Source organism: Xylocopilactobacillus apis (assembly GCF_033095965.1).
GTDB classification, from domain to species: domain Bacteria; phylum Bacillota; class Bacilli; order Lactobacillales; family Lactobacillaceae; genus Xylocopilactobacillus; species Xylocopilactobacillus apis.
Genome location: NZ_AP026801.1, coordinates 950,001 through 1,065,343, shown reverse-complemented (window position 1 = coordinate 1,065,343; position 115,343 = coordinate 950,001). Strand labels below are relative to the sequence as shown.

The following is a 115,343-nucleotide window of genomic DNA, read 5'->3' as shown; positions in this document are numbered from 1 at the left end:
TTTACCATACAATATTGACGGAATTGTATTTAAAGTTAATGATTTTAAGCTTCAATCCCTTTTAGGCAATACTGTAAAAGTACCGCGCTGGGAGTTTGCTTACAAATTTCCACCAATTGAAGCGCACACCCATCTTCGAACAATTGAATGGACTGTTGGTCGAACAGGAGTAGTTACTCCAACGGCTGTAATGGATCCAGTAGCTGTGGCCGGTACTACGGTTCGCCGAGCATCTTTACATAATTTTGATTTTATGAAGGAAAAAGATATCCAGCTTAATGATGATGTTTATATTTATAAGGCAGGGGATATCATTCCAGAAGTTGATCGGGTTGATTTAAAGGCTCGTAAAGAAAAAATCAACTACCAAGAGCCAAGCTATTGTCCAGATTGTGGTTCTAAATTAGTTCATTTAGAAGAAGAAGTTGCTTTAAGATGTATTAACCCGATGTGTCCAGCGCAAGTTCGGGCCCACATTGAACACTTTGCATCAAGAGATGCGATGAATATCTTAGGCCTCGGTCCTAAAGTAGTTGAAAAATTATATGATTTAGGATTAGTTGCAACAATTCCTGATTTATATAAATTAGATGAAGCCAAACTTCATCAGGTTTCTGGATTTCAAGAAAAATCAGTTATAAAACTATTAGATAATATTAATGCTAGTAAAAGCCGCTCCTTAGAAAAAATTTTATATGGATTAGGAATTAGATTTGTTGGAAAAACAGCAGCATTAAAAATTTCAGAAAAATTAAAAGATATCGATCATTTAATTTCATTTTTAAAAACTGGCGAAGATTTAGAAATTGATACCATCGGTTCCGTAATTCAAAATTCCCTTATTAATTATTTTAATAACGATGAAGTTTTGAACATGATCAATGAATTAAAAACTTTAAATGTTAATTTTAAATATATTGGAAACGATGAAGTTTCAGCAAACCCTGATAATTTCTTTTATAATAAAAAAGTAGTGATAACTGGAACTTTAAAAAATTATAATAGAAGAGAATTAACCGATTTATTAAATTCTCAGGGAGCGAAAGTGAGCAGTGCAGTATCATCAAAAACTGATTATTTAATTTATGGTGAAGAACCAGGATCAAAATTTGAAAAGGCAAATTCTTTAGGAATACAGTTAATATCGGAAAAAAGGTTAGATGAAATCATACAAGAAAATTAAAAATATTGTTATTACTAGTTTAGTCATGTTTAGCAGCTTATTAATTTTGACAGCTTGTACTGGTAAAAATACCTCTCCAACTCAACGAGCAACCGTTAAATCAAACGTAAAAAATGCCAACACGACAACGGGGACAGTTAGTTCAAACTTTTATGAATCAATCATTCAAAACGGCAGATATAAGGTCAGCCAACAACGTGGAGTTAGTATCTCTAACACCAATAATATGAATGATTTAATGGGTTTTGAAAGTGGTCTGATTAATTACGATTACAAAGTTTTTAGTCCTGATAAGTATATTTTTCAAGAAGGGCAAAATTTAAATAAACGAATGGTAAATAATTGGCTTGAGAGGAAAAGCCAAGAAAATCCTGATGGATTAAATCCGGAGGATAATAAATCTACAGATCCTAATAAAAGAAATCCGCTTGTTTTACAACAAATCTTAGAACACGATTTTGTTACAAAGAAAGGCAGCGGCTATAATTTAGAAGGAATTGTTTTGGGTTTAAGTATTAATTCTGTTGATTATTATCAGAAAGTTCAATACGGCGCAACTTTTAAAACACCAATTAAAGAAGAGGATGGTAATAAATATGCTAGAGAGGCAGCCGATAAAATTTTGACTCGAATGAGAAAAATGAGTGGTCTAAAAAACATCCCAATATATATATACGTATATCGAGAGGGGGTTCAAGACTCTTTAGTTGGCGGAAATTTTGTTCTTTCATCTAAATCAACCTCCGGCAATTCTTTTTCAAACTGGGAGACAATTAATGAAAAAAACACAATTTATCCTGTAATTAATAACGAAAAGCCTGTTAATCAAAAAGATGCGGATGATTTTAATAATTTTAAAAATAACGTTCAAAATTTCTTTCCTAATTTAGCAGGAGTTGTTGCTCAAGCTCATTATGAATCTGGAAGCTTAAAAGGACTGGTAGTTAAAATTACCACGCAGTTTTACAGTGTTTCAGAAATAACGAGTTTTACTCAGTATTGTGCAACTGAAGCTAATCAATATTTACCAAAAGAAATTCCATTAGAGATAGATATTCAAAGTGCTAGTGGATCAATGTTATCATTTATTGCTAGAAATCCTAACGATAGTGGATTTTATACCCATGTCTTCAGTAGTTATTAGTAAATGATACAATGGCCTAAGAAAAGGAGTTTATGTTAAATGATCTCAAAAGAGGAAGTTAAAAAAATTGCTGTTTTGGCAAAATTAAAATACAACGATGAAGAACTTAATAATTTTTCTGATCAATTTCAAGACATTATTAAGTTTTTCGATACATTAGACAAAGTTGATACTAACGGTGTTGATCCGACCTATCAATCAGGTGATCTTGAAAACGTATTTCGTTCAGATATCGCAAAAAAAAGTAATGAACGAGAAGCTTTACTTAAAAACGCACCAACTTCGAAAGATGGATTAATTGAAGTTCCATCAATCATTGAGGAGTAAAATTAATGAATTTTGAAAATTTATCAGAAATCCATCAAGCTTTACAAAAAAAAGAAATTAGCGCAAAAGATGTCGCTGAAGAAACATTCAAAGATATTGAAAAGAAAGAAAATCAAATTTCAGCTTTTATTACTTTAAATAAAGAAAAAGCTTTAGAAGAGGCTGAAAACATTGATAAAAGTTCCGACTTTTCCAATTTTTTAACTGGTTTACCAATTGGAATTAAAGATAATATCGTAACTAAAGACTTAACCACAACTGCTGCTAGTAAAATGTTAGAAAACTTTGTCCCGATCTATGATGCAGCTGTAATTGAGAAGTTAAAAGCAACAGGCGCCATCATTGCGGGAAAATTAAATATGGATGAATTTGCAATGGGATCATCGACTGAAACTTCAGCATTTAAAGTTACCAAAAATGCTTGGGATCAAACCAAGGTTCCGGGAGGCTCGTCCGGTGGAGCGGCGGCTGCAGTGGCTGCTCGTGAAATTTTAGCTTCTCTTGGAACTGATACTGGCGGTTCAATTCGTCAACCCGCTTCTTTTAACGGGGTTGTTGGCTTAAAGCCTACTTATGGTGCGGTTTCTCGCTGGGGCTTAATTGCTTTCTCATCAAGTCTTGATCAAATTGGACCAATTACTACTAATGTCGAGGATAATGCTCAACTGTTAAACGCAATTTCTGGTCATGATGAGCGTGATGCAACTTCTGCTAACGATGATAAGACGGGCGATTACTTAAAAGATATCAACAAAGGAATTGATGGTTTAAAAATAGGGATTGTTAAGGATTATTTGGAAGAAGGAGTTCAACCTGAGATCGTAGAAGCTGTTAAAAAAGCAGCTGAAATATTTGAAAAAAATGGTGCTCAAGTTGAAGAAGTAAGTTTACCAAACGTTCACTATGCGGTGCCAACGTACTATGTTATTGCTTCCAGTGAAGCTAGTTCTAATTTACAACGTTTCGATGGAATTCGTTATGGATATCGCACGGATCATTATTCTGATTTGGAAGAATTATACGTTAATACTCGTTCAGAAGGCTTTGGTAAAGAAGTAAAACGAAGGATCATGTTAGGCACGTTTTCACTATCTGCTGGTTTTTACGATGCTTATTTTAAAAAAGCAGCAGAAGTTAGAACTTTGATCACTCAGGACTTTAAAAATGCGTTTGAGAAGTATGATCTATTAATTGGACCAACAACCCCAACTCCTGCTTTTGGGATTGGTGAGAAGTGTGAAGATCCACTTCAAATGTACTCCAACGATATCTTGACGATTCCAGTTAATTTAGCAGGTCTACCAGCAATGTCAATGCCAAACGGCTCAGTCAATGGTTTACCGATTGGTTTACAGATTATTGCGAACCGTTTTAATGAAAAAACAATTTATCGTTTGGCAAAATTTTATGAAAATGAAACTAAATGTGATAAACAAAAACCAGAGATAGCGAGGTAAAAATGAACTTTGAAACTATAATTGGATTGGAAGTCCATGTCGAACTGAAAACAAAATCGAAAATGTTTTCACCGAGCCCGGTATCTTACGGAGCAGAGCCAAACATCGATACCAATGTAATTGACTGGGCGTATCCGGGAGTTTTGCCTAAACCCAACCATGAAGCATATTCGATGGGTTTAATGATTGCACTGGCTCTGCATATGGAAATTAATCAAAAAACCCATTTCGATCGAAAAAATTATTTTTATCCTGATAATCCGAAGTCATACCAAGTTACACAAGCTTTTGAACCACTTGCTCATGACGGATATATTGAAATTTCAGTCGATGGAAAAACTAAAAAAATTGGTGTTGCTGAAATTCATGTTGAAGAAGATGCAGGAAAAAATACACACGGTGAAGGCTACTCTTACGTTGATTTAAACCGTCAAGGAACTCCTCTTGTTGAGATTGTTTCAAAGCCGGATGTTAATTCTCCTGAAGAAGCTTATCAATACTTAGAAAATTTGCGTAAAATTGTTCAATTTACGGGAGCTAGTGATGTAAAAATGGAAGAAGGGTCAATGCGAGTTGACTGTAATTTGTCTTTGCGTCCCTTTGGTACAGATAAATTTGGCGTTAAAACTGAAATAAAGAATATTAATTCTTTTAATTATGCCCGTGCGGCTTTAACTTTTGAAGAAAAGCGCCAAGCTGAAATTTTACGCCGTGGCGATGAAGTAGAACCTCAAACTAGAAGATGGGATGAACCTTCTAAGTCAACGATTTTAATGCGTTCAAAAGAAGGGTCAAGTGATTATCGATACTTCCCAGAACCAGATATCCCACCACTTCAAATTGAAAATGAATGGATTGAAGATATTAAATCTAAGATGCCAGAAGCACCTCAGGCAAGAGTAAAGAGATATGTTGATGAATTATCATTAACTGAATACGATGCAGGAGTGTTAACTCAAACTAAAGAAATGTCTGACTTTTTTGATGAAACAGTAAAACTTGGTGCGGATCCTAAACAAGCTGCTAACTATTTGATGGGTGATGTTTCGGGATATTTAAATACTGAAAAAGTCGACTTACTGCAGACTAGTTTGACACCTGACAATCTTGCCAAAATGGTTAATATGATCACAAAAGGAATTATTTCTTCTAAAATTGCTAAAAAGGTATTATCTGAAACTCTTCAAAAAGGCACTGACGTTGAAAAATATGTCTCTGACAATAATTTAGCGCAAAACAGTAACGCTGATGAACTTTTACCGATGGTTCAAGAAGTATTAGACAATAATCAACAGTCAATTGAAGACTTTAAAAATGGAAAAGACCGAGCAATTAAATTTTTAATGGGTCAGATCATGAAACAAACTAAGGGAAAAGCTAATCCCCAGATGGTCAATGAGCTCGTTTTAGCAGAAATCAAAAAAAGATAAATTTATGAGAAAAAGGGCGCGTTTAATCTATAACCCCACTTCGGGAACTGAAGCGGTAAAAAGAAATATTGTCGAAATTCTAAATACAATTGAATTAGCTGGATATGAAACCAGCGCTTTTCAGACTACTCCTGAACCTCTATCGGCTCAAAAAGAGGCCAAAAGGGCGGCACTGGACAATTTTGATGTAATAGTAGCAGCCGGAGGAGACGGGACAATTCATGAGGTAGTAAATGGAATTGCACCGTTAAGACACCGACCAGCAATGGGAATAATTCCTGCAGGAACTACTAATGATTTTGCAAGAGCTCTAAAGTTACCGCGTAATGATCCGGTTGCGGCGGCTAAAGTTATTGCTGAAGGTAAGATCATTAAAATGGACATTGGTGAAGCTAATGACCGTTATTTCGTTAATATTGCTGGGGGTGGCGTTTTAACAGAACTTACTTATCACGTTCCATCTGAAATTAAGAGTATTTTTGGATATTTTGCCTACGTTGTAAAAGCTGCCGAGATGCTGCCGCAAATTAGACAAATTCCGCTTAAGCTAACCTATGATGATGGTGAATTTGACGGAAAAGCAAGCATGTTTTTACTCGGTTTAACCAATTCAATTGGAGGGTTTGAACAAATTGCTCCGGACGCTCAGTTAGGTGATGGTAAGTTTTCTTTAATCGTTGTTAAAACAGCAAATTGGGGCGACATTATTCGTTTAGCAAGTTTAGTCTTGGCTGGTGGTAAACACACTGAGGATGAACAGATTATTTATACTAAAACTAAAACGTTAACGGTAGAATCTTCCGAAAATGAACAGATGCAAATAAACTTAGATGGTGAATTAGGTGGAGTAGCTCCCATGAAATTTGTTAATTTAAAACATCATCTAAGAATGTTTGCAAATCTAAGCGAAATTCCTGATAAAACAATTGGTGAAAATGCATTGTTTAAAATAGATGAGCAGGAAAAAGATTTAAATGGAGAAAATAGTGATAAAAAAGAATGACGAGTTAGAAGTTACTATTTCAGAATTAACTTATGCAGGACTGGGATTTGTTAAAATTAACGAATTTCCAGTTTTTATTTATAATGCATTACCTGATGAAAAAGTAAAAATTAAAATTCTCAAAGTTTTAAAAAAATACGCTTTTGCAAGAGTGCTTGAATTTTATAGTCTTTCAAGCGATCGCAATCAAGATCTTGATTATTCTTATCTCCAAACTGGCTTAGCACCTTTAAGTCATTTAAAATATCCTGCTCAATTAATTTTTAAACAGAACCAGCTTAAAGAAACACTCCATAAATTTGGAATTAACGAAAATATTGAACCAATAGTTGCTTCTCCTGAATCAATGCATTATCGAAATAAATCACAAATTCCAGTTAGATCAGTAAAAGGCCAGCTTGAAGTTGGTTTTTTCAGATCTCATTCCCATCATTTAGTACCCACTGAAGACTTTTTACTGCAAGAACCCATTATTGATAAAAATACAATTTTAATTAGAGATATTTTGCGTGAGGAACAAATTCCCCCTTATGATGAAGAAAATCAAAGTGGTGTTATTAGAAACATAATGTTTCGTTACGGGAAATTTTCTAAAGAATTAATGCTGGTGTTAGTTGTTAATAAGAAGAAAATTCCTAGTATTTCTAATTTAACTGCCAAAATAAAAGCTCGCTGTCCAGAAATTACTAGTTTTATTATTAACTATAATTTAAAAAATACTAACGTAATTCTTGGTCCAAAAAATCAAGTCATTTTTGGCGCAGATTATTTAACTGACAAAATCTTGGAAAATACTTTTAAAATTTCACCATTATCTTTTTATCAAGTAAATCCGCTTCAGACAGAAAATCTCTATAAAATTGCAGCAAAATTTGGCGATTTAAAGGAAACTGATATCGTAATGGATGCATATTCGGGAATTGGAACTATTGGTAATACTTTAGCAAATCAAGTTAAACAGGTTATCGGGGTTGAATCAATACCTGAAGCAGTAGAAGACGCTAAAGAAAACGCAAAAATAAATCAACATAAAAATATTCGTTATGATTTAGGAAAAGCCGAAGAAGTAATTGATAAATGGATTGAAGAGGGTATTAAAGTTAATAAAATTTTTGTTGACCCACCGCGTAAAGGATTGGCTTTAAATTTTATTGATCAAAGCGTTAAAATGCAGCCGAAAATGATTATTTATGTTAGCTGTAATCCAGCTACTTTGGGTCGCGACCTTTCTTTGTATCAAGAAAGGGGATATCAAATTAAAAAGATTCAGCCAGTGGATATGTTCCCTCAAACCGCGCATATCGAGACTATAGTGTTGCTGCAGGACGCTAAAAGTTAGAACCACTTAATTTTAGGCAGTATATTGTCTTCACTTGGAGGGAAATAAAATTCAAAATAAGGAGATTCAAAACCTTATTATATATTTGAAGGAGACGTGTTAGATGTACTTAGGATTCAGAGAAAATCCAATGAAATTGTTGAATTGAAGGATTTAAATTCATTTGACTTTAAAAATGTTTTAGCTAAGATTTTAGGACTGGGAACTGATTATTAGATATTTTTATATACAAGTTCACACGTATAGTCCATTTCTCCATATTTAGTGAAGGAGAAATGGACACTTTTTTTAATCATCGGTCTCCATTTTAAATTTTTAAAAAACAATTGGATCAGAAAAAATCTGTTTTTGGCTGGTATTAATTTTGAACTAGTTAACTATAACAAAAGAAACAATTGATGGTATAAACAAATCTTTTAAAAAATCCATTTTTGACAATAACAGTTAGCGATGAAACGGCTGCTAAGTACCATAATGATTAATCATAAACTTAATATTAGGAGATCTAGAGGTAACGTTCTACTCAAGTTTGTTTAGAATTAAATAAATGGTTACGCAAAAAAGTCTAAAAAGTCTAAAAAATGAACATTTTGCAAAGTAGAGGTCAGTTTTTTGATAAATGCTTATATTATTGATAATTTTAGTTATGATATAAGCATGAAAAAATTTGATAAAGCAAAAGATAATAAAATACAAGAATTAGTTAAAATAGTAAAAAGTTCAGATAAGAATAACGATGATGCTTTTTGTGAATTATTTAACTATTTTAAACCTTTAATAAGATCACTCCAATTAATATATAAGATTGACGATTTTGATTATGATGATTGGATTCAAGAAGGGGCAATTGTATGCTATAAGGCGTGTATTTCATACAATGGTTCCAGGGGATCAAGATTTGCGTCATACTATAGATTATTGCTTAAAAATCATATAATTTCCCTTATCAGAAAGCAGGAAACCGCTAAGAGAAAAATTAATAAAAAAAAACCTCTTCTTCCATAGAAGAGGTAGATTATGAATCAATTTTAAGTTATAACGATGACAACGATTTATTAGATGCAATTATATCAACATTTGATATCCCAAGTTTATTTGAAGAATTCAGTGATAAACAATTAAAATATTTTGTCAGCTGTCTATACAGAAATATTAGTCAAGATTGTTCTAAATACAATAAAAAAATTGTTAAAAGAAAATTTAATGACTTTCTTAGAGAAAATTTTAAAACTAAACAATAACATTGGTTAAATAAAAACCAATGTTTTTTATATTAATTCATAAGAAATATTTTCAGCTTCATCATAGATGCTAATAGGTATATTTTTGTATAAGTTAATCTTTAAAATATATCCATATTTATCAATAAAAATAATTGAACTGGCTGTTTCTTCAACGAGTTTTGTGTCAAGCTTGTTTTGATCAATAATGATATTAGATTTAATTGTTAAAATTAAATGGTGTTTATGCCCATTTTGGTCAATAAAATACCAATCACCACTAATTTTGCTCTTGACGTTTTGTGGATTATTTCGCTTTTTTCTATTTAAATAATTTAATGGCAACTTTATAATTCCTTTAATACTTCTGAGCATAAAAAAAGGACCTTTCCATGTCCCATTTTATCATTATTAATTAGTAAAAGTTATAAAAAATGTTAACAATTTAATTGCATTTAGATTAAAAAGATTCAAGTATCTTTTGAAATTCATTGTAAATAGATTTTTTTCTCGTATTTTCAAGATTACTTTTAAGCATAAATTCGTCATATCGAGTAAATTCTCGTGGAAAAAAGAATCGTTGATCAATTTGAAATTTTCCCGTTATTGCCTTAACAAGAGGGCTTTGCTTTGATAACTCTGTCATTACACCATTTGGTAACATTATTTCAATTTGAGTTTGTGGGTTTTCAGCATTTGGATTGTAAGCATCATAAGGCAAATCTTTAGAAAAATTCTTTAAAGTAAAATATTTAGGATCATATCCTGCTTCTTGAATTAATTCAGTTAGCTTTTGAATTAGGTCATCTTCTCCTTCATGATATTGAACTGATTTTAAAGGAGACCGATCTAAAAATCGATTAACCAAATCACGAAGGATTGGATCAGGATGTTTACGCCAATAAATAAGATAAGTAGATATAACCTGGTCGTCAAGATTTAAATAATCTTGAAGAGTATAATCTTCCTCAAAAAAAGGGATTAACAATCGGGGTGAATATTCTTTTCCTAACTCATTGTTACGATACAGGTCACGTGAACGGCGTAATAGCAATGTTAAAACTGCCTCCATACCGCGAGAGGCAGCGTGAAAGTACACCTGTTGATACATTTGAAATCTTGATACAATGTAATCCTCAACTGCATGCATACCATTGGATAAAAAAGCAATGCCGTCTTTATAAGGAAGCATAACCCTTAAAATTCTTGTTAAGTCAAAAAGTCCATAATTTGTTCCTGTAAAATATGCATCTCTTAAAAGATAGTCCATTCTATCTGCATCAATTTGCGATGAAATCATTTGAACTATCTGTTTATTAGGATGAGTGTGAGTAATAATACTTGCCACTTCTTCTGGAAACTGCGGATCAATTTCTGATAAAATTGAATTGATTTGTGTGGATTTATCTGTAATAATTTGCGTAGTAATTTTTTCATGATCGGTATGAAAAATATCTTCAAAAATATGAGAAAAGGCTCCGTGACCTACATCGTGGAGAAGTGCAGCACAAAGAGCAACAAGGCGATTGTCATCGTCCCATAACCCATCTCCTGGAGTAACGGATTTATAATTTTGTTGAAAATTATCACAAATTGTTTGGGTAATTTCAAAAACTCCCAGCGAATGAGTAAATCTAGAGTGTTCAGCACCAGGAAAAGTAAAAGAAGTCGTGCCAAGCTGTTTAATTCTTCTTAACCGCTGAAATTCAGGAGTATCAATTAAATCTTTAATAACTTTTTGTCGGATATGAATGTAATTATGCACTGGGTCACGAATTACTTTTTCCCGTGTTAAATTTGAAAGTTCAATATTTTTAGAATTTATAGGCATACTTTTGACCAAAATAACATATTTAGCTAGAGAAATAATTAACAATAAGGTAAACAATACTGTTAATTTCACGACTGATGCTACTATTAGTAGAGAAAAACAGTCTTTTACAATTGTGTATCAGGAAAAGTTACTTGAAAAAGCAACTTGTCGAATTTTTTACAATGGAACTGATTTTATCACAATTAATCGGATTACCGATGATAAAATCAGTAATTATTTCAAAATTCAAAAAGGAAAATTAATTGATATCAACTATTTTACACTATATGGAGAATCAAAGTTGTCAATATTTGGTAAAGAAATTATCATGAATCGTTTAAAAGATGGCAGCAATGTTTTAAAATTTACTTATGATATCTACCAAGGTCAACAATTGTTGAATACGCATAAGATTTATTTGCAAATTAAAGAATAAATATTTAAAATCAAAAGAACAATGGAGGATGTAGCATATTGAAATTACCAGTTTTTGATAAACAAAACAAATCAGAATTATCAATGATTGAAGTAGCCTATGAAATACTTAAAGCCAATCAAAACGAAATGAGTTTTAAAGATCTTTATAAAGAAATTGGTAAGTATTTAGGAAAAACTAAAAAAGATTTAGATAAGAGTATTGTTGATTTTTATACGGATCTTAATGTCGATGGAAGTTTTATTTCTTTAGGTAATGATATTTGGGGATTACGTGATTGGTATCCATTTGAATCAGTTGATGAAGAGACAAATCATAATGAAGATGTAAAAGAAATGTCTGACAAATCATCTTCTAATTATGATGAAGATGATGATGTAATTGATTATATTGAAACTGATGAGGATTCCGAAAGTACAAGTACAGCCACTACTTCGATCACTGATCAGTTTAGTAGTTCTACTCTTGAAAGTGATAACTTTTTAGATGATGACGAAGAGAATCAAGTAGAAGAAGATCCACAAAGTGCTGAAGAAGATCTTTCTGATTTTTCAGAAGATGACGATACTGATGACGATGATGATGATCTTTAGTACCGTGTTAGAGGGTTATTAATGTTTAAAATTGGAATTATCGGTTCCGGTAATATGGGACAAGCTTTAATTCAAGGCTGGTTAGGAAAAGATTATGATTTAGCTGTTTTCTCACCACGCCATGGAATTGAAATTGCAAATAAATTTCAAATTCAGTCAATGAATTTATCAGATTTGGCACACTGGTCAAATATTTTAGTTTTAGCTTTTTTACCACAGCAGTTAAGTTTAATATCTTCAGAAATTGAATCAATTGTTAATCCTGATCAAACAATAATTTCTGTATTAGGAGATGTTACTCTTAAACAGTTAAAAAATGCTTTTAAAAATAATAATAATATTATTAGGACTTTACCTAACACTAACATTGCGGTTAATGAAGGTGAAATCGCTTACATTGCTTGTGAAACTATTGATGAACAAAAGTTAACAGATGCAAAAAGATTATTAAGTGATTTAGGATTAACGCTTTTGTTATCTGAAGATCAATTTCCGGCTTTTTCTGCTGTTGCTGGATCAGCTCCCGCAATAGTTGCAAAATTTGCTGAAAGTCTTGTTCTTGCTGCAGTAAAAAACGGATTATCTCGTAATGATTCAGTTAAAATTATTAATCAATTAATTTTGGGTACGATTAAAAATTCCAAAGAGAATCAGATCAGCTTTAATGATCTGATTTACCAAATCTGTACGCCTGGAGGATCAACGATCAGAGGAATTAAGTCTTTAGAGAAAAACAGATTTACAGGTGATGTAATGGATTCAATTGACGAAATTATTCAATAGAAATCATTTAAAAATCAATTCACTTAATAATGTGCATTGATAAGATATATTAAATTACTAAGTTTTAAATTGATAGATTGACCATAACTATTAATTTATCTATACTAATTAGGGCGCAAAGGTGCTCTCTGTTCTTTTGAATAGAGGGCACCTTTAATTAGAATGTCTCTAATCCAAAAAAGGGGAACTTTAATGACTAAATATGTATTCGTAACTGGTGGTGTTGTTTCATCATTAGGAAAAGGTATTGTTGCTGCATCTTTAGGGCGACTCCTGAAAAATAGAGGATTAAAAGTTACAATCCAAAAATTTGATCCTTATATTAACGTTGATCCAGGAACAATGAATCCTTATCAACACGGGGAAGTATTTGTTACTAATGACGGTGCAGAAACTGACCTTGATTTGGGACACTATGAACGATTTATCGATAATGATTTAAACAAATATTCAAACGTTACAACTGGTAAAATTTATTCTGAGGTTATCGAGAAAGAACGAAAAGGTGAATACCTCGGAGCTACGATTCAAGTCATTCCTCATATCACAGGAATGATTAGAGATAAAATTTTACAAGCGGGAAAAGTTAATGATTCCGATGTTGTGATTACCGAAATTGGCGGAACTGTAGGAGATATTGAATCTCAACCTTTTATAGAAGCAATTCGTCAGATGAAATCAGCAGTTGGATCGGAAAATGTAGTTTATATTCACACTACGTTAGTACCCTATATTAAAGCTGCCGAAGAAATGAAAACAAAACCAACTCAGCATTCAGTTAGAGAACTTAAAAGTTACGGGGTCCAACCTAATATTATTGTTGTTAGAACTGATCGACCAATTAGCTACGCTTTAAAAGAAAAAATTGGGTTATTTTGTGATGTTGAAACCGATGCAGTTATTGAATCGCGTGATGCTTCTTCAATTTATGAATTGCCGTTATCTTTACATGAAGAAGGATTAGATGATATTGTCGATAAATATCTTAATTTAAATTCTCCAAAACCAAATATGACTAGCTGGGAAGAATTAAATCAACGTATTAATTCTTTAAAAGGAGACGTAACTATTGCTTTAGTTGGCAAATACGTCGAACTGAAAGATGCATATATATCGGTTACTGAAGCTCTTCACCATGCCGGTTTTAAAAATGATACAAAGGTCCATATTAAATTAATTCAAGCTGAAGAGCTAAATAAAGATAACGTTAATGAACTTATTGACCGCAATGTTGATGGCATATTAGTGCCAGGTGGTTTTGGTGATCGAGGAATTGAAGGAAAAATTGAGGCAATCAAGTTTGCTCGTGAAAACGACATTCCTTTTCTTGGAATATGTTTAGGCATGCAAATGGCATGTGTTGAGTTTGCTCGTAATGTAATTGGACTTAAAGAGGCTAATTCAACAGAAATGGACCCAAATACCAAATATCCAATTATTGATATTTTACCCGATCAAGCTGATGTCGTTAATTTAGGCGGTACTTTAAGATTGGGCCTTTATCCCGCAAAGTTAAAAGAAAATACTTTAACTAGAAAATTATACAACGATCAAGATGAAATTAACGAACGTCATCGTCATCGTTATGAGTTTAAAAATAAATTTAGAGAAACTTTTGAAGAACATGGGATGGTATTTTCTGGTATTTCACCAGACAATCGTCTAGTTGAAATAATTGAAATTCCTGATAGGAAATTTTTTGTTGCTTCACAGTACCATCCAGAATTTTTATCTCGTCCTCAAAGACCGGAACCTTTATATGATGGCTTCATTAAAGCAGCAATTTTACAGAAAAAAGAAAGTTCTAAATAGAGTATTTAATCATGGTTTTAGTTTAAATGGAAATTATGGATATACATGGGGGGAAAAAACTCTCGGGCAGTGTGACAATAGGAGGTGCTAAAAATAGCACCGTTGCTTTAATTCCTGCTTCTATTTTGTCACAAACAAAAGTAGTTTTTGATAGTGTTCCTCGAATAAAAGATGTGGATAACCTCCGTTCAATTTTAGAAGACATGAATGTTTCTTCTTCAATGGATGAGTCGGTTTTAAGTATTGATCCCACACAAATTAAAGAAATACCTTTAACGAGCGGAAAAATTCAAAGCCTTCGTGCTTCTTATTATTTTATGGGAGCTTTGCTATCACGATTTGGCGAAGCTATTGTAAGCTTTCCTGGTGGAGATGATATTGGTCCAAGGCCGATTGATCAACATGTTCATGGTTTTGAAGCCTTAGGAGCAGAAGTCCACTTTAAGGATGATTCAATCCATATAAAAGCACCCAAGACCGGTTTAGTCGGAACAACGATTGAGTTCGACTTTATTTCAGTTGGAGCTACGATCAATATGATCCTTGCAAGTGTCTTAGCTCATGGACAAACAACGATTGAAAATGCTGCTCGTGAACCCGAAATTATCGATTTAGCAACTTTCTTAAACAATATGGGAGCAAAGATCAGAGGGGCTGGAACAAGCCAAATTAAAATTGAAGGGGTTAGAAGTTTATCATCAACTAATTCCCATACAATTATTCCTGATCGAATTGAAGCTGGTACTTATATTATAATTGCGGCAGCAGTCGGAAACGGTGTTTTGGTTAAAAATGTAATTCCTGAACATTTGGACCTATTTTTAGGAAAACTTGAAGAGATGGGCGTAAATATGGTTATTGGAGAGGACAGTATCTACGTTTATCCTACTGAAAGATTAACAAATGTCGAAGTAAAAACAAGCCCTTTTCCTGGGTTTGCTACTGACCTTCAACAACCAATTAGTGCTCTGATGTTTTTGGGGGAAGGCGAGGGCATTATCCAAGATACCATTTATCCTAAAAGAATTCGCCATATTCCTGAATTGAATAAGATGGGTGCTAATATTTGGAATGAAGATGGAATTATTCATATTCAAAAGTCAGGTGCTTTAATCGGGGCCAATGTTACAGCTGATGAAATCAGAGCGGGCGCTAGTTTAATGATTACTGGCTTAGTTGCACCTGGAGAAACTAAAATTTTTGATGCAGGAAATATTTTGCGAGGCTATGATCGAGTCGTAGAAAAATTAACTGGATTAGGTGCTGATGTCAAAATAATTAAAGGTGAAAAATAAGTTTTTTTTGAAATATAGTTAATATTATTGTATAATTCAAAGGTTGTAAATTCATTTACGGAGGCGCTAATATTGAAAGCAGAAATTCATCCAGATTACCATCCAGTTGTTTTTGTTGATTCATCAACTGGATATAAGTTTTTAAGTGGATCAACTCAAACTTCAAAAGAAACCATTAAATGGGAAGATGGGAATGAATATCCACTTATTCGTGTTGAAATATCATCTGATTCACATCCATTTTATACTGGAAAACAGAAGTTTACTCAAGCTGATGGTCGAGTTGATAGATTCAACAAAAAATATGGATTTAAAAACGATAATTAAAATTCGAAATGCAGCACTGATTAGGAGCTGTTTTTTTTTATCAATTTTGATTTAAACATCCATAAATAAAATTAAATAAATACATATAGGTAAATAATGGAAATTAGTTTAGAACAAGTTGCAAAAATATTAGATGCTCCAATTTCACATGATAGCAGACAAATTATTATTAACCATATTGAATTTGATTCCCGTAAAATAACTCCAGGGGCTCTATTTGTACCTCTAAAGGGAAAAAGAGATGGTCATAATTTTATTTTTTCTGCTGCCCAAAATGGTGCTGCTGCAACTCTTGTTAATAAAAAATATTCCACTAATGAGATCAAAATTCCCTATTTAGTTGTGGATGATGTAGAAGAATCAATATTAAAAATTTCAGAGTATTGTCTTAAAGAGATCAAGCCAAAAATCATTGCAATTACTGGTTCCAATGGAAAAACTACTACTAAGGATATGATTTATTCAATTTTATCTGAAAAATTTGAAGTATGGAGAACTAAGGATAATTTTAATAACGAAATTGGAATTCCCTATACTATTATATCGATGCCTGAAAATACAGAAGTGTTGACAATAGAAATAGGTATTGATGGATTTAACCAGATGGATAAATTAGCGAGCTTGGTAAAACCAGATATTGCAATTATTACAATGATTGGAGAAGCTCATATTGAATTTTTCAAGACCAGAAAAGCGATTGCTTTAGAAAAACTAAAAATCGCTAAGTATTTAAAGCCAGACGGAACATTAATAATTAATGGTGATGAGTCATTATTGACTAAAAATGTTGAAAATAATAAATATCATATTAAGACATTCGGCTTATCTAGAAAAAATGATATCTTTTCTTATGATATAAAGTCTTCGGCTACAAGTTCGTCTTACCGTACTAATTTAACTGATAACGAAACTTTAAAAATTCCTTTAATTGGACAATATAATGTTATAAATTCTTTATCAACCATTTTAGCCGCTAAAGAATTTAAACTTTCTAATCGAGAGATTAAATCTGGTTTATTGAATTTACAGTTAACAAAAGATCGAGTTGAATGGTTTACTGGAAAAAAAGGCGAAAAGATTTTGGACGACGCTTATAATTCTAATCCAACAGCGGTAAAAACTGTTCTTGAAACTTTTAGCCATCTTAGGATTAAAAGTGATGAAAAAAAATATGTTGTTTTAGGTGATATGCTAGAACTAGGGGATAAAAGTAAAGAACTTCACTCAGAAATTTCATCTCAGCTTCCGCCGAATATTTTTTATAAGATTTACTTATTCGGGTCAGATATTAAATATTTATATTTGAAATTAAAGCCTATTTATCAAAGTAGAGTGGAGTATTTTTCAATCGATCATTTTGAAGATTTACAAAATACAGTTAAAAAAGAAGTTGATGATAAAAGTTATTTATTAGTAAAAGCAAGTCATGGGCTACATTTGGAACGGCTAGTCAAAGAACTTACAAATGGATAATTAGTATTTACAATAAAACTTTTATCTGCTAGCATTTTGATATATTGAAGGGGTATGGACATGCAGGCTTTTAATACTGAAGATGAAAAAGAAGTTATTTGTCCTCATTTAGAACGTGCGCTCATTTTAATTGGAAAAAAGTGGAACGCGATGATTATTACAGTATTACTTAAATATGGTTCACTTAGATTCAAACAGTTATCAAAATATGTCAATCCGTGTAGTGATCGGGTTTTGGTAGAAAGACTTAAAGAATTAGAATCCGCTGGAATTGTTAAAAGGGTAACTTTTGAGGACTCTTCTTTAATTGAGTACCGTTTAACACAAAAAGGTGAAGATCTTGATAAAACATTAAAGTCTCTACATAACTGGTCAGATAAATGGCTTTGTAAAGAATAAATTAGTAAACAACAAGTAACCTTCATTATTGAAGGGTTTATTTTTGTTTTGGGAGAATTCAATAAAAAGACAATGGATATAGAAAAAAAATTAATTGAGCTTCAAGAAAAGTTCCAACAGAAAATTACTTCTGTAAATAGTAAAGATGACATTAACAAGGTTAAAGTTGAATTTCTTGGAAAAAAAGGTGAATTAACCCAAATTCTTAAACAATTGGGGACTTTATCGGTTAATAAAAGAAAAGAAATTGGCAAGCAAGCTAATCAAATTCGCGATCATTTTACTGAACAACTTGATTTAAAAATTAATGATATTAAACGTGCATTAATTGAAGAAAAAATCAACGAAGAAACTATTGATGTAACTTTACCAGGGCATGAAAACATGATTGGAACAAAACATGTCCTTAATATTGTAATCGATGATTTAGTAGACTTTTATAGATCGATGGGTTATACAATTGATGACGGAACTGAAATTGAAGACGATAAGCATAACTTTGAAATGCTGAATATCCCGAAGGGACATCCGGCGCGAGATATGCAAGACACTTTCTTTCTCACAAATGATCGAGATGACGATTTCCTTTTGCGGTCACAAACTTCACCTAATCAGGCACACGCTTTAGAAACTCACGATTTTTCTAAAGGTCCGATTAGAATGATTAGTCATGGTAGAGTTTTCAGAAGAGATAACGATGATGTTACGCATTCTCATCAGTTTTATCAAATGGAAGGTTTTGTAGTTGACAAAAATATTACAATGTCAGATCTTTTAGGAACTCTAAGTGTTACTTTAAAATACTTTTTTGGTGAAGATCGAGAAGTTAGATTCAGACCTAGTTATTTTCCTTTTACTGAACCATCTGTAGAAGCAGATGTTAATTGTTTCTTTTGTAATGGTTCTGGCTGTTCAATTTGTAAATATACTGGATGGATTGAAATTTTAGGGTCTGGAATGACCCATCCAAATGTATTTAAAGCTGCTGGAGTGGATCCTACGGTTTATAGCGGATTTGCATTTGGAATGGGAATGGACCGTTTGGCGATGTTAAAATACGGAATTGAAGATATTCGCGATCTTTATACTAATGATGTAAGATTTTTAGAACAATTTGAAGGTGAAAGTTAATGCTGATTTCGTTAAATTGGGTAAAAAAATATCTTGATTTGTCTGTTAATGCAAAAGAACTTGCGGATAAAACAACAATGACAAGTCAAGAAGTAGAAAAAATTGTCTATCCAAGTGAAGGACTAAAAAATATCGTTATTGGAAAAACAGTTAAAGTGTCTCCCATGCCTGAATCTGATCATTTAAATATTTGCCAAGTTGAGGTGGGAAATGGTGAAGAGAATCAAATTATTTGTGGTGCACCCAATATAAAAAGCAATCAATACGTAATAGTTGCTTTACCAGGAGCAAGAATTAAAGACAATATCAAAATAAAGCGCGGAAAAATGCGTGGTTATGAATCTAATGGAATGATTTGTGCTCTTGAAGAAATTGGCTTTCCAAGTAATGTTGTTCCAAAGGAATACTCTGATGGCATCTATTATTTTCCATCTGATGTTAAGCCGAAAGTAGGAGAAAGTGTTTTTTCTTATTTAGGAATGGATGACCAAATAATCGATTTAGATCTAACACCTAATCGTGGGGATTTACAATCAATCATGGGAGCTTGTTATGAATTCGGAGCATTTTATCATTTAAAGCCTTCTTTACCTGAATATTCTTTGAATCTAAATAAAGATAATTTTTCAAAAGAGATGAGTATTTCTGTAACAGATCAAGATGCTGTTCCGATTTATAAATTAAGAAGAGTTAATGGGGTGAAAGTTGCTCCAAGTCCCCAGTGGCTTAGAAATTATCTTTGGAATGCTGGAATTAGACCAATTAACAATATAGTTGATGTAACTAACTATATTTTATATTTATATGGTCAACCCATGCATGCATTTGATTACGATACGATTGATTCTAATCAAGTTTTAGTTAGAATGGCCAAAAAAGGCGAAACTATTAAAACTTTAGATGGAATTGAGAGAAAATTAGACAACCGTGATATTGTAATTACAGATGGAAATCACCCTACAGCAATTGCTGGAATCATGGGAGATTTCAACCACGAAATTACAGATAAAACTACAAATATTTTACTTGAAAGTGCAGTTTTTGATGTTCGTCATATAAGAGAAACTTCAAAAAGATTAGGTATTAGAAGTGAATCCTCAATTCGTTTTGAAAGAGGAATTAACACTGATACTGTTGAAATTGCCTTAAATCATGCAGCTTCTTTAATTCAAGAATTAGCTGGGGGAACTATATCTGAAGAAATTTTAGTTGGATCTAACAAAAAAACTCCTGATTTCAAAGTTAAAACATCGGCACAAAAGATCAGCCAAAGAATTGGAATGGAGATTTCAAAAACTCAACTAACATCTATTCTAGAAGATTTAGAGATACCTTATAAAGAAGAAAATAATACATTTGATATTACCTTTCCTCATCGTCGGCCAGATTTAACCATTGAGGAAGATCTAATTGAAGAAGTTGCCAGAATGATTGGTTATGATCAGATTCCATTAACTTTGCCAACTGCCAAAATTATGCCAGCTCTATTGACGCCAATTCAATCAATTGTTTCTAAAGCTAGAAATATTATGGTTGGCTGCGGTCTAGAAGAAATAATCAACTATACATTAGTTGGAAAATCTGAAGTTGATAATTTAAATAAAAAGCTTGATGATACAATTATTTTGCCTAATCCAATGACCAAAGAGCATGAGGTATTAAGACGAAGTCTTTTAAGAGGCATGCTTAACGTTTTAAGATACAATCAAGCTCGCAGCAGTAAATTCCAGCATCTTTTTGAAATTGGACATACATTCACCGGTAACATAAGTAAAGGTGAACAAATTGAGCACACTAAATTAGCGGCAGTTCTTAGCGGACGATATGCTGATACCTGGCAGGCAAAGGGAAAAGATGTTAGTTTCTATGATTTGTCAGGCATTTTAGAAGTTTTTATGAAGCAAATTGGGATCAGCAAAGATTACATTATTGTTCCAGGTTCCAAAAGCGAACTTTTTCACCCAGGACAAGTTGGTCAAATATTTATTGAGAACAAAAAAATTGGTATTATTGGAAAAATAAATCCTCAAATTGAGCAAGAACTTGGTTTAAATCCAACTTTTATTTTTGAAGTAGATTTAGATATATTATTAAAATATCCAAAATCAAAAATGAGCAAAATTGAAATTCCAAAGCTAAATCCAGCTTATCGTGATCTTTCCTTCTTTGTTGAAAAGAAGTATTTAAATCAGGATTTGATTTCAGCGATTAGAGATTTGAACATTTTAGATTTAAATAGCATTAAATTATTTGATGTTTATTCACCAAATAAAGAAGTAAATTCATTTGCCTATTCGCTAAGCTTTTTAAATAGCGAAAACAGCTTAACTGACCTTAAAATTAATTCTTACATGGATGAGATTGTTAAGATGTTAAAAGAAAAATTTAATGCAGAAATAAGATGATTTTTGAGGTAAAAATTGAATAAAGATAATATGCCAAGTCGAAAATCAGAAAAAAGCTTAAATAAATTTGAAAGACGGCAACAGGATAATAAGACCGTTAAACATATTTCGGCTTGGATCATCGGAATTTTAGCTACTGTAATCGTCATAACGGGAGTTATGTTTTATAAGTATGTGGAAACTTCACTTAAACCAGTCAACCCAGAAAGTTCAAAGGTTATTAAAGTTAAGATTCCTGTTGGATCCACTAATAAGGACATTGCTCATCTTTTAGAGCAAAAAAGAATAATTAAAAGTGCGACGGTTTTTAATATTTATGTAAAAACTAATAATGTTTCGGATTTTAAAGCTGGAATATACGAGTTCAGACAATCAGATACGATTAAGCAGATTTCTAGTAAATTACAAGAAGGTGGGAAACCTCTAAACACAAAAGAAGAAACTGGCAAAATTATGATCCCTGAGGGATTGAACATTTCTTCAATTGAAAAAGAAATTGTCAAAAAAAGTCATTTTTCAAAATCTGAATTAGAAAAACTTTTTAAGGATGAAAAGTTCTTTAATTCTTTAGTTAAAAAGTATCCCGCGTTGTTAAAATCAGCACAACAGTCAAAAAATGTCCGTTATCGTTTAGAAGGGTACCTTTATCCAGCAACTTATACTGTTTATAAGGGAATGACTGCCAAAGATTTAATCGAACAAATGGTTGAAAAAACAAATTCAATACTTAGTTATTATAATTACTTTACTGAAATAAAAAATAAAGGATATACTGTCCAACAATTTTTGACCTTAGCGTCATTAGTAGAAAAAGAAGGAATCACTGAAAAAGATCGGAGAATGATTGCAGGAGTATTTATGAATCGAATGGATGTTGGGATGCCTTTACAAACTGATATTTCAGTCATGTATGCATTAAATACTCATAAAACTCATTTAACAAATAAAGATACATCAGTGGAATCACCATACAACTTATACAAGAACTCAGGTTATGGACCAGGTCCATTTTGTTCACCAAGTTTGAGTTCTATGAAAGCCGTTTTAAATCCACTTGACCGAGATAAAAAATATATGTATTTCGTAGCTGATCTTAAAACTAAAAAAGTTTATTATAGCCGGACTTACGATGAACAAATTCAAAAACAAGAAGAAACAGGAAATTAATTTAGGAGCAATATTATGGAACCAAAAACTTACCCAATGACCAAAGAAGGTAAAAAGAAACTCGAAGAAGAGTTAGAAAATTTAAAACAGGTTAAACGGCCAGAAATAATTAATCGAATTAAAATTGCTCGAAGTTATGGAGATTTATCTGAAAATTCTGAATATTCTTCGGCTAAAGATGAACAGAGTACATTAGAATCTAGAATTTCTACGTTAGAAAATATGTTAAGATTTGCTAAAATTGTTGAACCGGGAGAATTAGAGAAGAATACCGTTGGAATTGGAAAAACAGTTGAATTTTTTAATATAACAGATGATGATACGGAAACTTATAAAATTGTTAGTTCAGTAGAAGCAGATCCTTTTAAAAATAAAATTTCTGTAGAATCACCAATTGCTGCTGCGCTAAATGGTAAAAAAGTGAATGATGAAGTGTCAATTGAAACTCCCGGTGGGATTATTAAAGTTAAAATAACCAAGGTAAAATAATTTTTGAAACAAGACATTCAGTATAAAAAAATAAAGCTGAGAAAAGATAAATTACCAAATGGTTTGGAGATTACGAAAAATACTCTTTCAAGTCCACCAATTGGAAATACTTTTTATTGGGATGATTTAAACTTACTTTTTTTTAGAGGTAACTATATTCTTGATCTTGGAGATACGATTCTTCCCTCAAATGCAGTAATGGCTGTTAGGTGTTTTTGGGGTAAAGTCAGAATAATTGTCCCAGTTGGAGTCGGAGTTTTCGTTGACTATGCTGCTTATAGAGGCAATTTTATTTTTGAACAAAATAAAGTTGCTTTAAAAAATGAAAGAGTTCGCTATAAGAAGCCTAAAACTGATGAATTTCCTCAACGAATTAATATTTATGTAAATTCATTTATCAGTACATTGGAGATTGTTCTAGGATGAGATCAAAAAGAAAAATTTACTTGGTTATCTCAATTGTTTTGGGTTTGATCCTTTATACGATTGGTTTGCTTTATTTATTTCCTTATTCTTTAAAAGATAATATTTTAAAACAAATCATAAATTTAAAGTCATTTTGGGTTGTACCAGGATGGCTTATTCTGTATTTAATAATATTTATTTTTGCAATGTTAATTTACTCTTTGTTTTTAATTGCACGAAGAATTGAATTTTCTCGTGTTGAAAGCGAACTAGCAGCAATTCTTGATGAATCAAAAAAACCTTCAAAAAACCAAATTGATCCCGAATTATATCCAATTATTCTTTTGTTATACCAAAGAATTAAAGAATTAGAAGGAGAAATTCAAAGTTTAACAATAACTCCTAATTTAGTAGAAAATGAAACAAAGGAGCAAATTCTTGAAAACGAAAGAAAAAGAATAGCTCGTGAGTTACATGATTCAGTTTCACAAGATCTTTTTGCGGGAATGATGATGACCAGTGCATTAGAAAAACAAATCAAGAATAATAAAGTTGATCTATCGCAAGTAGGCTCTAAATTAAATGTTGTTTCAACTGCAATTAGCGAGGCCCAAAACGAAATGCGAGCTTTACTTTTACATTTAAGACCATTAGCTCTTGAAGATAAAACATTGCGTCAAGGGATAATTCATTTGATAAACGATCTTGAAACAAAAGTAAAAGCAAGAATATATTTTGATGTTGATGAAATAAATTTAAATCGTAATATTGAAGATAATATTTTTAGAATTATCCAGGAAATTATTTCTAATATTTTACGACATGCGAAAGCTGATCAAATTTCCATTTATTTGAAACAGAATCAATATAACGTTATTTTGCGGGTTGAAGATAACGGGGTTGGTTTTGACATTTCAAAGAAAAACAATCGGAGTTATGGATTAAAAAATTTACAAGAAAGAGCGGCTTCAATTGGGGGAATTTTTAAAATGGTGTCATTAAAAGATCAGGGAACGAGTATCACAGTAAAAATTCCAATTATTAAGAGAGAAAAAGAATGATTAAAGTTTTAATTGTAGATGATCATGCAATGGTTCGAATGGGAATCTCTGCATATTTAGAAGTAGAATCAGATATTGAAGTTGTTGGAATGGCGACTAATGGTTTAGAGGCGATTGATAAAGCTAAAAGTTTAAAGCCTGACGTTATTTTAATGGACCTCGTAATGCCGGAATTGGATGGGGTTGAAGCTTCTAAGAAAATTCTTAAAAATAATCCAAAGCAAAAAATCATTATTCTTACAAGTTTTATTGACGACGAGTTGGTTTATCCGGCAATTAGAGCAGGGGCAACAAGTTATATTTTAAAAACCGGTAGTGCAGATGAAATTGTTGAAGCTATCCACAAAGCCATCATGGGTAAATCAGTTTTTGAAGAAGAAGTTGCAAGTAAAATTAAAAATAATCCTGATAAACTTCAGGAAAAGGAACTATTTGAAACTTTAACAAATCGTGAATTAGAAGTTTTAAGACTGATTGGAGAGGGAAAGACCAACAAAGAAATTGGGGATGAATTATTTATTTCTTTAAAGACTGTCAAAACTCATGTTTCCAATATTTTAAACAAATTAGATGTTCAAGATCGAACTCAAGCTACAATTTATGCTTTTAAACACGGACTTGTAAAATAATAATTACTTAGAAAAAACAACTTTTTTTATTTTTCGAACTTGTTCATGAATACTACTTGAACTTGAAAATATTAAATCTTCATTACCAATAAGATCATCTTCAATCCACCATCTTTTCATTTGTTCTAATGCAAAACTTTCTTTTTTTGTTTTATTTCTTTTAATACATTCGTCAAAGGTCAAGTTAAAGTAGCAGGTTGTGACTTTTTTACCATAATTAGCTTGGACTTTTTTTATCCATTCTCCATAGACACTAGTTTTTAAAATTCCTTCTAAAATTATTTGTTTAACATTTTCTTCACCCCAGATAAGCAATTGATCCATCAGTGAAATTGAAAGATTATGTGAAATATCAGGCTCATCAAGAAGCTGTTTACGGATAAGATCTTGGTTAATTAATAATGTTGAATTACTGAAACTTTTTTTAAGTGCATCTGCAGTAGTAGTTTTACCGCTACCAGAATTTCCACGAATAATAATAAGTTTTGTCATTAATTAAGCCTCCAAATTAAGTTTATCAAAAATCAAAATTTCTTTAAATTTACTATTTTTATTAGAATGATTATAATTAAAATATAAATTAAAAGGAGTTAAAGTATGAAAGTTATAGTAATTGGTTCATCTCACGGTGGATTCGAAGCCGTTCAAGAATTATTACAAGATTATCCAAATGCAGAAATTCAATGGTATGAAAAAGGAGATTTTATTTCTTTTCTTTCTTGCGGAATGCAGCTTTATTTAGAAGGTCTTGTCAAAGATGTTAACAGTGTTCGATATGCAACAAAAGAGGGAATGGAAAAAAAGGGTGTTCACGTTTTTGTTAAACAAGAAATTACTGAAATAAATCCTTCTCAACATCAAGTAACGGTTCGTAATTTAAATGACGACTCTACTAGAACTGAAAGTTATGATAAGTTAATCATTAGCACAGGAGCAATACCTTCTAAACTCCCTGTAGCTGGTAATGATTTAGAAAATATCTATTTTATGCGCGGTCGCGATTGGGCAATGAAGCTCAAAAGAGCAACTGTTGAACCGAATATTAGAAATGTTGTTGTTATTGGGTCAGGATATATTGGAATTGAGGCTGCAGAGGCATTTGCTAAAGCTGGAAAAAATGTAACCGTTATCGATATTTTGCCTAGAATTTTAGGTACCTATTTAGATTCAGAATTTACAGATGTTTTGGCTCCAGAACTTGAAAAACATAATGTTAATCTTGCTTTAGGTCAATCTGTGCAAAAGTTTGAAGGGGAAAATGGTACTGTAAAACAAGTTATTACTGATAAGGGTAGCTTTGATGCAGATCTAGTAATTGAAGCAGCAGGAGTTAAACCTAACACGCAGTGGTTAGAAAATACGCTTGAATTAAATCCCGACCATACGATAAAAACCGATGCCTATCAAAGAACCAGTGCAGAAGATATTTTTGCAGTAGGTGATGCAACGTTAGTAACTTTTGCCCCTACAGATCAACCTGCAAAAATTGCTTTAGCAACAAACAGTAGACGTCAAGGAAGGTTTGCAGTTAAGAATCTTGAAAAGGAAACAATTCCAACACCACCTGTTTCTGGATCTTCTGCTTTGTCAGTTTTTAAATATCATTTTGCTTCAACTGGCATTAAAGATGCGACTGCTGGCAGCTATGGAATTAAAACTGAGTCTGTTTATGTTGAAGACACTTGGCGACCAGCTTTTGTACCAGAAGATCATAATGCTAAAGTTCAGTTTAAGTTAACTTATTCTCCAGAAGACGGAAGAATATTAGGAGCTCAGATTATGTCAACTGCTGACGTGACTGCAAATATTAACACGATCTCTTTGGCAATTGAAAAACATGTAACCGTTGATGAATTAGCTTATACTGATTTCTTTTTCCAACCAGGTTTTGATCGCCCGTGGAACATAATGAATGTAGCGGCTCAAAAAGCTCAATTAAAAATGAAAAATAAATAGTTAATTTTAAAAAAACAGCGAAGTCAAAAATTAAAACTTCGCTGTTTTTATTGTGAATTAAGGCCACAAGAATTTCATTAAAATCTGATCTACTTCTTTGTTTTCGTGTAGTCTGCTGTGTTGACCTTCTGGACCAACTATTTTCTTTTCTTGATACGATAAAGCTCTTTTATTAAGCAAATATTTTAAAGATTGAGAAGAAGAGTTGGTGACATCATCATCTGAATGGGTGCCATTATTTTTATCTCCAAAAATATTTAAAACTTTTATCTGTTTATACGGATATTTATTTCTTAAACCAAGTAAATCTTGATAATTTTTATTTATTTTATCAGGACGTCCTTCTGAATTTAATTTAATTTGATTTGGTTTATCATCGATCCCAATAATTCCATTAAAGTGACCTGCAATATCAACTTGATGAAGTACTTTTGGCAATTTATGATTGTTATAGTTATCAAGTAAATAGTAAACTATTGCCATATTTCCCATTGAATGACCTACAAGATTTACATTCTTGATATGATATGTTTGTTGTAATTTTTCAATCACGTTTTTTAACCATCTACCATTTTGATGGTAATCACCACTGCTTTTATTATCCTCAAAACCAACTTCAACAAGCGGATTTTTAGCATCTGACGGAATCTGACCGACCAGCTTTACTTTTCCTTTAGAATCTACTAAAGCTTGCGTAACACTGTTAGAAATTTTTGCATTTTGAATCGAATTAGTCATTTGGTGCTCAGCATTAATACTACTTCCCCAACCATGAATAAATAGCGTTGGAGTAGATTTAACTACAGCCGAATTGTTACTTTTGGAACTGCACCCAGTAATAATAAAAAGTAAAAAAAGCAGTGAAAGAACAATTGAAAAATGTTTTTTCTTAGTCATCGCTCCTCCTTTTGAATGAATTTGATTTTACTTGAATCAAGTTCTTTATCATCTTGAATTATTTCATTAATATGGTTAGCTTTAATAACTCCGCTGATTGGATTTTTTACACTAATGATGTCTGAAACAATTTCTGCATCAATGTCAGAACAATATTCAAATGCTAAATCCGTTTCTAATAAAGAACAATTTCTCATTTTTAAATGCTTGATATAACACAACCCTTGATTACTTTCGATTGTACAGTTAATTAAAGTTAGGTTTTCAGTGTTCCAACTTAAATATTCTCCATTAATCGTGCAGTTTTCTAATTTAACGTTTTTACAATTCCAAAAAGCATCTTTTGACATAAATGTACAGTTATGGGCTTCGATGTTTGACGCTCCATCGAAAGCATAATTTCCAACTAATTGAAAATTATCAAGCACTATTTCTTTACTATTCATTCCAAAATAATCTCCGCGTGCCTGAACATCTTTTACGTTTATCTGATCACAATTCCAAATAGTTTCTGCTGCATCAGCAAAGTAAACATTTTCTAAATCGACATTACGACATCTTCTAAATAGTTTCGGAGCTTCAAGTGTGCTATTGGTTACTTTTATATCGTTTGTGTACCAAATTCCTGAACGAGACATTTTTTCGAAAATGGAGTGATTAACTTTGACATCAGAGCTATACCAAAGTGGATATTTCCATTTAAAAATAGTATTAGAAATCGATAAATGACTTGACTCTTTTAAAGGAGATTCTCCCATTCCAAAAGTAACATTTTGAATCATTGCATTTTTGACTCCGAACAATGAACGTTCACCAGTATAAGTTTTTTCTTGATATGTTGTCATAAATAATTCCTTAATCTATATTAATTTTTTTGAGCAGATAGCTTAATAATGACAATAACACCTAAAGTTAACTTTAAGTCAAGCTGTTAAAATACCATCTATATCGATTGTAAAAGGGAAGCTCCACGATGTTAAATACTTATTACACATTATTCATTATAGTAATTAGGCATAATGCTTCTTTTTAGGATGGCGATGTTTCAATAATAAAAATATTAAAAAAATGATTAAAGTTGTGACACTAATAATTAATCCTAAGCCAAAAAAAGGGGGATATATTCAATTTTTATTGAATGTTTTCCGGTTGAAAGCTTAATTGCAATAAAATTTTTAAATGCTTTATTTATTCTAACTTTTTTCCCATCAACAAATGCATTCCACCCTTTTGCATAAGGAATACTGTAAAACAAAGTATTTTCTTTTTTTTGTTTCACATCGATGTTTCCAATAATTTTATTAGATGTATGATTGATTATTTTTAGTTGACTATTCTGCAAATGATTATTTTGAATTAAAAACTTTGTTGTGTCCATAAAATAAAAGCTTAAATCGTATAGATTAATTTTGTTAGCGTTAATATCCAATTCATAGTTAACAACTTTATTCTTTTGATTTTGAAAAATTGATTGGACAATTGTATTCTGGATTGTTTGATCTTGTTCAATAACTTTACCGTTGACTGAATACTTCACCTTATTATCCGAAAGATCACCGTTTAAAGACACGTAGTATGGATCGTTAGTTTTAGGAGTCAAAGAAATAATTATTTTTGCTGGTTTCAATCGATTAATTTTAGTATAAGTGTCAAAACTGTTTGTTCTTTTTTCTTTTAAATTAATCAATTTTTCAGTGTAGGAATAAAAGGGTAAAAACAAATCTTGATAGTTTTTATTAGAAGAGAAACTATTATAAATCGAATTATAATTCATAATCGGATTAATCAAAGCTAAATCTGTTTTTAAAACTTTGTCAGAGACTAAAAATCCATTTGTCAAAACGTAAGGATTTTCTTTTATTGAAATTTCATGATCATTAAAAAAATTACCATAATTTTGGATGTCCGAACGGGTACCAATCGGCTTAAAAACATTTTTATTATGCGAATTGGAATTTAAAAAATATTTGATCCCTAAAAAAGAATCTGTAAAAACATTACCATTTCCATAAATTACATCACCTTCAGATTGAGGTTGGCCTAATTGAGCATATAAATTACTAGTTTTTGGCTCTAACATACTATTAAATTGGTCCGTTCCGTTAAAATCTAGAAGCATCGCATCATTATTAGTTCTTTCAAAAGACTTCCCAATTCGGTAAAAGTCATGATCTTTATTTTTGATCTTATTTAAAGTATGCTCAGAACTTTTAACATATCGAGCATACTCAGAATGAGAAATAAATCCAATCCTACTTAAGGAAACATAAGCATTAACTATTACTTCAAAAATTATTAAAAAAGGGGTTATTTTTTTTAAAATCGGATACTGGTTAATTATTCCCCCAAGTAAGGTAATAGAAATAATAAAGAAAATAGCAGTTAAAGAAATTATAATGTAATTAAGGTAAGATATTTTAGTTCGATAAAAAAGAGAAGCGTAAGTGATTGTAATAAATAGAATGCTTGGAATAATCAATTGATTAATTTTTATTTCTTTAATGTATTCAAAAGAATTCAATCCTAAAATTAAAAGCCAAAATATAAAAATATATGAAAATCGGTATGGATACCAAACTGGAAATTGAAAACCATGCCACAGTAAATCTAGTGGTTCAAAACACATTGAAAAAATCATGAACAATGTAATTAAAAGTGCAGAAAATCGACATCGTAAGGGGATTTTTTTGATAAAGAAATATAATATAGCAACTGCTAAAATAAGACTAGGGATAAAAATATTTGGATAACCGCTAGAAATGGCGTCAAAATTGTAGGCCCCAATATTAAATTTGGTTATCATTTTTAGGGGAGAATATTCAAATTTCCAGTGAATCTGTTTAATTGTGTATGATCCTTTGCTTTGGGTCAGTTGAAAAAATGTTGGAAGAAGAATCATTGCTGCCAATAAGCCAGAAATTAAAGATCCAATAAAAAATTTAACTGTTTTATTTAAGAGTTCTTTAAAAGTATGATAATTTATAGTAGAGAGATAAATAAAATAAAGAACTGCAAAAATACAGATCATATATCCCATATAATAATTTATGATCAATATGGCTGCTAAAGTAAAAACATAAAGATTTATTTTTCCTTTTTGAAATATTTTAAAAATTCCTAATGCAATTAACGGTAAAAGATAACCTGCATCAAGCCACATTAAATTAAATTGATTTGCGATGAAAAATCCGCTGAGAGAATAACTAATACTTACGGGAATCAAAATTTTTTTAGAAACTTTAGTGGTCTTTGATCCAAAATAATAAAATGATGAAGACATTAATCCATATTTAAGTAAAGTAATAATGAGTACCGCAACATCAAGATTTTCTTTAGAAAAGAACAAAAAAATTAGATTTAGTGGACTTAGGAGATAGTAACTCCATACCCCCAACATATCTCCGCCGATATCTTTAGAAAAAGAATAAAAAAAGCTTGAAGGATGATGAAGTAATGTATCATGAAAAAGTCCAAAGAAATCAATATACTGCTGGCCTAAATCGACAGTCATGATAGTATTATTACCAAACGGATGAACTCCGATTGCAATAAAATAAATCATCATTAAAATGATGGGAGTAAAAAAAGTAATAAGAATTTTTCTTTTTTGAGTTAATTTTATTGAGATTTTTTTCAAAAGTTTAGTTTCCATTAGATAATCATAACAATTAATAATTAGAGGCATTATATTTCGTGAAAAATAAGAAACGTTTAAATAATAACCAAGTTCAAGATAAATCGCGAATCCCATTTCGATTAAACTTGCTTTTTTTTATAGTTTTTGTTTTATTTGCTATCTTAGTATTTAAGTTAGGAGATGTCCAACTTCAGCATGGTAAGGAATATCAAAGTGAAATTGATCAAACTAAGCTTTTATCGCTATCAACTCCTGTTCAAAGGGGCCTAATTTATGATTCTCGTGGTCACGTTTTATCAGGCAACAAGGCTACCAATGCAATAATGTACACTAGAGGGCTCGAAGTTAAAAAAAGCGAGATGTACGATACTGCAGTTAAATTGGCTAAGTATATTTCAATTGATCCTACTTATCTAGACTCTAAAAATTTAAACAAGTGGGATCGAGCAGAATTTTATTTGGCAGATAAAAACAATAACAAATCAATGCTGGCCCAAATGCCAAAGGAATTTAAACTTGATAAAAAGGGAAATTCGTTAAGCAGTGCAGAAATAGATCGAAATTTAGTAAACTTTACAATTAATCAAAAAATAAATTTAAGCAGCCAGCAAAAAAAAGAAGCTGCCATTTTTAAAAGTATGGAAGCCGCCTACCAGCTTTCAACTGTTTATATTAAAACCAATGGTTTAACAGACCGTGAACTTGCTGAAGTCAATGAACATTTATTAGAATTACCAGGAATTAGTGTTGGACCATATTGGATTAGAGAAAACACTACAAATCCAACTATTTCAGGCGTATTAGGTTCAGTTACATCTAATAAGCAGGGTTTACCTGCAGATGATATAAATAGTCTTTTAGCTCAAGGATATGCTCGAAATGATAGTGTTGGGACAAGTTATTTAGAACAAGGTTATGAAAATATTTTAAAAGGATCAAAAAAAGTTTCTCAAATTGAACTTTCAACTAATAATAAAATACTTTCGCAAAAAACTATCTATTCAGGTCAAATGGGTGGAAGTTTAAATTTAACAATTAACTCTCAATTTCAAAATGACGTTAGTTATATTGTTAAAAGTGTTTTAGAATCAACTGTTGCTGGAGGATATGCGGGAAAGAATGACGGTGCTTATGCCGTAGTAATGAATCCTAAAACAGGTGCTATTTATGCGATGGCTGGTGTTAATCGTGATATTCAAACTGGAGAAATAACCTATAATCCTCTGGGAGCAATAAATAAATCATACGTCATGGGATCTTCTGTCAAAGCTGCCATGGTAATGGGGGGCTAATGAATGGCTCCATCTCAACAAATAACAGCTTAATATCTGATACGTCTGTTAAATTGCCGGGAACCCGTTCTAAAGGTTCTGTATATCCTGAAGGGACGTTCAGTGCATTAACGGCCGCTCAAGCCTTAGAAGTATCATCAAATATCTATATGATGAGATTGGCTATGAAAGAATCCAATGCCGATTATGTACCTAATATTTCGATGACCGCAGATAAAAATTCATTTGATCGATTAAGAAAGTATTTTAATGAATTTGGCTTAGGTATAAGAACTGGGATTGATTTACCTGGTGAGACAACGGGTCTGGTTGGTACTAGTTTCAATGAAGAGGGTAATCTTTTAACAGGATCTCTACTTGACCTTTCTTATGGAAATTATGATTCCTACACCACTCTTCAGATGGCACAGTATATTTCAACAATTGCAAATAACGGATATAGAATGAAGCCTTACATTGTTCAATCAATCCAACAAATTGATAATGATGGATCAAAGGGGCAAATTATATATTCAAACAAGCCAACTATCCTTAACAAGGTTAATGCCACTCAAAGTGATTTTGATCTTGTTAAAACTGGTCTGCACGACGTGGTATATGGATCAGGAATCGCTAGTATTGATGGTTGGAGAACGGGAACAGCAATGATGGATTTGCCTTTTGAAGTTGCTGCTAAAACTGGAACTTCTGAATCTGTTGCTGCTGATGGGTCTCCCGTACTTAATGAAAGTTTAGTAACATTTGCGCCGGCAAAAGATCCTCAAGTGGCCATTGCAATTGTATTTCCTGGTTTAAATAATGTTTCATATCAAAGCTTACCAACAGTACCCGTTCCAATTCAAATGGCAAATAAAATTTATTCTTTATATAGCAAGTATTACCCAAATGGAGTAAATTAAAAAACCTTTTTTGCTTAATGAAAAATAAAACAAAAAGGTTTCTTAATCTTTAGTTCTTTATGAACAACAACCACCAGCAAATATTTCTGCCGAATTTTTAGATTTAAATATTCGATGTTCTTTAAATTCTTGAGAATCAGGAGTTAAGGTCCAATTTTGATTAAAACTAGTATTAAAAGTCACAGAGTTTGGACTAACTTGACTTACAGTAATGGGCATAACAAGGTTTAATTTGTTTACAAAGTAGTATTCTTTATTTATTTCAAATTGATAGGGAAACATGAATTTACCTCCAAAATTATATGTCTTTATTATAGGTCAGCAAAGTTCTTTTGAAAACGGTTACCGTCAAATGTTTAAAAAATTTGAAAAGTTCATTATGTAATTTTAAGGGTCGCAATTATAGTTTAATTATGCTAAAATCTATATACTTATGTTTTTATAGAGAGGTGAAAATATCTTATGCGTGTAAATATCACACTTGAATGTACAGAATGTCATCATCGGAACTATTTAACTTCGAAAAATAAAAGAAATAACCCAGATAGATTAGAGAAGAAAAAATATTGTCCTAATGATCATAAAGTTACATTACATCGAGAAACAAAATAAAGCATAACTTTTATAGTTTTGCTTTTTAGTTGGAGAATTGTCCGAGCGGCTGAAGGAGCATGATTGGAAATCATGTATACGGGCTTTACCTGTATCGGGGGTTCGAATCCCCCATTCTCCGCTTCAGTGGTTGACATCGGTCACTGGTTTTTAGCAGTTCTTAAACTGCTTTTTTTATAAATTAACTGCTATGTTGCCCCAATGGCGGAATTGGCAGACGCGCAGCGTTCAGGTCGCTGTATGAGAAATCATGTGCAGGTTCGACTCCTGTTTGGGGCATATTAACAGGCTTTAGCCTGTTTTTTTTATTTAACGAAAGGGATAAATAAGTGAAAGATGTTACTGATAATGTACTAAAAAACGTAATTAAACCTCGTAAACAAGAAACTCATAAATATAATTATGGAAATGTTTTGCTGATTGGGGGAAATAAAAATTACGGCGGGGCAATTATCATGAGTGCTCAAGCTGCTGTTAATTCTGGTGCTGGATTAGTGACTGTTGCCAGCGATCCAATAAATATGACAAGTATTCATAGTGTAGTTCCTGAAGCAATTTTTCAAGATTACACTGATGGAAATAATTTAAAAAATTTAATAAAAAAAATGAACGTTGTTACAATTGGAACTGGGTTAGGTAATGAAGAACAGTCCTTAAAGATATTAAAACTTGTTTTTCAGACAATTAAGACCGACCAAGCTTTGATTATTGACGGTTCTGCCTTTTCGCTGATTGATGAACATAATTTAAAGTTACCTAATAGTAAGGTCATTTTAACTCCTCATCAAGGAGAGTGGGAAAGAATCAGTGGTATCCAGATAAAAGACCAAACCGTTGATAATAATGAAAAATTTCTAAAGACACTTTCAGAAAATAAAGTAGTTCTTGTTTTAAAAAAACACCGAACAGAAATTTACTATAGAGATCACGTTTGGAGAAATACTAGTGGCAATGCAAGTATGGCAACAGCCGGAATGGGGGATACATTAGCTGGAATGATCTCTGGATTTTGTGCTCAATTTCAAGATATGGAAGCATCTATTTGTGCAGCAGTTTATCTTCATGGATTGATTGGGGATAAATTGTCAAAAGAACAGTACGTGACAACTCCTTCAAAAATTTCACAATTAATTCCTTCAGAAATGAAATTTTATTCTGAAAATTGAGTGTTTATGTTATAATTTTTCTATATTAATTGCGGGTGTAGTTTAGTGGTAAAATTCCAGCTTCCCAAGCTAGCGTCGCGAGTTCGATTCTCGTCACCCGCTTTTTTTTATTTTTTGGAGGTTTTATGAGCTTAGATAGTGTAGTTACTAAAGAATTAAAAAGAGTTTTGGATTCCTATATTTCAGATGATGTTGAGGTTGATAAAATCTTAGAACGTCCTAGAAACTCTTCTTTTGGTGACTTTTCATTTCCGACATTTTCTTTTGCAAAAATTAAGCGTAAGTCTCCAAATGAAATTGCAAATGAAATTGTTGAACTCATAGATAAAAGTCTTTTTAAAGAAATTAGTATTGTTAATGGGTATATTAATTTTTCTGTTTTAAGAGAAAAGCCTTCCCAAGATCTCTTATCTTTAGTAAATAAAGAAAAATTGAATTTTGCTAATAATGACTTTGGTAAAGGACGCAATGTGACAATTGACATGTCTTCACCTAACATTGCAAAACCCATGTCAATGGGACATTTAAGATCAACAGTTATCGGTAACGCATTATCTAACATTGAAAAAAAATGTGGATATAATCCAATTAAGATTAATTTTCTAGGTGATTGGGGAACCCAATTTGGTAAATTGCTGGCAGCATACAAAATGTGGGGAGATAAAGAAAAGGTAGAACAAGACCCCATTGAAAATTTGCTTAAACTTTATGTCCGATTCAATAAAGAAGCTAAAGAAAACGAAAATCTTAATGATTTAGGACGAGCATGGTTTAAAAAACTTGAAGACGGAGATGAAGAAGCTAAAAGTCTTTGGGAATGGTTTAGGAAAGTTTCAATTCAACGTTTTGAAGAAATATATAAAGACTTGGATATTGACTTTGATTTGTACGATGGAGAAGCATTTTATAACGATAAAATGGGAGCAGTAATCGATACTCTTAAAGAAAAGAAGCTGCTAAAAGTGAGTCAAGGAGCACAAGTTGTTGATTTGAGCGACGAAGGATTTGAAAATCCAGTTTTAATTATTCGTAGTGATGGAGCAAGTCTATATACGACCCGCGATTTAGCAGCTGCTATTTATCGTAAAAAAAAGTTTAATTCTGTTAAATCAATTTATGTTGTCGGCAGTGAACAAAAGCAACATTTTGATGAATTAAAATCAGTTCTCAATAAAATGGGTTATGAGTGGGCTAAAGAAATCGTTTATGTTCCTTTTGGTTTAATAACATTTAACGGTAAAAAATTATCGACGCGTGAAGGAAGAGTGGTTTTATTAAATGATGTTTTAGATAAAGCCTATAAATTATCTCTCAAACAAATTGAGGAGAAAAATCCGACGTTAGATAAAAAAGATGATGTTGCACACCAAGTTGGATATGGAGCAGTTGTTTTTCATGATCTTAAAAATGATCGAATGGAAAACTTTGATTTTAAATTAGATGAAGTCGTTCAATTTGAAGGCGATACAGGTCCATACGTTCAGTATACGAATGCAAGATCTCAAAGTATTCTTCGAAAATCTCAAGAACTTAATATTTCTGTTAAGGATTATAAAAATATATTTGAAGAAGATACTGCATTCGCTATAATAAAACTGTTGGATCAATATCCAACAATTGTTAAGCAAGCAGAAAAAAATTATGAACCTTCTATCATTGCTAAATATTCTATTCAGTTAGCTAAGTCTTTTAATCATTATTATAAAAATGTTAGAATTTTAGTTGAAGATGATGAGCTTTATACTCGCTTACAGCTAGTTAAGGCTGTTAGTTATGTACTACAAGATTCTCTTAGCTTATTAGGTATTAAAGCTCCAGAACAAATGTAATTATTAATTTATGGAGTATCAAAATGAAAAAAGAAAAAAGACATGCGATTATTTCTCAAATTATTAGTGAGAATTCAATTGCAACTCAAGACCAACTTTTAAATATATTGCAAGAACAAGGAATTAAAGTTACTCAAGCAACTATTTCCAGAGATATCAGGGACATGCATATCACTAAATCTCCCGATTTTAATGGAAAATTACGTTTTGTAGTTTATCACCAAGACGATCGAAACCCAATTCAAAAATTATTGGATAATGCTCAAATTGTCGGTTTATCAATTACGCAAGTTCAATTTATTAATGTTATTAAAACAATTAAAGGTTCTGGTAATGCTTTTGGAGCTACAATTGATGAATTAAAGTTTCCAGAAGTTATAGGTACTATTGCTGGTCTTGATAGCGTAATAGTAATTTCTAAAGATGAAGCAGATGCGAAGAAAGTTTATGATGTTTTATCAGATTACATTAACGCCAAAGAATTAGAACCTTTATAGGGATAATTTTAGTGAAAAAAATTGTTAAAAAAACTCATCCAATTAAAATTACCTTTGCGGTAGTTTTATTTTTTTTAGTGTTGATATCTTCTTTTTTTACTTTTAAAGCTAAAACTGCAGATATAAAAGGAATGGAGACTTCATTAAGATTAAACACTTCAGTTTACGATAAAGATAATAAATATGCAGGAGCTCTATTAAACCGAAAGGGTAGGTACGTTAACCTCGATCAAATCAGTCCAAATATTGTTAATGCAGTTATTAACACTGAAGATCGAACTTTTTACAAAAATCCAGGTTTTAGTGTTACTGGGACGGCTCGAGCTGTTCTTGGGTATGTTGTTCATTTTGGACATGATTCTAGTGGAGGTGGAAGTACGATCAGTCAGCAATTAGTTAAAAACATGTTTTTAACTCAAAAGAAAACAATTGGTCGTAAAGCTGAAGAATTATTTTATTCAGTTCAATTGAATAAAGTTGAACCAAAGAAAAAAATACTAGAAATGTATTTAAATCATGCTTATTTTGGTTATGGAGTTTGGGGTGTTGAAAATGCTTCTTTAAGGTACTTTGGAGTTCATGCTTCGCAAGTATCTGTTGCCCAAGGTGCTGCAATATGTGCAATGTTAGCAAATCCTGGGCTTTACAATCCAATAAGTTACCCTGATTATGCTATAAAAAGAAGAAATGTTATTTTAAATTCAATGAAAGCTAATAAAGTAATTAACGAAAGCGATTACAATCAAGCAGTTAATGAAAAATCCAATATAACAAATAACTATACCCCGATTACTACTTACAATTTTCCGTCTTATTTTGACGCGGTAATTGAAGAAGCAAAACGTGATTATAAGATTTCCGAAGATGACCTCTTAAATGATGGTTATGTAATATATACGAATCTCAATCAAAGTATGCAAAGAAAAATGGAAAATTATTATTCCAGTGAATCTATTCTTCCTTGGGCTGGAAATACTCAAGCACAATCTGCATCAGTTGCTGTAAACGTTAAAACTGGTGGTGTTGAAGCATTAATTGGTAATGCTAATGACCAGAATCATCTTTTCTTAGAGTTAAATAGAGCAACTCAAATGTACCGGCAAGCTGGTTCAACGTTAAAACCAATTTCTGTTTATGCACCAGCATTAACAAAAGGGTATAAACCTGATTCAATGCTTCAAGATAAACTAGTCTCATATAATGGATATAAGCCTAAAAATTATAACAATTCTTATGCCGGAAGCGTCACAATGAATGATGCATTGACCAATAGTTTAAATGCTCCAGCAGTCTGGCTTCTTAATGAAATCGGACTAAACACCGGGGTCAATTCTTTAAATAAGTTTGGTTTTACAGTTAAAGAAAATCAAAAAGATTTAGGATTAGCACTGGGTGATTTAAATGTTACTCCTTTGCAAATTGCCCAAGCGTACCAAATAATCGCAAATAATGGTCTCAAACATAAAACACATTTAATTAATCGAATTGAAACTTCAAATGGAAAAGAATTGCGTAATTTTAACGATTTTTCAAAACCTGTAATTTCTCCGAAAGTAGTTAAAGAATTAACTCCAATGTTAAAAAATGTTTTTAATAACGGTACCGCAACGGAAGCAAAACCAAGTAATTTTGAAGTTGCTGGAAAAACTGGGAGCACACAGACCAAGGAAGGACAGGGAACTGCAACTAGAGACCAGTGGGTGGTTGGATATACGCCTGATATTTGTTTAACAACTTGGGTTGGATATGATAATCCAAATGATGAAAGAGTTTTGAACAATAGTAATTATGCAAATTGGACTTTTAAAAATATTTTGGAATCAATTTATTCTGATACACCCCAGACTTCTTTTTCAGATAATTCTTTTCCAAAAGAAAGGAAAAAGAAGGACTTTATTCAATCAAATATTGATCTTTATAACAAAGGCTTAGATAATCTTAAAAATGGAGTTTCTTCATTTTATCGTTCAGTAATAGATTTTTTTAAGTAACACATATATAATTTTTTTAGGAATAAAAAGGGGAGTATATATGAAATTTATTCATACAGCTGATTTACATTTAGATACACCTTTTCGCGGATTACAGATAGAGAATAAGGAAATCCTTAACAAAATTAAGAATTCAACTTTTAATGCTTTTAAAAATATAGTAGATATTGCTATTAAACAAGAGGTTGATTTTATCATCATAGCAGGTGATTTATATGACAGTGATGTTCAAAGTGTAACAGCACAGCTTTTTTTAAATGACCAATTTTTACGTCTAAAAGAAAAAAATATAACTGTATACGTTATTTTTGGAAATCATGATTTTTCAAATAGTCAGATCGGAAATTTTGAATTTCCTGATAACGTTTTTATATTTCCTGCTGAAGTTAAAAGTTTCTATCACACTGCAAAAGATGGAACTCGTGTAGAATTAGTAGGTTTTAGTTATCCTGATCGGTGGGTTAACGAAAATAAAGTTGAGCAATACCCAAAACCTCACTCTGATATTGATTACACGATTGGAATTTTACATGGAGCTTTAAAAACTGGTCATGATGATAACTATGCACCGTTTTCAAAAGATGAATTGTTAGAAAAAGGTTATGATTACTGGGCATTAGGTCATATTCATGAAAGACAAATCCTTAATGAAGATCCATATATTGTTTATCCAGGCAATCCTCAGGGTCGTAGTATCAAAGAAGATGGTTCAAAAGGATTTTACTTAGTAGAAACCAATAATAAAGAGACAGAAATAAACTTTTTACCTAGTGACGTAATTGAGTGGGATAAGGTTATTATTGACGGAAGATCGTTAGTATCAATGAGTGATGTTCAAAGGGAAATTGATTTAAATTTAAATGAATTATCAAAGACAGTTTCTCATTTCGTGTCAGTAATGATTAAAAATGCTAATAACTTACCGCTGACAGTTGTTAAATCAATTGAGGATGATTCATTTGCTGGGGGGATTGCACCGAAGAAATTCGAAGACAACTATAATATTGTTTTTAAAGTGTCAGTACAAATCACTAAAAGTGATGTTTTCTCAGAACTCGACCAAAGTTTTTGGAACCGAAGTGCTGATAAAATCTTTAGCTCAGAAAATCTTGAAAAAGAGGTTTTGCCTTTATTAAAGAATTATCGATTTCTTCAGGAATTAGTTCGAAATCCTGAATTTACATCAACTTTGCAAAATGAAACTTTTGAACTCATAAATGAAAGAAAGAGCGAGAACGATCAATTATGAAAATTAATAAAATCAATATTTTTGGTTTTGGTAAGTGGACAGATAAAAGTTTTGATGTTTCTGATGACTTCCATATTTTTTATGGTCTTAATGAAGCAGGAAAAACAACTCTCAGAGCATTTATAAGAGGTATTTTATTCGGATTTGGTAAAAAAACTGATACTGATAAATATAAACCTCGATTTGGTTCTTCGTTTGGTGGTGAACTTTATGTTACCCAGGATAATGTAGAATATATAATTCGAAGAGTTGGAGGGTTAAGAAGTAGAAGCGGCAGCGTTATTGTTACATCAAACGGTAAAGAATACGATGAAGATAAACTACGTGAACTTCTTGGAGCTGCTGACTTAAGTTTATATCAAAATATTTTTGAATTTGACGAAACTGCCTTAAATCGAGTTTTTAATTTAAAAAGGGATGATTTTACTGACCAAATCCTTCACATTGGGATGACGGGTTCTCAAGAGTGGCTTAAATTAAGTGATAATCTATCAAATGATGCCAGTTCAATTTTTAAACCTTCTGGAACTAAACCGCTCCTTAATGTAGCAATGAAAGAACATCGTGAGTTAGAAAGAGAAGTAGGAGAGGCTGCTCAAGAGAATAATAAATATATTCAATTAAAAAAAGAGAACGAAAAATTATCTCAAAAAAGAGAAAAAGTACATCAACAAATTGAAGATACGAACAATAATATTAAAAAACTTGAACAATTAAATAATAATTGGTCAAACTATCAGGAATATTTGGACCTTTCTAAGTCAATTTCTAATCGGCGAAATCTAGAGGTTGATCTTTATGATAATTTCCTGGAAGAAAAGAAAAAGTTTCAAACTGCAAAAGACGATTTAAAAACTGCAAAAGAGGAAGTTGATAAGATTACTGAAAGTACAATCACTAATAATCCTCGTTTTGCATTTTATTCGGACAATAAAACGGACTTTTCTAAACTATACGATGAACTTTCAGATATTACTCAAATAAGCAAGACAAATGAACAAATTAGTTCTAAAATCGAAGAATTACAAAAGGATCAAAGTGATTTACTAGTTAAAAATTCTTTTAAGCCTGAAACTGAAGAAATGTCCAAAGATGATTATCTACATGCTTTGGAAATAAAAAGAAACTACGATGAACTTCAGGATGTTCGAGTTAATTTACAAAATCAAACTTCTGTAAATGCTCTTAAAACAACTAAAGTTGCTGCTAGAAATAATTCTAAAAGAAATTGGACTCCAACAATTTTATGTCTTCTTATCGGAGTAATTGTTGGCATAATCGGGTTCTTTTTAGGTAATGTTGGACGTATTGTGAGTATTGCAGGGATTTCTGTTGGAATTATTGCATCATTGGCCAGCTATTACATGACACGACCGACATCCCAAATTGAATCACCAGATGGAGATGATTTCGAAGAAACCAAGGTCGAAGAAGAATTAACGCATGTTGATTCAAAAATGAAGGATATTGTTCGTGAGTTAACGGAGTTAAAAGATAAGTATCATTATGATTTTCCAATTGATACATTTATTGGTTTTCAATCGGATTTAAAAAAATTACATGAAGATATTTCTAAAGTGGAAATGCTCACCGAAGATCAAAAAAAATATCGAGAACAAATTATTGATTATATTGAGAAATTCAAATTTGCCAAAGATTGGATTCAAATAGATGCCAAAGATCTTGAGGGATCAATCGCTATAATAATAGACTTTTATAATGACATGAGTAATATTTCTACGATTAATGCTCAAAATGAAGAGAAAAAGAAGTTTTATAATACCAAAATTAATAAATTAAATTTTGAAATGGACGATGCCAATAAAGAAATGGCTAAACTATTAAAAGATAATGGTCTGCAGTCTGAAATGGAATTGGAAGTTTATCACCATGATCTTTTAAACAGAGAAAAGCAAAGAGAACAGCTTAAAATTTATGAAAATAATTTAAAAGATATCTTAAAAGAATTACAGAAATTTGATAATCATGAGCAGTTAGAATGGTCGATTGAACAAAATAATAAAGATCTTAAAGACCTGTCTGAACAAGAAAAAACAATTACTTCTTCGATTTTGGAAAATCGCAGTCAATTGCATGGAGTTGTTAATACTGAAAAATACGATGAATTAAGACAAGAACTCGCAAATCTGGAATCAAGAATCGAAAACCTTACAAAAACTTGGCTAACCAATTATTTAGGCGGTAATTGGATTAAAGAAGCTCTGGATGAAGCAACTCAAGAAAGATTCCCACAAATTATTAAACACGCGAGTAAATATTTTAATTTACTAACCGATGGCCGATATCTTTCTATTAATTTTGAAGGAGAATCTCTTAATGTAGAAAGAGTGGATGGACAAAATTTTGAAATTGCTCAACTATCCCAAGGAACTGCTGAACAATTATATGTTTCCCTTCGTTTTGCCTTTGCAGTAAACTTTCTGGATAAAATTGAACTGCCTTTAATTATTGACGATGCATTTATTAATTTTGACGTCGTTAGAAGAGCGAAAGTGATTGAATTAATCCAAAATTTAGCAAGTTCAACCCAGCTATTATTCTTTACAACAGATTTAGGTATTAGAAATCAATTTGTTTCATCAAATCATTTAACTGAATTAGTTGTTTAATTTTTAAACGTTTTGTTAGATACCAAAAAAGTGAAGTGCCTCATAATTACTAACGATTGTGAGGCACTTTTTATTCTGTCAAATTGAAATTTAAAATTGTTGAGGAATACTTTGAGTTAATAATAAATTTCAATCCGATCTTGGATTCGAACATTGAGCGTGTAATAATTTCTGTTTTCAATCTCCAGAAAAGACTATTCGATAAAACGATTATATATTTTGAAAGAATCCAAATTTTATTAGAAATTAAACAATCATAGAAAAAAGAAAAATTATAACTGAAGATCCAAAACAACTCCAAGTGTTTTTCGACTAAAAATTTTACGCTCAACAACATTTTTACAATCAAAAGGTACAATATTGTATTTTCTCAAAAAATCCGATCAATATTTATAAATGTTAGAAATTAAAGTTAATCATTACATAAAAAAACTTTTTCTGATTTGAACAAATTATTTATTAAAAAGCAAGCAAAAATAAGTTGCTAAAATACTAAAATGAAAATAAAAGTAATTTCATTATTGAGAGGGTTTTTAGATGAGTTGGAAAAAAGTCAGATTACCATTTCTTTTTATAATAGGATTAATGGTACTGTTGGCTTTTAGCCGTTTTATGCCAAAAGATAATAGTCGGGCTAGTGGTTTACCCTACATTCAAAGTAAAAATTCAGCTGATCTGTCTAATTCTTCAACTCAAAATGGAAAGTTAGTCTCGCAAGAACGGAGGAGGATTGAGCCAAGGATTCTTGGAAGTGTCGTCAAAACTAATGATTTTCGTTTAAAAGTCGATAGTCAAGTTAATAGCTCTAATCAGCCATTTGAAGTTTTAGATTGGGATAGTATTCCTGATGTAAATGATGGTTACTTAGTTCAGCGTACAACCGATCCGACTATTCCAGCAACTGATGTCGGGTGGACTAATCCGCCAACTAATTATGGAAAACAAGTTAAAATTTTAAATGTTTATCCGCCAGGAGGAAATTTTTTACAAGCCTGGATGAATCAGGATAACGGGTCTGGTCAACCAGTTTCAATGGGCCTAATTGAAGTTACACCCGTATTGTTGTCAGATTTCAATCAAAATCCCAATGGATATTTAAAAGATAGCTCGGGTAAATATCTTTACGATGGGATTTATTTTGGTTCAGAAGATGATAATGGGGGGTGGGTCGCTGGCGTTAATGATCTTACAGCACTATCTCAAAGCGCCGTCGCTGATTTTGGTGAGACCGGCAGATCAGTTATTTTTGGACACGATACAATATCGTATTGGAATCATCAATATTTTAATACTTTTGCCAATAAGCTCGGCTTATTGCTCGGAAGTAGACTGCCTCCAAACTATACAACAAACTCTTTAGACACAGTAGATTTACTGGTAGGGTCAACAAAGGTTCAGTTCGAGCAGGATGGCTTTTTAAATCGCTATCCTTATAACATGGATCCCAGTTTCACGTATACAATTCAAGCTAGCCATACTAGTGGACAATACTATACCTACAATCAAGGCGGAACTCGATGGATGAAGTTTCAAACACCTTTAACTTTCGGAGGAAAGCCTGACGGCCGAGTTTTTGACACAGGATTGGTTTATGACGATCAACATAATTTAATTGGAGATAATAACTACTATCTCGTGACAAAAAATAATTATGCGATGATTCAGACGGGAAATATCACGGGAGCATGTACGCCTGACGAGGCTAAGATTATTGCTAACATGCTTTACTATACAAGCACACTAAATACAACAACCCACGGTGAGGATCATACAGTTAAAGATAACGCTGCACCAAACATGCCATGGGCAAACGTGACTACTGATAGTAGTAAAGCAACTATTAATGTCGGTGCTAGTGATCAGGGAACTGATTATTTTTATCGAGTAAAGGCTAAAACTGCAAGTACAACAAAATATTCAGACGTTGTCAGATCTACCGTTACAAGTGGGGTTAAGGGATATATTTATCAAATTGATGATAACCCTAATGGCGTGGTAACACCCGTCAAAAACGCCAATGGTGAAGTTACTAATATTAACCTAATGCCAGATGGAACTGGTGTGGCAACACTTAATGTAACCCGTAACGATGGAGCTGGAAAATATCTACATGTCTTGGCTGTTGACAACAATAATAATTATGACCTTGCCAGAACTCAAACGATAAATTTAGGCAATTACCTGTGGTGGAACGTTGATAGTGCAGGAAATTTAACAATTTATCCACATGAGCTGAACTTAAACGTTGATTATGTTCTTGATCAATATGGTAATAAACGGTGGCCGTGGTTTGATCAAGTTAGTAAGGTTAAAAAAGCAATAATTAAACCAGGAGTGAGTGCCAGGTCGTCTTTAAAAGAATTATTTAGTTCTTTATATAATATGACTATTATTGAAGGACTGGAGCTAATCGATACGAGTAATGTTACCGATATGTCAAAAATGTTTAGCTATTGCCGCCTTTTAACGCAAGTTGATGTTAGTAAGTTAAAAACTGGTAAAGTAACCGATATGAGTTATATGTTTTATCAGTGTAATGTCTTACCTGTAATTGATGTCAGTGGTTTTGATACAAGTCAAGTTACAAATATGTATGAAATGTTCGAATATTGCGGGGCAGTAGAAACTTTGGCTGTTAATTCCTGGAATACGAGCAATGTTACTAATATGAGAGAACTTTTTTGCTACTGCGGAAATTTAAAGAATTTAGATGTAACCAATTTTAATACAAGTAAAGTTTTGACTATGCAAAGCATGTTCAATGGTTGTAGTAAATTAACGAGTATAGATGTCACTAAATTTGATACAGGTCAAGTTACTGATATGTCTGGAATGTTTATAGACTGCAGTTCTTTAACAAATCTTGATGTAACTCATTTTGACACCAAAAATGTAACAACTATGGATTCAATGTTTAGTGACTGTTCAAGATTAACGAGCCTTGATGTAACAAAGTTTAATACTAGTAAGGTTCATGGTATGGCTGGGATGTTTACGAGTTGTTCATCTTTAACGAGCCTTGATGTCACCAAATTTGACACTTCGCAAGTAGGGAATATGTATAATATGTTTCAAAATTGTAGTAGTCTGACAAGCGTTGATGTTACTCATTTTAATACTAGCAAAGCGTCCAATTTTCAAAAGATGTTTGATGGGTGTACAAACTTAAAAGATCTTGATGTGAGTCATTTCGACACCAGTCAATCAGAGGGCTTTATCTATATGTTTAGAAATTGCAGTTCCTTGAAGGTCCTTGATGTAAGTCACTTTGTTACAAGCAATGCCATTCAATTTGTATCGATGTTTGAAAATTGTTCTTCTTTAACCAGCTTAGACTTAAGTTTATTTGATACAAGTCGCTGTATTAATCAAGGAGATTTTCTTAAAAATACGCCCGCGCTTTGGAAATTGACTTTAGGGCCAAAATGCAATTTGGTTTTAAAACCTGTAGGAACTATGATGACCGATCCAACACCAGGAACAGAGATTGAAGATTTAGTAAATCAATCACCTGTATATTACTGTACTAGTCCGCGCTGGCAATTAGTTGATGTTGCTAAAGGAGGAGACGATCATAATGCATTAGGCGATTTTAAAACGGCCGCACAAATATACAGTGATTCTGGCATTGTGCACACGGACACTAGGACCTATGTTTGGGATCAAAGCGGCAAACAAACTCTAACAACTACTTCATATATTGAATTTGGAAGTCATCAATCTTCGGAAAAGATTGATTACCATAGTTCAGCGCAAAATTTCTCTGAATATGATAACCGTAATGTCCGACAAGGAAAAACTTGGAAGATTGAAGCGGCAGTAAGTAAAAAAATGCAGTTGGATACTGATTCAACTAAAATTATCGGGGGCAATCCGCTTTGGTTCAATGATACTGGCACCGGCAGTCAATATAATTTAACAACTATAGCGCAGCCGGTTTACACCGGAACTGCAGGTACAGGTTATCAAGAAACAAATTCTATTCCTTGGAGTTTAGATTTTAAAGCTAAACCCGTAGATATTCCGACCCATGGTCACTATACTGGGCAGGTTACGTTTACACTGGTAAATACTTCAGGTATTTAAAGGATTTACTCAATCAATTTAATTCTGTTTTGAAAATTAACCATCCAATATCAGTGTTAAAAGGAACCACCCAAAATTTTTACGTAGATTAAAATAACATAGATTTAATTAATTGTTTAACCGCTAAATAACAGAAAATCACTTTTTTTGAAAGGTGATTTTTTCATTGAAGTGAAAGTTTTATATAGATGAATTTTGTCGGAACCTATAGTAAATTGCAACAGACCCAAGCAGAAAACTCATAGTGAAAAATCTTTGGTAAATGTTGAAGACGACAGTCCAATTGATTAACCATCTCATTTCATAGCAGTTTCAGGTGTATGGACAAGGTAAAGCTGATGATTGGTTGAGAATTGGCCATATTTACCTTTTAACCGTTTATGACTCGCAATTCGATTTCCTTTAGGTCTTTGTTCAGTTTGTTCTGAACATGATTTGATATATACTCGTAGGGAACGCTATAAAATTGACTTTCAACGTTGACGTGGTAATCTCTTTGAAAAAAAGTTTTTTCCACCTTGTCATTTTGTAGGGTTCAACGGGTAATGTTTCAGGGCAAACTGTTCTTCTTTTTTGAATGCTGTTAACCTGCTGCCCGGTTTATATTTTTTATTAAAAGACCGCTCGTTGAACTCGCTAAGTTTCTGACGAACGGCTTTATTTATGTCTTCAAGCGTGAAGAATTGTCGGTTCCTTAAAGCAGCAATCACCCAAGTTGAAAGAATTCCCACTGACTTTTCGACACTTGGTTTATCTTTTGGTTTTCTCACTTTGGCTGGCATGGCGATTGTATTGTAGTATTCAGCTAAATCCCGATAAGTATTATTAAATGGCGGACTAATCTGATGAAGCTCAACCGGTTTGATGCCTTCTGTAATTTTTGGACGAGAATTACTTGTAACAGCAGCAATTTCTCTGCGAACTGTTCCTTGGCATGGAGTTCAAGAATTTTACGATAATGAATCAAAATACTTCTCACTGCATGGTCAATTTCTTCGCCACCTTTAAATGTTATGAGATGAATTTAATTCAAAAAAATACATCTAATAAATGCTATAAAATAAATACTATAATTTATACTTGTTATTAAATCAAATCGAAATTTAAAACAAAATTTTGAGGATAACACTACTTTAAATAGAGAACTTTATCAAAGTAAATTACCGCACAAAAAAAGCATTGATAAATTATCAATGCCTAAATTTAAAACTCTATAAAGTTAATTGCCAGAAGTTGAACCACCTTGTTGCTGTGTAGCACCTTGCTGGTTACTATTACTTTGAGTTTGATAGAATGAGGATAAAACATCTTTCATATCTTTATCAACAACTTTAGCATCAACTTCTTTTAATACCTTGCCATAAATTGGATTCATAACAGTAGTATCTCTTTGCCATTGGTTATAAATTTGATCAGTTAATTCTTTTTCGTGATCAGATAAATTACCTTTGCCAGGTTTATCTACTAACCTAATAAGGAAATAACCATTCCCGTTACCGTATTTAACTGGAGTCTTTGTATAATCTCCAACTTTAGCTAATTTACCAGCAGCAGAAACAAAGTTCGGATCTAATCCAGTTGAAGATGATTTAGGATCAAAAGGAGTAGTCTTTCCATCATTATTCTTAGAAGATGTATCTTTAGAATATTTCTTAGCTAATTTTGCAAAGTTCTTAGTAGTTGGATCAGCTTCAAATTCTTTTAATACATCTTTAGCTTTCTTTTCAGTATCAACTAAAATAAGTTGAACAGTTATTTTAGGGGAATAGTTCTTCCACGCATCTTTAAGAGCATCTTTAAACTTCTTACTGCTTTCAGGCTGTTTGTCTTTTAAAGCTTGAGTAGCTAATAAGCCATTACGAAGCACCTTCTTATAAGATGATTCAGTATAACCACTTTGCTTAAGCATACTAGGTAACGAAGAACCATATTGATCTTCAAGCTTTTTATATTGTTTATTAATATCTGACTGCTTAACCTTGCTGCCATATTTTTGCTCAAGAGCATCAGCCAACACTAGGTTCTGCAAAGTTGATTTCCCAGACTGTGATTCTTTTAAAGCTGTATAGTAATCATCCTGGGTAATTGTTTTACCTTTCATTGTAGCAACATTTTTACTGCCGCTAGAACAACCTACAAGCAGGAGTGAAACAGATAAAATCGTTCCTGCTAAAAACTTTTTTTGCATGTATGTACTTCCTAAATTAAATTTTTTCACAACAGAGTAAATTTTATCACAATTAAAAATATTACGCAAAATATACAAGATGTAGTTGGATTCTACTTTGTTAAAAGATGTATAATACTTTGTAAATGGTCATTAATTTCTTGAATTTCAAAATTTTCGGTATAAACAAATTCATTAATTTTTTTTGTTAAATCTTTAACAACTGGCATAACAATGGAGTTATTTTCTTTTTGAAGAATTTTGATTTTATCGTTAAGTTTTTTATACTTATCAAGTACCGTTTGAGAACTTTCAGAAAGTTCATTAATCCAATCGATATTATCTTTATTAGAAAAAAATTCGTAGATTTTATAGCCTGCCAAAGAAATACCAGAGATTATAATTAAATTTTTAATTTTCATTTTTTATTTTCTCCGACATCTTATTGGCAAGACCAGTTAAGTCATTTTCACTATATGACTTAGAATTATCTGTAAATTTTAAAGTGAAGGTATCCTTGTCATTATAGCGGGGTATAAAATGGATATGTGAATGAAAGACTGATTGTCCGGCAATAGTTCCATTATTATTAATGATATTTAATCCTTTTAGACCCGTTAGACTCTCTTCAAGTGTTTTTGCAATTAAAGGTACGGAACTAAAAACGTTTTTTGCAAGATTTTCATCGTATGCAAAAATATCCTGAACATGTTTTCTAGGAACTAAAAGTGTGTGTCCATATGTTGTTTGTGAGAGGTCCAAAAAAGAATAAACAAATTCATTTTCATAAATTTTGTAGCTAGGAACCTCTCCATTTATAATTTTACAAAAAATACAATCGTTCAAAATACACTCTCCAGTAGGTAAATTATATGTCACTTAAATTATTGCACGTGTCCGGGGGTTATTCAAATTTATTAATCATCCGTGACATTAGCTTTGAAATTAAAAAAGGTGAAGTTTTAGCTCTGATCGGGCTTAATGGAGCCGGTAAATCAACAACTATTAAACATATTTTAGGTCTTCTTACTCCGGCATCCGGCGAAATTACAATCGACGGATTATCTATTAAAGAAGATTTTTCGAACTATGAAAGTAAAATTGCTTATGTTCCAGAACAGCCCATTTTTTATCAACAACTGACTTTAAAAGAACATCTAGATCTAGTAATGGAAGTTTATCATTCAAATGATAAAGAAACAAAAGAAAGAGCTGATAATTTATTAGAAATGTTTCGCTTATCAGACAAGCTGGATTGGCTGCCCGTTCATTTTTCAAAAGGAATGCAGCAAAAAATGATGTTAACCAGTGCTTTCATGCTTGATCCTGAACTAATAATTATTGATGAGCCTTTTGTTGGCCTTGATCCAGTAGCAATTGATGACCTTTTGCATTTGATTAAACAAAGAAAAGACGAGGGCAAATCAATTTTAATGTCAACTCACATTTTAGCAAATGCACAAGATTTGGCTGATAAATTTGTTTTATTAAATCGTGGACGAATCAAAGCACAAGGTAATTTACAAGAAATTGGTCAAACTGTTGGGATGGAAAATGCTAGTCTCGAAGAGATTTATTTAAAAGTTGCAAAATCCGAGAATTCCAAATGAAAAAAATCTATCATAACCGTTTTCAAGAAAATTTAGCCAACAATAGTAAATACTTAAGGTATGTATTTAACGATCACTTTATTCTGATTTTATTTATTTTAATGGGATATTTAGCTTATCTTTATTCTCAAAATTTGAATTCAATTTTAAGCCTTAATCCGTACTTACTTAGGGCAATAATAGCTATTATTTTTTTTATTGAACTTAATAGTTTTAATTATGTAACTCTGCTTAAGAGGCCAGATCAGAGTTTTTTATTACCAGCTATTAGTAAATTTAAAGAAAATTTTGCATTTGCAACAACTTACAGTATGGCTCTACCGACCATTACTTTTGCTTTAAGTAGTTTAGCTGTATTTCCAATTATTAATAAACTAGATCATACCCATGGTCCTTTTGTTTGGATATTGATTTTAGCTGGACTCATTTGCCTGCAGTTAGCATTATTTAATAGCTTTAAAAGTAAAATTTATGGCAAATTTTCTGGATTAAAATTTAACATATCAATTTTATTTTTGAATTTAATTGTCATGATTCCTATCGTTGTTGGAAAATATTATTTATTTTTAGGATTATCCTTCTTGTATTTAATCTTATCGGCTGCAATTGATAAGATTAAAAAAGAATCAATCTTTAAAGTTGATTTTTCGATTGATTCCGAAATAAGGAGACAAAGTCGAATTAATAAATTTTATTCACTGTTTGTTGATTTGCCAGACAGTGAAATTCAAATAAAGAGAAGAAAATATTTAGATTTCGTTAAGTCTAATAAATCTTCTCAAAAGAATTTATTTTGGAAAACTTTTTTAAGAGCTGGAAACTACCTTGGCCTTTTTTTGAGATTACTTTTGATTAATGTAATTATTTTGCTTTTGTTTAGAAATTCTATCTTTTCATTAATTTTAAGTTTCATATTGCTATATTTATTGCTTTTTCAGTTAATTCCAATTTATCAGCAAGTGATTTCAAATTTTTGGTTTAGAATATTCCCGACAAAGAAAAGCAATTGGATTAAATTATTCCAAAAATTTTTGATTGAGATAGGTGTGACTTATACAATTATAAATTCATTAGTAATGATGGATAATTACCATTATAATTTTATTAATGCGTTTATCTTTTTGGGAGGTGGAATTGTTTTTACAATTTTAATTACTAAACTTTACATTACTTCTAGAATAAGGAAAATTTTTAACCATTGAGAATGAAAAGAAAGCCGTGGGCTGACGAATTATACGAACAAAATCAAAATTTTTATAAAAAATTCCCTTACGACATTAAAGGAAATTGGCATAACTTTTTTGGTAACGATAAACCAATTGAATTAGAGATTGGTTCAGGGAAGGGTGGCTTTATCACTCAATTAGCCAAAATTCATCCTGAAAAAAATTTTATTGCCTTAGAAATTAATGAAATGGCTTTAGCTTATCTGTTAAGAAAACAATTTGAACTTAAGCTGCCTAATTTGTTTTTAATTATTGGAGACGCGAAAGAAGTTGATCAATATTTTGAAAAACAAGAAATCAACAATATTTACTTAAATTTTTCAGATCCATGGCCAAAGTCTAGACACGAAAAAAGACGATTAACTTCTCCAGGATTTTTAGATCGTTATCAAAAAATTTTGAATAAAAATGGAAAGTTGACATTTAAAACTGATAATCAAAGTTTATTTATCTATTCGATTAAAACTATTGCCAATAAATCAGAAGCAATAATTGATAAACTTACATTTGATTTACACAACAGTGAATTTGTAAAAGAAAACGTAGAAACAGAATACGAAATTAAATTTTCAAAAAAAGGTGCCCCTATTTATATGTTAGAAGCCCATTTTAAAAAAGGAGATAAAGATGAATAAATTTAGCGGAAATGAAGGAGACTTAAATCAAGGTCTGAATATTTTAGTATTTACGGCTGACTGGTGCGGTGATTGCAAGTTTATTAAACCTTTCATGCCATTAGTAGAAAAAGAATATTCTCAATTTAATTTTATTGAAATTGATATTGACCAACACAAAGAATTAGCAGAAAAAATGTCGGTTAAGGGAATTCCGAGTTTTATAGCTCTTAACAATGGTGAAGAAATTGGAAGATTTGTTAACGGAGATCGAAAAACAAAGGAAGAAATAGATCAATTTATTAGTGGGTTAAAGTATAAATGATAATTGCAAGTATTAATCAACCAGCTTTTGGGGACAGCATTTGGCTTGATTTTAGTAAAAATTCAGATACTGATTTCAAAGTTTATAAAAAAGAAGATATCGTAGTTATTGAAGATTCTAATGATAAATTGATTGGTCTCAATTTATTAAATTGGAGTAATAAATTAAACATAAATAAGAATAGTGGTTTTATTCCGATTTCAAGCGATGAAATTGAACTTATTTCCCAAAAATTGCCTGAATTTAAGGATTTTTTAATTTCTGAGTTAAAGAGGCCTTACTTTGTAGTAGGTGTTATTAAAGAAATAAAAGAACATCCAAAACTTCAAAAGCTAAAGATTATCAAAGTTGAAATTGGTCAAAAAGAGCTTCTTCAATTAGTTTCAGGATCGATCAATTTAAAAGTTGGTCTTAAAACCGTAGTTGCCCAAACTGGAGCAATTATGCCAAATGGCAGCAAAATATTGGCTTCAAAAATAGGGGGAATTGAAAGCCCTGGAGCACTATGTAATCGAGCTGACTTAAATTTAAGTTCCCCTGAAATTAAAGGAGCTATTGAAATTGATGATTCAAGTATTCAACCAGGAAGTGACTATGCTTCTGTTGAAAATATCATTTACTAAGAGGACAAAATGATCGATCGTAATGGAAATTATTTTATTATTGGAATTAAAGGCTCTGGTCTTAGCGCATTAGCTGCAATCATGCAAAATGATGGACTGAAAGTTGCTGGTTCTGATATTCCAGATTATGTCTTTACCCAAGATAAATTAGAAGAAGAAGGAATTCCTGTTTATCCCTTTGATCCAGATAATATTAAGGTTGGGCAAATCATAATTCAGGGAAATTCTTTTAATGAAAACCACCCCGAAGTTAAAAAAGCTCAAGAATTGGGTTTGCCAATAATGCGCTATCATGAATTCTTAGGGGAATATCTCAAAGATTATACTTCGATCGGAGTTTCAGGAGCCCACGGAAAAACTACAACGACGGGTTTGCTTTCTAATATTTTAAATAAAAAAGAAAAAATTAATTATTTGATCGGCGATGGATCTGGACAAGGAAATCCAAAATCTAATCTTTTTGTTTTTGAAGCAGATGAATATGAACGCCATTTTACAAAATATTATCCAGATTATTTAATTATCACAAATATTGACTTTGATCATCCGGACTATTTCAAAGATCTCTCTGACGTAGTAGATGCTTTTAATACAATTGCGAACCAAACAAAAAAATTAATTGTGGCTTTTGGTGATGATTCAAATACTCATAAATTAGAAACTAATTGTCCGATTAAATATTTTGGATTTAAACTGGAAAACCAAGTCCAAATTGTTATTACGGAAAGAAAGACTAATACAACTATTTTTAAACTAGTTGAAAAAGATCAAACGTTAGGGACGTTTGAAACAAGTTTACCTGGACATCAATATGTTATTGATACTGCTGCTGCCATTTTGATTGCAAAAGAGTTAAAGCTTTCTAATAAGCTCATTCAACAACAAATTAGTAATTTTAAAGGAGTAAAAAGACGATTTAATATTTCTAATTTTAAAGATGTAACTATAATAGACGATTATGCTCATCACCCTAATGAAATTGCAGCTTCTATCGATTCTGCCCGTCAAATGTTTCCAAATCAAAAATTGACGGTAGTTTTTCAACCACATACTTATACAAGAACTGCTAAATATTTAAATGATTATGGAAAAGTCTTATCTGCTGCAGATAAAATTTTTATTACTGATATTTTTTCTTCTCCTCGAGAAAAATCAGGCAGTGTGACTAACAAAGATATCGTTAATTTGATCGGAAATAAAGCAGAGACTATCAGAACTGATGACCTCGAACATTTAACTCAAATAAAAAACGGAGTTATTTTATTTATGGGAGCAGGAGACATTCAGAAATATGAAAAAGCTTATTTAAAAGATTACCGTTCTTAAGACTGATTGACTTTAATAACTAATTAGGTAGAATTTACTTATCGGAGGTAAGTGTTTATGCAAAATGATCCTTATAATAACAATGAAGACCGGATAGTTGGAAATCGAGATCAACAGACGGGTGGTCCAAAAATACGAGTAAACAGTGAACATGATTCTGAATTATCTAAATATTTTGGTTTAGTTTATATGATCATGTTTGCTGGAGTTGCGATCACCACATTTATTTCTTGGCTCCTTGCTTATCCTTTAAGAGAAACATTCGTTGATTTTTTGTATAAGGGAGGCACTTTTGCAATTTTACTTGTTACATTTGCTCCCTTAGTTTTAGTTTTTGTGATGGGACATAACGCTCGTAAAGATGCCTCTAAAACAGTAAATTTAGCAATATTTTTTATTATGTCGGCGTGCTATGGTATTACTTTATCTGTCACTTTAATGGCAAGTAATGTAGGAAGTATTGTTAATGCCCTTGGAGTAACTGCAATTATATTTTTATTGATGTCTATTGTAGGAAGGAATACAAAAAATGACCTACAAAGAGGCCGAAGAACGGCGATGATAATTTTAATAGGTGTCATTGCCATTTCAATAATTAATATATTTTTACGTTCGACAATGATGGAATGGATTATTGATTATGCAATCTTAGGAATCTTTACATGGCTAATCGCAAGTGACCAACAAAATATAAAAACTACTTATTATCAATTACAGGATAGTGGTGCATCAAGCACCACGATGTCAAATTATGCAACATGGTCAGCTTTGGATCTTTATCTTGATGTATTAAATATTTTCATGGTTTTAATTGAAATATTTGGTGGCGGGAATAGCCGTAATTAGCACGTTTTTTGTTTAAAGGCGAAAATTTCTTAAAGAAATTTTCGCTTTTTTTAACCTTTAACAGAATTTTTCGATACAATAAAGCTATGACTAAAGAAAAATTACTGCTACTTGATGGCAATTCACTTACTTATCGTTCCTTCTTTGCGTTAAATGTTAAAAACTTTACCAATCACGAAGGAATCCCTACTAACGCAATATATGGATTAAAAAGAATTTTAGATTCAATTATGAAGGAAGTTAAACCAACAAACGTTTTGGTTGCTTTTGATGTTTCTGATAAAACATTTAGAACTAGAATGTACGCTGATTATAAAGGTTCTAGGTCAAAAATGCCTGACGAATTATCAATACAATTCCCATATGTTTTTGAAATGCTTAAATTATTAGGTATAAAAACATATCAGCTTTCTGACTATGAGGCTGACGATATCATTGGAACATTAGCAAAAAAAGCTAATACTAATGGTATTGATGTTGCTATTGTTACAGGAGATCGTGACTTAACTCAATTAGTCCGCGAAAATTCAACGGTTTTTATTACCCAAAAAGGGTTTAGTAATTATGAAACATATACTCCTGAACACTTGAAAGAAAAACTAGGAATAAGTCCTCAGCAAATAATTGATATGAAAGCTTTGACGGGGGACACTTCAGATAATTATCCTGGTGTTCAAGGAATCGGTGAAAAAACTGCCTTAAAATTATTAAAACAATTTCCTAGTGTTGAAGAAATTTACGATCATATTGATGAACTAAAAAAAAGTAAAATGAAAACAAATTTACTTCGTGATCGTGAACAGGCATTCAGGGCTAAACAACTTGCAACTATTAACACTGATTCGCCAGTTAAAATAACGATTGATGACACAAAAATTCAACCAATTGATGAGGAAAATTTAAACAAATTTTTTAAAAAACTAGATATGAAATCTTTTATTTCAAGCTCTAATAATTTAAAGAAAATAGAAAAGAAAGTTCCTCCATATAAAGTTTTAAATAGTGAAAATATTGACGAAGTTAAAGATTTAAAAGAACCATTAATATATTTTGAAACTTTCGATAGTAATTATCATCAAGCTGACATCAAAGCATTTATTATCTCTGAAAGAGATAAAATTTTTGTAAGCAAAGATTTAAAAAATTTAAATGATGATCTCATTTCACATTTCTCTAAGATCTGGACCTTTGATGCTAAAAAAACATTTATTTTAGCTAATCGCTATCATCTTTCTTTACCTAAAATCGGTTATGATCTCATGATTTCTTCTTATGTCGATGACTCAGGTCATAGCAATGAAGGCCTTACGGCTACAATTAATGATTATTTTGATGATTTTATTTTATCTGATGACGTTGTTTATGGTAAAGGCGTTAAAATTGCAATGCCGGAAAATGATAAATCATTATACGAACATTTAGTTAAAAAAGCTGAAGGGTATTTTTTAAGTAAAGATGTTGTCGATGCTCATCTAAGGATGCATGAACAAGAACGGCTTTTAAATGAGATCGAATTACCCCTTTCGATGGTTTTAGCAAAGATGGAACTGGAAGGGATTAAATTAAATAAATCTGAACTTAAGAGCATGGGAAAAGAATTTGATTTTAATATAACTGATCTTCAATCAAAAATTTATACTGAAGTTGGTCAAGAATTTAATTTAAATTCACCGAAACAATTGGCTGACATTCTCTTTAATGTTATGAAATTGCCACCTTCAAGAAAAACTAAGACCGGATATTCTACTTCTGTAGATGTACTGGAAGAATTACGACCCCATTCACAAGCTGTTGGTTGGATTCTTGATTACCGACAACTCGCAAAATTAAAATCTACTTACATTGACGGATTACAAAAATTTGATTTTGGTGATGGGATAGTTCATACAAGATTTTTACAAACTATGACCTCAACCGGTCGACTTTCTTCAGTTGATCCGAATTTGCAGAATATTCCTGCTCGCGGCTCTGGAAAAATAATCAGAAAAGCATTTACTTCAAGACAAAATGGTTGGAAATTGTTCTCTTCAGATTATTCTCAAATTGAATTAAGAGTTTTGGCACATATTTCTGGAGATCCAAATATGATTAAAGCCTTTGAAGACGATCGAGACATCCATCAAGCGACTGCCGAAAAAATATATCACTTAGAACCTGGATCTGAAATAACGCCTGATATGAGAAGAGTTGCTAAAGCAACTAATTTTGGTATCGTATACGGAATTTCTGATTATGGGTTAGCTAAGAATATTGGCGTAACCAGAAAAGATGCTGCAGCATTTATTCAAGCTTACTTTGAACAATATCCAATGGTTAAAACATTTATGGATAATTCAGTAAAATTTGCAAGAGAAAAAGGATACGTTGAAACTTTATCATTAAGGCGTCGATATTTACCGGATATTCATGCTAAGAATTTTAATTTAAGACATTTTGCTGAAAGAACTGCAATGAATACACCAATTCAAGGCTCCGCTGCGGATATAATTAAAATAGCAATGATTAGTATTCAAAATTATCTTAATGAACACCAGTTAGAGACTAAAATGATTCTCCAAGTTCACGATGAATTAACCTTTGAAGTAGCACCTGGAGAAGAGGATTCGATTAGTTCAATCGTACCGAAATTAATGGATTCTGCATTTAAATTAAAAGTTCCACTTAAGGTGGAAAGTCATTTTGGTCAAACCTGGTTTGATGTACATTAGTAGAGGAAAAAAATGCCCGAATTACCTGAAGTGCAAACAGTTGTTAATAATCTAACTCCTTTAATTATCGATCATACTATTAAAAATATTGATGTTTATTATCCTAAGATGATCCAAAACGATTTAGATGAATTTACCAATACTTTAAAAGGTTTAAAATTTACCGGAATTAGAAGAAGGGGTAAATATATTCTATTTGATTTAAATCATGGGAAGACTTTAATCAGCCATTTGAGAATGGAAGGAAAATACAGTGTTTTGGAATCTAGCGATCAAATTCCAAAACACACTCATGTTGTTTTTAATTTTGATAATGGTCAAAGATTAGCGTATCACGATACTCGCAAATTTGGCCGAATGCACCTTGTAGATACTTCTAAAGTTGACGTTACTAAAGAAATTAAAAAATTAGGCCTTGAACCTTTTGATAAATCATTTACTGGTGATGCACTATATCAATTACTAGAAAAGAAAAAAGGAAAAATAAAAGTCGTTTTACTCTCCCAAGAAGTAGTAGTTGGTTTAGGAAATATTTATGTAGACGAAGTTCTTTATTATGCTAAAATTCATCCTGCTTCAATTGCCAATCATTTAACCAAGGAAGATGCTGAATTAATTTGTGAAGGCTCAAAGAAAATTTTAAAAAGTGCAATTAAGTATGGTGGAACTACGATCTTTAGTTTTAAAAATGCTAACGGACAGATTGGGCACTTTCAAGATCATTTAAAAGTTCATAGCCAGGATGGTAAAACTTGTGAAAGAGACGGTAATCCAATTAGTAAAATTAAGTTAGATGGCCGATCTACTTACTTTTGTTCAAAATGTCAAATTCTCAAATAATTGGAATTACCGGGGGGATCGGAACCGGCAAATCTTACGTTGGAAACATAATCCGCTCACTTGGATTTCTTGTTTTAGATTCTGATAAAATTGCCCACGATGTTTTAAATGAAAATAAAGTAATTGAAATTATCGAAAATAATTTTGGAGCCGAAGTTCTAACAGAAAACGGATTAATTAATCGAAAAGCTTTAGGCAATATTGTTTTTAAAAATTCTCTAAAATTATCTTTACTTAATCATTTATTAGATCCTTATTTGAGATCTGCCATTATAAATCAATTAAAAGTTGCATCAAAACCAGTTTTCATTGAAATTCAATTATTATATGAACAGCATTATGAAGAATATTTAGATCAAGTCATAGTAATCTATGCAGATAATCAAACTGCTGCTAATCGAATTCAGGAAAGAGATCATGTTAATCTAGATTTTGCAAAAAAGAAAATTTCCAGCCAAATGCCGATTAGTGAAAAAATCAAAAAGGCAGACTATGTTATAGATACAACTAAGAATAATGTTAAAGAACAGGTTATAGATTTTTTAAATAAAATAGATCTTTTGAAAGTTAATAAGGAGTAAAAATTGAAATGTCCTAACTGCGGTTATGCCGATACAAGAGTTGTTGATAGTAGACCAACAAAACTAAATACGGCAATTAGAAGAAGAAGACAATGTGAAAAATGTAAATTTAAATTCACTACTTTTGAAAAAGTAGAGTCTACTCCTTTAGTAGTTGTCAAAAAAAATGGTTCTAATCAAGTCTTTGATCGAAATAAAATATCAAGAGGACTAGTTAGAGCTGCTGAAAAAAGAAATATTAGTCAGGATGTTCTAAATAAGATTGTTGATGAAATTGAAGAGCATATTAGATTAAGCAGTGAATACGAAGTAACAACGAGACAAATTGGAGATATGGTTATGAAAAAACTTGCAGTTGTTGATGAAGTTGCATACATCAGGTTCGCTAGTGTTTACCGTGAATTTTCAAGCATTGATGTGTTTTTATCAGAATTACAAAGCATGTCTCGAAAAAATAAAAAGAAAAAATCCAAAATTGATAAAAATTCAAATTAAAAAGTTAAAGAGGAAAGTTTGAATGGATGAACACCAGTTGCATCCGAGAGATGGCTTTTTAGTAACCAATATTAATTATTTTTCTGATTTTAGTAATCAAGTGCTGACTGATCTGTATTTGCCCATTATTGGCAGTAAACCTTATACTTTATATCTGTACTTATGGAGCTTGACCTCTAAAAAAATAGTGTCAATCGATCGTTATCAGCATACTCGTTTAATTAATTCTGTTGGCGAAAGCATTGAAGAAATTAAAAATTCATTAGTTAAACTTGAAGGAATTGGTTTAATTCGAACTTTTTTTAAAAAAGACATTATTGGAACGCTTTTTTTATATGAGTTATCTTCACCTGTAAGCCCTGATCGTTTTTTTAGTGATGATCTTTTATCTGCTTATCTTTGTGAAACTGTAGGCGAAAAAGACTATTCAGATTTATTAGAAAAATATACTCTTCATCCAGCAAATAAAGAAAAATTTACTGAAATTACGGCTTCTTTTTTTGATGTATTTAATTTAGACAGCGTTAATTTTGTAAACCAAAAGTCTAACCTAAATTACCAAGAAGAAAGAATTCCTAATCATCAGAAGTTTGATCAAAAGTTATTTCTAACTTTAATGGAAAAATATGGAATTGAAGATACAATTATTAATCAGAATTTAAGACAATTTCAAGATTTATCCTCTTTTTATAACGTGAACGAGCTAGAGTTATCCAATGCAATTATCAATTCAAATTGCATTCAAAAGGATCATTTTTCTAATGATAAATTGATAGCTTACTTTAATCAGAGAACAAGTAATAAAAAATTTGATCCTAAAAAAGTATCCGATGATGATTTACAAGATCTTAACGAAGCTGACAAAAAGATTATTGAAAAAGCTACTTCTTTATCACCGTTAAATTTTTTAAAACTTATGAAAGAGCAGTTCGGCGGATACATCACAAATTCTGAAGCGTCGATTCTTCAAAAACTGGTTCGAAGGCAAGTTTTACCTAATGAATTGATTAACATTATGATGTATTATGAAGCCAAAAATTATCCAACTATTTCTCAAAGGGTTTCAGATACAATTGCTAATGATTGGTTAAAGCATCAGATTCAAAGCCCAGCAGAAGCTTTAAAATACATCAACAACTTTAAAAATAAAAAGCCCAAAAAATCAGTTTATTTTGATAAACGAAAGAAACCTGTTCCTAAATGGTTTAACGAAGATAATCAATCAAATATTGAGAGAAAAAATCAACCTGATGTCAATGACATGATAAAAAAAGAAGAACGTAGACGTAAGATGTTAGAGGGGAAAAATAATTGAAAAATATTTCAAGTGTTTTAAAAGAGTATATGCAAACACACAACATGGCCCCTCGGTATCAGGAATTATTAAAAAATATCTTACAAGACCCGGATGTTTTATCTTTTTTAGATAAAAATAAGATTGATCAAAACTCTGTTGTATTTAAACGAGGAATTATTAAGATTTTTGAGTTTTATGATGCCAAGCAAGAATCTGATTCCAATTATTTGCCGAAACTTCTGCTTCAAAATAATCAAATTCAAGTTGAATATTATCCAAGTGAAGAATTAATTAAAAAACAAAAATCAGAACAAAGAAATCAACTTTTTCACTTACTATATCTTCCAGAGAATATTAAACAAGCAAATTTTGAATCGTTTGAACAGGCTGGACGAGAAAATGCATATTTAGAGGCAATTCAATTTACTAATCAATTAATAGCGCAACCAACAAAATTTATTAAAAGTCCATATTTTTTTGGTAAATTTGGAGTGGGAAAAACATATTTATTGGGAGCGATCGCCAATGATCTTGCAAATAATAATATTGAAACGTTATTTGTCCATGTTCCAACGCTTGTTGTCGAATTAAAAAACTCAATCGGCAATAATTCTTTAGCGGACTTAATTAATAAAATCCGCACTTTCCCAATTTTAATTCTTGACGACATTGGCGCAGAAAACTTAAGTTCATGGGTTAGAGATGATATTTTTGGAACAATTCTTCAATATCGAATGGACGCACGCTTACCAACACTTTTTTCTTCGAATTTCAATTTATCTGAATTGGAAGATCATCTTCGCGAAACTCGTGATGAGTATGACCTTGTTAAAGCCCGCAGAATTATTGAAAGAATTAAATTTCTTAGTACAGAAACAGAAATTTATGGAAAAAATCGGCGAGAATAATTTCAATGTTCATAAAATGCTGTTATATTATATAAGTTATCTAATCTTACGGCTATTGCCGTTTTTTTATGAAGGAGCATTATGGTAAAAATAACTTTACCCAGTGGTGACACTAAGGAATACACAAATAACATTTCTGTTTTAGAAGCAGCAAAAGAAATCAGTCCTAGTTTAGCTAAAAAAACAGTTTTTGCTACTGTTAATGGAATTGATCAACCCCTTAATTTTAAGCTTGAAAATGATGCAAATTTAGTTTTGCATACCAAAGAAGAAGAGGCCAGTCTTAATAGTTTAAGAGCAACCGCATCTTTTTTTCTAGGTCATGCAATAAAAAGTTTTAATTCTGAAGCAGTTTTAGGTGACTGTGGCTTTTCAGATGACGGATTTTATTACGATAGTGATATTCCCTCAGGACAAATATCTGCTGATGACTTACCAGCAATAACTGAAATTCTTAATAAAGATATTAAGGAAAAAAGCACTTTAACAAGTATTCATACAAGTATTGATGATGCTATTAATGAATTTAAAGATAATACTTACAAAGTTGAACTTCTAAAATCTCTTAAAGTTAAAGATGTTTATATTAATAGTTGGAATGGATTTAAGGATTTTTCAACTGTTCCGCTTTATACGAATTACGACCAAATTAAATATTTTAAGCTCTTATTTGTAGCAGGAGCTTATTTCTTAGGTAAGTCAAGTAATAAAATGTTTCAAAGAGTTGCAGGCACTGCATTCTTTAGCCAAAAAGAACTTGACGAAGATGAAGAAAAGAGAGAAATTGCACGTTCTCACGATCACAGAGTTCTTGGCCAACAACTTGATCTTTTCTTTGTTGACCCTAAAATTGGTGCTGGTCTTCCATACTGGTTACCAAAAGGAGCAACGATTAGAAGAATTGTTGAAAGATACATTATTGACAAAGAAGTCGCTGCAGGATACGAACATGTATACACTCCAGTATTAGCTAATCTTGATCTTTACAAAACATCTGGGCATTGGGCTCATTATCGCGAAGATATGTTTCCTCCAATGGATATGGGAGATGATGAATTACTTGAACTTCGTCCGATGAATTGTCCTTCTCATATTGAAGTTTATAAACATAAGCCAAGAAGTTATCGAGACTTGCCTTTTAGAATTGCAGAGCTAGGCATGATGCACCGTTATGAAAAATCAGGCGCACTTTCTGGATTACAGCGCGTTCGAGAAATGACTCTTAATGACGGTCATACTTTTGTTGCACTAGATCAGATTCAAGACGAATTTAAAAAAGTTTTGAAATTAATGATGGAAGTATATCGAGATTTTGATATTAAGGATTATAAATTCCGTTTAAGTTATCGTGATAAAGCTAACACTGAAAAGTACTTTGATGACGATGAGATGTGGAATCGTTCACAATCAATGCTTAAAGGTGCGATGGATGATTTAGGACTTGATTATTACGAAGCAGAGGGAGAAGCAGCTTTTTACGGTCCAAAATTAGATGTTCAAACTAAAACTGCAATGGGAAATGAAGAGACAATGTCTACTATTCAACTTGATTTCATGCAGCCTGAAAGATTTAAATTAACTTATGTGGGAGCTGATGGTGAAGATCATCGACCAGTAATGATTCATCGTGGAATTGTTGGAACAATGGAACGATTCGTATCTTATTTAATTGAAATCTATATGGGTGCATTTCCTACCTGGCTTGCTCCAATTCAAGTTGATGTGATTCCTGTAAATAATGAACACCATAGTGATTACGCTAAAAAAATCGAAGATGATTTGAAAAAGAGTGGTTTAAGAGTCCAGACGGATTTACGTAATGAAAAAATGAACTATAAAATTCGTGAAAGTCAGACTCAAAAAATCCCTTATACTTTAATTGTCGGGGATAATGAAAAGAATGCTGGAGAAGTTACTGTTCGTCAATATGGTAAAGAAGAACAGCTAACAATGTCTGAAGAATCCTTCATTAAATTAATCAGTGAAGACGTTGCTAATTTTAGTCGCGAAACTAAATAGTTAAGAAAGATAGAAGCCGATAAGAGAGCCTTATTAATTGATAGGGTTCTTTTTTTTGATCAAATCTAGGAACTAATGGAATCAAAATTTGAAGAATTAAATATAAGTAATGTTTGTCAAAAACAAATATTACGATTATCCCAATTACAATTAAAATTACATAATTTACAAATTTTCTTTTTTCTAAAAAATTTTTAAAAAATATGCCGGATATGAATACTACAATCACCTTAAAAACGATTAAAAGGCTTAGAAAACCAATTAACGAGTATATAATTTCTAATAAGCCAAATATCCATAAGCCAATTTGGCTGGATAAACGGTTTAATTGTTCATTAGATGTTGTTTTTACCGTTACTAAAATTGATGTAATTATTGTTAAGAGTGAAAAATAAAAAGCTTTTTTAGACATCATTAAAATTACTATAATGATCGTTAATATCCAGCCAGCCACCCTTAAAATTTTATTATTTTGCTTTTGTCCCTTTATTTGATTAGAAGAAAAAAGTATAATTAACCAAAGTAAAACCAAAAAAAAGTTAAGATTTAACTTGATTGAAAAGTTCCTGCTCAAGAAAAAAGCTGAACCAAAAATGGTTAATATTTCAGAGCAAACTATTAAAATTAATCTGTTTACTGATTTTATTTTATTCATGGTTTTCATTATTTTTTAGAATAACATATATTTAAGGTGAAATATAAATGTCTAATAATTATTTATTTTCTTCGGAGTCTGTTTCTGTTGGTCATCCAGACAAAATAGCAGATCAAATTGCCGACTCGATTCTTGATGCAATTCTTTCACAGGATCCTGATGCAAGAGTAGCTTGCGAGGTGACTGTTTCTACTGGATTAGTCCTTGTTGTTGGCGAAATTAGCACAACTGGTTTTGTCGATATTCAGTCGATTGTTCGTTCAAAAATTAAAGAGATCGGTTACAAAGATAAAAAGTTCGGATTTGATGGTGATACGTGCGCCATCTTAACAGCTATCGATGAGCAGTCTGATGACATTGCACAAGGTGTTGATGATCCTTTTGATTCCAGCAATCAAGACGATGTCTTAAAAATTGGAGCTGGTGACCAAGGTGTAATGTTTGGATACGCAAATAACGAAACTGAAAACTATATGCCAATGGGTGTAGTTCTAGCTCATAATTTAATGAAAAGAGCTAAAAAAGTTCGTGAAGAAGGAATCATCCCTTATTTAGGACCTGATGCTAAATCTCAAGTTACTGTTGAATACAATGAAGACGACATACCTCAAAGAATAGATGCGGTTGTCCTAAGCACTCAGCATTTAGCTGACGTTGAATTGGAACAACTAAGAAGTGACGTTTTAGAACAAATCATCAAACCAGTCATTCCAGCAAACTTAATGGATGAAAATACTAAATTTTATATTAATCCAACTGGAAGGTTTGTACTTGGAGGGCCACAGGCAGATACTGGTCAAACTGGTCGAAAAATTGTTGTCGATAGTTACGGTGCATACGCAATAAGCGGAGGAGGAGCTTTTTCAGGTAAAGATCCTACAAAAGTTGATCGCAGTGCCGCGTACATGGCAAGATACGCAGCTAAAAACCTTGTTGCAGCTGGCGTTTCTCCTGAAATTCAGATTCAAGTTTCTTACGCAATCGGAGTTGAAAAACCCGTATCTTTAAATGTTAATACTTTTGGAAAAAGTAAATACTCTAATAGTCAAATAATTGATATTATTAATGAATTATTTGATTTTAGACCTGGTGCTATCATTCAAAAGCTTAATCTTAGACGACCTATTTACGCTAAATTAGCGGCATTTGGTCATTTTGGAAGAGATGACCTTGATCTTAGCTGGGAAAAATTAGATCAAGTTGATGAAATTAAAAAATTACTTTCAAAAGACCAACAAAACCAATAAACAACTGAAAATATTCGTTTTACGAATATTTTTTTTTGAAAATAGCATTCAATTTTTTGCTAGATTTTATAGAATATAGACTATGAAGTTCTTGGAGGGTAATTTTGGAAACTAGAAAAGAGCGTATCAACGCACAAATTGAAAGAAACAAAAGATATCAACGGAAGTGTAAAGCTAGAAAATTTGGAAAAATTTCTTTATTTACGGGAACTAGCTTAGGCTTAGCCGGTATTTTTGCTAACTCAGTTACTACAAAAGCCGTATCTTCCAAAGTTCAAATACAACAAAATAATAATGGAACAGTAAGCAACCCTGCACCAAATTCTAACTATAATTTTTCACAAGGCTTAAACCAAGTTACTTACTTAAGTCAGAGTCAGTATGATTTTTTAAGTAAAATTGCTCCTAGTGCTCAAAAGATAGCATCGGAGAATAATTTGTATGCTTCAATTATGATTGCTCAAGCTATTATTGAATCTGGTTGGGGCCAAAGTGGTCTTGCAAGTGCTCCAAATTATAATTTATTTGGTGTCAAAGGAAGTTACATGGGAGATTCTGTTTCAATGCCAACATATGAGCAGACTCCTGATGGGGCTTCTTATTCAATTGTTGCTGGTTTTGCAAAATATCCTAGTTACGAGGATTCAATGAAGGGTTACGTTCAGACCATGTTAAATCCTTTATACGTAGGTGCTTGGAGATCTACCACAAATAATTATCAAGAAGCTGCACGTTACTTAACTGGTCGTTACGCGACAGCTATAAATTACGGTGACACCTTAATTTCGATGATTCAAAAATACAATCTTTCTGTTTTTGACAGCAAAGAGTTTTCTGTTGATCCTGCTTTGAAAGGAATGAAAGTTTCAACTCAAAAGCAAACGTACAAAATTCAAAAAGGTGATTCCTTATGGGGAATTTCAAGGAAATTTAATGTTAAATTGGATAGCCTTTTAAAACTTAATAACTTAAAATTAGACAGTAAAATTTTCCCTAATCAAGTTATAACAATTAAAGAAGTCGATAAAGTTAACATTCCTAATGTGCAAATTGTTTCTAGTCCAGTTAGTGACAGTACTAACAAGCCAAGCCTTCCTCTTTCAACAAACTCATCAACTAATTCTAATTTAAGCAAAAATAGTGATTATGTTGTTCAAAAGGGCGATAGTTTATATCGAATTGCTTTAAAAAATGGTATTAGTCTAGAACAGCTTTTAAAAATAAATAATTTAAAAGCAGATTCTCCAATTAAACCAGGTCAGCTTTTAAAAATAACTGCTAATATTATAACTCCTAATAAACCTGTCGCTTCAAATTCTAGTGCAAATCATGATGTTAAAGGAAATACCTACACAGTTCAAAAGGGTGATAATCTTTATCAGATTGCCAGAAAAGTTGGAATCAGTTTAGATGAGTTACTCAAACTTAACAATTTAAAAGCTAATTCTGTAATTATGGTTGGGCAAAAGCTTAATATCCAAAAAGGAATAAATAAAGCACCATCTGTTTCTAAAAGCTCTACATTCTATACAGTTCAAAAGGGTGATACGTTATACAGTATTGCTAATAAAACTAAAACTAATTTAAATGAATTGCTAAGTTTAAACAATTTAAAATTAAATTCAGTAATTACACCGGGCCAAAAAATTATTATTAAGCAGAATGCCCCAGCACCAGTAACTCCTAATAAAAATCAAGGTAATCATGAAAACACGTCAGTTTATGTAGTTAAACAAGGTGACAATCTTTATAAAATTGCTAAAAGTAATGGAATCAGTTTAGATGAATTACTTAAGCTTAATAATTTAAAGGAAAATTCAGTTATCGTTGCCGGTCAAAAATTAATCATTAAAGGCAACGTAGAAAATATTAAAAATAACAAAGAAGAAAAAACTGATATAAGTAAAGATACAGCTTATACTGTTCAAAAAGGTGATTCATTATATGGAATTGCCCAGAAATCAGGAGTTACTGTTGAAGTCCTTTTAAATCTTAACAATTTAAAAGAAAATTCAGTTATTGTTCCTGGTCAAAAATTAATTATTAAAGGTTCATCAGAAAATAGAAATTCTGACAAACAACCTCAAAGTTCTGAAACTAAATCGGATGTACAAAATAAAGATTCTGTAAATCCAGATCCTATTAATAAATCAAATAATGATGAGAAGACGGTTGCTCCTGCGGGACAAAAAACATATACTGTTAAACAAGGTGATTCCTTGTATAAAATTGCAACTGCAAACAAAACTACGGTTAACATTTTGGAAAAATTAAATAATTTACCAGGCGGAGTAATTCTTCCAGGTCAAATTATTAAAATTCCATAGTTAAGTTTTTGTAAAAAAGGAATTTCCTATGAATTATTTCATAGGATTTTTTATTATAAATAAATAGGGGAATTAAAATGTATAATCACACAGCAATTGAGAAAAAATGGCAAAAATATTGGGATGAACATAAAACATTTAAAACTGAGGATTTCTCTAAAAATCCAAAGTACTACGTATTAGATATGTTCCCTTATCCATCCGGTCAAGGACTGCACGTTGGTCATCCAGAAGGATATACTGCAACCGATATTATGAGTAGGTTTAAAAGAATGCAGGGAAACAATGTTCTTCATCCAATGGGATGGGATGCATTTGGGTTACCGGCCGAACAATATGCCCTTAAAACAGGTAATAATCCTGCTGATTTTACAAATACAAATATTGAAACTTTTAAAAAGCAAATAAAATCTTTAGGCCTTTCCTATGATTGGGATCGTGAAGTAAGTACAATCGATCCTGGTTATTATAAATGGACGCAATGGATCTTTGAAAAGCTTTATGAAAAAGGGCTCGCTTACGAAGATGAAATTATGGTCAATTGGGCGCCTGATTTTCCTGGAGGCGGGATTGTTGTTGCCAATGAAGAAGTTATTGACGGCAAAACTGAGCGGGGAGGATACCCTGTATACCGTGTTCCCATGAAGCAATGGGTATTGAGAATAACTGCTTATGCTGATCGTTTGCTAAATGACCTTGATGATTTAGATTGGCCTGAAGCTATTAAGGAACAACAAAGAAACTGGATTGGCCGTTCAGAAGGTGCGGCTGTAAATTTTGTAACTGATAAAACTAATGACGAAATTCAAGTCTTTACAACTCGTCCAGATACTCTTTTTGGAGCAACATATATGGTGCTCTCACCAGAACATCCTCTAGTTGATAAAATTACTACTTCTGATCAAAAATCAGACGTGGAATCTTATAAAGAAAAAATTGCTTCTAAATCTGATCTTGAAAGAACTGACTTAAATAAAGAAAAGACCGGTGTCTTTACAGGGGCTTATGCGATAAATCCTGTCAATCAAGAAAAACTGCCGATCTGGATTGCTGATTATGTACTTTCAAGTTATGGAACTGGAGCCATTATGGCCGTACCAGCTCATGACGATCGTGATTTTGAATTTGCTGAAAAATTTAATTTGCCGATTAAATATGTAATTCAAAATAAAGTAGGAGAAATTGATGATTCCAAACCTTATACAGAGGATGGAATTCATATTAATTCTGAATTTTTAGATGGATTAGATAAACCGACTGCCATAAAAAAAATGATTGACTGGCTCAAAGAAAATAAAGTAGGAGATTCAAAGGTAAATTATCGTTTACGTGATTGGATTTTCTCACGTCAAAGATATTGGGGCGAGCCAATCCCAGTTATTCATTGGGAAGATGGAACTACCACTTTAGTTCCTGAAGATGAACTTCCTTTACAATTACCCCATCTTGATGATTTAAAACCTTCTGGTACGGGGGAATCTCCGCTTGCCAACGCAACAGATTGGATTAATGTAACGAGAGATGATGGTGTTAAGGGACGGCGGGAAACTAACACGATGCCTCAATGGGCAGGATCATCCTGGTATTATTTACGTTATATGGATCCAAATGATCAAAAATATTTAGTTTCCCCAGAAAAAGTAAACTACTGGAGAAATGTCGATCTTTATGTTGGAGGAGCAGAACATGCAGTACTTCATCTTTTATATGCTCGTTTCTGGCATAAATTCTTATATGACTTAGGCGTTGTACCAACTAAAGAACCGTTCCAAAAGTTGGTTAATCAGGGCATGATTTTAGGTACCAATCATGAAAAAATGAGTAAATCTAAAGGGAATGTGGTTAATCCTGACGATATAGTCAATGAGTATGGTGCGGATTCACTTCGAGTTTATGAAATGTTTATGGGCCCATTAGAACAATCAATCAGTTGGTCTGATGAGGGGTTGGTTGGTTCTAGAAAATGGCTTGATCGTATTTGGCGAATTTATATTGATGAAGATAGTGGTGAATTAAGTTCTAAAATAAGTGATCAACCAAGTCCTGATTTGGAATTTATTTATAACAAAACTGTTAAAGCGGTTACTGAAGATTATGAGAAGATGCGCTTTAATATTGCTATTTCTTCTTTGATGGTTTTTATTAATGAGGTTCAAAAATCAGATCATCTAAATCGAGAAATGGCAGTTAATTTTTTGAAGCTGCTTAACCCAATTGCACCACATATTACCGAAGAATTAAACGAAAAATTAGGGAATCATCACTCACTAACTTATACAACTTGGCCAACATACGATAAAGATAAAATTATCGAGAAAAAAATAACTGTTGCTATTCAAGTTAATGGTAAGCTACGAGGTACGATTGAATCTGATTTAGATGAAGATAAAGAAGTTCTGCAAAATAAAGCCTTAGAAATTGAAAATGTTAAAAAATTTATTGATGGGCATCAAATTATAAAAATCATCGTTATCCCAAATAAAATTGTCAATATTGTTATTAAGTAGGGCATTCCTTGGAGACTGAAAAAACTTCAAATTCAAAATTTATTAGTGGCTCAGCCTGGATGACATTTGGCAATGTAACCTCAAATTTGTTAGGGGCTCTTTATGTTATTCCTTGGTTAAATTGGTTACATCCTCATGATGCAGTTGCAAATTCACTTTTCTCAAAAGGGTATCAATGGTACGCTCTTTTCTTGGTAATTTCTCAAGCCGGGATTCCTGGTGCAATTTCTAAACAAGTTGCAAAATACAATGCTTTAAACGAATATTCCACCAGTAAAAAGATCTTTCAGCACGGGGCCCTTTTTATGATTGGTCTGGGCGCATTTTTTAGCTTTATTATGTTTATAATGTCACCCGTGCTTTCAGCTGGAGACAATCGGTTAATTCCGATTTTTAGATCTTTGTCAGTAGCCGTTTTAATTATTCCGGTTATGAGCCTTTTAAGAGGATTTACTCAAGGTTTCAACGATATGAGGCCTTCAGCGGTTTCTTTGTTAATTGAACAAATTTTCAGGATTATTTTTATTCTTGGTTCAACGTATCTAATTATTAAAGTTTTTAATGGATCCTATGTTACAGCTGTTGTTTTTTCAACATTTGCTGCTTTTATTGGAGCAATTTTTTCGCTTTTATATCTTCTTGCTAATATTTTTTCTCATAAAAGAAAGTACCATCTTAATGTAAATGTTAACAAATCAAAACTAGCTACAACAGATCTCTTTATCGAAATTATTAAACAATCGATCCCTTATATTTTTACCGATTCTTCGATTACGCTATTTTTTTTAATTGATCAATACACCTTCAACAAAGCAATGTCATTAGTCGGTAAATATTCTAAGAGCAAACTGGACTTCTTTTATGCCTTATTTGCAGCTAACGCAAATAAATTAACAACAATTGTTTTATCACTAGCGGTTGCTATGGCAGTGAGTCTAACGCCACTTTTATCATCAATGATTACAAAAAAAGAGGGTAAAAGGATTAGAATTCAAATTAAAAAAATACTAGAAATTTTTAATTTTATTATTTTTCCGGCTTCTTTAGGCGTACTTGCAGTTGCAACGCCTCTTTATACGATTTTTTATCGTTATGATAAATTAGGCATCTTAATTCTACAAATTTCAGCTGTTGCATGTATAGTTGAAGCAATGTTTATGGTTCTTTGTGCTATATTTCAAGCGCTGTATTTTAATCTAAAGGCAATTAAGTATTTATTTGTTGGAATTATTTTAAAAATGATTTTTCAGTTTCCATTTATTTATTTTTTCCACGAAAAGGGTGCTATTATAGCAACAGGAATTGCAATCTTTATTACGTGTATTCTAATGTACCGAGAATTAGTCCATACTTTTTCTCTAAAAACCAAATATTTTACAAGAAGATCAATCGGACTATTAATTAGTGCAATTATAATGTGCATTATAACTGGTCTTACAGTTAATTTAATTTATTTATTTATCAATCCGCAAGATAGATTTCTAGCTGTTTTAATCCTTTTGGTAGGAATAATAATCGGTATTTGTGTTTACGGTTTTTTGGTTCTAAAAACCAATTTAGCCAGATATGTTCTTGGAAAAAAATTATACAGTCAAATGAAAAATTATATTCCTTTTTTATAAATTAGTTTTAATTGAAGGAATTAGCTTAGAGTGATATATTATTTAACGGTGATATATAAAACACGATTACATTAAAAGGAGTTTTGAAGATGTCAGGACATTCAAAATGGCACAATATCCAGGGACGTAAAAACGCTCAAGATGCAAAAAGGGGCAAAATTTTTCAAAAAATATCTAAAGAGCTTTATGTTGCAGCTAAATCAGGGGGCCCCGATCCTTCTTCAAACGCTAATCTTCGATTAGTTATGGAAAAAGCAAAACAAGCAAATATGCCAAAAGATAATATCAAAAGAGCAATCGATAAAGCTTCAGGTGTTGGTGGCGCTAACTATGAAGAAGTTGTTTATGAAGGTTATGGACCGGGCGGAATTGCCGTATTGGTTTACACTTTGACTGATAACAAAAATCGAACTGCTACTCAGGTTAGAATGGCCTTTAGTCGCAACGGTGGAACTATGGGTGAAGCAGGATCTGTTTCTTATATGTTTGAACGCAAGGGAGAAATCATCATTCCAAAAGAAGATCAGGATATTGATGAAGATCAATTAACTCTTGATGCACTGGACGCGGGAGCTGATGATATCATCAATGAAGATGACTTTTATACAATTTATACTTCTCCAAAATCTTTAAATGATGTTAAAGAGGGACTTGAGAAATCTGGTTATGTAATTTCAAACGCAGAAGTGAGCATGATCCCAAATGTAACAACTAAAGTTCCAGAGGACAAAGAAGAAAAGTTTGAACATATGTTAGATGCATTAGATGATAGTGATGATGTATCTAGTGTTTACACAGCTGCTGAATAAGAATTTATTTAATTAGACCTTTAAAAGGGTCTTTTTTTTTGAATATTATTGTATATTTATAACTTAATTGGTATAATTGTTTTACTTTTTTCAAAAAAGTAAATTTTAAATGGGGGATAAAATATGAAAATTACTGTTCTTGGAGCAGGTGGAATGGGCAGCCGTTTTGCAATCATGTTACACAATGCTGGCAATGAAGTGAATCTTGTTGATGGTTGGCAGGAAAATATTGATGCAATTCGAAATAATGGAATTTCGGCTAATATGAATAATCAAGATATTAACGTAAGGCTTCCAATTTCAACGCCTCAAGAAATTGATAAAACTGGTAACAATGCGGATTTAATCATCGTATTCACCAAATCTAATCAATTACAGGAAACGTTTGAAGCTGTCAAACCAATTATCGGAAGAACAACATATGTCTTATGTTTATTGAACGGAATCGGTCACGAGGAAATTTTAAAAGAATTCGTTCCAACTAAAAATATTTTGCAGGGAATCACCATGTGGACAGCAATCATGGATGGTCCTGGCAAAGTAAGATTATCCGGTGACGGGAATGTCGAGTTACAAAATTTTGAACCTGAGGGAAAAGTTTTTGCTGAAAAAGTAGTTGATGTTTTTAATAAAGCTGGTTTAAATGCAAAATATAGCAACAATGTTAAATATTCTATTTGGCGAAAAGCTTGTGTTAATGGTACTTTAAACAGTCTTTGTACGATTCTTGAATGTAATATTGGACAACTTGGTAAAACTAAAGAGGCTGATACTTTGTTAAAAAAAATTATCGCTGAATTTGCAGCAGTTTCCGAAAAAGAAGGAATTAGATTAGACCAAAACGAAGTTTTTAATCATGTCAGTGAAACTTTTTCTGGAGTTGGTGAACATTATCCTTCAATGTACCAAGATTTAATCAAAAACCATCGATTAACGGAGATTAATTTTATAAATGGTGCTGTCACAAATAAAGGGGAGAAATATGGAATTTCAACGCCATATTGTGACATATTAACACAACTGATTCATGCAAAAGAGGAAATACTAAATGTAAGTTAGGGGAAAAATATGACAAGTGAAGCAACAACTCAAAAAATGACACCATCTGTATTTGCAAATAATGTACTAGCAGGAACTGCAACCGGGATAATCGTAGGTTTACTTCCTAACGCCGTATTATCTGGTATTTTAAAATTATTCGGAAACAATCCAATAACAGTCCAATTAACCAGAGTATTAGTTACATTTCAATTTACGACTCCATTATTAATTGGTGCATTAATTGCTTTAGCTTTTAATTTCAGCAAAATTGATATCGCAATAGTAGCAGGAGCTTCTTATGTCGGATCAGGAGTTACGCAATTTAATCCAGGTGCAGTTCATCCTGTTACAAAAGCTGCAGGTCTTTATTTATCAAATGGTACAGGGGATTTGATTAATACAATGATTACTGCATCAATTGCTGTTGGTTTAACACTACTAGTTGGTGAGAAATTTGGATCTGTGAAAATTGTTGCTTCGCCAATTATTGTCGGAGGAGGCAGCGGGTGGATTGGCGTTATAATTCTTCCTTATGTTGCCAAAATTACCGTATGGATTGGCAACTTAATTAATTCATTTACAGACTTACAACCAATTTTAATGAGTATTTTAATTGCCTGCATGTTTGCCGTAATTCTAATTACTCCAATTTCTACTGTCGCAATTGGTATGGCGATTCAACTTAATGGAATTTCTGCTGGAGCTGCGGCCATGGGTGTTGCAGCTGCAACCATCGTTCTTGTAGTTCATTCATGGAAAGTTAATAAATCCGGTTTAACTCTTGCGATCGCACTAGGTGCAATGAAAATGATGATTCCTAATCTTTTTAGACATCCAATCATTCTTTTACCGATTTTGACAACAACAATTGTTTCAGCTGTTCCAGTTGCTCTTTTTGGAATTTCAGGAACCCCTGCTTCAGCTGGATTTGGTCTTGTTGGTATAGTTGGACCGCTGGCATCAATCAGTGCAGGAAAAGCAAGTATTAATATCGTTATGGCTTTAATTGCATGGTTTATAATTCCAATTGCCGTAGCTGTACTTTCACGTTTTCTCTACCAAAATGTATTTCATATTTATGATGAAAAAATTGTATTTGCATATCTCGGCGAATAGTTATATAATGATAAAGTAAAATTAATATATATCATAAGTGACGTCATAGTAAAACTGATTTAAAAAAGAATTTTGTTCAATTTTGGACGAAGTTCTTTTTTTTTGCGTAATTTATCTTTGGGAGGAAATAAAAGAAAGGAGGAGCACACTGACAGCTTTTACAAAAATATCACAACAACTCCAAAAATGGATTAATGATCGCTATACTGATATCTACTTTTTGCCGCGGGCTGAAAAATATCAAATTGCTGGACAAGGTAAAAAAGGATTTGAAAATTTATATTACCTTGATAACCAGGCTGCATTAACTTTTATTAACTATTTTAAGTTTACTTCAGGTTTAAATTTAGGTGAAACAAGAAGACCGCAAATGGGTTCAATGGAATTTCTAACCAAATCAAATGAAAAAATTTATTTTAGAATTTCCACCATTGGAGACTTTAATAACCGAGAATCTTTAGTTTTAAGAATAATTTATCCAGTTATTAGTAAACTTAACTTATTTAGGCCGCAAGACTTAATTAATTTGGAACAATTTACCAAAAGACGTGGTTTGATGTTATTTAGTGGGCCTACCGGATCTGGCAAGACAACCTTAATTTATTATCTAGCACGAAAATTAGCATTAAAGTCGATGGTGATGTCAATTGAGGATCCGGTTGAAGTCTATGAGCCACTATTTTTACAAACCCAGGTAAATTTATCTGCAAATATGAGCTATTCTGAAATTATTAAGGCAAGTTTAAGGCATCGACCTGACGTTTTAATTATCGGAGAAATTAGAGATGAGAAATCAGCTCATGCTGCAATTACCGCATCTTTAAGTGGACATTTAGTATTTTCCACTGTCCATGCCAGAAGTATTTATGGAGTTCTTGAACGATTAACAGATTTAGGTATTAGTTCAAGTACGATCAAAAATTGTCTTAACTCAATCTGTTATCAGAGAATTATTCCAGATACAAATCAAAATCTTCAAACAATGACTCAGATTTTTGACGGGTTTAAAAGCGATTATCATTTTACCGAAAAACAAGTTTTAAAGTCTTGGCAAAATCAGTTAATAACTTCGCTAAAACTTGGACAGATCTCAAAAGAAACCTTCGAAAGGTATTTTTATGGCTAAGAATAAATTATCCAAAAAAGATCAGGCAATCATCATGATTCACATTGGAGAAATGATGAAAAATGGCTTTTCAATAATTCAATCATTAAATTTTTTAGAGGCTGTCTTTCCTAAATATAAAAATAAAATAAAAAAATTAATAAGTCGTTTACATAACGGCGAAATTCTAACAAGCGCGTTTGCTGAACTTGGCATCAAACAAAACATCATTGATCAGTTAGAAATGTCATACGCTCACGGTAACCTCCCTGAATCATTTATTAGTTTTGGAAAAATGCTTCAATACCGAAATACACAATCCAAAAAAATAATTCAACTTCTAATATATCCAGTTTTTCTTTTAATTATGTTAGGGGCACTCCAATTTGGATTGAAGGCTGCAGGTTTTCAAGCGATAACTGGCTCATCCGGGAGTAGTATCGACAAAATAATCAATGGAAGCTTTTTGTTAATTTTATTTTTAGTTTTATTCAGTCTGATTTTTTACTTATTTGTAAATTTTCAGCCCGTTTTTAAACAAGTTCTAATTTTAAAGAAAGTTCCATTAATTGGTAAAGCAATTTTAAATTATTACCATTATTTAATCATGTTTGACCTAACATTATTTGTAAAAAACGGATTTTCAATTAATCAAATGATTGCAATTTGTAAAACTAGGCCGAAAAAATCTTATCTTTACCAAATTAGTTGTCAAATTGAGAAAGATATCATCAACGGAACAGACTTAATTAAAATTATTCGTAAATATTTATATTTTCCTTCTGAACTTGAACAAATTTTAGGAAGAGGTTTAGAAACAGATAATTTAAAAATTGAGTTTGAAGTTTTAACAAATATTATTTATCAACGTTTATTAGAAAATATCGAAAAAATTATTAATAAAATTCAACCAGCCATGTTTCTATTTGTCGGCATTTGTGTAGTTATAGTTTATTTAAATATATTATTACCAGTATTTCAAATGATGAAAGGAATTTAAAATGAACCAATTAGTAAATAAAATCAAAAAAAATCACAAGGCACCAGCTTTTACCTTAATTGAAATGGTAATTGTGCTGTTCATTATTGGGTTATTAATGCTCTTAATTCTGCCAAACTTAAATAGTCAGAAGAAAAAAGCGGAAAATAAAACAGATAATGCCTTAGTTACAACAATTCAAACTCAAGTTAATCTGTACGAAGATGACATTGAAAAGCCAATTACGCTTGAAAAACTAAAAGACGCAGGAGCAATTAGTAATCAGCAAGTTGAACAAGCCAAAAAAGCAAAAATAAAAATCAGTGCTGATGGTAATGTTGGTATTGAAAATTAATAAGGAATTACCGGCTTTTACTTTAATAGAGACGATCATTACAATTTCGATTACTGTCATGGTAATAAATCTTTCCTTATTGATCCCCAAAAAAATCTTACAAAATCAAGAACTAACAAATTTCTCAAATGAAATAAATAAAAAATTTAATGTTTTAAAAGAGCGAGCTCTTGTTAATAATGAACAATTATTTGTTGAATTTGATCACGAAAGAGGAAAAATGACGGTAAAAGAACTCAATTCCCAAGAAACAAAAACTTGTGTTAAAGTACCTACATTTTTGTTTATTGTAAGAACTGTTCAAATCAGACTTTATGGTGAAGCAGGAATTTCTCCTACAACTATTTCTTTTCGTGACAAAAATACTAATGCTCTTTATCGTTTAACATTACAGATGGGGTGGGGGAATGCTTCTTTTGTTAAAGTATAAAAATAAAGCTTTCATCATGCTAGAAAGTATCATTTCCCTTAGCATTTTATCTCTTGGGGTTTTTAGCTTAACTAGTACATACATTTCAAGTATCAGAGCAACAAAAAAGTTCTCTGAGTCAGAGAACTTAGCATTTTGTATCAGAACTGCCGTTATTGCTAAGCAAAAGAAGACAGAAATTCCTCAACAAATCATTTTAAATAATATTAAATATCAAATTATTGTCCAGCAAAATAAAATTTGGGCCATTAATCTTAACAATCGTAAAAAGATGGAAATTACTTGGAATGAAAAATAAATATCCTGCTTTTTTATTGATTGAAGCAATAATTTCGCTTTTTATTACTTGCTTATCATTAGTTGTAATTACAATGATTGTAAATTGTGTTAAATCTGTCAATCAGAATATCACAAATAATTCAGTTAACGATTATCATCTTGCTGTAATTCAAAGAGATATTTATTTGGGTGATAATTTTGAACTAATGGAATTTTCCCAAGATAAATTAAAAATATCTAATATAACGAATTCTGGCACAATATTTTTAGAAAAATATAAAAACATGATTAGAGTTCGTGGAATTATGGGAGGTCATATGCCCCTTTTAACCGATATTGATAATCTTATTTATGAAAGAAGCAATAATGAAACTGTTAAAGAAACAATCTATAGTAACGGGAAAAAATTTGAAGGGTATCTATTTTTTTCGCCCACCCAAAAGTGAAGCAAGCATTATTTACAGTGTAGTTTTAATTTTTACTCTAATTTTAATAACAGTTCTTATGATCCAAAAAAATACAGTTGATGAAACTCAGTCAAGTAAATTAATAACGAATTTTTATTTAGCTGATTCCATTCGAAGGTTAGCCCCTGAAAATGCAGAAAAATTCACTACTAACCAAGGAATTTTACTAAAACAAAATGGTGTTACAATCGTTAAACTTAACAATGGTTACAAGCGAGTATTTAATCATTAGATGGTATCAGTAAAGAAATTTTCTCCAATGAGTTTTAACGAGTCAATAACGTTATTAAAACTGCTTAAGGTTGTGTACTCGTCAGTTTGATGCGCAAGATCCCATTCATTGGGGCCTAAAATAACAACTGGTAAATCAGGATTAGTTTTAATAAATAAACTAGCATCCGTTCCGCCTTTAATAATTCCAAGTTCAACTTTATCAGTGTTAAACCCTTTAGCTGTCATATTTTTAACAAACTGAACAAAATCACTTTTAGGATCTGTTTCAACGGGAACAAAATCATTTATTATTTTAAATTTTAAATTGTGATCTGGAATATCATTAATTTTTTTAATTTCTTGTTTCAAACGAGAAATTACTTCTTCGTTCGAAAAAGCCTTGGTTGGACGAATATTCCCCCGCAGTTCAGCATAATTTGGAATTGAATTAATTTGTTTGCCGCCTTCAATTATTGTAATGCTGTGGGGTACTTTTCCCAACAATGGATCGTCTGGTGCATCATCAAAAAGATGAGCCTCAGCGTTTAAAAATGGAATTAAGTTACTAATTGCGTTAACGCCTCTACTTGGTTCAGAACTATGTGCAGCAACACCATAACTTTCTATTCGGTAGTTTAAAAATCCAGAATGGGCATAAATAATTTTTCCACTTGTAGGCTCAGAGATAACCAATGCTGTTAAATCTTTTGAATAACCTTGATCTGTTAGCACTTCAGAACCAGGAGCACCATTTTCTTCACCATAAGTTACCAGCCAGCGAATTTTTCCCACTGGAATCTTATTTTCTTCTACTAACTCAATTAAAGCAATTGCCTGAGCAGCTAAACCGCCCTTCATATCAGCAGATCCCCGCCCATATACTTTTTCTCCTTCAATATGGGCCGAAAACGGATCATATTTCCAATCTTTTGGGTCAGGTACTGCAACAGTATCCATATGACCAGAAAATCCTAAAATTCGAGGATCTTCACCGGTTCCGATCTCAGCGATGAAATTGGCACGATCATCATTTAAAGGTAAAATTTCATTTTTTATGTGATATTCGTCAAACAATTTATGAAGATATTCAGCAACTTTAATTTCATGAGCATTAACCGAATTAATTTGAATCAGATCTTTTAATATTTCAATTTTTTTATTTTTATCCAAGTTTTATTCCCTCCTCTTGGAATGATTATTATTAAACAATATTACATCAGATCTGGTATTTTTAAAAAAAAGTTTGACAACTCTCAAAAAATGGTTTAAATTTTATGCATTATAAAACCAAACAAAGTGATTGGGAAAGTAAATTAATTTAATCTATACAGAGAGCTTGGTAGAATGAGAACAAGTTAGATGCCGTTAATTGAAAATGGCCCATGATTGGCGTTACTGAATTTGTTAAGTAACGATGCCCGGCACCCATTATCGTGCACGCTTATAGATTGTAACTGTAAGTTAGTGAGGGGATAAGTGTAAGCTTATTTCGAAATAGAATGGTACCCGGGAAGACTCGTTTCTAAAATATTTTAGAAACGAGTTTTTTTTGGTTTAAATTTTAGGAGGAAAATAAAATGAAAAAAAGTAAAAAATTATTATTATTCGCAGTTACTTTGTTTACTGCATTTTTGTTAGTTTCTTGTGGTAATAACAAGAAGAGTTCTTCGTCTACAGGTACAGAAGAAAAAACTGTTAAAGTTGGGATTATTGGATCAGATGAACGGGTATGGGATTCAATTAAGCCACAGCTAAAGAAAAAGGGAATCAACATTAAATTAGTTCAATTTACAAACTATGATCAGCCTGATCAAGCTCTAAACAGCGGCGACATTGATCTTAACTCTTACCAACACATTTTTTATCTAAATAATTGGAATAAGGCTCACCACGCAGACCTTGTTCCAATCGGAAATACAATTATTGCCCCATTAGCGGTTTACTCTAAAAAAATTAAAAGTATCAAAGATCTGAAAAAGGGAGATGAAGTTTCAATTCCCAATGATGCTACAAATCAAGCAAGAGCTCTTCAGCTTTTAGAATCAGCTAAATTAATTACTTTAAAGAGTAATGTCGAACTTCCAACACCTAATGATGTTATTAAAAATCCAAAGAAGTTAAAAATTACACCACTTGATGCTTCTCAGACTCCAAGATCGATGAATGATGTTGCAATTGCAATTGTAAATAATAATGTTGCCTTAGACGCAAAATTAGATCCTAGTACCGCGATCTACACTGAAAAAATAACCAAAAAATCAAAACCGTGGGTTAATATCATCGCTGCTCAAAAGAAAGACAAAAATAATAAAACTTATAAAGAAGTTGTAAAAGCTTACCAAACTGAAGCTGTAGCTAAAAAAATAAAAGAAGTTTACAAAGGATCAACAATAGCTGCTTGGAATTATAAATTTTAAAGATCGAGGAAAATATCTTGACTGAACCAATTATTCAATTAAAAAACGTTAGTGTCGAATTTAATAGCAAGAAAAAACAAGTTAGTGCAGTTAATAACGTGAATTTGACCATCAACAAGGGAGATATTTTTGGAATAGTAGGATATTCTGGTGCTGGTAAAAGTACACTAGTCAGATTAATTAATCTATTGCAAAAGCCAACAAGTGGTCAAGTTATCGTTAATAAGCAAAATCTTTTAGAACTTAGCGATAAAGAATTGCGTATCAGCCGAAAAAAAATTGGAATGATTTTTCAACATTTTAATCTGATGAATGCCAGAACAATTTTTAATAACGTTGCTTTTGCATTGAAGGGAACTGATCTATCTAAAAAACAAAAAAATGATCGAGTAAATGAGCTATTAGATCTAGTCGGGTTAAGCGATAAAGCTAATAATTATCCAAGTGAACTTTCCGGCGGTCAAAAACAGCGGGTTGGAATAGCCCGCGCAATTGCCAACCATCCTGATATTCTGATTTCAGATGAAGCAACAAGTGCCTTAGATCCTAAAACAACTCAATCAATTCTTGAATTATTGGATCAAATTAATAAAAAACTGGGATTAACAATCGTTTTAATTACTCATCAAATGGAAGCAATTAAACAAATCAGTCATCACGTTGCAGTGATGGATCAAGGCAAAATAATTGAAGAAGGTTCGGTTTACCAAATATTTAGCGAACCACAAAAATCTTTAACCAAATCTTTTATCAATACGACAACCCGTCTAGATGAAACTCTAAAAGTCCTTTATGAGCAAGAAAACGTTAAACATTTATCAAAAGATCAAAAGCTCTTAAGTTTATCCTATTTCGGAGATTCAACAGATGAACCATTAATTTCTTCTTTATATGAGAAATTTCAGGTTTCTGCCAATATTTTATACGGTAATATTGAAATGCTTCAAGGACAGCCTTTGGGAAATCTTGTTGTTATTTTGTCTGGTACTGAACAAAGCGTGCAAAATGCGCTTAATTATTTAAATGAATCTAGAGTTAAGGTAACCGAGTTAAATCCATCTGAGGGAGATATAAATGAACTTAATTGAAAAATTTATGCCAAATGTTTTAGCTAATTGGAATGGCGATTATGGATTTATCAGTGCAATTGGACAAACAATTTATATGACTTTTATGAGTGCAATAATTGCTGGTATTCTTGGATTATTTTTAGGAATTTTATTGATCGTGACTGATAAAAGAGGAATTGATCCGCATCCAGTTTTTTACAGTATTCTTGATAAAGTTGTAAATGTTTTAAGATCAATTCCTTTTATCGTTATGCTTGCTCTTTTAGCATCATTTACTAGATTAATTGTTCATACTACGATCGGTCCAACTGCCGCCTTAGTTCCATTGGTCGCTTCAGCAATGCCGTTTTATGCACGTCAAGTCCAAAATGCATTAGTTCAAGTTGATCCAGGTGTAATTGAAGCGGCGCAGGCAATGGGTGAGTCAAATCTGAGTATAATTTTTAATGTTTATTTAGTTGAAGGATTGCCAGAATTAATTAGAGCAAGTGTCTTGACAATTATTAGTTTAATTGGATTAACTGCAATGGCTGGGGCTGTTGGTGCCGGAGGACTTGGGAGTTTAGCAGTTAATATTGGATTTCAGAGATTTGAAAATGATGTTACAATTGTAGCAACGATATTTATTTTGATTTTTGTCTTTATCATTCAATTTATCGGTGATCAAATCGTTAAACATCTTTCTCATTAATATTTAAGCCTTTAATTTATCTATTTTTTCGATTAAAATGTTACTTAAACTATGGATAACAATATACTTAAGAATTTTAATCAAATTTATAAAGAATTTAACTTCACCGATATTAATGAAATTAGTAATTTTGTTACGGATTTAAATACCAGTGAAACCACAAATCCAACTATAAAAAAATACAATCTGAACAAGTTGGATTTATATAATAAGCAACTGCTAGTAGAAAGCATTATTATTAATGTCTTGGTAAAAAACGATCCAGATTTTAATCATCGTCTAACGCCTCCTTCGATTGGAGTTATTTTCTCTGAAATAATCAGTGTATTAATTAAAAAAGAACCAGCTAATATAGTTGATTTTGGAGTTGGATCTGGTAGTCTGATTTTTTCGATTTTAAGTAACTTAAAAAACGGAAACATTAATGCATTCGGAGTTGACAATAATGAAGATTTTATTCATCTAGCCCAAAATTATCGTTCGTTATTTAATTTTAGAAATTCAGTTGATTTAATTTTTGATGACGTCATTGGATATGAACCATTAGATAAAGTTGATTTTGTAATCGGGGATCTACCCGTTGGATATTATCCTCAAAAAGATAACATTAGCGATTTCAAGGTTAAAGTTAGTGATGACTATACATACGTTCAGAACCTTTTTGTTGAAAAAAGTTTAAAGATTCTTAAAAAAAATGGATTTGCAATATTTGCAGCTCCTCAAAACATTTTTACTAGCAAGCAAAATGGTGTATTATTAAACATAATAAGAGAAAACGCTTTTATTCAAGGAATTATTAGCTTACCTCTTAATAGTTTTGTTGATAAAAAATTTGCAAAGAGCATTATTATTCTTCAAAAGCAGGGAAGTAGTGCAAAACAAATTAATCCTGTTTTAATTTATGAATTTCAGAATATTGAAGATATTAAAAGCTATCAGAAGTTATTTTCAATTATAAATGCGTGGAGTAAAGAAATTAAAGAATAGATAAGGAATTATAAAAATGGTTAAGGTTATTGCTATTAATTGTGGAAGCTCAACACTTAAATTTAAACTTTTTGAAATGCCAGAAGAAAAGGTTATTGCTTCTGGCATGGTCGATCGTCTTGGATTAACGGATTCAGTATTCACTCTTAAAACTTCGAATGATAATTCATTTGAAATTAAAAAAGACATCAAAGATCATAGTGAAGCAGTCAAGCTTTTACTTAAAGAATTGATCGACTGTAAAGTATTAAAAAGTTTAGATGAACTTGGCGGAGTTGGGCACCGAGTTGTTGCAGGCGGTGAAAACTATGAGAAATCGACTTTTGTTGATCAACACGTAATTAATAACATTAAATATTTATCTATTTATGCTCCGCTGCATAATTATAGCGAAGCTCGCGGAATGGAAGCATTCAGGGATTATAATCCTGAACTCCCTCAGGTTGCCGTTTTCGATACTGCGCTTTACACTGGAATGCCTAAAGAAAATTATCTATACAGCATTCCAATGAAATATTATCGACTTTATGGCGCAAGAAAATATGGTGCTCACGGAACCAGTCATCGATATTTAACAGACAGAGCTGCTAAAATCCTTAACAAAAATATTGAAGATTTAAATATTATTTCTTTACACCTTGGGAGTGGAGCTTCAATAACTGCTACAAATCATGGTAAAGTTATCGATACTTCAATGGGTTTTACCCCAATGGCCGGAATCACAATGTCAACCAGATCTGGTGATATTGATCCATCATTAGTACTTTACTTAATGAAGCAGCTTGATATTAATAATCCAGACGAAATGGCTGATATTTTAAATAAAGAGTCTGGGCTCTTGGGAATTTCTGAATTATCTCCTGATATGAGAGATCTTGAAAAAGAACAAGATACTAACGATCAAGCCAAATTAGCTATCGACATATTTATAAATAGAATTGTAAAATACGTTGGTTCTTATGTAGCCGAGATGGGATCAGTAGATGCTCTTATCTTTTCAGCAGGCATCGGCGAAAACGATATTGGCGTTAGACAAAGTATTGTTGACCATCTTTCTTTTATTGGTGCAAAAATTGATTCCGAAAAAAATCATGTTCGTGGAGAAGAGAGAGACCTTACAGGGGAAGGATCTAAAGTAAAAGTCTTATTAATCCCAACTGATGAAGAATTAATGATTGCTAGAGATGCTTATAACATTGGTTATTTAAGTAAAAAATAAATTGTACAAAAAAGTCCTGATTATTTAGGACTTTTTTAAATATTTAAAATAATGAATTTTAGTTAATTTTTTGAAGTAAAATTTACAGTAAATCAAGGAGGTTTTGAAATCTTGGATATCAATAATTTGATAAAAGAAACGACAATCGTTTATGATTTAAAAGAAGAAAAAGAAGTTTTTTGGGTTAATCCTGAATATGGTAAAAAAGCTGTTTTACCAGTAGATCAAGCTGATATATTTGATGCCGAAGCTAGATTTCAAAGATTTGCGCCTTACTTTAAAGAAGAATTTCCTGAAACTACTCAAAGTAATGGTATTTTAGAATCACCCCTGACTCCAATACCTAAAATGAAAGAAGCTGTTACAAAATTTGAACATTATTCTTTAACTGGAAATGTTTATTTAAAAGAAGACAATAAATTACCCATTTCTGGTTCTATTAAGTCTCGCGGAGGAATTTATGAAGTTTTAAAATTTGCTGAACAAGTTGCAATTGAATCAGGAATGCTAACTTATATGGATAATTATTCTATTTTAAGAGAGTCTAAATTTCACAAATTATTTAGTAACTATGGCGTTTCCGTCGGTTCAACTGGAAACTTAGCTTTAAGTATTGGAATTGTTGCAGCCCATCTAGGTTTTCAGGTAACTGTTCATATGTCCCATGATGCAAAAAAATGGAAAAAAGACCTTTTACGTGCAAAAGGAGTTAATGTCATTGAATATCCAGGTAGTTTTACTTCAGCAATAACTGCTGGCCGAAAAAAAGCTGCCGAGGATCCTAAAATGTATTTTATAGATGACGAGGGGAGCTACGACTTATTTTTAGGTTATTCAGTATCTGCAATTCGTCTGCAAAAACAATTAAAAGATCAAAATATTCAAGTGGATAAAGATCATCCTCTATTCGTCTACTTACCTGCAGGAGTTGGTGGATCTCCTAGTGGAGTTTCTTTTGGATTAAAAACCATTTTAGGAGAAAATGTGCATCCAATATTTGCAGAACCCACTCATATTCCTTCCGTTCTTTTAGGCATGGCAACGGGACTCAATGATAAGATATCAGTATATGATATCGGACTCGACGGTTTAACTGAAGCAGACGGTTTGGCAGTAGGTAGACCGTCGAGAATTGCAGGAAAAATTATGAAGACTCTTTTACTTGGAATTGGAACTTTTGAAGATGCTAGAGTTTTAGCTTATACAGCTCAATTATGGGACACTGAAAACATTAAAGTTGAACCATCAGCTACCGGGGTTTTGCTGCCTTAAGACAAGCTCAAAACTATTTATCCAATCATTTTCCAATGGAAAATTCAAACCATATTATTTGGTCAACTGGCGGAATGTTAGTTCCTGATAACGAGCATCAGCAAATTTACAAGTTAGGAAAATCAATTTTAAACCATGAACTGCTGTAATTTTAATTTAGCTGCAGCGAATAATTAAAAACCGGACAAACTTACCATCTAAATGGATGATATTGATTTTAAAACTAATTTGATCTTAATTGACTGAACTCGCTTTAAGATTCAACATTTAAATTAAACATTTATACTATTTATAAAAAAGAATAAAAGAATTACTCTTAAAGTGTAAAGGAAGATTTACAATGAAATCACTAAAAAAAGAAATATCAGATTCAATAAACGAAGTTACTGTAGTCTTTGCATTAAAAAACAATTATAAAATTGATGTTGCTAAATATCCTTTACTAAAGGAATTAGGGAGTTGGGTAAATACTAAAGATCAGACAAACCTTTATTTACGCACAAAATTAGACAAGCCAACACTTGTAAAAAAATTTTCTGAAATAACTGGCCTAAGCAATGAACAATTTGACACTGGCGCAGTTTCAAGCATCAATAGTGTTTGGTAATTTTTAATATAACTTTGCCGAGTATCCCAAAAGCTAAGAAACTTGTGGGGTATTTTTTTTGATCAATTAGTGAACAATATAATTAAAAAACTGGTGGTGAACTTTCAAAAATAATTTGGTTAACATAATATATATTATACGAAGTCAAACTGAATTTACATATTAGATGGAAAGTCAAATCCTGCTAGTAATTATTAGCTAGACTTTATTCCTAAAATACAAAAACTCTCAACTAGAATAATGGCAGAGAGTTATATTTATTAATAGCTAATTTATGACGGATGAAAAGATTTACTTAAAAAATTCAACAAAGATTTTCTTGTAAATTTCAATAAAGTCAAAATACATTTCTTTAGTAACATATTCGTTATCCTGGTGAGCATTATTTTCGCCAGGACCAAAAACAACATAATTAGCATTATTTGGCTGATCAATTAGGAATTTCGAAGCATCTGTTCCGCCAGAAACTCCCATTGTTTTAATTTCAGTAGTCGAAAACGGCATTCCTGTTAGTTCAGACTGTTTTTCAGCTACTTTAATTTGTTCAGGCGTATATTTAATTTTACTCATGTAAGGTTGAGCGATCGTCTTAATTAGATCAATAATTTTAGAATTAACATTACCGATAATCGCTATGATTTCCATCCCAATTTCCATTGAAATATTTCCGTTGGTGGAATTATTATACTGATCAATTTCGCTTTGTATTAAATCTATAATTTTTTTGTTATCAAACTCAGGGATAGTTCTTATATTTAAAACAGCTTCTGCAGAACCAGGAATTGCATTAGGCTGCGTTCCTCCATTAATAACATCAATATTGAATACGGTTCCACCCAATACATCATTTTTTATATCCATATAGCCCTTTATTGAGGCTTGAATTTTATTAAGAACATTAATTAAATGCTGAACTGCATTATTACCTAGCGCAGGCATTGAACTATGAGCAGCTTTTCCTTTAGATTTAATTGTAATATCCAGTTCACCTTTATTGGCATAAACTGCTCGATAACCTGAAGGCTCGCCAATTAAAAGGGTATCTACATTCTCCATATACCCTTTCTTTTGAAGTAATTCAGCCCCTGCCTGTCCCACTTCTTCACCAGCTGTAGCTAACAATCTAATTGTTCCATTAATTGGCGTATTACTTTGTTTTAATTCAATCAACGCAATGACTAATGCTGCAAGACCTGATTTCATATCAGTTGAGCCGCGTCCGTATAACTTGCCATCAATTTCAGTCATTGTAAAAGGATCAGTTTTCCAATTTGCTAATTCAACATCGACAACATCCATATGTCCTGAAACAGCAAGCACCGGGGTGCCTGAACCAATTTCTGCAACTAAATCAGCTCTGTCGTCACTAACTGGAACGATTTCGCTCTCAATACCATATTTGTTTAAAAGTTCTTGTAAATACTCAGCAATGGCTTTTTCGTGCCCGTTAACTGATTTAAAGCTAATCAGTTTACTTAAAATAGAAATTTTTTCACTATCATTCACGACGAGATTATCCTCCCAATATTATTCTTCTTGAACTCGATAAGCTAATGCAAAGTTACCCAAGGTGGCTGAGCCATTATCCTTAACTCTTGGCATTTGAATATACTTATTTAAATCAGGCACATTCACATAATCATTTAATAAGGCACTGAACTCTTTTCTAACTTTGACCAAAAATTCTTCACTTACTACTCCCCCGCCAAATACAATGTTATTTGGTCGAATAATCATCGTTTGTTGAATCGCAGCCTGTGCAACATAATAAGCCATAATATCCCAAACGTGATGTTCTTTAGAAACTTCTGATCCAGGTATATTCAAACGAGCATCAAACGTTGGACCTGAAACAAGACCTTCTAAACAATCACCATGAAAGGGACAAATACCTTTAAAATCCAAGTCATCTGGATGTCTTTTAACAAATGTATGCCCCATTTCTGGATGTCCGATTCCCTGTAGTATTTTTCCGTTTAATACCGCACCGCCACCAACACCAGTACCGATCGTATAATATACAAGAGAATCAATTTTTTCATTGTAAAGCTGCGAAGCAACAAATTCGCCATATGCGGAAGCATTAACATCAGTTGTAAAAAAGATTGGGACTTTTAAGGCGTCTTTAACTGGTCCCAAAAAATCAGTATCACGCCACTTTAATTTTGGAGTTTTAGTGACGTAACCATAGTGAGGATTGTTTTTTTGTAACTCAATAGGTCCAAACGAAGCAATAGATAACGCAGCTAAATCTGGATATTGTTGAAAAAATTCAATTGTTTTTTTAATTGTCGATTGGGGGTCACTTGTTGAAAATTGTGTTTTATGTAAAACCTGGTAATCTTCATTACCTACAGCACACACAAATTTGGTACCACCTGCTTCAACACTGCCTAATAACATTTTAAAACCTCACTTTTTTGAAATATATTGTAAATCTTAAATCAGCTAAGATGATTTTCTTTATTCTCCAAAAAGAATTTTAATTTTTTTTGATCATTTTCTGAAAGTTCAGTAAAAAATTTTAAATTTAAAGCATTAACCTTTACCCGATATCTTTTGGAGGTATCTACATAATAAACCTTTTTGAATTTATCTGTATTAGTAATCGGAAAAAAATTTCGACGATAAAAAGAAGATTCTTCTCGGTACAAATCATTTAACAAAAAGAAGATCTGATAACCTTTTTCAATTTGAATTAATAAAAGGTATTTTTTCTTATCAACAATTTTATATACTTTCATTGCATTCCATTAAGCCAAATATTAAATTCTGGATCATTTGTTTTACCATTATTCATTACTGAAAGATCGGTTACTGGCGAAAACAAAGATAACTGCTTGATATCTTCTTGCCTTTTATTGGCAGTAATAGAAATACTAGAAGTTGGAACAAAAGGATATCTTCCCGTCCTAACAATTTCTTTTAAAAGGATGTTAAATGCACTTGTTAACGTTAATCCCATACTATCTAATAGGATCTCTGCATTATTTTTGAGATCAGCATCGATTTTCATATTGACATTAGATTTTTTGTTATTCATCGAAATAATCTTCCTTTTTTCTTTATTTTATCACAAAAATAGAACGTTGATGTTTTATAATGTTAATAAAAGGAGATATTTTAAATGAATATTATAACTGGTGGTTATACCAAAAAAAATAGTCAAGGGATTTATATAAGCAAGATCAATATGCAAACTTATGAGGTATCTGATCCTTCCCTACTGATAAAAATTGATAATCCAACTTATCTTGTCATCTTTGATGAAACTATTATCAGTATTCTTAAGAATAAAGATCAAGGTGGGATTGCATGTTTTAAAAAACAAGGAGAAAATTTTAAAAAAGTTTCGGAATATGTAAAAGATCAAACACCACCTGCCTATGTTGCAGTTAACAAAGAACACAATCTTATTTTCGATGCTAATTATCATGCTGGAACTGTCAATTTATATTCTTTATCAAATGATGGAAAAATAGATCTTTTGGATTCTTATACTAACCACGGCAAAGGAATTAAAGATGAACAGGATTCCTCTCATTTTCATTATATTGATCTTACTCCAGATGAAAAATTAATTAGCTGTGATCTTGGGACTGACGAAATTATTTTATTCGAAACCTCAAATAAAAAGCTATCTGTATCACAAAAAATTAAAGTAGATCCTGGTTTTGGCCCAAGACATATAATTTTTAATCCCAACGGAAATTATTTTTATTGCATTGGCGAGTTAGGAAGTGAAATAAAAATCTTTAGTTATGGCGAACAAATTGAAGAAATCGAATCTTATCCAACAATCCCTGCTGGTTATGATGGACATAATGGAGCAAGTGCAATCAAGATCTCTAAAGATGGAACTCATCTTTACGCTGCTAATCGAGGATTTAATTCAATTATTGTTTTTGAAGTTAAAAACAATGGAGCAAAATTAAAAGAAATTCAAAATATTTCTACAGAAGGTGATTTTCCTCGCGATTTTGCAATAAATGATCATTATAAGTTACTATTTGTTGGAAACCAAAATACCGATAATGGCACTTTGTTTAAAATATTGGATAATGGAAGTCTTAAGATCCAACAAAAAAATATAAAACTTCACGAACCAACTTTTGTTGAATTTTTTGAATAAACTTTGTTATCGAAAATCCCCAGAAAATCGTAGCTTTCTGGGGATTTTTTGTAATTAAGATGTGTGTCTAACAAATACTTTCTTGAGATCGTCAACTATTTCTAATTTAAAAATTATTGACAATATAACGGCCAAAACTGTGATGAAAACTGTTCTAATTACTAAGTTAATAAAAAGGCTAAAATGTAATGGCAAGAAATATCCGGTTCCTAAAACAATAAGAAAAATTAGTAAACTTTTCCAACTTCCTTTAAACAAATAATGAAGGTCTAAATCTTTACGACACAACCAAATAAACAAAGCAAAAACTAAACCTTCACACAAACAAATCGTAAATGTTGCCCCATCTGCGCCCCAGTGAAAGATTCCCAATACAATAAAATTAGAAATTAAAGAAATCCCAGCTGCAAGTAAAGTAGGAACTGAATAGCGCACATATTTTCCTTCTGCTAATAAATATTGATTACTAAATACCCCACCGACTGGAATAAAAACTACAATCATTGAAGCAAAAAATAAATTATTAATACTATCGTAATATCTTGGTCCAGAATACCAAAGCATAAAGTCATGTGCATTTACCATTAAACCAGCAGCACAAAATAGCGATAAAATTAACGTATATTGAAGAGATTTTTTTAATAATTTCAGCATTTGATCTTTTGACTGCTTAGCTTCCAGTTCAGCTAATTTTGGCATCAATATAGAACTTGTTGACGCAATAACTGTATAAACAGCAGTGATCAAAACTTGAACCTGTGAATAATACGATAATTGAACTGCATTAGAAAGAAATTTAACTAAAGTTTGATCAAAAGATGTGTAAACCTTAGTTGCTAACAATGGAATAACAACAATTATTGCAGATTTTAAATACTTATTTTTAAAACTAAGATCTTTTAAACGAATTCTCTTACCCAAATCCTTTTGCATCCGCGCAAAAAAGATTAAATTAGCTAAATAAGTGACACTGTTAATTAAAATGTAAATCCAAAGATCTTTACTGCTATGAATGAAAACAAAAATAGAAATTGTAATTACCACTTTAATTAACGTATTCCTGATAATTACTTCTTTTGCTTCTCCAGTTCCCCAAAAATACCATGACAAATCAAAAATATAGCCAATAAGATAAGGTATTTCAAACAAAAAATATACCTTAAAATCTAAAAACAAAAATACAAAAATCGTATAAACAATTAAAGTTGTAATTCCAACAAAAAATTGAATTCCCCAAAGTTTGGTTACTTCATCATAATAGTCAGCTTTATCACTACTAGCTATAATTTTTGGACCAATTTGGATCATCCCCATTCCAATTAAAACACTTAAGAAAAGGGGAATTGAATTAACATAAGAGTTAATTCCAATTTGTTTATTCGTAAAAACTCTTTGAACATACGGTAAAGTTATAAAAGGTAAAACCACATAAATAGCTTGATATAAACCATTATAGATTAAATTTTGAACTAATTTTTTCATTTAATTTAGATAAAAAATGGGGTTAGAACTAACCCCATTCTTATGTTTTATTCCATTTCTTTAGTTAAATTAGGAACAATCTGTTTTTTCCGCGAAACAACACCAGGTAAATCAATAATTTGATTTTTTAATTTAGCATTAAATGCTTTTTCAACCGCAGAACTGTCACTACCAAAGAAAATTCCTTTTGAATTTGAGTCTAAAATATTAGTAATTACTAATAAGATATCATCAAATCCCTCTTTTTCCAATTCTTTTTTTACGTCATCTTTTAAACCTGGAAGATGGATAACCTCATCAACATCAACTGTATTAACTTGACCAATTTTGAATTTTTTGCCGCCCATTTCAAATGATTTTGCATCACCATCAATAATATCATGATTAGTTCGTCCTGATAAATTGGTCCCTGCTTTTAGCATTTCCATGCCATATTTTTCATAATCATCTACTCCAGCAATAGCCGCCAACTTTTCCAACGATCTCCGATCTTTATCAGTAGTTGTTGGACTTTTTAACAATAAAGTATCAGAAATAATTGCACTAAGCATGATTCCGGCTATTGATTTTGGAATTTCAACCTGATCCTTTTCGTAAAATCTATATAGCATCGTTGAAGTGCAACCAACTGGCTCAGCATGATAGAAAAGAGGTAAATCAGTTTTAAAGTTAATTTTATGATGATCAATTACATGAGTAACTGTTAAATCTTCAATATTTGAAACCGACTGTTCTGCCTCGTTATGATCAACCAAAATTACTTTTTCTGTATCGGCCTTTTCAATAATTCTTGGAACATCTAAATTAAAGTAGTTTAACGCAAATTTTGTCTCTTCGTTTGGCTCCCCAAGAATTACCGCCTCTGTATCTATTCCTTGATGTTTAAAATAATCAGCGGCAGCGATTGCAGCTCCAATCGCGTCTGTATCAGGGTTTTTATGACCAAAAACAAGTTCTTTTTCCAATATTTAAGTATCCTCTCTCACAAGTTCTTTTAATCTAGTTAAATAATCTTTTTGATGTAAGTATAAGTCAAATTCGTTTAAACATTTGTTAATAATTGGCACTTTTAATTTACTAGTCCGATAAACTATCGCAACATCAAACTTGATTACTGGATTAAACTCATAAATATAACTTCCGTCTTTTACAAAAGGTAAACAAGTATCTGGAATCGCAGCTATCGATTTAGTTTTCTTCCCATAAGTTAAAATATTCTCTACCTGAGAAAAACGAGCAGAATATCTTGGAACAAAAATATTACTGTCATGACACTGTTCAGTTATTATCTGATCCATATAATATCCCTTGGGATAACCAACCCAATTATAATCGTGAATCTCATCGAGTGTGACTTTATTTCCATTATTAATTTTAAAAGGACTAACTAAAAGCATTTCTGATTTAGAAATTCTATTAGTTCTATATTTGCTAAGACCAGCAAAAGAATTATCTGGTAAATAAAGAACCAAAATATCGGTAGAATCAGACTCTAATTGAAAACGTAAACTATGTCTTAAAATCGACTTTATATTAAAATCAACACTAGGATGATTCTTTCTAAACTTTACAATAAAATCAACCAAAACATTTGCTGGCATCGCAGAAATAACACCAATATTAATCACATCATGAGAATGTTCTCTAATTAACTTTATTTCATCATTTGCTTCAGCAAAAACCCCATTAACTTTTTGAGCAGCTCTTAAAAAAATTTCGCCAGAATCTGTTAGATGAATCTTTTTTCCCTCAAGGGAAAAAAGCGGAGTTCCAACGATTTCTTCTAATCTTTTTATCTGCTGGGTTAACGCAGGCTGACTAATACCTAGTTGTACAGCAGTTTCGGTATAACTTAAATTATGCGCAAGTGCTACAAAGTAACTGATAGATCTAACTAAAAGCGCATTATCATTATTTGATTTCATATGTTTTTTCAATACCCAACTTTAACAAACTGCTTAACATATTCTATACTTAAATTCATCTTTATAACAGAATATTTTATATTTTTTTGGTCGCCAATTTTTATACAAATTATAATTAGCCGTATTCAAGATTCTTTCGGCATTTTTAACTCTTTCGGCTGTAGGAGGTTCAACCTCTTCAAGTTTATAAGGGATTTCCATTTCATGGTATTTTCTAACTCCTAAGGTGTGGTAAGGAAGAATTTCAGCCTTTTTAACAACATTATTAGGTAAACTAGCAACATAATCTGATAGTTGTTTTAAATCTTCATCAAAATCTGTTTTACCTGGAACTAAAACGTGACGAATCCACATATCGTCATTATTTTCAGCCATATACTGAATCATCTCAAAAATATTTTTATTATCTACCCCTGTCAGTTCCTTGTGTTTAACTGGATCCATTACTTTAATGTCAACAAGAGAAATATCTGTATATTTCATCAATTCCTCAAATTTACTAAAGAACGGCTCTTTCCAAGTAAACGGATTGCCAGCTGTATCAAGACAAGTGCTAATGTTTCTTTCTTTAGCTTTTTTAAAAATATCAAGTGTAAAATCAATCTGAACTAATGACTCTCCTCCACTTAAAGTGATCCCTCCTTGAGGTCCCCAAAAAGCTCGATATTTTTCTGCATCATCAAGAATTTCTTCAGCCGTCATCTCATCGCCAACCCCAATATTCCAAGTATCAGGATTATGACAATACTGACATCGCATTCGACAACCTTGAAGAAAAGCAACATAGCGAATACCAGGGCCATCAACTGCACCAAAAGTTTCTATCGAGTGGACATAACCCTTTATTTTTTCATCTTTTTTTACTTCAACTTTATTTTCGTAAATATTCATCTGTGCCTCACCTACCCCATTATCTTATGACAAAAAAAGCAGGAATACTCCTACTTTTTTAATTAATTTTTAAATTACATTTGTTCAAAGAATGTACGAGCTATTACATCATCTTGTTGTTCCTTAGTAAGATCAGCAAAGTATACGCAATATCCTGATACACGAACAGTTAAAGTTGGATATTCTTCTGGATGCTTTTGAGCATCAATTAAAGTATCACGATTAAACACATTAACGTTTAAATGCATTCCATTATTAACCATGTAACCATCAATCATATTTACTAATGAATCTTTTCTTGCTTCCATGTCATGTCCAAGAGTATTTGGTGTAATTCCGAAGGTATTGGAAATCCCATCAGTAGCATACTTGTAAGGAATTTTAGCAGTAGACATAAGAGATGCTAAAGCTCCGTGACTTTCAGCTCCATATGATGGATTTGCCCCTGGAGAAAATGGTTCTCCAGCTTTACGTCCATTAGGAGTAGTTCCTGTATTTTTACCATAAACTACATTTGAAGTAATCGTTAGAACAGAAGTAGAAAGTTTTGAACCACGATATAATTGGTGTGTGTTCATCTTTGAATAGAAAGTCTTAACTAACCATTTAGCAATATCATCAGCACGATCATCATTATTTCCATAACGAGGATAATCATCATTATCAGCTACAAAGTCAATAGCAACACCATCTTCGTCACGAATTGGTTTTACATGACCATATTTGATCGCACAGATTGAATCAACTGCATGAGAGAATCCTGAAATACCAGTAGCAAAAGTACGATTTAAACGAGTATCCTTTAAAGCAAGCTGAGCTGCTTCATAATAATACTTATCATGTGAGAAGTGAATTACATTTAAAGCATTAACATAAATATCAGCAAGCCAATCCATTTGTTTATCAAACTTCTTCATGAATTCATCATAATCAATGTATTCACTCGTAATTGGTTCGTAAGCAGGCCCTACTTGCTTATGTCCTAACTCATCAACACCACCGTTTATTGCATAAAGGATTGCTTTTGCCAAGTTGGCACGAGCACCGAAATACTGAACACCATCAGCAATTGGCTGAGCAGAAACACAGCAAGCAATTCCATAATAATCAGTTCCCCACTGAGTTCTCATCAAATCATCATTTTCATACTGAATTGTTGAACTATTGATAGAAACCTCAGTTGCATACCGTTTGAATCCTTCAGGAAGGCGGTCAGACCATAGCAAAGTAATGTTAGGCTCAGGAGCTGCTCCCATATTTTCCAAAGTCTTCAAAATTCTAAATGAAGTTTTAGTTATATGATGACGTCCATCCATACCCATTCCAGCAATTGATAATGTTGCCCAGATTGGATCACCTGAGAATAGCGAATTATAGTCAGGAGTTCTAATGAAACGAACTAATCTTAATTTCATAATGAAATGATCAACTAATTCTTGTGCTTCAGTTTCGTTAATTACTCCATTATCAAGATCTCTTTGGATAAAGATATCTATTACATCATCAAGACGGCCTACTGACATTGCTGCCCCGTTTTGAGTCTTAATGGCTGCTAAGTAACCAAAGTAAATCCATTGAATTGCTTCCTGAGCATTTTTTGCTGGTTTAGAAATATCATAACCATAAGCTGCTGCCATCTTCTTCATGTCATTTAAGGCACGATATTGATCTGATACTTCTTCACGAAGACGCATAACTTCTTCAGTCATTTCGCCGTCGCCAATTCCAGCATAATCTTTTGCTTTTTCTTCCATCAAATGATCAATCCCATAAACTGCAATTCGAGGGAAATCTGAAACAATTCGACCTCGAGCATAAGCATCAGGAAGTCCGGTAACAATCTTATAGTGACGTGCAGCTCTCATTTCAGGAGTATAAATATCAAAAACACCTTGATTATGAGTTTTATGCCATTCCGTAAATACTTTATGCATTTTTGGATCTGTTTCAAACCCATAAGAAGTCAAAGCGTCTTCAGCCATTCTAATCCCACCAAAAGGCATAAAAGCACGCTTCAATGGTGCATTAGTTTGTAACCCAACAATCTTTTCAAGATCTTTATTTAAATATCCTGCTCCATGAGAAGTAATTGTACTTGGAATATTATTGTCAGCAGCTAAAACACCACCAACTTCACGTTCTTTTTTCTTTAAATTTAAAACTTGATTATTTAATACTGTTGTAGCTTCAGTTGGGCCTTCAAGAAATGATTCATCACCATCGTAACCTAAGAAGTTTTCTTGAATAAAATCACGAATATCAACTTCTTCCTGCCAACGACCAGGTTTAAATCCATCCCAATATTCAGCTAACTCATTTTTAGTCAACTGTTTCATACTTTTGTACCTCCGACTTAGTTCACCTAATTAACATAATTATTGTAAGTGTTTTCACAAACTAATGCAAGCCCTTTTATAATAATTTTTTTTTGATTTTTGAACTCTTTTATTATAAATTATGATAAAATTTTTAAAGTTGTTTCCGTAGTTAAGTGGATATAACAAATCTCTCCTAAAGATTAGTCGTCAGTTCGACTCTGACCGGAAACATTATTTAAAAATTAATAGTTATTTTTTAAATTAAAAAACCCATTGAAATAAGCAATTTAACAATCTTTTCAATGGGTTTTTAATTAATTATTTCACAGGCTTTAAATCATCAATTATGACTATCATTAATCTTGTGAACGTCACTTGCTCTTTTGACGTCACGATACAAATAGCGGTTTTTAATCTCAAATAACGGTGATAAGGAATCTCCGTGATAAGCACGAGAAATTGCTTCCCCCATCATTGGACCAACAGAAACAATCTCCAATTTACTGCATCTTTTTTCCTTTGGTACATTGATGGTATCTGTAACTATTACTTTTTCCATTCCTGATTTTTGAATCCTTTCAATTGCAGGTCCTGAAAGAACAGCATGAGTACCACATGCTATTACTGATTTTGCTCCAGCGTTTAAAAGCGCATCTGCAGCATGAACTAAAGTTCCAGCTGTATCAATAATATCATCAACGATAATTGCTCTCTTACCTTTTACATCACCAATAATATTCATTACTTCTGAAACATTAGGCTTGGGTCTACGTTTATCAATAATTGCCAAAGGTGCTTTTAAATACTCAGCTAGTACACGTGCACGATTTACTCCACCGTGATCAGGGGAAACAATAACTGCATTATCATCATATCCATTATCTAAAATATAGCCAGTAAAAACAGGAACTCCTCTTAGATGATCTACTGGAATATCAAAAAATCCTTGAATCTGAGCAGCATGTAAATCAATCGTTATTACCCTATTTACTCCCGCACTTTCTAACATGTTTGCCACTAATTTTGCAGTGATTGGTTCTCTGGGATTAGCTTTCCGATCCTGACGAGCATACCCATAATAAGGCATCACTACATTAATTGAACGAGCTGATGCTCTACGCATAGCATCAACCATGATAAGTAATTCCATCAGATTATCATTAACTGGCTCAGAGGTTGATTGAATTAAAAAGATATCATCACCTCGAATACTAGCTCCAATATCAATTTGAATCTCTCCATCACTAAATCTTGCCACTGAACGAGGTTGTAATTCAACTCCCATTTGACGTGCAATTTTTCTAGATAACGGTACATTAGAACTCAATGCAAAAAGTTTTAGACCACCAACAGACAATTTTTTCTCCTCTATTTCTTATATTATTTTGACCATGAAGACGATTTAGCAATTGGAAGACGATCCCAATAATTTTCTTTATTAACCTGTTTTGCTCTTCCAAAAGCCAATGCATGGTAAGGTACATCATTAGTAATTGTAGAACCCGCTGCAATAAAGCTATGATCAGCAATATCGATTGGGGCAACAATATTAGAACCACTTCCAAGAAATGAATATGAACCAACCTTTGATCGATGTTTATTAACCCCGTCATAGTTAACAAAAACTACTCCACACCCAACGTTAATTTCTTCACCAAGATCGGCATCTCCAACATACGATAAGTGACCAACTTTAGTATTTCTACCAATATTAGCGTTTTTGATTTCACAAAAATTACCAATATGTACACCTTCACCAATCAATGCATCTGGTCTTAAATGACTATTAGGCCCAATATCAGAACCACTTAACATTTCTGATTCCTCAATCAAAGAACTGGTGACGGTAACATTATCATGGATGATAGAATTTCTAATTTCACTCCCCATTCCAATATGGCAATTATCACCAATTTTAGTATTTCCCATCAACTGAACATTGGCCTCAATAATTGTATCATGACCAATTTGAACACTTGCATCAATGTAAGTATGATCGGGATCAATTAGTTGAACACCGCTCTTCAAGAGATGAGTATTAATACGAGTTTGAATTATTTTTCGAGCTGTATTTAATGCAATTAAATCATTCACGCCTAAAATTTCATCAGAATCAGAAGTTTTATAAGTCATCGGCTGTAATCCGTTGTTTCTAAATATTTCAACCAGATCCGTTAAATAGTATTCCTTTTGGCTATTACGGTTTTGAATTTGATCAATATAGTCAAATAATAATCGATTATCAAAACAGTAAACGCCAGAATTCACTTCATGAATAGATAGTTCTTCAGCATTACCGTCCTTTTGCTCAACGATTCTTAGAAATTTATGATTTTTATCATGAATAATACGTCCATAACCTTGAGGATTATCTAAATCCGCTGTTAAAAGTGTGAGAGGACTTTTAGCTTTTACATGAAAATCAATCAATTGATTGATTGTGTCTTTTGTTAATAATGGAGAATCTCCATTCAAAACAAGAGTAACCCCATCTTTCCCTTCCAGTAAGCCACGGACAGATTTCACAGCATCTGCGGTTCCTAATTGTTTTTCTTCAAAAACTATTTTTGAGCGGTTTTGTAAATGATGTTCAATTTGTTCTCGATCAAAACCAACAACTGTAAAAATCTGAGATGAATTAAAATCAGCTACACCATCTAAAACCCAATCAATTAAAGGACGATGACAAATTTCATGCATAACTTTATGAATTTTTGACTTCATCCTGGTTCCTTTACCAGCAGCTAAAATAATTGCATTTACGCTATTTTCCATTTACAACTCCAACAAATTATTTTTTTTCATCTCTTATAGTAAACTATGTATCGCTTTTATTTCAAAAAAAATTAAATTTTTAAACATAAAAAAACCACCACAACTATGTGATGGAACCAATAAAATATTTAATCATTATCAAAATTTAATTCTACATTCTTAGTTAAGAGGTCAGTATAACTATATGACACTCGTTCATAAGTACTTTTATGTTCATCAAGATCTACAATAAAAACCGCTCTAAAGGTCTGCTTGAGCGTACCATTTCTCTTAATTATTTTTTTTCGACCAGCCTGTGCTCTGACAACAACGTGTTGTCCAATCTTAGAATCCAAATTATCCTTAATTTTTGCAATATTATTCGGCATATCCACCTCACTCAACCATCTGTTAAAAGTATAGCACGATGAAAAAAAACATTCAAATATGCAAAAAAATAATAAATAAAACTGCAAAACTATTACCACAAGCCGTTTTCTCTTAATTTGCTTAAAAGTTTTCTATATTCCATTAAAGACAATTCTTGTGCTCTAATTTTGGAATTTCCAAATAATTCTTCAATAAGTAAAGAAATTTGTTCTTTTTTCTTAGGGTCAGATGTTAAATTAAATAAATTATTTTTTAGCTGTTTTCTTCGGTTACTAAAAGCTAATTGAACAAGCTTCATTTCTGATTCAACATCAGTTAATGGCTTTTGATTTAAATGCTGTCTAAGAGTTATCATGGCAGAATCAACCTTTGGAGCAGGTGAAAAATTACTTTTATCAACTATAAACTCGAGTTTTGGATCACAAAACTCCTGCACATATATTGATAAAGTACTATATTCACTTGTATTCGGTTTAGCAGTTATTCTCTGAGCAACTTCTTTTTGAACCATTAAAATTATATTTTTAAATGAGATTCCAGATTCTAACAACAAATGAATAATAGGCGAAGTTATATAGTAAGGAATATTAGCTACCACAGTTAAGTTTTCAAAGTTAGCTAATTTTGAGTTTATTTCTTCTTTCAGGTCAAGTTTAAGAACATCTCCAAAAGTAATGTAGACATTTGGAAAATCATTTAATTTTCTTTCTAAAATTGGCATTAAACTTGTGTCAATTTCAAATCCCAATACTCTTTTTGCGGACTGAGCTAAATATGTGGTTAGGTTGGCTGAACCTACTCCAATTTCTATTACATCTGAGTCTGAAGTTAAATTAGCTAATTTAATAATTTTTTCAATCGTTTGAGAACTTTCAAGAAAATTCTGTCCCAAACTCTTTTTAGTTTTAAACTTATTCATGATCTTTCTTTTCTAAAATATTTTTGAGATCAGACAAGCTAACTCCTAAAAGCTGCAGTCTCTCAGCTAAATGATTACCATTTACGTGACCCAAATTTAATTTTTCCGAAATATACTCTCTTCTAATTCTAGCTTCGGGAGAATTCAATAATTTTAACTTCATTAAATCTAGTTTATTAATTAATTTCGGCTTTTCTTTTTCTTCACGAGATACTTCATTAAGTGCTCTAATAATTGCTTTTTCTGGTGCATGTTCAACTCCCAGCGAAGCATGATGACTCTCTTTTCCCGGAATCGCATCTTTTTGTCTTAAAAAAGCATGTTTAATTCCTGAAACTTGTTGCGAAATAATCCGCCTAATTCGTTCACCAGAAAAATCTGGATCCGTTAAAACAACCACTTCTTCAGTCTTACTTACTTTTTTTATTAAAGCGACGATATCTTTATCAACAGCTGCACCTCTTGTTTCAATAGTTCTAACATTTGGATCTATTAATCGTAACCGCTGAGTATCCTTTTTCCCTTCTACAACAACTACCGACCTAATTTTATTATTTATCATTAACTAGTTTTTCCGTATTCTTAAAAATTTGAGCTGCAAGAGTTTTTATATCAATTTGAAGGAATTCAGCAATATACTTAAGAGTGAAATACACATACGCCGGATGATTAGGTTTCCCTCGATATGGAACTGGCGTTAAATATGGATCATCTGTTTCAACTAATAAACGGTCAAGAGGAATTATTTTTAGACTTTCTCTTAACTCTTCAGCATTCTTAAAAGTTACAACACCGCTAACTGAAAGCATTAATCCTTGATTCAAATATGCTTCCGCTTGTTTTGGTCCGGTATTAAAATTATGAATAATACCATTATTAATACTCTTGTCCTTTAATAAACGGATAGTATCTTCAAATGCTTCACGAGTATGGATTGATATCGGACGCTGGTACTGCTGTGCAAGATCAAGCTGCAGAGAAAAAACCGTTTGCTGCTCAATTCGATCCTCTTTCGAATAATGATAATCTAAACCTATTTCGCCAATTATTAAATTAGAATTATTCATATCCAAATACTTGGTTAATTTTTCGTCAGTATATTCCTGCCAAGAATCCGGATGCCAACCAATAGCTGGAAAACAATTATGATACTTGTTGCAAATACCAATTGCTCGATCATTTAAAAGTTGATTCGATCCAACAACAATATAATTTGTAACGTTAAATTTGTTTCCTTCATCAATTAATTGATCAACATTTTCAAACTCACTATCATCATTTAAATGGCAGTGAGAATTAAAAATCTGATAACTATGATCTTGGGGTGGTAACAGTAAAGTCGGGTCAATTTTAGCCATTAGCTAATTTCTGCTCCCGGTTCTAATACATCCGGCATAAGAGTTAAAACAACATTTCCATCGCCATTTTCACCAGCTAAAATCATTCCTTCACTTTGGCTTCCCGCCATTTTTCTAGCAGCTAGATTGGCAACAATTATAACTTTCTTACCAATCAATTTCTCCGGTTCAGGATACCATTTTCTAATTCCACTCAGTATCTGGCGATGATGGTTGTGTCCATCATCAAGAATAAATTTGATTAATTTTTCAGAATTCGGTAAAAATTCGGCTTCTTTTATTTCAGCAACAACCATCTTTACTTTACTAAAATCGTCGTACTGAATAGACTTCTGTTCTTCTTTCTTCAACTCTTCCATATGAGCACGCCCTTTCCCTTTTGTACTCTTACTAACCAATTTACTAACAAACTCTACTTCCTCTTTTGCTTTAATCCTTGGAAAAATAGAAGTTGGTCTTTCAACTACTTTAGAATTTTCTGGAAGATCCAAAAAATTCAAATCTTTAATTAAACTGATCTGATCCAATCCTAACTGTTCAAAAATTTTTTTAGGTGTTTCTGTCATAATCGGCTGTAAGAGTGTGCCAATAAATCTTAATGAAGCAGCTAGATGTGCAAGAACATCATTTAATTCATTTTTTAATGATGAATCTTTGGCTTTGACCCAAGGTTGCGTCTCATCAATATACTTATTCGTACGTCTAATAAATGTCCATACTGCATCTAGCGCATCTCCAAGGTTAGCCGTGCTCATCGCTTCATCATAATCTTTATATATTTGAACCGATAATTCTTCAATACTAACATCTTCCTTGTTTAAGTTTGACAGTTTGGGAATTACACCATCATTGTACAAGTTAATCATACTTACAGTACGACTTAACAAATTTCCCAAATCATTAGCTAAATCAGAATTAAGACGTGTTACAAAATCTTCCGGCGTGAAAACTCCATCGTTGCCATACGGCATCATTTTAAGTAAATAATAACGAACTGCATCTAAGCCATAGCGATCAATAAGAGTCTCTGGATAAATCACATTACCTTTAGACTTGCTCATTTTTCCGTTTTTCATAATTAACCAGCCATGACCTAATATTTCATCTGGTAATGGTAAATTTAGTGCATGTAACATTATTGGCCAATATATCGTATGAAAACGAACAATTTCTTTACCTACTAAATGTAAGTTTGCCGGCCAAAATTTTTCAAATAATTCTGGCTGCTGTTTTTGATCAGGATCGTATCCCAAAGCAGTTATATAATTACTTAAAGCGTCAATCCAAACATAAATAACGTGTTTAGGATCACCTGGAACTTTGACTCCCCAATCAACTTTAGTTCTAGTAACTGCTAAATCTTCTAGTCCAGGTTTAATAAAATTATTAATCATTTCATTCATCCGGGATGCCGGCTGAATGAAATTTGGATGATCCTGATAATACTTTAATAACCAGTCCGCATATTTACTCATTTTGAAAAAATAAGTTTCTTCTTTAACCAGCTCAACTTCATGACCGCTAGGAGCTTTACCGCCAATAACTTTTCCACTCTCATCGCGATAAACTTCAGCTAATTGAGATTCAGTGAAGTACTCTTCGTCAGATACTGAATACCAACCTACGTATTCTCCTTTATAAATATCCCCTTGTTCTTGAAGCTTACTAAAAATATGCTGAACTTTTTTTTCATGCTCTGGATCAGTAGTTCTGATAAATTGATCATACGAAATATCCATTAATTTCCAAAGTTTTTTAAAATTGGCTATTTGTTCATCAAGGTATTCGATCGGTTTTTGATTATTTTCTTCGGCCTTTCTTTCAATCTTAAGACCATGTTCATCTGAACCTGTTAAAAAGTAAACAGATTCTCCTTTTAAACGATGAAATCTTGCTAAACTATCAGCTAAAACAGTAGTGTACGTATTACCTAACTGAAGTCTTCCGCTAGGATAATAGATTGGAGTTGTAATATAAAATTTCTTATTCGTTGACATTATTTCCTCACAAAAACAGAATTAACTAAATTATAGCATCTCTTACAGACAAAAATATCGTCCAAAGGACGATAGTTTAATATTTACTTATTTTTATGCAAATTTCTAACAATATATTTCCTTATCTCTTCAATCAGAATCAGTGGAATCGGAATTAAAAAGAGAAAAATCCAATTTTTTATACTTAATGGACCAGTGTTAAAAATTCCTTGGAAGAAAGGAACATAAATCAAAACTACTAGAATTAAAATTTCAAAAATTATTCCTGTAACTATATGCTTATTACTAAAAATGCCAATTTTAAAAACTGAAGTTTGTTCAGTTCGACAGTTAATAGCAGCAGCAATTTGAGAAAAAACAATTGCTGCCAAAGTCATTGTGGTTGCTTCCCGATAATATACTCCTGAACTTGCTAAAGGAACTGACGGCCAGCCATGTAAATGATTAATAAAGAAATACGCACCTGTTGAAACCAAAGAAGCAATTAAACCGTACCAACCAAAAGCTTTCCAAATAATAGATTTACTCAACAGATGAGATTTTCGAGGACGCGGAGGTTTATCCATAACTCCTGGTTCAATTTGCTCTGCACCAAGCCCTAAGGCAGGTAACATATCAGTTCCAAGATCCACGGTTAAAATCTGCATAACTGTTAAAGGCAGAGGAATAAGTCCTCGTGAAAACAAGAATAGAGCTGAAGGAATAGCTTCTGGTAAATTGCTATTCAAAATATAAACTAAGAACTTTTGAATATTGCTATAAACAGTTCTACCTTCTTCAATTGCTGTTACAATTGAGGCAAAATTATCGTCAGTCAAAATCATATCTGCCGCATTTTTTGCAACATCGGTCCCCGTCATTCCCATTGCAATACCAATATCTGCCTGTTTTAAAGCAGGAGCATCATTAACCCCATCTCCAGTGGAAGCAACGATTTCTCCATTCCTTTGATTTGCTTTAACAATTCGATATTTTTGTTCAGGTGCTACCCGAGCAAAGATCACCTCACCTTTTACAGCTTCAGAAAGTTCATCATCTGACATATTATCTAAATCAGTATCTGAAATAATTCTTGCGTTATCTGAAACAATTCCTATTTTTTTAGCAACTGATTTTGCAGTTAAACCACTATCTCCTGTAACCATCATAATTTTAATTCCTGCTTGATGAGCTTTTTGAACAGCATCATAAACTTCAGGACGAGGCGGATCTGCCATCACAGTAAATCCAACAAAAATGAGTTCTCTTTCTGTATTATCAATGTCATATTCGTCTAATTTACTATCATCGATTCTGTATGCCATTGCTAGAGATCGTAATCCCTCTGACGCAAAGGTATCATCAGCTTTACTGATAGAATCTTTATCATCTCCTGTTAAATCACGTATTTTTCCGTTATCAAAAATTTTAGAACACTTAGAAATAACACTAGAAAGTGCCCCTTTAACTGCAATGAAAATTTTTCCATCATTCATTTGATGAATTGTAGTCATTCTTTTTCGATTTGAATCAAAAGTTAATTCTTTAATTCTTGGATAACTAGCTATAATTTCTTTTTTATCGGCTCCTGATTTAGCAACTAAAATATCATGAGCAGCTTCGGTAGGAGTTCCAATAATTTTTGGCTTTTCCGACTTTTCTTGTTTGATTTCTGTATCACTGTTTAAAGCTGCAATATCAATTAACTTTTGGAGACCTGCATCTTCTTTTAAATAAATTTTCGAACTTTGAAACTGTATTTCACCATTATTAACGTATCCTTCGCCGGTTACTTCATAAATTTTATGAGGAAACCAAATATGATTAATTGTCATCTGATTCTGAGTTAAAGTGCCGGTTTTATCAGAAGCAATCACCGTTGTTTCTCCAAGAGTCTCAACGCTATTTAACGATTTAACTAATGCATGCTTTTTAGCCATTCTTTGAACTCCCTGAGCCAAAGAAAGAGTTACTGTAGGTAAAAGCCCTTCTGGAATAAAAGCCACAACCATGCCTAGAGCAAAAATAAATGATTTAGCAGCAGGATAATGAACAAAAAAGATTGCAGAAATAAAAAAAACAATACCAATCATGAATGCAATTAATGAAATTTGACGAGTTAACCGATTTAATTCAATTTGAAGAGGAGAAGATACTTTTTTATTAGTCTCGGTAAGTTTTGCAATATGTCCTAATTCTGTATTCATTCCAGTTTTAACTGCAACTGCCAAAGCACTGCCAGAAGATACGACCGTACCTGCAAAAATCTCATTTTTAATTCCAAATTTTCCATGCCCCTGTTCATAAGAAACTTGTTTGTGAACTAAATTAGACTCTCCAGTTAAAGCCGACTCATCAACTTCTAGAGAATCATTAGAAATAATCCTTGCATCTGCAGAAATGTTGTTTCCTGCTGTGATTTGAAATACATCACCAGGCACTAGATCTTCAACATCTATTTGAACCATTTTTCCATCACGAATTACCTGGGCATAACTTGGCAGCATTTTACTTAAAGAATCAGTAGCTTTTTTTGCAGCCCGAGCCTGCCAATAACTAAAAAATCCATTGATTAAATTTACTGCCCAAATTGCAATACCAAGTTGAGGCATTCCCGCAAAAATAGATATAAAACCACTAACCCACAAAAGTATCGCCATTACACTAATAAAATTTTGGATAAATTCTTTGAATCGAGATCCTTGTTTTTCCCGCTGAATAATATTGTGACCATAAGAACTTAATCTTTTTTTAGCTTCGTTAGAACTAATTCCTTTTGAAGAAGTATTTAATTCTTTATAAAACTTATCTATTTCGGTTTCTAATAAGTCGAAGCTTTTATTTTTTTCCATGATGAACATGTCTCCAAAAAAATATTTATAAACTTAATATAATAAAAAAAAACCTAAAATTTCATTTCTAAACGAAATTTAGGCTTTTTCCAGCAAACTAATTAACCTTTTACAACGTTAACAGCTTGTGGTCCGCGATCTGAATCCTCAATATCAAAAGTTACAGCTTCGCCTTCAGAAAGAGTTTTAAAACCATCTCCCTGAATGGATGAGAAATGTACGAATACATCATCGCCATTTTCTCTTGTTAAGAAACCATAACCCTTTTCAGGATTAAACCATTTTACAGTTCCGTGTTCCATTGACTTTCCTTCCACTAAAAAATTGCATCTATCACAGGTACCATGGGGAAAGTATAAAACTATCGAACCACTACCCTTTGAAAAAATACATAACTTATTGTACCATATTACATTTAAAAATCAATTATCTAAAATCTCTACCCGTCACCTTTGTTCAATTCGATCAACTAAAAGTTCAGAAATAATTGGACAAACAATAACTGACAAAATAATCTCTAACACAAAATTAACCATAAATATGGATAAAAGTCCAATAAAAAAATTACCGGAGATGTGTTGAAACTTAACAACTTTTTCAGCTATAAGTAACCATGATAATAAAATTACTCCAATAGTATTAACAGAAGTACCGAAAATTGAAGCCAATATTGCTCCAAAACTTCTTTTAAATCGTGATAGTTTCTTAAAAGGCTTATAGATCATACCAGCAATTAATCCCGTTAAAATCCTAGGAATTATTGAAATAATAGGGTTTTGAAAAATCAAAACAGCTAATCCACCTGGTGGTGTAGTATATGCAACTATTAATGAAGTTAACCCCCAAAAAAAGCCAATAATTAAACCATCTAAAGGTCCTAACAATAATCCTGCTAAAATAACGGTTAAGTGTAACGTTGTTACTTGTGGAAAGCCTGGAATTAAAGTTATATATCCTAAAAATGGCAAAAAAGACTGAGCAATTATTAAGGCAATAAAAACACTTAATATTGCAATTCTAAAAATCTTTTTATGGTTACCAAAACTCAACTAATAATACTCCTTTTTCAAACTTCTATTTTATAGAAATAGCACTACCAGCATATTCATTAGTAAGTTTAGAAGTACTTGACCAATAAATGGCTCCATTATCATAACCATTATAATATCCAATACTTCTTGTACCACCACTACCGGAACGATCACTAGAAGAATAATACAAAGGATCATGAATTAAGAAATTGCCGTTATCATATCCGACTATTACTTTACAATGATTTCTTCTTTGATCACCGGGTAATTTTTGATATGATGAAAATCCATAATACAACACTGGATGTCCGCTTAAAACAAGATTTTTTATTGTGTTAACCGAGCTACCAGTAATATTTCTGACATTGGTATTCCAATTTTGTGCATATTTAGTTAAGGCAGTTGAATTTATAACATATCCAAAACCTACACCTGTATAAACATTACCTTTTTGACCACCCGGAGTTGGATACATAGGAAGATGATCTTGAGCATAACGAAGATCAACAGTTGGCCCTTCATATTCTACTAACATAGCCATTGCTGTAGAGGCACATCCCCAAGGAGCAAAAACAGGTACGTATTGACTATGATATGGAACACTTAATTTAACACTAGAAGAGCTTACTTTACCAAATAAAGTATATTTTCCATTTACCCATTGATTACTTCCAAGTTGATACCAAGGAGTTCCATTAACATTTTTTTGGCTTAAAACTTTCCAGGTTGTGCCATTTTTTAAAGTTTTTCCAGGAACTACAGAAGACGATCCAGCATCTTTATAAACCGCAATTCCATAACCAGCTTCATAACCAATTGTTAAATACGATTGTCCGTCCCACTTAGGTGCAACAAAATTTTTAATAAATTTAGATTGAACCCATTGATTACCACCTAAATTATAATATTCAATACCATTAACGATAGAAGTGTCAAAGACTTTCCAGGTTGTTCCATCCAACAACATTTTAGTAGTAGGTTGCATTACGGTTCCATTGTTTTGATAAACTCTTACACTGTAACCACTAACATAATCAATTACTCCAACAAAGGAGGTAACGGAAGAAGCATTAACATAGGTGCCATTAACCAGAGGCAAACTCTGACTTAACATCACTATTAATATTCCCCAAAAAAACAATAGTTTTTTCTTAAACAACTTAAACATAAATATCTCCTATACCTTTAATATATTTTAATATAAAAAAGTTAAAAAACAAAAAAAGTTGAACCATAACAAAATGATCCAACAAATAGCTTTTAAACATGCGGGCAAGAAGACTCGAACTTCCATGAGATTTTGCTCTCACAGGATCCTTAATCCTGCGCGTCTACCAGTTCCGCCATACCCGCAAGACATAAAATTAAAAGCAAACTTAAAACTCAACTCACAAATAAAAAATCGAAAATCATGCCGACTAGAGGATTCGAACCTCCGACCGCCGGTTTACGATACCGATGCTCTACCAGCTGAGCTAAGTCGGCCAATGACCCGTACGGGATTTGAACCCATGTTACCGCCGTGAAAGGGCGGTGTCTTAACCACTTGACCAACGGGTCATAACTTTTCAATAATTACTTATTGAAAAGAAAATCCAATCTAATGATTGGATGTTACTCCGGCTGCCAGACTCGAACTGGCGACATCTTGATTAACAGTCAAGCGCTCTACCAACTGAGCTAAGCCGGAATAAAGTGTGGCAGCTTCCTACCCTCGCAGGCACTTACGCACCAACTACTCTCGGCGTTAAGAAGCTTAACTTCTGTGTTCGATATGGTTACAGGTGTTCCCTTCTTGCTGTCACCACCACACTCATGTCTTCTCAGACACTCAAAACTAAATATCTACTACCATCAATGCTCTCGTCTCGGTTAAGACCTCGACTTATTAGTACTGGTCCGCTTCATACGTCACCGTACTTCCACTCCCAGCCTATCTACCTCTTCTTCTTAGAGGAGTCTTACTACCTTGCGGTATGGGAAATCTCATCTTGAGGTTAGTTTCTCACTTAGATGCTTTCAGCGATTATCTATTCCATACTTAGCTACCCAGCGATGCCTTTGGCAAGACAACTGGTTCACCAGCGGTATGTTCATCCCGGTCCTCTCGTACTAAGGACAAATCCTCTCAAATTTCCTGCGCCCGCGACGGATAGGGACCGAACTGTCTCACGACGTTCTGAACCCAGCTCGCGTACCGCTTTAATGGGCGAACAGCCCAACCCTTGGGACCAACTCCAGCCCCAGGATGCGATGAGCCGACATCGAGGTGCCAAACCTCCCCGTCGATGTGAACTCTTGGGGGAGATAAGCCTGTTATCCCCAGGGTAGCTTTTGTCCGTTGAGCGATGGCCCTTCCATGCGGTACCACCGGATCACTAAGCCCGAGTTTCCTCCCTGCTCGACTTGTCTGTCTCACAGTCAAGCTCCCTTTTGCCTTTGCACTCTACGAATGATTTCCAACCATTCTGAGGGAACCTTTGGGCGCCTCCGTTACTCTTTAGGAGGCGACCGCCCCAGTCAAACTGCCTGCCAGACACTGTCCCTCTATCTCTCGTAGTAGGTTAGAACACTCATCTAATCAGGGTAGTATCCCACCAGCGTCTCTTCTCAAACTGACGTCCAAGTTTCTTTGACTCCTACCTATCCTGTACAGATTACACAAATGTTCAATATCAAGCTGCAGTAAAGCTCCATGGGGTCTTTCCGTCCTGTCGCGGGTAACCCGCATCTTCACGGGTATTATAAATTCACCGAGTCTCTTGTTGAGACAGTGCCCAAATCATTACGCCTTTCGTGCGGGTCGGAACTTACCCGACAAGGAATTTCGCTACCTTAGGACCGTTATAGTTACGGCCGCCGTTCACTGGGGCTTCAGTTCACTGCTTCAGATTACTCTTAACAGCTCCCCTTAACCTTCCAGCACTGGGCAGGCGTCAGCCCCTATACTTCATCTTACGATTTTGCAGAGACCTGTGTTTTTGATAAACAGTTGTTTGGGCCTTTTCACTGCGGCTGATCAATCTCTTAACCAGCACCCCTTCTCCCGAAGTTACGGGGTCATTTTGCCGAGTTCCTTAACAAGAGTTCTCTCGCTCACCTTAGGATACTCTCCTCAACTACCTGTGTCGGTTTGCGGTACGGGTATATACTCCCTCACTAGAAGCTTTTCTCGGCAGTGTGAAATCTGTACCTTCGCTACTTAATTTCGCTCCCATTCGTATCTCACCATTATCAGAAAAAAGCTTTTCTCTCTCTCCCTGACTCGATACTTAGACATGCATCCATCAGCATGCGTACTTATCCTCCTGCGTCACTCCTTCGCTCAATCAGTCATATATAGTGCAGGAATATCAACCTGCTGTCCATTAGCTACGCCTCTCGGCTTCGCCTTAGGTCCCGACTAACCCTGGGCGGACGAACCTTCCCCAGGAAACCTTAGTCTTTCGGTGAATAGGATTCTCACCTATTTCTCGCTACTTATGCCGGCATTCTCACTCCTATGCGCTCCACTGCTCCTCTCGGTACAGCTTCGCCGCTCATAGGACGCTCTCCTACCACGTACATTCTTCATGCACATCCACAGTTTCGGTATCATGCTTAGCCCCGGTACATTTTCGGCGCAGGGTCACTCGACTAGTGAGCTATTACGCACTCTTTTAATGATGGCTGCTTCTAAGCCAACATCCTAGTTGTCTCTACAACCCCACTTCCTTTTCCACTTAGCATGTATTTTGGGACCTTAACTGGTGATCTGGGCTGTTTCCCTTTTGACAATGGATCTTATCACTCACTGTCTGACTCCAGAGGATTATTATAGCAGTATTCGCAGTTTATCTGGATTCAGTAACCATTGACTGGCCCCTAGTCCAAACAGAGCTCTACCTCCACTATACTTGCCTCCAGGCTAGCCCTAAAGCTATTTCGGAGAGAACCAGCTATCTCCAAGTTCGATTGGAATTTCACCGCTACCCACAACTCATCCCCGCATTTTTCAACATACGTGGGTTCGGTCCTCCAGTAAGTTTTACCTTACCTTCAACCTGGTCATGGGTAGGTCACTTGGTTTCGGGTCTATATCTACGTACTCGCGCCCTATTCAGACTCGCTTTCGCTTCGGCTCCGTCTTCTCAACTTAACCTCGCACGCAAACATAACTCGCCGGCTCATTCTACAAAAAGCACGCCATCAGCCTTTAACGGCCTCTGACTACTTGTCAGCACACGGTTTCAGGTTCTATTTCATTCCCCTCC

Annotated in this window: 104 protein-coding genes, 8 tRNA genes, 2 rRNA genes, 1 pseudogene and 1 other annotated feature (2 of these 116 cut by a window edge); of the genes and pseudogenes, 75 read left to right on the top strand and 40 right to left on the bottom strand. The window is 32.4% G+C overall.

Going from position 1 to position 115,343, the window contains the following annotated elements; genetic code table 11:
* The 8 genes from ligA to R8749_RS05025 form a co-directional block, all read left to right on the top strand.
* Positions 1-1,183, top strand: the 3' portion of a protein-coding gene (gene ligA, locus R8749_RS05060; protein ID WP_317698390.1) for an NAD-dependent DNA ligase LigA. 824 nt of this gene lie to the left of the window's left edge; 1,183 of the gene's 2,007 nt are visible here — the last part of the coding sequence; its start codon lies beyond the left edge, outside the window; it ends in the stop codon at positions 1,181-1,183.
* Positions 1,161-2,327 carry a CamS family sex pheromone protein gene (locus tag R8749_RS05055; RefSeq protein WP_317698389.1) on the top strand — a complete coding sequence of 389 codons (1,167 nt, stop codon included), beginning with the start codon at positions 1,161-1,163 and terminating at the stop codon, positions 2,325-2,327. Before ligA ends, R8749_RS05055 begins: the two co-directional genes overlap by 23 nt.
* 39 nt (positions 2,328-2,366) lie before the next feature.
* Positions 2,367-2,654: an Asp-tRNA(Asn)/Glu-tRNA(Gln) amidotransferase subunit GatC gene (gene gatC, locus R8749_RS05050; protein WP_317698388.1), complete on the top strand. Its 288-nt coding sequence runs from the start codon at positions 2,367-2,369 to the stop codon at positions 2,652-2,654.
* A 5-nt stretch (positions 2,655-2,659) separates the two neighbouring features.
* A complete protein-coding gene (gene gatA, locus R8749_RS05045) occupies positions 2,660-4,111 on the top strand; it encodes an Asp-tRNA(Asn)/Glu-tRNA(Gln) amidotransferase subunit GatA (protein WP_317698386.1) in 1,452 nt (483 codons plus the stop codon).
* 2 nt (positions 4,112-4,113) lie between these two features.
* A complete protein-coding gene (gene gatB / locus R8749_RS05040) occupies positions 4,114-5,541 on the top strand; it encodes an Asp-tRNA(Asn)/Glu-tRNA(Gln) amidotransferase subunit GatB (protein ID WP_317698385.1) in 1,428 nt (475 codons plus the stop codon).
* Between the two features lie 4 nt (positions 5,542-5,545).
* Positions 5,546-6,544, top strand: coding sequence for a diacylglycerol kinase (locus R8749_RS05035; RefSeq protein WP_317698384.1), 999 nt, complete (start codon positions 5,546-5,548; stop codon positions 6,542-6,544).
* Positions 6,528-7,883, top strand: coding sequence for a 23S rRNA (uracil(1939)-C(5))-methyltransferase RlmD (rlmD, locus tag R8749_RS05030; RefSeq protein WP_317698383.1), 1,356 nt, complete (start codon positions 6,528-6,530; stop codon positions 7,881-7,883). The genes R8749_RS05035 and rlmD overlap by 17 nt, the downstream gene beginning before the upstream one ends.
* Positions 7,884-8,495: 612 nt before the next feature.
* Positions 8,496-8,888: a sigma-70 family RNA polymerase sigma factor gene (locus tag R8749_RS05025; protein ID WP_317698381.1), complete on the top strand. Its 393-nt coding sequence runs from the start codon at positions 8,496-8,498 to the stop codon at positions 8,886-8,888.
* A gap of 263 nt (positions 8,889-9,151) precedes the next feature.
* Here the strand turns inward: R8749_RS05025 and R8749_RS05020 are convergent, their stop codons facing one another.
* The gene (locus R8749_RS05020) at positions 9,152-9,448 is read right to left on the bottom strand and encodes a DUF4828 domain-containing protein (protein WP_317698380.1); all 297 of its coding nucleotides are present in this window, start codon (positions 9,446-9,448) and stop codon (positions 9,152-9,154) included.
* Positions 9,449-9,563: 115 nt separating this feature from the next.
* On the bottom strand, positions 9,564-10,913 hold the full coding sequence (locus tag R8749_RS05015) for an HD domain-containing protein (RefSeq protein WP_425613222.1): 1,350 nt from the start codon (positions 10,911-10,913) through the stop codon (positions 9,564-9,566).
* A gap of 25 nt (positions 10,914-10,938) precedes the next feature.
* On the opposite strand from R8749_RS05015, the gene R8749_RS05010 reads away from it, so the two are divergent.
* From R8749_RS05010 to R8749_RS04940, 15 genes are all read left to right on the top strand, one after another.
* The gene (locus R8749_RS05010) at positions 10,939-11,352 is read left to right on the top strand and encodes a DUF1934 family protein (protein WP_317698377.1); all 414 of its coding nucleotides are present in this window, start codon (positions 10,939-10,941) and stop codon (positions 11,350-11,352) included.
* A gap of 38 nt (positions 11,353-11,390) precedes the next feature.
* Positions 11,391-11,945, top strand: a complete 555-nt coding sequence (gene rpoE, locus R8749_RS05005; RefSeq protein WP_425613213.1) for a DNA-directed RNA polymerase subunit delta — start codon at positions 11,391-11,393, stop codon at positions 11,943-11,945.
* Between the two features lie 21 nt (positions 11,946-11,966).
* Positions 11,967-12,728 (top strand): pyrroline-5-carboxylate reductase family protein, encoded by a 762-nt coding sequence (locus R8749_RS05000; RefSeq protein ID WP_317698375.1) that lies wholly within the window; start codon positions 11,967-11,969, stop codon positions 12,726-12,728.
* Positions 12,729-12,920: 192 nt separating this feature from the next.
* On the top strand, positions 12,921-14,540 hold the full coding sequence (pyrG, locus tag R8749_RS04995) for a CTP synthase (RefSeq protein ID WP_317698373.1): 1,620 nt from the start codon (positions 12,921-12,923) through the stop codon (positions 14,538-14,540).
* Positions 14,541-14,566: 26 nt separating this feature from the next.
* Positions 14,567-15,835 carry a UDP-N-acetylglucosamine 1-carboxyvinyltransferase gene (gene murA, locus R8749_RS04990; RefSeq protein ID WP_317698371.1) on the top strand — a complete coding sequence of 423 codons (1,269 nt, stop codon included), beginning with the start codon at positions 14,567-14,569 and terminating at the stop codon, positions 15,833-15,835.
* 72 nt (positions 15,836-15,907) lie between these two features.
* On the top strand, positions 15,908-16,162 hold the full coding sequence (locus tag R8749_RS04985) for a type B 50S ribosomal protein L31 (RefSeq protein ID WP_317698370.1): 255 nt from the start codon (positions 15,908-15,910) through the stop codon (positions 16,160-16,162).
* 96 nt (positions 16,163-16,258) lie between these two features.
* The gene (locus R8749_RS04980) at positions 16,259-17,635 is read left to right on the top strand and encodes a UDP-N-acetylmuramoyl-tripeptide--D-alanyl-D-alanine ligase (protein ID WP_317698369.1); all 1,377 of its coding nucleotides are present in this window, start codon (positions 16,259-16,261) and stop codon (positions 17,633-17,635) included.
* Between the two features lie 54 nt (positions 17,636-17,689).
* The gene (locus tag R8749_RS04975; RefSeq protein WP_317698368.1) at positions 17,690-18,034 is read left to right on the top strand and encodes a winged helix-turn-helix transcriptional regulator; all 345 of its coding nucleotides are present in this window, start codon (positions 17,690-17,692) and stop codon (positions 18,032-18,034) included.
* Positions 18,035-18,106: 72 nt separating this feature from the next.
* Complete coding sequence (pheS, locus tag R8749_RS04970) at positions 18,107-19,165, top strand: phenylalanine--tRNA ligase subunit alpha (protein ID WP_317698367.1); 1,059 nt, start codon at positions 18,107-18,109, stop codon at positions 19,163-19,165.
* On the top strand, positions 19,165-21,570 hold the full coding sequence (gene pheT / locus R8749_RS04965; protein WP_317698366.1) for a phenylalanine--tRNA ligase subunit beta: 2,406 nt from the start codon (positions 19,165-19,167) through the stop codon (positions 21,568-21,570). Before pheS ends, pheT begins: the two co-directional genes overlap by 1 nt.
* A gap of 30 nt (positions 21,571-21,600) precedes the next feature.
* A complete protein-coding gene (gene mltG / locus R8749_RS04960; protein ID WP_425613221.1) occupies positions 21,601-22,737 on the top strand; it encodes an endolytic transglycosylase MltG in 1,137 nt (378 codons plus the stop codon).
* Positions 22,738-22,752: 15 nt separating this feature from the next.
* Positions 22,753-23,226 (top strand): transcription elongation factor GreA, encoded by a 474-nt coding sequence (gene greA / locus R8749_RS04955; RefSeq protein ID WP_317698363.1) that lies wholly within the window; start codon positions 22,753-22,755, stop codon positions 23,224-23,226.
* A 3-nt stretch (positions 23,227-23,229) separates the two neighbouring features.
* On the top strand, positions 23,230-23,652 hold the full coding sequence (gene liaF / locus R8749_RS04950; protein WP_317698362.1) for a cell wall-active antibiotics response protein LiaF: 423 nt from the start codon (positions 23,230-23,232) through the stop codon (positions 23,650-23,652).
* Complete coding sequence (locus R8749_RS04945) at positions 23,649-24,692, top strand: sensor histidine kinase (protein WP_317698361.1); 1,044 nt, start codon at positions 23,649-23,651, stop codon at positions 24,690-24,692. Before liaF ends, R8749_RS04945 begins: the two co-directional genes overlap by 4 nt.
* Entirely contained in the window at positions 24,689-25,321 is a 633-nt protein-coding gene (locus tag R8749_RS04940; RefSeq protein ID WP_317698359.1) for a response regulator transcription factor, read from the top strand. The genes R8749_RS04945 and R8749_RS04940 overlap by 4 nt, the downstream gene beginning before the upstream one ends.
* 3 nt (positions 25,322-25,324) lie before the next feature.
* Here the strand turns inward: R8749_RS04940 and R8749_RS04935 are convergent, their stop codons facing one another.
* Positions 25,325-25,813 carry a zeta toxin family protein gene (locus R8749_RS04935; protein WP_317698357.1) on the bottom strand — a complete coding sequence of 163 codons (489 nt, stop codon included), beginning with the start codon at positions 25,811-25,813 and terminating at the stop codon, positions 25,325-25,327.
* Between the two features lie 105 nt (positions 25,814-25,918).
* Between R8749_RS04935 and R8749_RS04930 the strand changes: the two genes are divergently transcribed.
* Positions 25,919-27,277 (top strand): FAD-dependent oxidoreductase, encoded by a 1,359-nt coding sequence (locus tag R8749_RS04930; protein ID WP_317698355.1) that lies wholly within the window; start codon positions 25,919-25,921, stop codon positions 27,275-27,277.
* A 57-nt stretch (positions 27,278-27,334) separates the two neighbouring features.
* On the opposite strand, the gene R8749_RS04925 is transcribed toward R8749_RS04930, so the two are convergent.
* The 3 genes from R8749_RS04925 to R8749_RS04915 all read right to left on the bottom strand — a co-directional run bounded on the left by R8749_RS04925 (position 27,335) and on the right by R8749_RS04915 (position 31,811).
* Complete coding sequence (locus tag R8749_RS04925) at positions 27,335-28,174, bottom strand: alpha/beta hydrolase (protein ID WP_317698354.1); 840 nt, start codon at positions 28,172-28,174, stop codon at positions 27,335-27,337.
* The gene (locus R8749_RS04920) at positions 28,171-29,019 is read right to left on the bottom strand and encodes a DUF3737 family protein (protein WP_317698353.1); all 849 of its coding nucleotides are present in this window, start codon (positions 29,017-29,019) and stop codon (positions 28,171-28,173) included. Before R8749_RS04920 ends, R8749_RS04925 begins: the two co-directional genes overlap by 4 nt.
* 254 nt (positions 29,020-29,273) lie before the next feature.
* Positions 29,274-31,811 (bottom strand): YfhO family protein, encoded by a 2,538-nt coding sequence (locus tag R8749_RS04915; protein ID WP_317698351.1) that lies wholly within the window; start codon positions 31,809-31,811, stop codon positions 29,274-29,276.
* A 56-nt stretch (positions 31,812-31,867) separates the two neighbouring features.
* On the opposite strand from R8749_RS04915, the gene R8749_RS10730 reads away from it, so the two are divergent.
* Both R8749_RS10730 and R8749_RS10725 read left to right on the top strand, forming a co-directional pair.
* A complete protein-coding gene (locus R8749_RS10730) occupies positions 31,868-33,103 on the top strand; it encodes a penicillin-binding transpeptidase domain-containing protein (RefSeq protein WP_331678475.1) in 1,236 nt (411 codons plus the stop codon).
* Positions 33,103-34,002, top strand: a complete 900-nt coding sequence (locus tag R8749_RS10725; RefSeq protein WP_331678474.1) for a penicillin-binding transpeptidase domain-containing protein — start codon at positions 33,103-33,105, stop codon at positions 34,000-34,002. Before R8749_RS10730 ends, R8749_RS10725 begins: the two co-directional genes overlap by 1 nt.
* A gap of 57 nt (positions 34,003-34,059) precedes the next feature.
* On the opposite strand, the gene R8749_RS04905 is transcribed toward R8749_RS10725, so the two are convergent.
* Complete coding sequence (locus tag R8749_RS04905) at positions 34,060-34,284, bottom strand: hypothetical protein (RefSeq protein ID WP_317698350.1); 225 nt, start codon at positions 34,282-34,284, stop codon at positions 34,060-34,062.
* 180 nt (positions 34,285-34,464) lie between these two features.
* On the opposite strand from R8749_RS04905, the gene rpmG reads away from it, so the two are divergent.
* The 11 genes from rpmG (at position 34,465) to R8749_RS04850 (ending at position 48,062) form a co-directional block, all read left to right on the top strand.
* Entirely contained in the window at positions 34,465-34,614 is a 150-nt protein-coding gene (rpmG, locus tag R8749_RS04900) for a 50S ribosomal protein L33 (protein WP_317698349.1), read from the top strand.
* A 31-nt stretch (positions 34,615-34,645) separates the two neighbouring features.
* Positions 34,646-34,735, top strand: a tRNA-Ser gene (locus tag R8749_RS04895).
* Between the two features lie 74 nt (positions 34,736-34,809).
* Positions 34,810-34,893: transfer RNA gene (locus tag R8749_RS04890), tRNA-Leu, on the top strand.
* 50 nt (positions 34,894-34,943) lie between these two features.
* On the top strand, positions 34,944-35,780 hold the full coding sequence (locus R8749_RS04885) for an NAD(P)H-hydrate dehydratase (RefSeq protein ID WP_317698348.1): 837 nt from the start codon (positions 34,944-34,946) through the stop codon (positions 35,778-35,780).
* A 31-nt stretch (positions 35,781-35,811) separates the two neighbouring features.
* Positions 35,812-35,882, top strand: a tRNA-Gly gene (locus R8749_RS04880).
* 23 nt (positions 35,883-35,905) lie between these two features.
* Entirely contained in the window at positions 35,906-37,609 is a 1,704-nt protein-coding gene (gene argS / locus R8749_RS04875) for an arginine--tRNA ligase (protein ID WP_317698346.1), read from the top strand.
* 23 nt (positions 37,610-37,632) lie between these two features.
* A complete protein-coding gene (locus R8749_RS04870; protein ID WP_317698344.1) occupies positions 37,633-38,106 on the top strand; it encodes an arginine repressor in 474 nt (157 codons plus the stop codon).
* 11 nt (positions 38,107-38,117) lie between these two features.
* Positions 38,118-40,097 (top strand): transglycosylase domain-containing protein, encoded by a 1,980-nt coding sequence (locus R8749_RS04865; protein ID WP_317698343.1) that lies wholly within the window; start codon positions 38,118-38,120, stop codon positions 40,095-40,097.
* 40 nt (positions 40,098-40,137) lie between these two features.
* Positions 40,138-41,346 (top strand): metallophosphoesterase family protein, encoded by a 1,209-nt coding sequence (locus R8749_RS04860; RefSeq protein WP_317698341.1) that lies wholly within the window; start codon positions 40,138-40,140, stop codon positions 41,344-41,346.
* Positions 41,343-43,976: an ATP-binding protein gene (locus R8749_RS04855; protein WP_317698340.1), complete on the top strand. Its 2,634-nt coding sequence runs from the start codon at positions 41,343-41,345 to the stop codon at positions 43,974-43,976. Before R8749_RS04860 ends, R8749_RS04855 begins: the two co-directional genes overlap by 4 nt.
* A gap of 537 nt (positions 43,977-44,513) precedes the next feature.
* Entirely contained in the window at positions 44,514-48,062 is a 3,549-nt protein-coding gene (locus R8749_RS04850; RefSeq protein WP_317698338.1) for a BspA family leucine-rich repeat surface protein, read from the top strand.
* Positions 48,063-48,432: 370 nt separating this feature from the next.
* Here R8749_RS04850 and R8749_RS10800 read toward each other — a convergent pair whose 3' ends face one another.
* Positions 48,433-48,579 (bottom strand): Mu transposase domain-containing protein, encoded by a 147-nt coding sequence (locus R8749_RS10800; protein ID WP_425613212.1) that lies wholly within the window; start codon positions 48,577-48,579, stop codon positions 48,433-48,435.
* A 4-nt stretch (positions 48,580-48,583) separates the two neighbouring features.
* The gene (locus R8749_RS04845; protein ID WP_317698337.1) at positions 48,584-48,844 is read right to left on the bottom strand and encodes a hypothetical protein; all 261 of its coding nucleotides are present in this window, start codon (positions 48,842-48,844) and stop codon (positions 48,584-48,586) included.
* An 82-nt stretch (positions 48,845-48,926) separates the two neighbouring features.
* Between R8749_RS04845 and R8749_RS04840 the strand changes: the two genes are divergently transcribed.
* Complete coding sequence (locus tag R8749_RS04840; protein WP_317698335.1) at positions 48,927-49,070, top strand: hypothetical protein; 144 nt, start codon at positions 48,927-48,929, stop codon at positions 49,068-49,070.
* A 211-nt stretch (positions 49,071-49,281) separates the two neighbouring features.
* On the opposite strand, the gene R8749_RS04835 is transcribed toward R8749_RS04840, so the two are convergent.
* The 3 genes from R8749_RS04835 to R8749_RS04825 all read right to left on the bottom strand — a co-directional run bounded on the left by R8749_RS04835 (position 49,282) and on the right by R8749_RS04825 (position 51,075).
* On the bottom strand, positions 49,282-50,250 hold the full coding sequence (locus R8749_RS04835) for a peptidylprolyl isomerase (protein WP_317698334.1): 969 nt from the start codon (positions 50,248-50,250) through the stop codon (positions 49,282-49,284).
* A 92-nt stretch (positions 50,251-50,342) separates the two neighbouring features.
* Positions 50,343-50,651 (bottom strand): hypothetical protein, encoded by a 309-nt coding sequence (locus tag R8749_RS04830; protein ID WP_317698333.1) that lies wholly within the window; start codon positions 50,649-50,651, stop codon positions 50,343-50,345.
* Positions 50,641-51,075, bottom strand: coding sequence for an HIT family protein (locus tag R8749_RS04825; protein WP_317698331.1), 435 nt, complete (start codon positions 51,073-51,075; stop codon positions 50,641-50,643). Before R8749_RS04825 ends, R8749_RS04830 begins: the two co-directional genes overlap by 11 nt.
* A gap of 26 nt (positions 51,076-51,101) precedes the next feature.
* Between R8749_RS04825 and R8749_RS04820 the strand changes: the two genes are divergently transcribed.
* From R8749_RS04820 to thrS, 14 genes are all read left to right on the top strand, one after another.
* Positions 51,102-51,839, top strand: coding sequence for an ABC transporter ATP-binding protein (locus tag R8749_RS04820; protein ID WP_317698329.1), 738 nt, complete (start codon positions 51,102-51,104; stop codon positions 51,837-51,839).
* Complete coding sequence (locus tag R8749_RS04815) at positions 51,836-53,041, top strand: ABC transporter permease (RefSeq protein ID WP_317698328.1); 1,206 nt, start codon at positions 51,836-51,838, stop codon at positions 53,039-53,041. The genes R8749_RS04820 and R8749_RS04815 overlap by 4 nt, the downstream gene beginning before the upstream one ends.
* Positions 53,038-53,700 carry a tRNA (guanosine(46)-N7)-methyltransferase TrmB gene (gene trmB, locus R8749_RS04810; RefSeq protein WP_317698327.1) on the top strand — a complete coding sequence of 221 codons (663 nt, stop codon included), beginning with the start codon at positions 53,038-53,040 and terminating at the stop codon, positions 53,698-53,700. Before R8749_RS04815 ends, trmB begins: the two co-directional genes overlap by 4 nt.
* The gene (locus R8749_RS04805) at positions 53,693-54,004 is read left to right on the top strand and encodes a thioredoxin family protein (RefSeq protein ID WP_317698326.1); all 312 of its coding nucleotides are present in this window, start codon (positions 53,693-53,695) and stop codon (positions 54,002-54,004) included. The genes trmB and R8749_RS04805 overlap by 8 nt, the downstream gene beginning before the upstream one ends.
* On the top strand, positions 54,001-54,627 hold the full coding sequence (ytpR, locus tag R8749_RS04800; protein WP_317698325.1) for a YtpR family tRNA-binding protein: 627 nt from the start codon (positions 54,001-54,003) through the stop codon (positions 54,625-54,627). Before R8749_RS04805 ends, ytpR begins: the two co-directional genes overlap by 4 nt.
* Positions 54,628-54,636: 9 nt before the next feature.
* Positions 54,637-55,953: a UDP-N-acetylmuramate--L-alanine ligase gene (gene murC, locus R8749_RS04795; RefSeq protein WP_317698324.1), complete on the top strand. Its 1,317-nt coding sequence runs from the start codon at positions 54,637-54,639 to the stop codon at positions 55,951-55,953.
* A gap of 57 nt (positions 55,954-56,010) precedes the next feature.
* Complete coding sequence (locus R8749_RS04790) at positions 56,011-56,799, top strand: Bax inhibitor-1/YccA family protein (protein ID WP_317698323.1); 789 nt, start codon at positions 56,011-56,013, stop codon at positions 56,797-56,799.
* 86 nt (positions 56,800-56,885) lie between these two features.
* Positions 56,886-59,507, top strand: a complete 2,622-nt coding sequence (gene polA, locus R8749_RS04785; RefSeq protein WP_317698322.1) for a DNA polymerase I — start codon at positions 56,886-56,888, stop codon at positions 59,505-59,507.
* A 12-nt stretch (positions 59,508-59,519) separates the two neighbouring features.
* Positions 59,520-60,347, top strand: a complete 828-nt coding sequence (gene mutM / locus R8749_RS04780; RefSeq protein ID WP_317698320.1) for a DNA-formamidopyrimidine glycosylase — start codon at positions 59,520-59,522, stop codon at positions 60,345-60,347.
* Positions 60,329-60,928: a dephospho-CoA kinase gene (gene coaE, locus R8749_RS04775; protein WP_317698515.1), complete on the top strand. Its 600-nt coding sequence runs from the start codon at positions 60,329-60,331 to the stop codon at positions 60,926-60,928. Before mutM ends, coaE begins: the two co-directional genes overlap by 19 nt.
* A 3-nt stretch (positions 60,929-60,931) precedes the next feature.
* Positions 60,932-61,423, top strand: a complete 492-nt coding sequence (nrdR, locus tag R8749_RS04770) for a transcriptional regulator NrdR (protein WP_317698318.1) — start codon at positions 60,932-60,934, stop codon at positions 61,421-61,423.
* Positions 61,424-61,445: 22 nt separating this feature from the next.
* Entirely contained in the window at positions 61,446-62,738 is a 1,293-nt protein-coding gene (locus tag R8749_RS04765) for a DnaD domain protein (protein WP_317698316.1), read from the top strand.
* Complete coding sequence (gene dnaI / locus R8749_RS04760) at positions 62,735-63,628, top strand: primosomal protein DnaI (RefSeq protein WP_317698315.1); 894 nt, start codon at positions 62,735-62,737, stop codon at positions 63,626-63,628. The genes R8749_RS04765 and dnaI overlap by 4 nt, the downstream gene beginning before the upstream one ends.
* Positions 63,629-63,706: 78 nt before the next feature.
* Positions 63,707-65,647 carry a threonine--tRNA ligase gene (gene thrS, locus R8749_RS04755; protein ID WP_317698514.1) on the top strand — a complete coding sequence of 647 codons (1,941 nt, stop codon included), beginning with the start codon at positions 63,707-63,709 and terminating at the stop codon, positions 65,645-65,647.
* Here thrS and R8749_RS04750 read toward each other — a convergent pair.
* Positions 65,640-66,302, bottom strand: coding sequence for a hypothetical protein (locus tag R8749_RS04750; protein ID WP_317698314.1), 663 nt, complete (start codon positions 66,300-66,302; stop codon positions 65,640-65,642). The two genes, thrS and R8749_RS04750, sit on opposite strands and share 8 nt — an antisense overlap.
* A 47-nt stretch (positions 66,303-66,349) precedes the next feature.
* Between R8749_RS04750 and metK the strand changes: the two genes are divergently transcribed.
* From metK to R8749_RS04680, 14 genes are all read left to right on the top strand, one after another.
* Positions 66,350-67,549 carry a methionine adenosyltransferase gene (gene metK / locus R8749_RS04745; protein WP_317698313.1) on the top strand — a complete coding sequence of 400 codons (1,200 nt, stop codon included), beginning with the start codon at positions 66,350-66,352 and terminating at the stop codon, positions 67,547-67,549.
* Positions 67,550-67,653: 104 nt separating this feature from the next.
* The gene (locus R8749_RS04740; RefSeq protein WP_317698311.1) at positions 67,654-69,876 is read left to right on the top strand and encodes a LysM peptidoglycan-binding domain-containing protein; all 2,223 of its coding nucleotides are present in this window, start codon (positions 67,654-67,656) and stop codon (positions 69,874-69,876) included.
* A 77-nt stretch (positions 69,877-69,953) separates the two neighbouring features.
* Positions 69,954-72,383 carry a leucine--tRNA ligase gene (gene leuS, locus R8749_RS04735; RefSeq protein WP_317698310.1) on the top strand — a complete coding sequence of 810 codons (2,430 nt, stop codon included), beginning with the start codon at positions 69,954-69,956 and terminating at the stop codon, positions 72,381-72,383.
* A gap of 8 nt (positions 72,384-72,391) precedes the next feature.
* A complete protein-coding gene (locus R8749_RS04730; protein ID WP_317698309.1) occupies positions 72,392-74,005 on the top strand; it encodes a putative polysaccharide biosynthesis protein in 1,614 nt (537 codons plus the stop codon).
* Positions 74,006-74,094: 89 nt separating this feature from the next.
* Positions 74,095-74,814: a YebC/PmpR family DNA-binding transcriptional regulator gene (locus R8749_RS04725; protein ID WP_317698308.1), complete on the top strand. Its 720-nt coding sequence runs from the start codon at positions 74,095-74,097 to the stop codon at positions 74,812-74,814.
* A 123-nt stretch (positions 74,815-74,937) separates the two neighbouring features.
* Entirely contained in the window at positions 74,938-75,873 is a 936-nt protein-coding gene (locus R8749_RS04720) for a 2-dehydropantoate 2-reductase (RefSeq protein ID WP_317698306.1), read from the top strand.
* A gap of 9 nt (positions 75,874-75,882) precedes the next feature.
* On the top strand, positions 75,883-76,971 hold the full coding sequence (locus tag R8749_RS04715; protein ID WP_317698304.1) for a PTS sugar transporter subunit IIC: 1,089 nt from the start codon (positions 75,883-75,885) through the stop codon (positions 76,969-76,971).
* Positions 76,972-77,053: 82 nt separating this feature from the next.
* Positions 77,054-78,097 (top strand): competence type IV pilus ATPase ComGA, encoded by a 1,044-nt coding sequence (gene comGA / locus R8749_RS04710; protein WP_317698303.1) that lies wholly within the window; start codon positions 77,054-77,056, stop codon positions 78,095-78,097.
* Complete coding sequence (locus R8749_RS04705; protein ID WP_317698302.1) at positions 78,090-79,076, top strand: type II secretion system F family protein; 987 nt, start codon at positions 78,090-78,092, stop codon at positions 79,074-79,076. The genes comGA and R8749_RS04705 overlap by 8 nt, the downstream gene beginning before the upstream one ends.
* 1 nt (position 79,077) lies before the next feature.
* Positions 79,078-79,410 carry a competence type IV pilus major pilin ComGC gene (gene comGC, locus R8749_RS04700; protein WP_317698301.1) on the top strand — a complete coding sequence of 111 codons (333 nt, stop codon included), beginning with the start codon at positions 79,078-79,080 and terminating at the stop codon, positions 79,408-79,410.
* Complete coding sequence (locus R8749_RS04695) at positions 79,400-79,840, top strand: hypothetical protein (RefSeq protein WP_317698299.1); 441 nt, start codon at positions 79,400-79,402, stop codon at positions 79,838-79,840. The genes comGC and R8749_RS04695 overlap by 11 nt, the downstream gene beginning before the upstream one ends.
* Complete coding sequence (locus R8749_RS04690; protein ID WP_317698297.1) at positions 79,827-80,138, top strand: hypothetical protein; 312 nt, start codon at positions 79,827-79,829, stop codon at positions 80,136-80,138. Before R8749_RS04695 ends, R8749_RS04690 begins: the two co-directional genes overlap by 14 nt.
* A complete protein-coding gene (locus R8749_RS04685) occupies positions 80,128-80,565 on the top strand; it encodes a ComGF family competence protein (protein ID WP_317698295.1) in 438 nt (145 codons plus the stop codon). Before R8749_RS04690 ends, R8749_RS04685 begins: the two co-directional genes overlap by 11 nt.
* A gap of 58 nt (positions 80,566-80,623) precedes the next feature.
* A complete protein-coding gene (locus R8749_RS04680) occupies positions 80,624-80,818 on the top strand; it encodes a hypothetical protein (protein WP_317698294.1) in 195 nt (64 codons plus the stop codon).
* Here R8749_RS04680 and R8749_RS04675 read toward each other — a convergent pair.
* Positions 80,815-81,969 carry an ArgE/DapE family deacylase gene (locus R8749_RS04675; protein ID WP_317698293.1) on the bottom strand — a complete coding sequence of 385 codons (1,155 nt, stop codon included), beginning with the start codon at positions 81,967-81,969 and terminating at the stop codon, positions 80,815-80,817. The two genes, R8749_RS04680 and R8749_RS04675, sit on opposite strands and share 4 nt — an antisense overlap.
* Positions 81,970-82,086: 117 nt before the next feature.
* Positions 82,087-82,326: a binding site (T-box leader), on the top strand.
* A 50-nt stretch (positions 82,327-82,376) separates the two neighbouring features.
* Here R8749_RS04675 and R8749_RS04670 point away from each other — a divergent pair.
* The 7 genes and pseudogenes from R8749_RS04670 to R8749_RS04640 all read left to right on the top strand — a co-directional run bounded on the left by R8749_RS04670 (position 82,377) and on the right by R8749_RS04640 (position 89,062).
* Positions 82,377-83,216, top strand: coding sequence for a MetQ/NlpA family ABC transporter substrate-binding protein (locus R8749_RS04670; protein ID WP_317698292.1), 840 nt, complete (start codon positions 82,377-82,379; stop codon positions 83,214-83,216).
* A 14-nt stretch (positions 83,217-83,230) separates the two neighbouring features.
* On the top strand, positions 83,231-84,304 hold the full coding sequence (locus R8749_RS04665; RefSeq protein WP_317698512.1) for a methionine ABC transporter ATP-binding protein: 1,074 nt from the start codon (positions 83,231-83,233) through the stop codon (positions 84,302-84,304).
* Positions 84,291-84,977: a methionine ABC transporter permease gene (locus R8749_RS04660; protein ID WP_317698291.1), complete on the top strand. Its 687-nt coding sequence runs from the start codon at positions 84,291-84,293 to the stop codon at positions 84,975-84,977. The genes R8749_RS04665 and R8749_RS04660 overlap by 14 nt, the downstream gene beginning before the upstream one ends.
* A 51-nt stretch (positions 84,978-85,028) precedes the next feature.
* On the top strand, positions 85,029-85,964 hold the full coding sequence (locus tag R8749_RS04655) for a class I SAM-dependent methyltransferase (protein ID WP_317698289.1): 936 nt from the start codon (positions 85,029-85,031) through the stop codon (positions 85,962-85,964).
* Between the two features lie 16 nt (positions 85,965-85,980).
* Positions 85,981-87,183, top strand: a complete 1,203-nt coding sequence (locus R8749_RS04650) for an acetate/propionate family kinase (protein ID WP_317698288.1) — start codon at positions 85,981-85,983, stop codon at positions 87,181-87,183.
* A gap of 111 nt (positions 87,184-87,294) precedes the next feature.
* Positions 87,295-88,604 (top strand): annotated as a pseudogene (gene dsdA, locus R8749_RS04645) (D-serine ammonia-lyase).
* Between the two features lie 191 nt (positions 88,605-88,795).
* Positions 88,796-89,062 (top strand): hypothetical protein, encoded by a 267-nt coding sequence (locus tag R8749_RS04640; RefSeq protein WP_317698287.1) that lies wholly within the window; start codon positions 88,796-88,798, stop codon positions 89,060-89,062.
* Between the two features lie 291 nt (positions 89,063-89,353).
* On the opposite strand, the gene R8749_RS04635 is transcribed toward R8749_RS04640, so the two are convergent.
* From R8749_RS04635 to R8749_RS04620, 4 genes are read right to left on the bottom strand one after another with little or no spacing between them, the layout of a single operon-like run.
* On the bottom strand, positions 89,354-90,568 hold the full coding sequence (locus R8749_RS04635) for an ArgE/DapE family deacylase (protein ID WP_317698286.1): 1,215 nt from the start codon (positions 90,566-90,568) through the stop codon (positions 89,354-89,356).
* Positions 90,569-90,589: 21 nt separating this feature from the next.
* On the bottom strand, positions 90,590-91,465 hold the full coding sequence (gene scrK, locus R8749_RS04630; protein ID WP_317698285.1) for a fructokinase ScrK: 876 nt from the start codon (positions 91,463-91,465) through the stop codon (positions 90,590-90,592).
* Positions 91,466-91,506: 41 nt separating this feature from the next.
* Positions 91,507-91,806, bottom strand: coding sequence for a hypothetical protein (locus tag R8749_RS04625; RefSeq protein WP_317698283.1), 300 nt, complete (start codon positions 91,804-91,806; stop codon positions 91,507-91,509).
* The gene (locus R8749_RS04620; protein ID WP_317698281.1) at positions 91,803-92,105 is read right to left on the bottom strand and encodes a type II toxin-antitoxin system RelB/DinJ family antitoxin; all 303 of its coding nucleotides are present in this window, start codon (positions 92,103-92,105) and stop codon (positions 91,803-91,805) included. The genes R8749_RS04625 and R8749_RS04620 overlap by 4 nt, the downstream gene beginning before the upstream one ends.
* Before the next feature lie 84 nt (positions 92,106-92,189).
* Here R8749_RS04620 and R8749_RS04615 point away from each other — a divergent pair, with 84 nt between their 5' ends.
* Positions 92,190-93,194, top strand: coding sequence for a lactonase family protein (locus R8749_RS04615; RefSeq protein WP_317698280.1), 1,005 nt, complete (start codon positions 92,190-92,192; stop codon positions 93,192-93,194).
* Between the two features lie 54 nt (positions 93,195-93,248).
* On the opposite strand, the gene R8749_RS04610 is transcribed toward R8749_RS04615, so the two are convergent.
* From R8749_RS04610 to pflB, 5 genes are all read right to left on the bottom strand, one after another.
* A complete protein-coding gene (locus R8749_RS04610; protein ID WP_317698279.1) occupies positions 93,249-94,676 on the bottom strand; it encodes an oligosaccharide flippase family protein in 1,428 nt (475 codons plus the stop codon).
* A 47-nt stretch (positions 94,677-94,723) separates the two neighbouring features.
* Complete coding sequence (locus tag R8749_RS04605) at positions 94,724-95,641, bottom strand: manganese-dependent inorganic pyrophosphatase (protein WP_317698278.1); 918 nt, start codon at positions 95,639-95,641, stop codon at positions 94,724-94,726.
* Between the two features lie 3 nt (positions 95,642-95,644).
* A complete protein-coding gene (locus R8749_RS04600; RefSeq protein WP_317698277.1) occupies positions 95,645-96,601 on the bottom strand; it encodes a LysR family transcriptional regulator in 957 nt (318 codons plus the stop codon).
* A gap of 33 nt (positions 96,602-96,634) precedes the next feature.
* Positions 96,635-97,492 (bottom strand): pyruvate formate-lyase-activating protein, encoded by an 858-nt coding sequence (gene pflA, locus R8749_RS04595; protein WP_317698275.1) that lies wholly within the window; start codon positions 97,490-97,492, stop codon positions 96,635-96,637.
* 74 nt (positions 97,493-97,566) lie between these two features.
* On the bottom strand, positions 97,567-99,828 hold the full coding sequence (pflB, locus tag R8749_RS04590; protein ID WP_317698274.1) for a formate C-acetyltransferase: 2,262 nt from the start codon (positions 99,826-99,828) through the stop codon (positions 97,567-97,569).
* 141 nt (positions 99,829-99,969) lie between these two features.
* On the opposite strand from pflB, the gene R8749_RS04585 reads away from it, so the two are divergent.
* A tRNA-Arg gene (locus tag R8749_RS04585) sits at positions 99,970-100,041 on the top strand.
* 109 nt (positions 100,042-100,150) lie between these two features.
* On the opposite strand, the gene R8749_RS04580 is transcribed toward R8749_RS04585, so the two are convergent.
* The 17 genes from R8749_RS04580 to R8749_RS04500 all read right to left on the bottom strand — a co-directional run.
* Complete coding sequence (locus R8749_RS04580; RefSeq protein ID WP_317698273.1) at positions 100,151-101,167, bottom strand: ribose-phosphate diphosphokinase; 1,017 nt, start codon at positions 101,165-101,167, stop codon at positions 100,151-100,153.
* 23 nt (positions 101,168-101,190) lie between these two features.
* Positions 101,191-102,585: a bifunctional UDP-N-acetylglucosamine diphosphorylase/glucosamine-1-phosphate N-acetyltransferase GlmU gene (glmU, locus tag R8749_RS04575; protein WP_317698272.1), complete on the bottom strand. Its 1,395-nt coding sequence runs from the start codon at positions 102,583-102,585 to the stop codon at positions 101,191-101,193.
* A 128-nt stretch (positions 102,586-102,713) separates the two neighbouring features.
* Positions 102,714-102,953: a Veg family protein gene (locus R8749_RS04570; RefSeq protein ID WP_317698270.1), complete on the bottom strand. Its 240-nt coding sequence runs from the start codon at positions 102,951-102,953 to the stop codon at positions 102,714-102,716.
* Positions 102,954-103,045: 92 nt separating this feature from the next.
* Positions 103,046-103,873 (bottom strand): 16S rRNA (adenine(1518)-N(6)/adenine(1519)-N(6))-dimethyltransferase RsmA, encoded by an 828-nt coding sequence (gene rsmA, locus R8749_RS04565; protein ID WP_317698268.1) that lies wholly within the window; start codon positions 103,871-103,873, stop codon positions 103,046-103,048.
* Positions 103,866-104,435 carry a ribonuclease M5 gene (gene rnmV / locus R8749_RS04560; RefSeq protein WP_317698266.1) on the bottom strand — a complete coding sequence of 190 codons (570 nt, stop codon included), beginning with the start codon at positions 104,433-104,435 and terminating at the stop codon, positions 103,866-103,868. Before rnmV ends, rsmA begins: the two co-directional genes overlap by 8 nt.
* Positions 104,425-105,231 (bottom strand): TatD family hydrolase, encoded by an 807-nt coding sequence (locus R8749_RS04555; RefSeq protein WP_317698265.1) that lies wholly within the window; start codon positions 105,229-105,231, stop codon positions 104,425-104,427. Before R8749_RS04555 ends, rnmV begins: the two co-directional genes overlap by 11 nt.
* Entirely contained in the window at positions 105,231-107,228 is a 1,998-nt protein-coding gene (metG, locus tag R8749_RS04550; RefSeq protein ID WP_317698264.1) for a methionine--tRNA ligase, read from the bottom strand. Before metG ends, R8749_RS04555 begins: the two co-directional genes overlap by 1 nt.
* Positions 107,229-107,311: 83 nt before the next feature.
* Complete coding sequence (locus tag R8749_RS04545) at positions 107,312-110,059, bottom strand: cation-translocating P-type ATPase (protein WP_317698263.1); 2,748 nt, start codon at positions 110,057-110,059, stop codon at positions 107,312-107,314.
* Positions 110,060-110,160: 101 nt separating this feature from the next.
* Positions 110,161-110,361 carry a cold-shock protein gene (locus R8749_RS04540; protein WP_317698261.1) on the bottom strand — a complete coding sequence of 67 codons (201 nt, stop codon included), beginning with the start codon at positions 110,359-110,361 and terminating at the stop codon, positions 110,161-110,163.
* A 144-nt stretch (positions 110,362-110,505) separates the two neighbouring features.
* A complete protein-coding gene (locus tag R8749_RS04535; RefSeq protein WP_317698260.1) occupies positions 110,506-111,108 on the bottom strand; it encodes an ECF transporter S component in 603 nt (200 codons plus the stop codon).
* A gap of 25 nt (positions 111,109-111,133) precedes the next feature.
* On the bottom strand, positions 111,134-112,258 hold the full coding sequence (locus R8749_RS04530) for a C39 family peptidase (protein ID WP_317698258.1): 1,125 nt from the start codon (positions 112,256-112,258) through the stop codon (positions 111,134-111,136).
* Positions 112,259-112,357: 99 nt separating this feature from the next.
* A tRNA-Leu gene (locus tag R8749_RS04525) sits at positions 112,358-112,443 on the bottom strand.
* 59 nt (positions 112,444-112,502) lie between these two features.
* A tRNA-Thr gene (locus tag R8749_RS04520) sits at positions 112,503-112,575 on the bottom strand.
* A 3-nt stretch (positions 112,576-112,578) separates the two neighbouring features.
* Positions 112,579-112,650: transfer RNA gene (locus R8749_RS04515), tRNA-Glu, on the bottom strand.
* Between the two features lie 57 nt (positions 112,651-112,707).
* A tRNA-Asn gene (locus R8749_RS04510) sits at positions 112,708-112,780 on the bottom strand.
* A 5-nt stretch (positions 112,781-112,785) separates the two neighbouring features.
* Positions 112,786-112,902: ribosomal RNA gene (gene rrf, locus R8749_RS04505) — 5S ribosomal RNA — on the bottom strand.
* 56 nt (positions 112,903-112,958) lie between these two features.
* Positions 112,959-115,343, bottom strand: a 23S ribosomal RNA gene (locus R8749_RS04500) (it continues 518 nt past the right edge of the window).

Bases quoted from the DNA above. Each gene is read 5' to 3' on its own strand.
- R8749_RS05055 (WP_317698389.1), top strand. From the start codon at position 1,161: ATGAAATCATACAAGAAAATTAAAAATATTGTTATTACTAGTTTAGTC.
- gatC (WP_317698388.1), top strand. From the start codon at position 2,367: ATGATCTCAAAAGAGGAAGTTAAAAAAATTGCTGTTTTGGCAAAATTA.
- gatA (WP_317698386.1), top strand. From the start codon at position 2,660: ATGAATTTTGAAAATTTATCAGAAATCCATCAAGCTTTACAAAAAAAA.
- gatB (WP_317698385.1), top strand. From the start codon at position 4,114: ATGAACTTTGAAACTATAATTGGATTGGAAGTCCATGTCGAACTGAAA.
- R8749_RS05035 (WP_317698384.1), top strand. From the start codon at position 5,546: ATGAGAAAAAGGGCGCGTTTAATCTATAACCCCACTTCGGGAACTGAA.
- R8749_RS05000 (WP_317698375.1), top strand. From the start codon at position 11,967: ATGTTTAAAATTGGAATTATCGGTTCCGGTAATATGGGACAAGCTTTA.
- pyrG (WP_317698373.1), top strand. From the start codon at position 12,921: ATGACTAAATATGTATTCGTAACTGGTGGTGTTGTTTCATCATTAGGA.
- murA (WP_317698371.1), top strand. From the start codon at position 14,567: ATGGAAATTATGGATATACATGGGGGGAAAAAACTCTCGGGCAGTGTG.
- R8749_RS04980 (WP_317698369.1), top strand. From the start codon at position 16,259: ATGGAAATTAGTTTAGAACAAGTTGCAAAAATATTAGATGCTCCAATT.
- R8749_RS04975 (WP_317698368.1), top strand. From the start codon at position 17,690: ATGGACATGCAGGCTTTTAATACTGAAGATGAAAAAGAAGTTATTTGT.
- pheS (WP_317698367.1), top strand. From the start codon at position 18,107: ATGGATATAGAAAAAAAATTAATTGAGCTTCAAGAAAAGTTCCAACAG.
- pheT (WP_317698366.1), top strand. From the start codon at position 19,165: ATGCTGATTTCGTTAAATTGGGTAAAAAAATATCTTGATTTGTCTGTT.
- mltG (WP_425613221.1), top strand. From the start codon at position 21,601: ATGCCAAGTCGAAAATCAGAAAAAAGCTTAAATAAATTTGAAAGACGG.
- greA (WP_317698363.1), top strand. From the start codon at position 22,753: ATGGAACCAAAAACTTACCCAATGACCAAAGAAGGTAAAAAGAAACTC.
- R8749_RS04945 (WP_317698361.1), top strand. From the start codon at position 23,649: ATGAGATCAAAAAGAAAAATTTACTTGGTTATCTCAATTGTTTTGGGT.
- R8749_RS04940 (WP_317698359.1), top strand. From the start codon at position 24,689: ATGATTAAAGTTTTAATTGTAGATGATCATGCAATGGTTCGAATGGGA.
- R8749_RS04935 (WP_317698357.1), bottom strand. From the start codon at position 25,813: ATGACAAAACTTATTATTATTCGTGGAAATTCTGGTAGCGGTAAAACT.
- R8749_RS04930 (WP_317698355.1), top strand. From the start codon at position 25,919: ATGAAAGTTATAGTAATTGGTTCATCTCACGGTGGATTCGAAGCCGTT.
- R8749_RS04925 (WP_317698354.1), bottom strand. From the start codon at position 28,174: ATGACTAAGAAAAAACATTTTTCAATTGTTCTTTCACTGCTTTTTTTA.
- R8749_RS04920 (WP_317698353.1), bottom strand. From the start codon at position 29,019: ATGACAACATATCAAGAAAAAACTTATACTGGTGAACGTTCATTGTTC.
- R8749_RS10725 (WP_331678474.1), top strand. From the start codon at position 33,103: ATGAATGGCTCCATCTCAACAAATAACAGCTTAATATCTGATACGTCT.
- R8749_RS04905 (WP_317698350.1), bottom strand. From the start codon at position 34,284: ATGTTTCCCTATCAATTTGAAATAAATAAAGAATACTACTTTGTAAAC.
- rpmG (WP_317698349.1), top strand. From the start codon at position 34,465: ATGCGTGTAAATATCACACTTGAATGTACAGAATGTCATCATCGGAAC.
- argS (WP_317698346.1), top strand. From the start codon at position 35,906: ATGAGCTTAGATAGTGTAGTTACTAAAGAATTAAAAAGAGTTTTGGAT.
- R8749_RS04870 (WP_317698344.1), top strand. From the start codon at position 37,633: ATGAAAAAAGAAAAAAGACATGCGATTATTTCTCAAATTATTAGTGAG.
- R8749_RS04860 (WP_317698341.1), top strand. From the start codon at position 40,138: ATGAAATTTATTCATACAGCTGATTTACATTTAGATACACCTTTTCGC.
- R8749_RS04855 (WP_317698340.1), top strand. From the start codon at position 41,343: ATGAAAATTAATAAAATCAATATTTTTGGTTTTGGTAAGTGGACAGAT.
- R8749_RS04850 (WP_317698338.1), top strand. From the start codon at position 44,514: ATGAGTTGGAAAAAAGTCAGATTACCATTTCTTTTTATAATAGGATTA.
- R8749_RS04845 (WP_317698337.1), bottom strand. From the start codon at position 48,844: ATGCCAGCCAAAGTGAGAAAACCAAAAGATAAACCAAGTGTCGAAAAG.
- R8749_RS04840 (WP_317698335.1), top strand. From the start codon at position 48,927: ATGCCTTCTGTAATTTTTGGACGAGAATTACTTGTAACAGCAGCAATT.
- R8749_RS04835 (WP_317698334.1), bottom strand. From the start codon at position 50,250: ATGCAAAAAAAGTTTTTAGCAGGAACGATTTTATCTGTTTCACTCCTG.
- R8749_RS04830 (WP_317698333.1), bottom strand. From the start codon at position 50,651: ATGAAAATTAAAAATTTAATTATAATCTCTGGTATTTCTTTGGCAGGC.
- R8749_RS04820 (WP_317698329.1), top strand. From the start codon at position 51,102: ATGTCACTTAAATTATTGCACGTGTCCGGGGGTTATTCAAATTTATTA.
- R8749_RS04815 (WP_317698328.1), top strand. From the start codon at position 51,836: ATGAAAAAAATCTATCATAACCGTTTTCAAGAAAATTTAGCCAACAAT.
- R8749_RS04805 (WP_317698326.1), top strand. From the start codon at position 53,693: ATGAATAAATTTAGCGGAAATGAAGGAGACTTAAATCAAGGTCTGAAT.
- ytpR (WP_317698325.1), top strand. From the start codon at position 54,001: ATGATAATTGCAAGTATTAATCAACCAGCTTTTGGGGACAGCATTTGG.
- murC (WP_317698324.1), top strand. From the start codon at position 54,637: ATGATCGATCGTAATGGAAATTATTTTATTATTGGAATTAAAGGCTCT.
- R8749_RS04790 (WP_317698323.1), top strand. From the start codon at position 56,011: ATGCAAAATGATCCTTATAATAACAATGAAGACCGGATAGTTGGAAAT.
- polA (WP_317698322.1), top strand. From the start codon at position 56,886: ATGACTAAAGAAAAATTACTGCTACTTGATGGCAATTCACTTACTTAT.
- mutM (WP_317698320.1), top strand. From the start codon at position 59,520: ATGCCCGAATTACCTGAAGTGCAAACAGTTGTTAATAATCTAACTCCT.
- coaE (WP_317698515.1), top strand. From the start codon at position 60,329: ATGTCAAATTCTCAAATAATTGGAATTACCGGGGGGATCGGAACCGGC.
- R8749_RS04765 (WP_317698316.1), top strand. From the start codon at position 61,446: ATGGATGAACACCAGTTGCATCCGAGAGATGGCTTTTTAGTAACCAAT.
- R8749_RS04750 (WP_317698314.1), bottom strand. From the start codon at position 66,302: ATGAATAAAATAAAATCAGTAAACAGATTAATTTTAATAGTTTGCTCT.
- metK (WP_317698313.1), top strand. From the start codon at position 66,350: ATGTCTAATAATTATTTATTTTCTTCGGAGTCTGTTTCTGTTGGTCAT.
- leuS (WP_317698310.1), top strand. From the start codon at position 69,954: ATGTATAATCACACAGCAATTGAGAAAAAATGGCAAAAATATTGGGAT.
- R8749_RS04725 (WP_317698308.1), top strand. From the start codon at position 74,095: ATGTCAGGACATTCAAAATGGCACAATATCCAGGGACGTAAAAACGCT.
- R8749_RS04720 (WP_317698306.1), top strand. From the start codon at position 74,938: ATGAAAATTACTGTTCTTGGAGCAGGTGGAATGGGCAGCCGTTTTGCA.
- R8749_RS04715 (WP_317698304.1), top strand. From the start codon at position 75,883: ATGACAAGTGAAGCAACAACTCAAAAAATGACACCATCTGTATTTGCA.
- R8749_RS04705 (WP_317698302.1), top strand. From the start codon at position 78,090: ATGGCTAAGAATAAATTATCCAAAAAAGATCAGGCAATCATCATGATT.
- comGC (WP_317698301.1), top strand. From the start codon at position 79,078: ATGAACCAATTAGTAAATAAAATCAAAAAAAATCACAAGGCACCAGCT.
- R8749_RS04685 (WP_317698295.1), top strand. From the start codon at position 80,128: ATGAAAAATAAATATCCTGCTTTTTTATTGATTGAAGCAATAATTTCG.
- R8749_RS04680 (WP_317698294.1), top strand. From the start codon at position 80,624: ATGATCCAAAAAAATACAGTTGATGAAACTCAGTCAAGTAAATTAATA.
- R8749_RS04670 (WP_317698292.1), top strand. From the start codon at position 82,377: ATGAAAAAAAGTAAAAAATTATTATTATTCGCAGTTACTTTGTTTACT.
- R8749_RS04660 (WP_317698291.1), top strand. From the start codon at position 84,291: ATGAACTTAATTGAAAAATTTATGCCAAATGTTTTAGCTAATTGGAAT.
- R8749_RS04655 (WP_317698289.1), top strand. From the start codon at position 85,029: ATGGATAACAATATACTTAAGAATTTTAATCAAATTTATAAAGAATTT.
- R8749_RS04650 (WP_317698288.1), top strand. From the start codon at position 85,981: ATGGTTAAGGTTATTGCTATTAATTGTGGAAGCTCAACACTTAAATTT.
- R8749_RS04640 (WP_317698287.1), top strand. From the start codon at position 88,796: ATGAAATCACTAAAAAAAGAAATATCAGATTCAATAAACGAAGTTACT.
- scrK (WP_317698285.1), bottom strand. From the start codon at position 91,465: ATGTTATTAGGCAGTGTTGAAGCAGGTGGTACCAAATTTGTGTGTGCT.
- R8749_RS04625 (WP_317698283.1), bottom strand. From the start codon at position 91,806: ATGAAAGTATATAAAATTGTTGATAAGAAAAAATACCTTTTATTAATT.
- R8749_RS04620 (WP_317698281.1), bottom strand. From the start codon at position 92,105: ATGAATAACAAAAAATCTAATGTCAATATGAAAATCGATGCTGATCTC.
- R8749_RS04615 (WP_317698280.1), top strand. From the start codon at position 92,190: ATGAATATTATAACTGGTGGTTATACCAAAAAAAATAGTCAAGGGATT.
- R8749_RS04610 (WP_317698279.1), bottom strand. From the start codon at position 94,676: ATGAAAAAATTAGTTCAAAATTTAATCTATAATGGTTTATATCAAGCT.
- R8749_RS04600 (WP_317698277.1), bottom strand. From the start codon at position 96,601: ATGAAATCAAATAATGATAATGCGCTTTTAGTTAGATCTATCAGTTAC.
- pflA (WP_317698275.1), bottom strand. From the start codon at position 97,492: ATGAATATTTACGAAAATAAAGTTGAAGTAAAAAAAGATGAAAAAATA.
- pflB (WP_317698274.1), bottom strand. From the start codon at position 99,828: ATGAAACAGTTGACTAAAAATGAGTTAGCTGAATATTGGGATGGATTT.
- glmU (WP_317698272.1), bottom strand. From the start codon at position 102,585: ATGGAAAATAGCGTAAATGCAATTATTTTAGCTGCTGGTAAAGGAACC.
- R8749_RS04570 (WP_317698270.1), bottom strand. From the start codon at position 102,953: ATGCCGAATAATATTGCAAAAATTAAGGATAATTTGGATTCTAAGATT.
- rsmA (WP_317698268.1), bottom strand. From the start codon at position 103,873: ATGAATAAGTTTAAAACTAAAAAGAGTTTGGGACAGAATTTTCTTGAA.
- rnmV (WP_317698266.1), bottom strand. From the start codon at position 104,435: ATGATAAATAATAAAATTAGGTCGGTAGTTGTTGTAGAAGGGAAAAAG.
- R8749_RS04555 (WP_317698265.1), bottom strand. From the start codon at position 105,231: ATGGCTAAAATTGACCCGACTTTACTGTTACCACCCCAAGATCATAGT.
- metG (WP_317698264.1), bottom strand. From the start codon at position 107,228: ATGTCAACGAATAAGAAATTTTATATTACAACTCCAATCTATTATCCT.
- R8749_RS04545 (WP_317698263.1), bottom strand. From the start codon at position 110,059: ATGGAAAAAAATAAAAGCTTCGACTTATTAGAAACCGAAATAGATAAG.
- R8749_RS04540 (WP_317698261.1), bottom strand. From the start codon at position 110,361: ATGGAACACGGAACTGTAAAATGGTTTAATCCTGAAAAGGGTTATGGT.
- R8749_RS04530 (WP_317698258.1), bottom strand. From the start codon at position 112,258: ATGTTTAAGTTGTTTAAGAAAAAACTATTGTTTTTTTGGGGAATATTA.